Source organism: Streptomyces sp. NPDC048277 (genome assembly GCF_040652235.1).
In the GTDB taxonomy this organism is placed as follows: domain Bacteria; phylum Actinomycetota; class Actinomycetes; order Streptomycetales; family Streptomycetaceae; genus Streptomyces.
The window spans coordinates 113506-227545 of sequence record NZ_JBEZLQ010000012.1 but is presented as its reverse complement, the minus strand read 5'-3'; the positions used below and the strand labels follow the sequence as shown (position 1 = coordinate 227545).

102 protein-coding genes, 1 tRNA gene, 5 pseudogenes and 1 riboswitch (2 of these 109 running past the window's edge) are annotated in these 114040 nt (G+C 70.9%); of the genes and pseudogenes, 56 read left to right on the top strand and 52 right to left on the bottom strand.

Annotation, left to right across the window (positions count from 1 at the left end; genetic code table 11):
• The 3 genes from cysS to AB0D85_RS26135 form a co-directional block, all read left to right on the top strand.
• Nucleotides 1-484, top strand: the 3' portion of a protein-coding gene (gene cysS / locus AB0D85_RS26145) for a cysteine--tRNA ligase (RefSeq protein WP_362324687.1). The gene continues 914 nt to the left of window position 1, outside the view; only the last 484 of its 1398 coding nucleotides appear in the window; its start codon lies beyond the left edge, outside the window; the stop codon is at nt 482-484.
• A 97-nt stretch (nt 485-581) separates the two neighbouring features.
• On the top strand, nt 582-1523 hold the full coding sequence (rlmB, locus tag AB0D85_RS26140; protein ID WP_362324684.1) for a 23S rRNA (guanosine(2251)-2'-O)-methyltransferase RlmB: 942 nt from the start codon (nt 582-584) through the stop codon (nt 1521-1523).
• A gap of 150 nt (nt 1524-1673) precedes the next feature.
• On the top strand, nt 1674-3389 hold the full coding sequence (locus tag AB0D85_RS26135; RefSeq protein WP_362324681.1) for a DoxX family protein: 1716 nt from the start codon (nt 1674-1676) through the stop codon (nt 3387-3389).
• Nucleotides 3390-3485: 96 nt separating this feature from the next.
• Here AB0D85_RS26135 and AB0D85_RS26130 read toward each other — a convergent pair whose 3' ends face one another.
• From AB0D85_RS26130 to ugpC, 3 genes are all read right to left on the bottom strand, one after another.
• A complete protein-coding gene (locus AB0D85_RS26130) occupies nt 3486-4217 on the bottom strand; it encodes a nucleotidyltransferase family protein (protein WP_362324678.1) in 732 nt (243 codons plus the stop codon).
• 85 nt (nt 4218-4302) lie between these two features.
• Nucleotides 4303-4764, bottom strand: a complete 462-nt coding sequence (locus AB0D85_RS26125) for a hypothetical protein (protein WP_362324675.1) — start codon at nt 4762-4764, stop codon at nt 4303-4305.
• 224 nt (nt 4765-4988) lie between these two features.
• Nucleotides 4989-6125, bottom strand: a complete 1137-nt coding sequence (gene ugpC / locus AB0D85_RS26120) for a sn-glycerol-3-phosphate ABC transporter ATP-binding protein UgpC (protein WP_362324672.1) — start codon at nt 6123-6125, stop codon at nt 4989-4991.
• Between the two features lie 217 nt (nt 6126-6342).
• Between ugpC and AB0D85_RS26115 the strand changes: the two genes are divergently transcribed.
• Nucleotides 6343-6416, top strand: a tRNA-Thr gene (locus AB0D85_RS26115).
• Between the two features lie 128 nt (nt 6417-6544).
• Here the strand turns inward: AB0D85_RS26115 and AB0D85_RS26110 are convergent.
• Nucleotides 6545-8092, bottom strand: coding sequence for a site-specific integrase (locus tag AB0D85_RS26110; RefSeq protein WP_362325069.1), 1548 nt, complete (start codon nt 8090-8092; stop codon nt 6545-6547).
• A gap of 368 nt (nt 8093-8460) precedes the next feature.
• Here AB0D85_RS26110 and AB0D85_RS26105 point away from each other — a divergent pair, with 368 nt between their 5' ends.
• From AB0D85_RS26105 to AB0D85_RS26080, 6 genes and pseudogenes are all read left to right on the top strand, one after another.
• A complete protein-coding gene (locus AB0D85_RS26105; protein ID WP_362324668.1) occupies nt 8461-8979 on the top strand; it encodes a substrate-binding domain-containing protein in 519 nt (172 codons plus the stop codon).
• Nucleotides 8980-9431: 452 nt separating this feature from the next.
• Nucleotides 9432-14672 (top strand): DUF6531 domain-containing protein, encoded by a 5241-nt coding sequence (locus AB0D85_RS26100; RefSeq protein WP_362324665.1) that lies wholly within the window; start codon nt 9432-9434, stop codon nt 14670-14672.
• Nucleotides 14673-15271: 599 nt separating this feature from the next.
• Nucleotides 15272-15441, top strand: a pseudogene (locus AB0D85_RS26095) (transposase); the annotation flags it as partial.
• A 130-nt stretch (nt 15442-15571) separates the two neighbouring features.
• Nucleotides 15572-15838, top strand: a pseudogene (locus AB0D85_RS26090) (transposase); the annotation flags it as partial.
• A gap of 426 nt (nt 15839-16264) precedes the next feature.
• A complete protein-coding gene (locus AB0D85_RS26085; RefSeq protein WP_362324662.1) occupies nt 16265-16507 on the top strand; it encodes a hypothetical protein in 243 nt (80 codons plus the stop codon).
• A 49-nt stretch (nt 16508-16556) separates the two neighbouring features.
• On the top strand, nt 16557-16859 hold the full coding sequence (locus AB0D85_RS26080; protein ID WP_362324659.1) for a hypothetical protein: 303 nt from the start codon (nt 16557-16559) through the stop codon (nt 16857-16859).
• 31 nt (nt 16860-16890) lie between these two features.
• On the opposite strand, the gene AB0D85_RS26075 is transcribed toward AB0D85_RS26080, so the two are convergent.
• The 6 genes and pseudogenes from AB0D85_RS26075 to AB0D85_RS26050 form a co-directional block, all read right to left on the bottom strand.
• Nucleotides 16891-17610, bottom strand: coding sequence for a G1 family glutamic endopeptidase (locus AB0D85_RS26075; RefSeq protein WP_362324656.1), 720 nt, complete (start codon nt 17608-17610; stop codon nt 16891-16893).
• A gap of 82 nt (nt 17611-17692) precedes the next feature.
• Nucleotides 17693-18301 (bottom strand): DUF3566 domain-containing protein, encoded by a 609-nt coding sequence (locus AB0D85_RS26070; RefSeq protein ID WP_362324653.1) that lies wholly within the window; start codon nt 18299-18301, stop codon nt 17693-17695.
• 111 nt (nt 18302-18412) lie between these two features.
• On the bottom strand, nt 18413-19819 hold the full coding sequence (locus AB0D85_RS26065) for an FAD-dependent oxidoreductase (protein ID WP_362324650.1): 1407 nt from the start codon (nt 19817-19819) through the stop codon (nt 18413-18415).
• A gap of 9 nt (nt 19820-19828) precedes the next feature.
• Nucleotides 19829-20485 carry a rhomboid-like protein gene (locus AB0D85_RS26060; protein WP_362324647.1) on the bottom strand — a complete coding sequence of 219 codons (657 nt, stop codon included), beginning with the start codon at nt 20483-20485 and terminating at the stop codon, nt 19829-19831.
• Between the two features lie 74 nt (nt 20486-20559).
• Nucleotides 20560-21785: pseudogene (locus tag AB0D85_RS26055) on the bottom strand (MFS transporter).
• A 56-nt stretch (nt 21786-21841) separates the two neighbouring features.
• The gene (locus AB0D85_RS26050) at nt 21842-22825 is read right to left on the bottom strand and encodes a zinc-binding dehydrogenase (RefSeq protein ID WP_362324644.1); all 984 of its coding nucleotides are present in this window, start codon (nt 22823-22825) and stop codon (nt 21842-21844) included.
• A gap of 169 nt (nt 22826-22994) precedes the next feature.
• On the opposite strand from AB0D85_RS26050, the gene AB0D85_RS26045 reads away from it, so the two are divergent.
• Nucleotides 22995-23681, top strand: a complete 687-nt coding sequence (locus AB0D85_RS26045; protein WP_362324641.1) for a pentapeptide repeat-containing protein — start codon at nt 22995-22997, stop codon at nt 23679-23681.
• A gap of 111 nt (nt 23682-23792) precedes the next feature.
• On the opposite strand, the gene AB0D85_RS26040 is transcribed toward AB0D85_RS26045, so the two are convergent.
• Both AB0D85_RS26040 and AB0D85_RS26035 read right to left on the bottom strand, forming a co-directional pair.
• Nucleotides 23793-29024 carry a hypothetical protein gene (locus AB0D85_RS26040; protein ID WP_362324638.1) on the bottom strand — a complete coding sequence of 1744 codons (5232 nt, stop codon included), beginning with the start codon at nt 29022-29024 and terminating at the stop codon, nt 23793-23795.
• 130 nt (nt 29025-29154) lie between these two features.
• Complete coding sequence (locus tag AB0D85_RS26035) at nt 29155-29655, bottom strand: hypothetical protein (RefSeq protein ID WP_362324635.1); 501 nt, start codon at nt 29653-29655, stop codon at nt 29155-29157.
• Between the two features lie 79 nt (nt 29656-29734).
• Between AB0D85_RS26035 and AB0D85_RS26030 the strand changes: the two genes are divergently transcribed.
• Nucleotides 29735-31135 (top strand): M1 family metallopeptidase, encoded by a 1401-nt coding sequence (locus AB0D85_RS26030; protein ID WP_362324632.1) that lies wholly within the window; start codon nt 29735-29737, stop codon nt 31133-31135.
• An 85-nt stretch (nt 31136-31220) separates the two neighbouring features.
• On the opposite strand, the gene AB0D85_RS26025 is transcribed toward AB0D85_RS26030, so the two are convergent.
• The gene (locus AB0D85_RS26025; protein WP_355709085.1) at nt 31221-31796 is read right to left on the bottom strand and encodes a TerD family protein; all 576 of its coding nucleotides are present in this window, start codon (nt 31794-31796) and stop codon (nt 31221-31223) included.
• Between the two features lie 188 nt (nt 31797-31984).
• Here AB0D85_RS26025 and arfB point away from each other — a divergent pair, with 188 nt between their 5' ends.
• Both arfB and AB0D85_RS26015 read left to right on the top strand, forming a co-directional pair.
• Nucleotides 31985-32413, top strand: a complete 429-nt coding sequence (arfB, locus tag AB0D85_RS26020) for an alternative ribosome rescue aminoacyl-tRNA hydrolase ArfB (RefSeq protein WP_362324628.1) — start codon at nt 31985-31987, stop codon at nt 32411-32413.
• 123 nt (nt 32414-32536) lie between these two features.
• Nucleotides 32537-33388 carry a sigma-70 family RNA polymerase sigma factor gene (locus AB0D85_RS26015; RefSeq protein WP_362324625.1) on the top strand — a complete coding sequence of 284 codons (852 nt, stop codon included), beginning with the start codon at nt 32537-32539 and terminating at the stop codon, nt 33386-33388.
• Between the two features lie 8 nt (nt 33389-33396).
• On the opposite strand, the pseudogene AB0D85_RS26010 reads toward AB0D85_RS26015, so the two are convergent.
• The 3 genes and pseudogenes from AB0D85_RS26010 to AB0D85_RS26000 form a co-directional block, all read right to left on the bottom strand.
• Nucleotides 33397-33576: pseudogene (locus tag AB0D85_RS26010) on the bottom strand (GNAT family N-acetyltransferase); the annotation flags it as partial.
• A gap of 183 nt (nt 33577-33759) precedes the next feature.
• Nucleotides 33760-34056 (bottom strand): annotated as a pseudogene (locus AB0D85_RS26005) (GNAT family N-acetyltransferase); the annotation flags it as partial.
• Between the two features lie 63 nt (nt 34057-34119).
• Nucleotides 34120-34638 (bottom strand): flavin reductase family protein, encoded by a 519-nt coding sequence (locus tag AB0D85_RS26000; RefSeq protein WP_362324622.1) that lies wholly within the window; start codon nt 34636-34638, stop codon nt 34120-34122.
• Nucleotides 34639-35009: 371 nt separating this feature from the next.
• On the opposite strand from AB0D85_RS26000, the gene cdgB reads away from it, so the two are divergent.
• Both cdgB and AB0D85_RS25990 read left to right on the top strand, forming a co-directional pair.
• Complete coding sequence (gene cdgB / locus AB0D85_RS25995) at nt 35010-36662, top strand: diguanylate cyclase CdgB (RefSeq protein WP_362324619.1); 1653 nt, start codon at nt 35010-35012, stop codon at nt 36660-36662.
• Nucleotides 36663-36791: 129 nt separating this feature from the next.
• Nucleotides 36792-37745: a carbohydrate-binding protein gene (locus tag AB0D85_RS25990; RefSeq protein ID WP_362324616.1), complete on the top strand. Its 954-nt coding sequence runs from the start codon at nt 36792-36794 to the stop codon at nt 37743-37745.
• Here AB0D85_RS25990 and AB0D85_RS25985 read toward each other — a convergent pair.
• The 4 genes from AB0D85_RS25985 to AB0D85_RS25970 form a co-directional block, all read right to left on the bottom strand.
• Nucleotides 37742-38671, bottom strand: coding sequence for a 1-phosphofructokinase family hexose kinase (locus AB0D85_RS25985; protein ID WP_362324613.1), 930 nt, complete (start codon nt 38669-38671; stop codon nt 37742-37744). The two genes, AB0D85_RS25990 and AB0D85_RS25985, sit on opposite strands and share 4 nt — an antisense overlap.
• 96 nt (nt 38672-38767) lie before the next feature.
• Entirely contained in the window at nt 38768-39616 is an 849-nt protein-coding gene (locus tag AB0D85_RS25980) for a hypothetical protein (RefSeq protein WP_362324610.1), read from the bottom strand.
• A 137-nt stretch (nt 39617-39753) separates the two neighbouring features.
• Nucleotides 39754-40899, bottom strand: a complete 1146-nt coding sequence (gene nagA / locus AB0D85_RS25975; protein WP_362325066.1) for an N-acetylglucosamine-6-phosphate deacetylase — start codon at nt 40897-40899, stop codon at nt 39754-39756.
• Nucleotides 40900-41018: 119 nt separating this feature from the next.
• Nucleotides 41019-41960: an ROK family protein gene (locus AB0D85_RS25970; protein ID WP_362324607.1), complete on the bottom strand. Its 942-nt coding sequence runs from the start codon at nt 41958-41960 to the stop codon at nt 41019-41021.
• A gap of 129 nt (nt 41961-42089) precedes the next feature.
• Between AB0D85_RS25970 and AB0D85_RS25965 the strand changes: the two genes are divergently transcribed.
• The 3 genes from AB0D85_RS25965 to otsB all read left to right on the top strand — a co-directional run bounded on the left by AB0D85_RS25965 (nt 42090) and on the right by otsB (nt 44573).
• Complete coding sequence (locus tag AB0D85_RS25965; RefSeq protein ID WP_362325063.1) at nt 42090-43355, top strand: extracellular solute-binding protein; 1266 nt, start codon at nt 42090-42092, stop codon at nt 43353-43355.
• A gap of 17 nt (nt 43356-43372) precedes the next feature.
• Entirely contained in the window at nt 43373-43606 is a 234-nt protein-coding gene (locus AB0D85_RS25960) for a DUF3263 domain-containing protein (RefSeq protein WP_362324604.1), read from the top strand.
• Nucleotides 43607-43721: 115 nt separating this feature from the next.
• Entirely contained in the window at nt 43722-44573 is an 852-nt protein-coding gene (otsB, locus tag AB0D85_RS25955; protein WP_362324601.1) for a trehalose-phosphatase, read from the top strand.
• A 60-nt stretch (nt 44574-44633) separates the two neighbouring features.
• On the opposite strand, the gene AB0D85_RS25950 is transcribed toward otsB, so the two are convergent.
• Entirely contained in the window at nt 44634-46061 is a 1428-nt protein-coding gene (locus tag AB0D85_RS25950) for a trehalose-6-phosphate synthase (protein ID WP_362324597.1), read from the bottom strand.
• A gap of 284 nt (nt 46062-46345) precedes the next feature.
• Here AB0D85_RS25950 and AB0D85_RS25945 point away from each other — a divergent pair, with 284 nt between their 5' ends.
• On the top strand, nt 46346-47554 hold the full coding sequence (locus AB0D85_RS25945; RefSeq protein WP_362324594.1) for a transposase: 1209 nt from the start codon (nt 46346-46348) through the stop codon (nt 47552-47554).
• A gap of 128 nt (nt 47555-47682) precedes the next feature.
• On the opposite strand, the gene AB0D85_RS25940 is transcribed toward AB0D85_RS25945, so the two are convergent.
• Nucleotides 47683-48627, bottom strand: coding sequence for a glucosyl-3-phosphoglycerate synthase (locus tag AB0D85_RS25940; RefSeq protein ID WP_362324591.1), 945 nt, complete (start codon nt 48625-48627; stop codon nt 47683-47685).
• Nucleotides 48628-48784: 157 nt separating this feature from the next.
• Nucleotides 48785-48938, top strand: a riboswitch (SAM riboswitch).
• A gap of 18 nt (nt 48939-48956) precedes the next feature.
• On the opposite strand from AB0D85_RS25940, the gene thrC reads away from it, so the two are divergent.
• From thrC to AB0D85_RS25915, 5 genes are all read left to right on the top strand, one after another.
• Nucleotides 48957-50240: a threonine synthase gene (gene thrC / locus AB0D85_RS25935; RefSeq protein WP_362324588.1), complete on the top strand. Its 1284-nt coding sequence runs from the start codon at nt 48957-48959 to the stop codon at nt 50238-50240.
• A 48-nt stretch (nt 50241-50288) separates the two neighbouring features.
• The gene (locus AB0D85_RS25930; RefSeq protein ID WP_362324585.1) at nt 50289-50564 is read left to right on the top strand and encodes a MoaD/ThiS family protein; all 276 of its coding nucleotides are present in this window, start codon (nt 50289-50291) and stop codon (nt 50562-50564) included.
• Nucleotides 50565-51010: 446 nt separating this feature from the next.
• Nucleotides 51011-51217: a cold-shock protein gene (locus tag AB0D85_RS25925; RefSeq protein WP_019057200.1), complete on the top strand. Its 207-nt coding sequence runs from the start codon at nt 51011-51013 to the stop codon at nt 51215-51217.
• A 374-nt stretch (nt 51218-51591) separates the two neighbouring features.
• Entirely contained in the window at nt 51592-53214 is a 1623-nt protein-coding gene (gene groL, locus AB0D85_RS25920; protein ID WP_316774136.1) for a chaperonin GroEL, read from the top strand.
• A gap of 243 nt (nt 53215-53457) precedes the next feature.
• Nucleotides 53458-54585, top strand: a complete 1128-nt coding sequence (locus tag AB0D85_RS25915) for an NADH:flavin oxidoreductase (RefSeq protein ID WP_362324582.1) — start codon at nt 53458-53460, stop codon at nt 54583-54585.
• Nucleotides 54586-54670: 85 nt separating this feature from the next.
• On the opposite strand, the gene AB0D85_RS25910 is transcribed toward AB0D85_RS25915, so the two are convergent.
• Nucleotides 54671-55027: a hypothetical protein gene (locus AB0D85_RS25910; protein ID WP_362324579.1), complete on the bottom strand. Its 357-nt coding sequence runs from the start codon at nt 55025-55027 to the stop codon at nt 54671-54673.
• Between the two features lie 2 nt (nt 55028-55029).
• Nucleotides 55030-55752 carry a hypothetical protein gene (locus AB0D85_RS25905; RefSeq protein ID WP_362324576.1) on the bottom strand — a complete coding sequence of 241 codons (723 nt, stop codon included), beginning with the start codon at nt 55750-55752 and terminating at the stop codon, nt 55030-55032.
• A gap of 93 nt (nt 55753-55845) precedes the next feature.
• On the opposite strand from AB0D85_RS25905, the gene AB0D85_RS25900 reads away from it, so the two are divergent.
• The 6 genes from AB0D85_RS25900 to AB0D85_RS25875 all read left to right on the top strand — a co-directional run bounded on the left by AB0D85_RS25900 (nt 55846) and on the right by AB0D85_RS25875 (nt 62219).
• Nucleotides 55846-56439 carry a GNAT family N-acetyltransferase gene (locus AB0D85_RS25900; protein ID WP_362324573.1) on the top strand — a complete coding sequence of 198 codons (594 nt, stop codon included), beginning with the start codon at nt 55846-55848 and terminating at the stop codon, nt 56437-56439.
• 44 nt (nt 56440-56483) lie between these two features.
• Nucleotides 56484-57356 (top strand): metallophosphoesterase, encoded by an 873-nt coding sequence (locus AB0D85_RS25895; RefSeq protein ID WP_362324570.1) that lies wholly within the window; start codon nt 56484-56486, stop codon nt 57354-57356.
• Between the two features lie 171 nt (nt 57357-57527).
• Complete coding sequence (locus tag AB0D85_RS25890) at nt 57528-59003, top strand: MFS transporter (protein ID WP_362324567.1); 1476 nt, start codon at nt 57528-57530, stop codon at nt 59001-59003.
• Between the two features lie 235 nt (nt 59004-59238).
• Complete coding sequence (locus tag AB0D85_RS25885) at nt 59239-60792, top strand: carboxylesterase family protein (protein ID WP_362324564.1); 1554 nt, start codon at nt 59239-59241, stop codon at nt 60790-60792.
• A 79-nt stretch (nt 60793-60871) separates the two neighbouring features.
• A complete protein-coding gene (locus tag AB0D85_RS25880) occupies nt 60872-61534 on the top strand; it encodes a TetR/AcrR family transcriptional regulator (protein ID WP_362325060.1) in 663 nt (220 codons plus the stop codon).
• 76 nt (nt 61535-61610) lie between these two features.
• Nucleotides 61611-62219: a TIGR03086 family metal-binding protein gene (locus AB0D85_RS25875; RefSeq protein WP_362324561.1), complete on the top strand. Its 609-nt coding sequence runs from the start codon at nt 61611-61613 to the stop codon at nt 62217-62219.
• Between the two features lie 19 nt (nt 62220-62238).
• Here the strand turns inward: AB0D85_RS25875 and AB0D85_RS25870 are convergent, their stop codons facing one another.
• A complete protein-coding gene (locus AB0D85_RS25870) occupies nt 62239-62637 on the bottom strand; it encodes a VOC family protein (protein ID WP_362324558.1) in 399 nt (132 codons plus the stop codon).
• A 93-nt stretch (nt 62638-62730) separates the two neighbouring features.
• Between AB0D85_RS25870 and AB0D85_RS25865 the strand changes: the two genes are divergently transcribed.
• Nucleotides 62731-63741 (top strand): YafY family protein, encoded by a 1011-nt coding sequence (locus AB0D85_RS25865; RefSeq protein WP_362324555.1) that lies wholly within the window; start codon nt 62731-62733, stop codon nt 63739-63741.
• Here AB0D85_RS25865 and AB0D85_RS25860 read toward each other — a convergent pair.
• From AB0D85_RS25860 to AB0D85_RS25835, 6 genes are all read right to left on the bottom strand, one after another.
• Nucleotides 63738-64313, bottom strand: a complete 576-nt coding sequence (locus AB0D85_RS25860) for a hypothetical protein (protein ID WP_362324552.1) — start codon at nt 64311-64313, stop codon at nt 63738-63740. The genes AB0D85_RS25865 and AB0D85_RS25860 overlap by 4 nt on opposite strands.
• Nucleotides 64314-64356: 43 nt before the next feature.
• Entirely contained in the window at nt 64357-65037 is a 681-nt protein-coding gene (locus AB0D85_RS25855) for a Uma2 family endonuclease (RefSeq protein ID WP_362324549.1), read from the bottom strand.
• Nucleotides 65038-65096: 59 nt separating this feature from the next.
• The gene (locus tag AB0D85_RS25850) at nt 65097-65933 is read right to left on the bottom strand and encodes a hypothetical protein (RefSeq protein ID WP_362325057.1); all 837 of its coding nucleotides are present in this window, start codon (nt 65931-65933) and stop codon (nt 65097-65099) included.
• A gap of 276 nt (nt 65934-66209) precedes the next feature.
• Complete coding sequence (locus AB0D85_RS25845; protein ID WP_362324546.1) at nt 66210-66569, bottom strand: hypothetical protein; 360 nt, start codon at nt 66567-66569, stop codon at nt 66210-66212.
• A gap of 103 nt (nt 66570-66672) precedes the next feature.
• Nucleotides 66673-66888, bottom strand: coding sequence for a DUF397 domain-containing protein (locus AB0D85_RS25840; protein WP_362324543.1), 216 nt, complete (start codon nt 66886-66888; stop codon nt 66673-66675).
• Nucleotides 66872-67711, bottom strand: coding sequence for a helix-turn-helix transcriptional regulator (locus AB0D85_RS25835; RefSeq protein WP_362324540.1), 840 nt, complete (start codon nt 67709-67711; stop codon nt 66872-66874). The genes AB0D85_RS25840 and AB0D85_RS25835 overlap by 17 nt, the downstream gene beginning before the upstream one ends.
• 114 nt (nt 67712-67825) lie before the next feature.
• Here AB0D85_RS25835 and AB0D85_RS25830 point away from each other — a divergent pair, with 114 nt between their 5' ends.
• Both AB0D85_RS25830 and AB0D85_RS25825 read left to right on the top strand, forming a co-directional pair.
• A complete protein-coding gene (locus tag AB0D85_RS25830) occupies nt 67826-68218 on the top strand; it encodes a hypothetical protein (protein WP_362324537.1) in 393 nt (130 codons plus the stop codon).
• A gap of 149 nt (nt 68219-68367) precedes the next feature.
• Nucleotides 68368-69888 (top strand): subtype B tannase, encoded by a 1521-nt coding sequence (locus AB0D85_RS25825; RefSeq protein ID WP_362325054.1) that lies wholly within the window; start codon nt 68368-68370, stop codon nt 69886-69888.
• On the opposite strand, the gene AB0D85_RS25820 is transcribed toward AB0D85_RS25825, so the two are convergent.
• The 3 genes from AB0D85_RS25820 to AB0D85_RS25810 form a co-directional block, all read right to left on the bottom strand.
• Entirely contained in the window at nt 69839-71242 is a 1404-nt protein-coding gene (locus AB0D85_RS25820; protein WP_362324534.1) for a PTS transporter subunit EIIC, read from the bottom strand. The two genes, AB0D85_RS25825 and AB0D85_RS25820, sit on opposite strands and share 50 nt — an antisense overlap.
• A 16-nt stretch (nt 71243-71258) precedes the next feature.
• Nucleotides 71259-72188 carry an N-acetylmuramic acid 6-phosphate etherase gene (gene murQ / locus AB0D85_RS25815; RefSeq protein WP_362324531.1) on the bottom strand — a complete coding sequence of 310 codons (930 nt, stop codon included), beginning with the start codon at nt 72186-72188 and terminating at the stop codon, nt 71259-71261.
• A 137-nt stretch (nt 72189-72325) separates the two neighbouring features.
• Nucleotides 72326-73255: a MurR/RpiR family transcriptional regulator gene (locus AB0D85_RS25810; protein WP_362324528.1), complete on the bottom strand. Its 930-nt coding sequence runs from the start codon at nt 73253-73255 to the stop codon at nt 72326-72328.
• A 55-nt stretch (nt 73256-73310) separates the two neighbouring features.
• Between AB0D85_RS25810 and AB0D85_RS25805 the strand changes: the two genes are divergently transcribed.
• Nucleotides 73311-73697, top strand: coding sequence for a hypothetical protein (locus AB0D85_RS25805; RefSeq protein ID WP_362324525.1), 387 nt, complete (start codon nt 73311-73313; stop codon nt 73695-73697).
• The gene (locus AB0D85_RS25800) at nt 73694-73963 is read left to right on the top strand and encodes a DUF4031 domain-containing protein (RefSeq protein WP_362324522.1); all 270 of its coding nucleotides are present in this window, start codon (nt 73694-73696) and stop codon (nt 73961-73963) included. The genes AB0D85_RS25805 and AB0D85_RS25800 overlap by 4 nt, the downstream gene beginning before the upstream one ends.
• 51 nt (nt 73964-74014) lie before the next feature.
• On the opposite strand, the gene AB0D85_RS25795 is transcribed toward AB0D85_RS25800, so the two are convergent.
• Together AB0D85_RS25795 and AB0D85_RS25790 are read right to left on the bottom strand one after the other, a co-directional pair.
• The gene (locus tag AB0D85_RS25795) at nt 74015-75061 is read right to left on the bottom strand and encodes a GNAT family N-acetyltransferase (RefSeq protein WP_362325051.1); all 1047 of its coding nucleotides are present in this window, start codon (nt 75059-75061) and stop codon (nt 74015-74017) included.
• A 33-nt stretch (nt 75062-75094) separates the two neighbouring features.
• Nucleotides 75095-75760, bottom strand: coding sequence for a hypothetical protein (locus AB0D85_RS25790; protein WP_362324519.1), 666 nt, complete (start codon nt 75758-75760; stop codon nt 75095-75097).
• Between the two features lie 47 nt (nt 75761-75807).
• On the opposite strand from AB0D85_RS25790, the gene AB0D85_RS25785 reads away from it, so the two are divergent.
• Together AB0D85_RS25785 and AB0D85_RS25780 are read left to right on the top strand one after the other, a co-directional pair.
• Nucleotides 75808-76476 carry a maleylpyruvate isomerase family mycothiol-dependent enzyme gene (locus AB0D85_RS25785; protein WP_362324516.1) on the top strand — a complete coding sequence of 223 codons (669 nt, stop codon included), beginning with the start codon at nt 75808-75810 and terminating at the stop codon, nt 76474-76476.
• Nucleotides 76477-76593: 117 nt separating this feature from the next.
• A complete protein-coding gene (locus tag AB0D85_RS25780; protein ID WP_362324513.1) occupies nt 76594-77304 on the top strand; it encodes a copper homeostasis protein CutC in 711 nt (236 codons plus the stop codon).
• An 83-nt stretch (nt 77305-77387) separates the two neighbouring features.
• Here AB0D85_RS25780 and AB0D85_RS25775 read toward each other — a convergent pair whose 3' ends face one another.
• Complete coding sequence (locus AB0D85_RS25775) at nt 77388-79466, bottom strand: ATP-binding domain-containing protein (RefSeq protein ID WP_362324510.1); 2079 nt, start codon at nt 79464-79466, stop codon at nt 77388-77390.
• Between the two features lie 336 nt (nt 79467-79802).
• Between AB0D85_RS25775 and AB0D85_RS25770 the strand changes: the two genes are divergently transcribed.
• Both AB0D85_RS25770 and AB0D85_RS25765 read left to right on the top strand, forming a co-directional pair.
• On the top strand, nt 79803-79982 hold the full coding sequence (locus AB0D85_RS25770) for a hypothetical protein (RefSeq protein WP_362324507.1): 180 nt from the start codon (nt 79803-79805) through the stop codon (nt 79980-79982).
• Nucleotides 79983-80105: 123 nt separating this feature from the next.
• Complete coding sequence (locus AB0D85_RS25765) at nt 80106-81209, top strand: glycosyltransferase 87 family protein (RefSeq protein ID WP_362325048.1); 1104 nt, start codon at nt 80106-80108, stop codon at nt 81207-81209.
• On the opposite strand, the gene AB0D85_RS25760 is transcribed toward AB0D85_RS25765, so the two are convergent.
• Nucleotides 81167-82810, bottom strand: a complete 1644-nt coding sequence (locus AB0D85_RS25760; RefSeq protein WP_362324504.1) for a DNA repair helicase XPB — start codon at nt 82808-82810, stop codon at nt 81167-81169. The genes AB0D85_RS25765 and AB0D85_RS25760 overlap by 43 nt on opposite strands.
• A 204-nt stretch (nt 82811-83014) precedes the next feature.
• On the opposite strand from AB0D85_RS25760, the gene AB0D85_RS25755 reads away from it, so the two are divergent.
• Nucleotides 83015-83560, top strand: coding sequence for a hypothetical protein (locus AB0D85_RS25755; protein ID WP_362324500.1), 546 nt, complete (start codon nt 83015-83017; stop codon nt 83558-83560).
• A 124-nt stretch (nt 83561-83684) separates the two neighbouring features.
• On the opposite strand, the gene AB0D85_RS25750 is transcribed toward AB0D85_RS25755, so the two are convergent.
• Complete coding sequence (locus AB0D85_RS25750; RefSeq protein WP_362324497.1) at nt 83685-86267, bottom strand: helicase C-terminal domain-containing protein; 2583 nt, start codon at nt 86265-86267, stop codon at nt 83685-83687.
• A 237-nt stretch (nt 86268-86504) separates the two neighbouring features.
• Here AB0D85_RS25750 and AB0D85_RS25745 point away from each other — a divergent pair, with 237 nt between their 5' ends.
• The 3 genes from AB0D85_RS25745 (at nt 86505) to AB0D85_RS25735 (ending at nt 89931) form a co-directional block, all read left to right on the top strand.
• Nucleotides 86505-88130, top strand: a complete 1626-nt coding sequence (locus AB0D85_RS25745) for a substrate-binding domain-containing protein (protein ID WP_362324494.1) — start codon at nt 86505-86507, stop codon at nt 88128-88130.
• Nucleotides 88131-88182: 52 nt separating this feature from the next.
• On the top strand, nt 88183-89115 hold the full coding sequence (locus AB0D85_RS25740) for a hypothetical protein (RefSeq protein WP_362324491.1): 933 nt from the start codon (nt 88183-88185) through the stop codon (nt 89113-89115).
• Nucleotides 89116-89301: 186 nt separating this feature from the next.
• Nucleotides 89302-89931, top strand: a complete 630-nt coding sequence (locus AB0D85_RS25735) for an HAD family hydrolase (protein ID WP_362324488.1) — start codon at nt 89302-89304, stop codon at nt 89929-89931.
• Here AB0D85_RS25735 and AB0D85_RS25730 read toward each other — a convergent pair.
• Complete coding sequence (locus tag AB0D85_RS25730; protein WP_362324485.1) at nt 89904-90158, bottom strand: hypothetical protein; 255 nt, start codon at nt 90156-90158, stop codon at nt 89904-89906. The two genes, AB0D85_RS25735 and AB0D85_RS25730, sit on opposite strands and share 28 nt — an antisense overlap.
• Nucleotides 90159-90346: 188 nt before the next feature.
• Here AB0D85_RS25730 and AB0D85_RS25725 point away from each other — a divergent pair, with 188 nt between their 5' ends.
• Entirely contained in the window at nt 90347-90730 is a 384-nt protein-coding gene (locus AB0D85_RS25725) for a cold-shock protein (RefSeq protein ID WP_046734071.1), read from the top strand.
• A 38-nt stretch (nt 90731-90768) separates the two neighbouring features.
• Nucleotides 90769-91248 carry a hypothetical protein gene (locus tag AB0D85_RS25720; RefSeq protein WP_362324480.1) on the top strand — a complete coding sequence of 160 codons (480 nt, stop codon included), beginning with the start codon at nt 90769-90771 and terminating at the stop codon, nt 91246-91248.
• Nucleotides 91249-91261: 13 nt separating this feature from the next.
• Here the strand turns inward: AB0D85_RS25720 and AB0D85_RS25715 are convergent, their stop codons facing one another.
• The 4 genes from AB0D85_RS25715 to AB0D85_RS25700 form a co-directional block, all read right to left on the bottom strand.
• The gene (locus tag AB0D85_RS25715) at nt 91262-92113 is read right to left on the bottom strand and encodes a 1,4-dihydroxy-6-naphthoate synthase (protein WP_362324476.1); all 852 of its coding nucleotides are present in this window, start codon (nt 92111-92113) and stop codon (nt 91262-91264) included.
• Nucleotides 92103-92876, bottom strand: coding sequence for a futalosine hydrolase (locus AB0D85_RS25710; protein WP_362324473.1), 774 nt, complete (start codon nt 92874-92876; stop codon nt 92103-92105). The genes AB0D85_RS25715 and AB0D85_RS25710 overlap by 11 nt, the downstream gene beginning before the upstream one ends.
• Entirely contained in the window at nt 92846-93319 is a 474-nt protein-coding gene (locus AB0D85_RS25705) for a DUF2771 domain-containing protein (protein WP_362324470.1), read from the bottom strand. The genes AB0D85_RS25710 and AB0D85_RS25705 overlap by 31 nt, the downstream gene beginning before the upstream one ends.
• Nucleotides 93320-93399: 80 nt before the next feature.
• The gene (locus AB0D85_RS25700; protein WP_362325045.1) at nt 93400-94743 is read right to left on the bottom strand and encodes an MFS transporter; all 1344 of its coding nucleotides are present in this window, start codon (nt 94741-94743) and stop codon (nt 93400-93402) included.
• Nucleotides 94744-95172: 429 nt separating this feature from the next.
• On the opposite strand from AB0D85_RS25700, the gene AB0D85_RS25695 reads away from it, so the two are divergent.
• Entirely contained in the window at nt 95173-96102 is a 930-nt protein-coding gene (locus AB0D85_RS25695) for a DUF3027 domain-containing protein (protein WP_362324467.1), read from the top strand.
• A 43-nt stretch (nt 96103-96145) separates the two neighbouring features.
• Here the strand turns inward: AB0D85_RS25695 and AB0D85_RS25690 are convergent, their stop codons facing one another.
• The 3 genes from AB0D85_RS25690 to AB0D85_RS25680 are packed head-to-tail and all read right to left on the bottom strand — an operon-like array spanning nt 96146 to nt 97666.
• Complete coding sequence (locus AB0D85_RS25690; RefSeq protein ID WP_362324464.1) at nt 96146-96403, bottom strand: hypothetical protein; 258 nt, start codon at nt 96401-96403, stop codon at nt 96146-96148.
• Nucleotides 96400-96747 (bottom strand): hypothetical protein, encoded by a 348-nt coding sequence (locus AB0D85_RS25685; protein ID WP_362324461.1) that lies wholly within the window; start codon nt 96745-96747, stop codon nt 96400-96402. The genes AB0D85_RS25690 and AB0D85_RS25685 overlap by 4 nt, the downstream gene beginning before the upstream one ends.
• Nucleotides 96748-96796: 49 nt before the next feature.
• Nucleotides 96797-97666, bottom strand: coding sequence for a helix-turn-helix domain-containing protein (locus AB0D85_RS25680; protein ID WP_362324458.1), 870 nt, complete (start codon nt 97664-97666; stop codon nt 96797-96799).
• Nucleotides 97667-97993: 327 nt separating this feature from the next.
• Between AB0D85_RS25680 and AB0D85_RS25675 the strand changes: the two genes are divergently transcribed.
• The 4 genes from AB0D85_RS25675 (at nt 97994) to AB0D85_RS25660 (ending at nt 103894) form a co-directional block, all read left to right on the top strand.
• Complete coding sequence (locus tag AB0D85_RS25675; protein WP_362324455.1) at nt 97994-98434, top strand: hypothetical protein; 441 nt, start codon at nt 97994-97996, stop codon at nt 98432-98434.
• 236 nt (nt 98435-98670) lie between these two features.
• The gene (locus tag AB0D85_RS25670) at nt 98671-101799 is read left to right on the top strand and encodes a molecular chaperone Hsp90 (RefSeq protein ID WP_362324452.1); all 3129 of its coding nucleotides are present in this window, start codon (nt 98671-98673) and stop codon (nt 101797-101799) included.
• 162 nt (nt 101800-101961) lie between these two features.
• Entirely contained in the window at nt 101962-102897 is a 936-nt protein-coding gene (locus AB0D85_RS25665; protein WP_362324449.1) for a hypothetical protein, read from the top strand.
• Between the two features lie 163 nt (nt 102898-103060).
• Complete coding sequence (locus AB0D85_RS25660; RefSeq protein WP_362324446.1) at nt 103061-103894, top strand: hypothetical protein; 834 nt, start codon at nt 103061-103063, stop codon at nt 103892-103894.
• 111 nt (nt 103895-104005) lie between these two features.
• Here AB0D85_RS25660 and AB0D85_RS25655 read toward each other — a convergent pair whose 3' ends face one another.
• Together AB0D85_RS25655 and AB0D85_RS25650 are read right to left on the bottom strand one after the other, a co-directional pair.
• Nucleotides 104006-106405, bottom strand: a complete 2400-nt coding sequence (locus AB0D85_RS25655; RefSeq protein WP_362324443.1) for an HAD-IC family P-type ATPase — start codon at nt 106403-106405, stop codon at nt 104006-104008.
• A gap of 162 nt (nt 106406-106567) precedes the next feature.
• The gene (locus tag AB0D85_RS25650) at nt 106568-106825 is read right to left on the bottom strand and encodes a DUF2530 domain-containing protein (RefSeq protein ID WP_362324440.1); all 258 of its coding nucleotides are present in this window, start codon (nt 106823-106825) and stop codon (nt 106568-106570) included.
• 112 nt (nt 106826-106937) lie between these two features.
• On the opposite strand from AB0D85_RS25650, the gene AB0D85_RS25645 reads away from it, so the two are divergent.
• Entirely contained in the window at nt 106938-108389 is a 1452-nt protein-coding gene (locus AB0D85_RS25645; protein ID WP_362324437.1) for an NCS2 family permease, read from the top strand.
• Between the two features lie 27 nt (nt 108390-108416).
• Here AB0D85_RS25645 and AB0D85_RS25640 read toward each other — a convergent pair whose 3' ends face one another.
• On the bottom strand, nt 108417-108599 hold the full coding sequence (locus tag AB0D85_RS25640) for a ribbon-helix-helix protein, CopG family (RefSeq protein WP_362324434.1): 183 nt from the start codon (nt 108597-108599) through the stop codon (nt 108417-108419).
• A gap of 153 nt (nt 108600-108752) precedes the next feature.
• Between AB0D85_RS25640 and AB0D85_RS25635 the strand changes: the two genes are divergently transcribed.
• The 3 genes from AB0D85_RS25635 to AB0D85_RS25625 all read left to right on the top strand — a co-directional run bounded on the left by AB0D85_RS25635 (nt 108753) and on the right by AB0D85_RS25625 (nt 111870).
• On the top strand, nt 108753-109190 hold the full coding sequence (locus AB0D85_RS25635; protein WP_362324431.1) for a MarR family transcriptional regulator: 438 nt from the start codon (nt 108753-108755) through the stop codon (nt 109188-109190).
• A 28-nt stretch (nt 109191-109218) separates the two neighbouring features.
• Nucleotides 109219-110565, top strand: a complete 1347-nt coding sequence (locus AB0D85_RS25630; protein ID WP_362324428.1) for an MFS transporter — start codon at nt 109219-109221, stop codon at nt 110563-110565.
• A gap of 102 nt (nt 110566-110667) precedes the next feature.
• Complete coding sequence (locus AB0D85_RS25625; protein ID WP_362324425.1) at nt 110668-111870, top strand: TIGR03118 family protein; 1203 nt, start codon at nt 110668-110670, stop codon at nt 111868-111870.
• An 82-nt stretch (nt 111871-111952) separates the two neighbouring features.
• Here AB0D85_RS25625 and AB0D85_RS25620 read toward each other — a convergent pair whose 3' ends face one another.
• Nucleotides 111953-112471: a GNAT family N-acetyltransferase gene (locus AB0D85_RS25620; protein ID WP_362324422.1), complete on the bottom strand. Its 519-nt coding sequence runs from the start codon at nt 112469-112471 to the stop codon at nt 111953-111955.
• A gap of 26 nt (nt 112472-112497) precedes the next feature.
• Between AB0D85_RS25620 and thpR the strand changes: the two genes are divergently transcribed.
• Complete coding sequence (gene thpR / locus AB0D85_RS25615) at nt 112498-113070, top strand: RNA 2',3'-cyclic phosphodiesterase (RefSeq protein ID WP_362324419.1); 573 nt, start codon at nt 112498-112500, stop codon at nt 113068-113070.
• Between the two features lie 226 nt (nt 113071-113296).
• On the opposite strand, the gene AB0D85_RS25610 is transcribed toward thpR, so the two are convergent.
• Nucleotides 113297-114040 carry the 3' portion of an aldo/keto reductase gene (locus AB0D85_RS25610; RefSeq protein WP_362324416.1) on the bottom strand. 249 nt of this gene lie beyond the right edge of the window, so only the last 744 of its 993 coding nucleotides appear in the window; the start codon falls outside the window, past its right edge; it ends in the stop codon at nt 113297-113299.

The window sequence follows — 114040 nt, the reverse complement described above, 5'->3', positions numbered from 1 at the left end:
CTCCCTGCGCGAGGCCCAGTCGGCCTTCGAGCGCATCGAGGGCTTCGTGCAGCGCGTGGTGGAGCTGGCCGGGGGAGCCGTCGAGCCCTCGCCCGAGGTCCCGCCCGCGTTCGCCGAGGCGATGGACGACGACCTGGGCGTCCCGCAGGCCCTCGCGGTCGTGCACACCACCGTCCGGCAGGGCAACTCCGCCCTCGCCGCCGACGACAAGGAAGCCGCGGTGGCCCGCCTCGCCGAGGTCCGCGCCATGCTCGGCGTGCTCGGCCTGGACCCGCTCGACGCGCACTGGGCCGGCGGCACCGAGAAGGGCGAGGACCTGCACGGGGTCGTCGACGCTCTCGTACGGCTGGTCCTCGACCAGCGCGAGTCCGCCCGCGGCCGCAAGGACTGGGCGACCGCCGACGCCATCCGCGACCAGCTCAACCAGTCCGGCCTCGCGATCGAGGACAGCCCCTCGGGCCCGCGCTGGACCCTCAGGTCCTAGCCGCCCCGGTCTGAAGATCAACTGTGCCGCCCGGCCCCCCGGGCGGCACACTGCATAAGACGTACGTACGAAACGAAGCTCACGGAGACGGGTAACCATGGCAGCCAACAACCGCCGCATGTCCGGCAAGAAGGGCGCGCAGATCGGCAGTGGCGGCCAGCGGCGCCGGGGCCTGGAGGGCAAGGGTCCGACCCCGCCCGCCGAGATGCGCAAGGGACACAAGAAGAACCGCATCGCCAACGCCAAGTCCAAGCAGGTCCAGCGCCGCCCGGTGGTCCGGGGCCGGGGCGGCAAGGGCACGTCCGAGATGGTCGTCGGCCGCAACCCGGTCGTCGAGGCGCTCCGCGAGGGCGTCCCGGCGTCCACCCTCTACGTCCAGCAGTTCATCGACAACGACGAGCGCGTCCGCGAGGCCCTGCAGCTCGTCGCCGAGCGCGGTGGCATCAACCTCATGGAGGCCCCGCGCCCCGAGCTGGACCGTATGACCAACGGCCTCAACCACCAGGGCCTGGTCCTCCAGGTCCCGCCGTACGAGTACGCGCACCCCGAGGACCTGGCCGAGGCCGCCGCCGACGAGGGCGAGGACCCCCTCATCGTCGCCCTCGACGGGGTCACCGACCCGCGCAACCTGGGCGCGGTCGTCCGCTCCGTCTCCGCCTTCGGCGGCCATGGAGTCGTCGTACCGGAGCGCCGCGCTGCCGGTATGACCGCCGGTGCCTGGAAGACGTCGGCCGGTACGGCCGCCCGCACGCCCGTCGCCCGCGCCACGAACCTCACCCGAGCCCTGGAGGCGTACAAGAAGGCCGGCATCGTGATCGTCGGCCTCGCCGCCGACGGTGAGCACGAGATCGCCGACCTGGAGGCGCTCGGCGGCCCGGTCGTCATCGTGGTCGGCAGCGAGGGCAAGGGCCTGTCCCGCCTGGTCGGCGAGACCTGCGACTACCGGGTCCGGATCCCGATGCCGGGCGGCGCCGAGTCGCTCAACGCGGGTGTGGCGGCGGGAATCGTGCTGTACGAGGCGGCACGGCAGCGGGCCTGACCGTTGTACGAGACGGCGCGCCGCCGGAGCTGAACAGGCGTCCGTAAGCTCACCCGTACGGGGTAATTCCGGCGTCCAGGACATCCTTGACGGGGTCCGGACACATCCGGCCGGTCAAAGCAGTGTCCTAACTCCACGTCACTCGGTTAGATGAGTGTGGACACCAGAACACCCCGCACACCCACGGGGGACCGCTCGTCGGGATTCCGCTCCGGATTCGCCTCCGGTCCCGACGACGCTCCCGCGCTGAGCATGGTGAAGGTGCCGAGCGATCCGGCGCAGGTCATCGTCAACCACGCGAGTTTCCGCGTGCAGCTGGGCGTATCGACACGGCGTACCCAATCCCCCCGGGTCGCACGGCACATGAGCGCCACCGAGGACACCACGCGGATCCCGGTCGTCGGCACGGCGGGCAGAGCGGGGGCGGCCACCGGCCGGCGCCGCCCGGTCGTGTGGAGCGGCAGGTCCGCGCCCGACGACACCGGCGCCCACCGGCTGCTCCAGGCCGTCCGGGGCGGCAGCGTCCGGTACGCCGAGGAACCGGCCGAGCCGGCCGGCGCGACCCGGGTCATCCCGCGCGTCGGCGACGGCTACGACGTGCTGGACCAGACCGTCGAGACACCGCTGGTCGGCCACCCGCGCTCCCCGGCCTCGGGCGAGAACCGGCTGCTCCCGAACATGCGGTCGGTCGGCAGCGCCTACGAGGAACCGGGCTACGACGAACCCGGCTACGGCGCACCGGCCTACGGCGACGACCGGTTCGGCGACCGGTTCGGCGACCGCGACGACGGCTACGAGGACTTCGACGGGCCGCGGTCGGCCAGGCGGCACGGCGACGGCGACCCGGCCCGGCACGCCTACTACCCCGGCCGTCGGATGAACCTCGGAGTGGTCCTCCTCCCGCTCCGGATCTTCCTCGGCTTCATCTCCATCTACGCCGGCATGGGCAAGCTGTGCGACCCCGTCTACTTCGACGGCGGCAAGCGCGGCTCCATGGTCACCTGGCTGAACACGCTGCACCCCTGGGAGGTCGCCGAGCCGCTGCGCCAGTTCGCCCTCCAGCACCCGGTCGGCTCCGGCCTGGTGATCGCCTTCTTCCAGGTGATCGTCGGTGTCCTGACCGTCCTCGGCTGCTGGCAGCGGGTGGCCGCGGTCGTCGGCGCGCTGCTGTCCGCCGCGCTCATCGTCACCGTCAGCTGGAAGACCGTCCCGGCGTACGACGCCCCCGACATCATCTACCTCGCCGCCTGGTCGCCGCTGATCATCGCCGGCGCCCCCGTCTACTCCGTCGACGGCCGCCTGGCGGGCAGCGCCTGGCGACGCCTGGGCCCACGCTCCGACATCTGGGAGCTGCGCGCCTATGTGCTGCGCAGGGGCGCCCTGATCACGGCCATCACCATCGGCCTCACCCTCCTCGTCGGCTCCCTCCTGGGCGGTGCGGTCCGCGACTCCAGCCGCGTGATCGTCCCCGGCCCCGGCGAGGCGCCCCGCAACAACCTCCCCGGCTCCCCGCTCCCCGGCAAGCCGACGAAGCACCGGCAGGCGACCCCGTCGGCGTCCACGTCCCCGTCGGGCGGCGTGACGGCCGGCCCCTCCGGGGCGGCGACGACGCCGGGCGCGACCCACAGCACCGGCACGACCACGACCACCCCGAGCCAGACCCAGGGCACGACGGGCCAGGCACCTCCGCAGCACACCGCCCCCGCCCCCACGACGGCAGGCCCGACCTCGGGCGGCACGGCCACCGGCGGCACGTCCTCGACAGGCGGCACGGGCGCGGGCACCGGCACCGGCAGCGGCAGCAGCAGCACCGGCGGCGCGTCGTCCTCGGGCCAGCCGGGCCTGGTGGGCGGCCTGCTCGGCTGACCCACCCACCTCATGGCGATGGGGCCCCGCACCTTGCGGCGCGGGGCCCCATCGCCATGAGGAAAGAAAGAGAAAAGAGAGAGGGGGAAGCCGCCGCTACCGCCCCAGCGCGGCCAGTTCCTTCGCCGCCTCCGTCAGGTCCTTCGCCGTGTCGATCGCCCGCCAGTACGCCCCCTGCGGAATCGTGAACCCGGCCAGCTGCCGGCTCCGCGCGAGGTGCGGGAACGTCGTCCGCTCGTGGTCACCGCGCTCCGGCAGCATCCCGGCGAACTCGGGGGAGAAGACGTACACACCCGCGTTGATCTCGAACGTCGACGGCGGTGCCTCGATGAAGTCCGTGATGTGGCCGAAGCCGTCCGTCTTCACCGCGCCCCAGGGAATCCGCGGACGCGCCAGCGCCAGCGTCGCCACCGCGTCCCGCTCCGTGTGGAAGTCGGCCATGTCGCGCAGCGAGAACCGCGTCCAGATGTCGCCGTTCGTGGCGTACCAGGGCCGGTCGGCGTGGGGCAGATGCGCGGCCGCGTACTTGAGACCGCCGCCCCGGCCCAGCGGCTCGGTCTCCACCACCGTCGTGACGGAGAGGGGCAGGTCGGCCGACGCCAGCCACTTCTGCAGGACCTCGGCGAGGTGGCCGCAGGAGACCACCACGTCGGTGACGCCCTCCTCGGCGAGCCAGGTCAACTGGTGGCCGATGATCGGCGTGCCCGTACCGGGAATCTCGACCATCGGCTTGGGCCGGTCGTCGGTGTACGGGCGAAGCCGTGAGCCCTGGCCACCGGCCAGGACCACGGCTTGAGTGGGGCGCAACGCGGCGTTCGGATGGGTCATGCCCGAACTGTACGCGGCGCCCCGGGGCAGGCTGCCTGCCGTAATGGTCCCCTTAAGGACCCGTTACCTGCTTACCAGCGGGCGTTCAGCTGTGCGCGGCCAGCACGCCGGACGCGAAGGAGGTGTCGCAGACGGGGCGGGCGTACGACTGGGCGCGCGAGGCGCCGTAGATGCGGACCGCGGCCCGGCCCAGGGCGCGGGCGATGGACGTGCAGTGCTCGGCCAGCGACGGGTGGCCGTTGACCGCCTGCTGGAGGTGGGTGAGGACCTGGCCCGGGCTCCTGTCCTGCAGCTCGGTCATCAGCTGGTCGCGCAGCACGTCCTGCGGGGCCTCGGCGACGGCCTTGGAGGAGACGTGCGCGTCGGTCACGTCGGTCGCGGTGAGCACCGAGCTCCGCGGGCTTCCCGTCCAGTTGACGCGGGTGACGGCGAGGGTCCCGGAGAGCACCAGGACGACGGGCAGGACGAGGGCGAGAGTGCGGCCGATCCGGCGGGCAGGGCCGCCCCGGTGGCCACGTCGCGTCTGTGGGGTGGTGGAGTGCTTCACGCGTGTGAGGGTAGCGTGCGGTAATGATTTGGCGACATTTAGTCACCGGTTCGGGGGACGTAGAAGTGCCGTGTTCCGGGTACGGGGTTGACGCACATTGCTCGAAAACCACCCGCTTGCCGGGGTAAAACGGGGCAACGCAAAGGGCCCCGCAGCAGGCTGCGGGGCCCTTGCCGTCAACTTGGGTGGATTCACCCTGGTCGGAGGTTTCTCCGGTTGATCGCTCAGTCGGAGAGACGCTCACCCGTGGACGTGGAGAACACGTGGGTCTCGCCCGGCCGCGGCACGACGTGCAGCGTGGCGCCCTTCTCCGGGACCGCGCGGCCGCTGACGCGGACGACCAGGTCCTTGAGGTCGTCGCCGACCTTGGCGCTGCCGTAGACGTAGCCGTCGGCGCCGAGCTCCTCGACGACGTTCACGGAGACCGCGAGACCCGCCGGGGCGTCCTCGGTGTCCTTGGACAGGGCGGACGCGGCCTCGCCGTTGTGCTCGACGACGTCGAAGTGCTCGGGACGGACGCCGACGGTCACCGTGCGGTCACCCTTGTCGGCGGCGGCCTTGAGCGCCTCGCGGTTGACCGGGACGACGCTGTTGCCGAACTTCACACCGCCGTCGGTGATCGGGACCTCGACCAGGTTCATGGCGGGGGAGCCGATGAAGCCGGCGACGAAGAGGTTGGCCGGGCGGTCGTACATGTTGCGCGGCGAGTCGACCTGCTGGAGCAGACCGTCCTTGAGGACCGCCACGCGGTCGCCCATCGTCATGGCCTCGACCTGGTCGTGGGTGACGTAGACGGTGGTGATGCCGAGACGGCGCTGCAGCGACGCGATCTGCGTACGCGTGGACACACGGAGCTTGGCGTCCAGGTTGGACAGCGGCTCGTCCATGAGGAAGACCTGCGGCTCACGCACGATGGCGCGGCCCATCGCGACACGCTGACGCTGACCACCGGAGAGCGCCTTCGGCTTGCGGTCCAGGTACTCGGTCAGGTCGAGGATCTTCGCGGCCTCCTCGACCTTCTGCCGGATCTCCGCCTTGTTGACGCCGGCGATCTTGAGCGCGAAGCCCATGTTGTCGGCGACCGTCATGTGCGGGTAGAGGGCGTAGTTCTGGAACACCATGGCGATGTCCCGGTCCTTGGGCGGCAGGTGCGTGACGTCGCGGTCACCGATGCGGATGGCGCCGCCGTTGACGTCCTCCAGCCCCGCGAGCATCCGGAGCGAGGTGGACTTGCCGCAACCCGACGGGCCGACCAGGACGAGGAACTCGCCGTCCTCGATCGCGATGTCGAGGCCGTCGACGGCGGGCTTGGTGGAACCCGGGTAGATCCGGGTCGCCTTGTCGAACGTGACAGTGGCCATGGCTCAGAGGCCCCCTTCTACCGGCAGGAACGTGCCGGACGATCCGTTGTAGGAAGGTGGTGGTGTAGTCCACGAGAGTGAACTGGCTCTGGACGGTACCTGGCGTTCACCCCGTATGTCAGTACCTGGAGGCCTGTGAACTTCGCGGAAATTTTCGACAGGCCCCGCTCGGGACGTGGGTACACTGCTCTGGCACATCAGCGCCACGCGCGTGCACGCCTCCTTAGCTCAGCTGGCCAGAGCAACGCACTTGTAATGCGTAGGTCGTCGGTTCGAATCCGACAGGGGGCTCCCGAAGAAGCCAGGTCACATAGGGCGTGACCTGGCCTTTTGGTTTGCGTGGGCGGCCCGCATCGGGTGATGGCGACGCGGTCGGAACGGTCTGCGTGAGCGATGCGTGAGCGGAGCGGCTCCGGGCGCTACTTCTTGGGCTTCTTCCGCCTGCTCTTCTTCTTCGCCTTCGCCCGGGCTTTCGTCTTCTCCCTGGCCTTCTCGGCAGCCTTGCGGGCCTTCTCGGCCTCGGTCTTGCGCTGGAGCGGGACCAGCTTGGCGGTGGCCTCGGCGGCGGTCTTGCCGACGTGGGGGAGGACGCTCTGGTAGATGTCCCGGGTGATCCGGGTGTCGCTGTGCCCGAGCGTGTCCGACACGATCTTCACGTCGATGCCGGCGGCGAGCATGAGGGTGGCTGCGCCGTGGCGGAGGTCGTGCAGCCGGATCGGAGGGAGGCCGGAGGCTGCGACGAGTCGCTCGAAGAGGTCGGTGACCTTGCCGGGGTGCAGCCAGGAGCCGTCTTCCTGCGTGAAGACGAGGCCGGTCTCGACCCAGGCCGATGCCCATTCCTCGCGGTCCGCCTTCTGCTGCTTGCGGTGCCGTTCCAGGACGCCGACCGTGTCCTCGTCCAGGGCTACGACGCGGAAGCCGCTGTCGGTCTTCGGTTCGGACGCCTCGACATCCCACCCGTCCTGGACGAGTTGACCGGCGACGGTGAGGGAGTGCCGGTCCAGGTTGGTCTCCGACCATGGTTGGCCGCATGCCTCGCCTCGGCGCAGGCCGCGGAAGGCGATCAGGTGCCACATGGCGTACAGCCGGTCCGCCGAGACGAAGTCGAGGAAGGCGCCGGTCTGTTCCGGCGTCCAGACCATGACAGGGGAGGGCTTCTCGCCGGTCTGCTGCCACTTGGCGACCCGCTCGTCCGTCCACACCAGGGCCTTGGGCTTGCGGACGGGGTCGATCTCGACGTGGGCTGCCGGGTTGAACGTGATGATCTGCTGGCCGATCGCGTCGTTCAGGGCGGCGCGGAGCGTGGCCTTGATGTGCTGGCACGTGGCGGGACCGGTGACGCGGCGGAAGGGCGGCATCGCGTCGATCGCCGCCTTCATGGCCTTGCGGCGGGCCCGGTTCTCCACGCCCTTCCAGGGCACGGACGCCAACTCCTCGGCCGCCGCACGCCGCTGGGCGTTCTGCTCCAGGATCTCGGCGTTGGCGTCGGTGATGGCGGTGAACATCTCGCTGAGATGGCTCACGCGCAGCCGGTCGAGACGCCGGTCGCCGATGTGGGGCTTGAGGTGGACGCGGACGTCGGTCTCGTAGCGGCTGATGCCCGACTTCCGGATGCGCTTGCCCGCGAGCCACCGGTCCAGCCATTCGCTGACGGTGAGGCTGCCGACGAGGTCCTGGCCGGCGTTGAGGCGGCGCCTTGTCTCCTCCACGGCTGGGAAAGGCAGCTTGTCGCGGCTGACCTCGGCGAGCATCTCGGCGATCAGCTGGATGCCCTCGGGGTCGTCGGCTTCGGCGAGGCCGAGGAGGGCGCGTACGTGGTCGAGGTCGGCCTGGGCGGCTTTGCGGCTGTCGTAGCCGCCACGGGCGAAGGACCTGCGAGTGCCGTCCTCACGGGGCGGCAGCTCCTGGCGTACGGAGTAGTGACCCGCTTGAGGGCGAATGCCCCGGCCGGCGTGTCCACCCTCCAGTTCAGGTTCATCAGCCCGTGGGCGAGGTAGCGGCACTCCCGCACCTCTACCAACCCGAAAGTGTTGGCCAGCTCGCCGAGGACGCTGCCGGGGATATCAGTCCGGTCGCCCACGGTCGCATCAGTCACCCGGAAGACGATACGTGAGCACAGCACCTCCAGGCATGAAGATCACGCGCTGCAGTCCCAGAGTCGCGAACTCACGGGACCCACTCAAGAAGGTAGGGCCGCATGACCACGGCGCCCGTCATCGAACTGTGCACGTTCACGACCCTCGACCCCGCCTGCGGTCCTGCACGACGCGGGTATCTCTGTCGGTGAACGCTCCGTCGTCACCATCAACTGGGCGGCACCCAAGGCGCCGACGCTATGGCCATACTCCTCAGCCAGCCCCAACCGCCCACCGCCGTCTACGCTCACTCCGACGAGGTTGCCCTCGGGCGATCCGCCCTGCGAGTCCCCGAGGATCTGTCCGTCGTAGGCATCGACGACCCTCGCATGGCCGAACTGACCGGCCCTGCCACCGTGCGGCAACCGGTTTGGGAGCAAGAGGGGTTGCCAGGAAGGATGCTGCTGAGCATCAGGAGGGACGAAGAGGCCGAGCACGACGTCGTCGTACAGACCCAACTCGTCATCCAGGCAGCACAGCACCGCCGTGTTCTTCAGCCATGTTTGCCCGCAGACGGTTGGCGGTCTCGGACGCGGTCCACGGCCGTGACCGCTCTCGCTGCAACCACCCACGTCGGCGCCGCACGCTGGCGCCAACTGCCGTCGGCAGTGAGGTCGTCGTCGCGGCCCGGACACCCCGCCCCGAATCTGGCGCGTTCTGCGTCTTGGGCGGATTTGAGTCATGCCGATCTCATGCTGGAAATTTACTTCCCGGAGTGAAGCAAGGGTTCGGCAATTATGGACGCTGAAGGTGACAAATCATCGGTAACGAGTCAGTAATTAAACCTATTGACGCGCAAAGCGGAAGATTGCCTTTCGGGGGAAAGTGTTGTCGTTGTTCCGAAGGTGCACTCTGACGCAAGAGATGTCACAGGCACTTCTGTGCACAGGGCGAATCTTGTTCGACCGTCGGCCTCAAGGAATGATCGGCCCGCGACAAGTTCATGACCTGCTGATTGTCGTGGTGCCAGGAACCGATCGGACCTAGGGGCTATGTCATGGACTTACGGCGCTTCAGGCTGCTCAGAGCCGGAGTGGTGATCGCTCTTCTCGCCCTTCTTGCCGGGCTCGACTCCGCTCTTCCCGTTGTGGCCAACGCAGCTCCCGTGCCGACTCCCGGTTCGAGCATATCGGCGGCCGACGGTCCCGCCCCCGCCGTACCCCAGCATGCGATGTCGCTGTCGCAACGCCGTACGCAGGTCAGGCACGACCGCAAGGTCCGGACCTCGGTATCGTCGGCGGCCCCCAAGACGCACCCCTCGACCTCCAGAACGCGCCCCTCGGCCGGCGCCGTACGGGCAGTCACCAAAGCCGAGGTCAAAGCCGCTGGATCGACGGCCGCGGCGGACGCCGCCACCGTGTACGGGACGCTGGACAACGTGGTGATGTACGGGCCGGGCGGCGATCCGCGTTCCTGGGTCGATGCCCTGGAGGTCTCGCCGCGTTCGGCCAACACGGGGGTGGTCATCCCCGGGGAATCGCTGACCTTCGGCGCGGACGTCTGGAATTCGGCGACCGACTACGACGCGGTCAACAAGGTCTACCTGGACGACACCTATCCGGTCCACGTCACCTGGGACGTGGAGGCGTGCGGTACGTCGACCATCATCGACACCGGCCAAGTGGTGACTTCCCACCCGAGCCATACGTTGATGAATCCCACTGCGCCGACGCCGCCGCGCGTGTACGCGACCTACGCGGTTCCCGCGGACTGCTCCATCGGCACATACATCAGCATGTCGGTGACGGGAACGGTCGAGGGCGGGTCCGGAGGAACCGCCGCCGTCTCCGCCTACAGGTTTGCAGGCGTCCCGGCCGAACAGTCCTACGGTGGCCAGTGCGGCGGCACGGCCTCCGGAGCCGTCCGTCCCCAGGCGCTGCGGTGCGACCCGGTGAACACGGCAACGGGCGCCTTCTCCGAGTCGTTCACCGATGCCACCGTGGCGGGCAGCGGTGTGCCCTTCAAGCTGTCGCGTGGCTATTCCTCCAACGATTCCGTGTCCGGCGCGCTGGGAACCGGCTGGACCCTGCCCTGGGAGACGTCCCTGACCGTGGCGTCCAACGGCGACGTCACGGTTCGCGACGAGAACGGCGCCAGGTTCACCTACACCAAAACGACGAGCGGTGCTTTCACTACCCCCGTCCTGGCTCGCTCGACGCTGGCAGCGGTCTCCGGCGGCTACACGCTGACGACTCTGGATCAGCAGGTGCTGACATTCAGCGCGGCGGGGCTCCTCACCAGCAGGAAAGACAGGTCGGGGCAGGGCCTGACGTTCGCGTACTCGGGCGGCAGCGAGCCCTCGACTGTCACGGACGCGGCTGGGCGCACGGTGACCCTTTCCTACACCGGGCCGATGCTGAGCAAGGTCACTCTCGCCGATGGCCGGCACGTCGACTACGGCTACACGTCGGGACGTCTGAGCTCGGTCTCCGGGGTCGATGGGGGTACCACCACCTACTCGTACGACAGCTCGGGCCGCCTGACGGACATTCACGATCCGCGGGGCAACGACGTCGTTTCCAACACGTACGACTCCTCCGGGCGGGTGGTCTCGCAGACCGACGGCGCAGGCGCGACGACGACGCTGGTGTACACGACGACCGGGGAGACCGACGTCACCGCTCCCGACGGGGGAGTCTGGAGCGACCTGTACGCCGGCGGCCTGCTCGTCGCCCAGTACGACCCGCTCGGGAACCGTACCTACTTCGGCTACGACGCCTACGGCAACCGGACCTCGGTCCTCGATCCGCTCGGCGACCACACCACCTACAGCTTCGACAGCACGGGCCACATGCTCACGCAGGTGACGCCCACGGCCACCCAGAGCTGGACCTACACGTCCGGCAACGTGGCCAGCTACACCGACGGACGCTACTACCAGACGACGTACGGCTACGACAGCGGCGGGCATCTGACCTCGGTCACCGACCCCGCCGGCGCCGTGACCGCGATGACCTACACGGCAGCCGGGCTGCTCGCCACGGAGACGACGCCCCGCGGTGAGACGACCTCCTACGGCTACGACGCGGCCGGCGACCTCACCTCGGTCACCTCGCCGCTCGGTGAGCAGACGACCGCGACCTACGACTCCTCCGGCAGGCGGCTCACCGGCACCGATGCCCTCGGCAACACCACCACCTACGTGTACGACACTGACGACAATGTCACCTCGGTCACCGACCCACGGGGCAAGAAGACCGCCTACAGCTACGACGCCGACAGCAACCTGAGCTCGGTCACCGACCCGCTCGGCGCGACGACCACCTACGCCTACGACGCGGCGAACCGGCAGACCTCCGTCACCGGACCGGACAGCAAGAGCACCGCCTACACCTACACGGCGACCGGCAGGGTCAGTTCCGTCACCGACCCCTTGGGCGGGGCCACCAGCCACACCTACGACAAGGCGGGCCGGCTACTCACCACGACATCGCCGCGCGGCAACGTCTCCGGGGCCACCAAGGCCGCCTACACCTGGACCTACGGCTACGACGGCGCCGGCGACCAGATCACCGTCACCGACCCCAGCGGCGCGACCACTGCCACCGCCTACGACGGATCCCACCGGCCCATCACCGTCACCGACCCGCTGAACAGAACCACCAGCTACACCTACGACGCCGACGACAACACCACCAAGACCACCAACCCGCTCAGCCAGAGCATCAGCAGGACCTACGACAAGACCAACCACGTCACAGCAGTCACCGACGGCCGTTACTACACGACGAATTACGGCTACAACGCCGACCACAACCTGACCTCCGTCACCTCACCCCTGGGCGAGATCACCAGCTACACCGTCGACGCCGACGGACGCCGGCTCACCGCCACCGATCCCCGGGGCAACGCCACCGGTGCCACCGCGGCCGCCTACACCTGGACCTACAGCTACGACAAGAACGGCAACCCGCTCAGCGTCACCGACCCCACCGGCGCCACCACCTCCCGCACCTACGACGCCGACGGCAACGTCGCCTCCGCCACCGACGGACGCGGCAACACCACCAGCTACGCCTTCGACGCCGACGACAACCTCACTACCGTCACCGCCCCCGACACCGGCACCACCGCCTACGCGTACGACGCCTTCGGTGACGTCACCAGCCGCACCGACGCCAACGGGCACACCACCGGCTACACCTACGATGCCGACCAGCAGCTCACCAAGACCACCGACCCGCTCAGCCGGGCCGTCTCCTACGCCTACGACGCCGACGGCAACCCCACCACGACCACCAACGGCCGCGGCCAGACCATCACCACCGCCTACGACGGCCGCAAGCTGCCCACCGGTGTGACCTACAGCGACGGCACCGCCTCCGTCGCCTACACCTACGACGCCGCAGGCCAGGTCACCGGGATCACCGACGCCACCGGCAGCCGCACCGCCACCTACGACACCGCGGGCCGCCTCCTCACCCTCACCGCGCCCGGAAGCACCACCCCCTTCACGTACACCTACGATGCCGACGGCGACGTCACCGCCCGCACCTACCCGGACGCCGCCAAAGCCACGTTCACCTACAACGCCGACGACGAGATCACCGGCCAGAGCGCGAACTCGGCCTCGCTCACGTACGCGTACGACCTCGACGGCAACCTCACCACCAGCGCACTGCCCAGCACCAACGGCTACACCGAGACCCGTACCTACGACGGCGCCGGCCAACTGGCAAGCGTCGGCTCCGCCAACGCCACCAGCGCCCTGGCCAAGTGGACCGTCACCAGGGACGCCAACGGCTCCCCCTCCACCTTGACCTCCACCCGCTCCGGGGTCACCGCCTCCACCGGCTACAGCTACGACACCAACGGCCGGCTGCTCTCCGAGTGCACCGCCCCCTCAGGCTCCACTGGCTGCCCGACCGGATCCACCAAGACCACCTACACCTACGACAAGGCCGGCAACCGGCTCACCAAAGCCCTCAGCACCCCCAGTACCACCAGCAGCACGGCCTACACCTACGACGCGGCCGACGAACTCACCAAGACCACCACCGGCACGGCCACCACCGCCTACACCTACGACGCCGACGGCAACGAGACCTCCGCCGGCTCCACCACCTACAAATACAACGCCGCCAACGAACTCTCCGGCGCCACCGTGGGCTCGACCACCTACACCTACGCCTACGACGCCGACGGCAACCGCACCACCACCAACACCGGCAGCGCCCTCACCCGCACCACCTACTGGGACATCAACAACCCCCTGCCCCAGGTCGCCGACGAGACCAACGGCTCCGGCACCCTGATCGCCGACTACACCTACGACCCCATCGGCGAACCCCAGGCCCTCCACACCAGCGCCGGAACCTACTACGACCACCACGACCCCCAAGGCTCCGTCACCGACCTCACCTCCTCCACCGGCGTCGACCAGACCAGCTACACCTACGACGCATATGGCAACACCACCGCCACCAACCTCACCACCACTGCACCCGCCAACCCCTTCGCCTACACCGGCCAGTACCAGGACCCCGCCGGAACCGCCCTCGGCTACCAACTCCGCGCCCGCACCTACGACCCCGGCACGGGCCGCTTCACCAGCACCGACCCCGTCAGCGACACGGTCGGCCGACCCTACACCTCCGCTTACGCCTACACCGACGACGACCCCACCACCCTCACCGACCCCTCCGGCGCCTGCCCGCTGTGCGTGAGCGCTGCCATCGGCGGCGTCATCGGCGGAGTCCTCGGCGGCGTCAGTTACTCCCTGAGCCACCCTCACGACTTCAGCTGGAGCGGCCTCGGCACGGCCGTCGGCACAGGCGCGCTGTACGGCTTGGGTGCCGGGTTGCTCATGCCCTCGGCCGGCGCCGGCGTCGCGGACCTCCTGGGCCTGGAGGAAGGCAGCACGGCGGCCACGATGACCTCGGGGGCCGTCACGGCGGCAGTGGGCGCAGGTAGCGTCCTCTCCGCTTGGTGCGGACCAACCACCCCCTGGGACCTGCTGCGCAGCGCTGCAGGCGGAGTAGGAACGGGAATCGACGCCTCCCACGGTTTCATGCAGAAATACAGCACCTGGCTGGGCGTAGCCGGCATCGTGCTAGGTGTCCTTTCCATGATCACCCCACTGGGGTGGGTTGCCGACGCAGCCCTGTTTGCTGGTTTCGCACTGGGCGGGGCAACCACCGCAGATGCGTGTTTCTCTCAACAGTGGGGAGGCTGTGTCATGGGAGCAGTGAGCCTTGGAATGGCCGGGGCTGGGTATGGGGCAGGCAAGATGGCTGATTCACTGCGGAAAGAAGCTGTAGGGGCCCCCATATTCACGCGAATGTCTATGAAGTTCGGAGCGATGGTGAGCCGTGTATTGGCCGGAGTTGGCAACGTCAGTTCGGTCGGCTATGCAGTGATTGGAACTGCCTCGGGAGGGAACCTGGGTGACGACAGGCGTGAGGACAACTAGACCATGAAAAGATCCGATGCGCCTCTCTCCGTGGGAACTCTCGATGAAGTGAAGCGGATACCCTGGCGAGCCAGAAAGTTCCTGTGCAGAGCACAGAAGAGCGGCAGGACGGGGGTTCTTCTGATTGCTGAAATCAGAGAGCCGATCCGAAGTTTCACAGACAGGGCGGGTACCGTATCCATCCGCGAGAACGGCCTGGAGATTTGTTCTCGAGACCGATTCAGCAAAGCGCCGAAATTCGTCGAACTCGCGCCTGGCCTTCATGAACTAGAATTCACGGTGATCCGCTTGAGGGAAAGCAGGACGAGTTCGTTCCGAAGGGCCGTGGAACTGCAGGAGGGTGACGTCCTGGTTGCATTGTGCGATCCTGTGCAACCCAACACCTTCTACAGGAAGAGTCAGACCGTGGACTCATGGTTCGTCGGGATTCTTTCACCGCCGTAGAAACGTGTTGGGTGGCGGTGGCCTCGGCGACGTCGTCCTTGGGGCCGAGACAGACGGCGTCCAGCAGCTGGCACCAGGACGTCCGGCCCAATTCGGGGGCGGTGACGAAGGAGTTCGGCCAGCCGGGCTGGACTGGTCCGAAGACCATCCGCTGTGTGAACTACGGGAACGTGGCCGTACCCCGGCTACGGCAGTGCTGCCCGGTCTGCCGATGCCGCAGGCAGCCGACGGCCGCCTGGTCCTGGCGGTCGGCGTCAGCAACTCGCTCCGCCCCGACGCGCGGACCAGCGCGGACCGTCTGTTCTGCCACGTCTACGGCAACGCCTCGTACATCGTGTCGTGCCGGTGCTCGGCCACCAGCGTGAAGTCCATCGGCGAAGTCACCGGACCGTCCGCGCACAGCAACGCGTCGACGAACTCAAACAGTTCGTCCCCGCGCGCGGTCAGGCGGTCGAATGAGATGCTGTCTCGTTTGGTTCGGTAGGTTGTCGGTCGTGCTCTCGATCGTTGAGCCGCTGGTGCCCGATGAGTTGTGGGAGCTGTTCCAGTGGGTGGTCCCGGAGGTGCCGTCCCGGCCTCGGGGCGGCGGTCGGCGTCGGCGCGGTGACCGGGAGGTGCTGGCTGCGATCGTGTTCGTGGCCACGTTGGGCTGCACGTGGAAGCAGTTGTCGTCCGCGTCGTCGGGTCCGTCGGGCGCGACGGCCCATCGGCGCTTTGCCGAGGACTTCCTGCGCGAGCGGACGGCCCTGGAGAACCCGCCGGGTGCCCACGCCCTCGCTACCGAATCTGGGGGCCGCCCGCACGGCAAAGCCACCCCAGAGGGTGCGAACGTACTGGTCAGCAGTCCTCTTTTGCGTGAGCGATGCGTGAGCGGATGGTGCGGCACGAGCCGTCACGAGCTGCACCGCGCATCACAGCGCACATACTCTGACCAGGTAAAACCGGATCGATCATGATCGCGGATCATCATTCGTCACGATTTTGCAGGCCCTTGTAATGCGTAGGTCGTCGGTTCGAATCCGACAGGGGGCTCCAACGAAAGGGGCGGTGAGCCGCCATGAGGGGCCGGTGTCGCTGATCCGGTCGCCGACCATCACGGTATGGCACATGTACTCGTCACGGGCGGAACCGGGTTTCTGGGTTCCCGCATGATCGCTCAGCTTCTGACCGCCGGGCACACGGTCACGACCACGGTGCGCTCCCTGACCCGGCGTCCTGACGTCGAGCGGATGCTCGCCGTGGCCGGAGCCCCGCATGCGGGCGGCGTGTCCTGGGTGGAGGCGGATCTGACCTCTGACAGCGGCTGGGACCGGGCCGTGGCGGGAGCCGACTACGTCCTGCACGTGGCCTCGCCGTTCCCGGAGCGCGGCCGAAGCACGAGGACGAGGTGATCGTCCCGGCCCGTGACGGGGCCCTGCGGGTCCTGCACAGTGGGACGACATGACGGCGAAGGCCGTCTCGGGCCTGCGCGCCATGATCGACGTCGACGACGCCGACCCGGAGCTGCTGGAGACAATCGGCGAACTCGCCGTCACCAGCGAGCGGTTCGGCACTCTGTGGACCCGCCGCGAGGTCCGCCGCCGCGACACCGGCCTCACCCGGCTGAACCATCCGCTCGTCGGTGAACTCGACCTGCGCTACGAGAAGATGGTGCGCCCACAAGCCCGTCAGCTGATCGTCGTCTACTACGCCGACCAGGGCTCGACCAGCGCCGAGCGCCTGGCACTTCTCGGCAGCCTCTGATCAGCAGCCTCTGAATCAACGTGGTGCGGTGCTAGTCGGCCCTGGCCCAGGTGGTGCTGAAGTCGGTGCCGTCGCTGCTCAGCGCGCTGACGGTGTCCTTGTTCTGGCCCGCTCCGTTGACCATGACGACCTGGGCCGGGTTGGCGGCGGAGATCGGGAGGTAGTTGAATCGCGCCTGCTGGACGGAGACGGTGCCGAAGTTCGCCAGTGGCTGGATGCAGCCGCTGTCGCAGGGGGGCAGCCCGACGACGACCTCGGCGGAGGTGCTCGGCGTGCCCGGCAGCGACTGGACCATGACCTCCGACCAGTCCGCGGTCTCGTCGAAGATGGCCACGTCGTAAGTGCTGTTGCCGTCGTAGAGGACGAACGCCGCCATCGTGTCGCCGGGGGTGACGGTGTCGCTGAAGGAGTGCCTCGTGTCCGGGTAGTACTGGTACCAGCCGTAGTACACCGGGGTGCCGCCCGAGCAGTCGGCCTCGGTGCCGATCTGCTCGACCGTGCTGCTGTTGTAGCCGTTCAGGCCGACCCAGACGCTGGAGTACTGGGTCCCGGAGGTGCAGGTGACCGCCGGCTGCACCCAGGTGGCGTCGGCTCTGCGGTAGTTGCCGACGGCCGCGTATCCGGACCAGTTGGCGGTTTTCACCGTGGCGAGGGCGGCGGCGCTGTGCAGGTTGCCGGTTCCGTCGAGCGCGTCGGCCGGGCCGGCGGCGAGGACGAGGGAGGCGAGGGAGATGCACATGCGTCGTAACAAGGTGTGCTCCTAGGGAGGTTCGCAGGGCCCGGCAGCAGTCTGCTCCTGCCCGTTCGAACCTCTCCGGGAACTCCCTGGCGCTTCAGGGCTGCTCGCGGCGGTGGTCGGCGTCGGTGGGGGGTCGGGGAGAGCCGGTCGGCAGGAAGGTCTGCAGGCGCCGGCGGGCACGGGTCTGTAGCCGGGTCATGAGCTGGAGGGCCCGGGCGGCCGGGGGTGCGTCGGTGACGTCGTCGGTCAGGGCCACTTCGACGCCGCCGCCGAACCGCGCGGTGTAGTTGTACATGAAGCTGCACAGGCATGCCAGGGCGGTGCCCAGGAGGACCTCCAGCATGATGACCACGGTGGCGATGACCAGCGTCTCCGACGGCGACGGCCACTCGCCCGGGGCCACGATGGCCAGCAGCACCGACGTGGCGAGCACGGCGCCGAGGACGCACACCCCCAGGCCTCCCAGGAAGAGGGTGCTCATGACCGTGACCGACCAGGGGTTGGTCTCGGCTATGCGCATGCGGGTGGGGCGGCGCGGCGGGGCGTGCGGGAGGGTGTGGCCGCGGGAGGGTGCCGGCTGCCGCGGCTCGGGTTCGGGTGTCGTCGGGGTGGGCGCCGTCGGTGCCGTCACGAGGCGGGACGCGATCCTCGGCGCCCGCTTGCGGGCCGTGCTGCGGGTCCTGCTGTGCTTGGTTCGGGTCATGTCCACTCCCTTCCACTCCCCGACTGGTCTATACCTACGACGTTATGTGCAGGGGTGGGGCCGCGCATCCGCAAGGCCGGTGCACGCAGTGGAGCAGGGGGTCGTCCGACGTCAGTGCCGTCCGGCCACCCGGTCCGCGATGCGGGCCAGTCGGGATGACTCGGTGCCCGGGTGGAGGCGTTCGCGCTGGTCGGCGGCGCGGTAGGTGGCGTACATGCCCTGGACGCCGAGCCAGCGGAAGGGTTCCGGTTCCCACTTGCGGACCTTGTGGCCGACCCAGGGGAGCTCGGTCAGGTCGGTGCGGCCGGCCTGGCCGGAGTCCAGCTGGACGAGGTCCTTGAGGGTGCGGGCGGCCAGGTTGGTGGTGGCGACCCCGGAGCCGACGTAGCCGCCCGCCCAGCCGAGCCCCGTCGACCGGTCGAGGGTGACGGTCGCGCACCAGTCGCGCGGCACGCCGAGCACCCCGGACCAGGCGTGTTCGATGCCGACGCCGGCGAGGGCCGGGAAGAAGCGGACGAGGATCTCCCGCAGCGCGTCGATGGTCGCCTGCTGCGTCCGGCCGTCGTTGTCCGTGCGCGACCCGAAGCGGTACGGCACCCCGCGCCCGCCGAGCGCGATCCGGCCGTCGGCCGTGCGCTGGGCGTACATGTAGGCGTGTGCCATGTCGCCGAGGGTCTCCCGGCCCTCCCAGCCCACCGCCCGCCACTGTTCCTCGGTCAGCGGCTCGGTGGCGATCATCGAGGAGTTCATCGGCAGCCAGGTGCGCTTCTGGCCCTTGAGGTTCGCGGTGAAGCCCTCGGTGCAGCGCAGGATGTAGGGGGCGCGGACGGTGCCGTAGGGGGTGACCGCGTGCTGGGGGCGGATCTCGGTCACGGGGGTGGACTCGTGGATGTCCACGCCGAGCGCCTCGACGGTCGCGACCAGGCCCTTCAGCAGCTTCACCGGGTGCAGGCGGGCGCCGTGCGGGGTCCAGGTCGAGCCCACCGCGTCGGCGACGCGGATCCGCTCCCGGGTCTCCCCGGCGCCGTAGAGTTCGCGGTCCTTCTCGCCGTACGACAGCTCGTGCTCGTGGAAGGCCTTGAGGCGGGCCAACTGGGCCGGGGTGGTGGCCACTTCCAGTACCCCGCCCTTGTGCAGGTCGGCGTCGACGCCCTCGGCCTTCGTGACCGCGACGACCTCGTCGACGGTGTCGTTCATGGCCTTCTGCAGGCGTACGGCGGCCTCGTGGCCGTGCAGCGCGGCGTACCGGTCGCGGCCGGCGATGCCGTTGTAGAGCCAGCCGCCGTTGCGGCCGGAGGCGCCGTAGCCGCAGAACTTCTGTTCCAGGAGGGTGACTCGGAGGAAGGGGGCGGCCTTCTTCAGGTAGTACGCGGTCCACAGGCCGGTGTAGCCACCGCCCACGATCACCACGTCGGCCGAGGTGTCACCGGCGAGTGGTTCCCGGACCGCCGGGAGGCCGTCGTTCGCGTACCAGAAGGAGATGCCGCCGTTGACGACACTGCTTGCCGAGCTGCTCATGGCCGGACGTTAACCCTTGAGGGCGGCCAGTGTCTCCTTCGGATTCCATGCTTTTCCGCGGCCTCTGACCAGTGGATAGCAGGCGAGGCCGATCCACACGGAGACGAAATGTCCCAGGTCGGTGAAGGTGGGCGTCTCGGTCAGGGGAAGGCCGTAGACCAGCAGGACGACGGCGATGTAGGGGTACCGCCAGGGTGTCGCGATCCGGTACGCGAGCACCCCGATCACCCCGGCCAGCGCGTAACTGACCCCGATGTCGAGGGTGTTGACCGCGGCGGGCGGGGCGATGCCGTCGTGGATGCCCTTCAGCAGCGCGCCCTCGCTGATCAGGGTCGCCAGCACGTGCGCGGCCGCGCACACCGTCAGCCAGCGGTCCGTACCCAGCCAGCGTTCGGCCGGCGCGTGGAAGACGGTGTAGAGGAAGGCGTACGGCACCCAGTGCCCGCCGTCGATCCACATCGCGCTCGCGATCAGCACCCGCACGGGGTTGTCCGAGAGTTCGTGGATGTTGGTGGAGCGCTGGCGCAGGAACTGCTGTTCGAAATCCGGTGACATGCGGTGCAGCGCGACGGTGGTCACGAAGAGAATCGCCAGCCAGACGTAGGTGCCGGGGGCGCTGCGGACGTACGCCCACGCCGTGCTGCCTAGGCCCCGGAAAAATCCCATGAGGCGATTCATGCACGGCAGGAACGTCCCATGGGTGAGTGACATTCCGGATGAGGTGATCGCCCGTCGGCCGCTCAGCCGACCGGTTCCGGTACCGGGGTCCCGGCCGGGACGTCCTGCTTCGGGGGCTTCGCCGTCACCAGGAGGCCCGCGACCAGAGCGGCCAGCAGCATCACGCCGACCGCCCACCAGATGGCGACCGTGTAGCCGTGCACGACGGCCTGCGGGACGACGGCTGCCTTCTGGGCGGGGCCGTGGAGGTGGGCGGTGAGGTAGGCGGCGCTGCTGGTGGTGGCGATGGTGTTGAGCAGGGCCGTACCGATGGAACCGCCGACCTGCTGGGAGGTGTTGACGGTGGCGGAGGTGACGCCGGAGTCCTGCGGGGCGACACCGGCGGTCGCGGTGGCGAACACCGGCATGAAGGTCAGGCCCAGGCCGAGGCCCATCAGCAGCAGGCCGCACGCGGCGAGCAGCATGCCGGGGACCATGAGCATGCGCGGGGCGACCCGGTGCAGCAGGCGCGCGGATATCTGGGTGGAGCCGGTGATGATCTGGAGGTAGTAGGTCAGGAAGAGGAACAGCCCGAACATGGCGACGGTCGCGAGGGCCATCGTCAGGAAGCTGCCCGCGCGGTTGCGGTCCTTGACGATGTGCAGGGGCAGGAGGGGGCTGGGGGCGCGGTTCTGCCAGCGGACGAACGCGGCGAGCAGGACGGCACCGGCCGCGAACAGGCCGAGGACGAGCGGGTCGCTCCAGCCGCGGGGCTGGGCCTCGCTGAAGCCGTAGACGATCGCGACGAGTCCGCCGCAGCCGAGTAGGGCGCCGCCGTGGCCCGGACGGTCGTGCAGCAGGGCGGAGGCGCCGAAGACGGCCACGACGGCGATGGACACGTTGACGTAGAGGCACCAGCGCCAGTCCAGGTACTCGGTGAGCAGTCCGCCGACGATGAACCCGATCGCCGAGCCGCTGCCCGCGAGGGCGCCGTAGATGCCGAAGGCCTTGCCGCGTTCCCTGGGGTCGGAGGTCGTCGTCAGCAGGCTGAGCGCGGAAGGGGCGAGCAGCGCGGCGAAGACGCCCTGGCGGCCGACCAGGTCGGCGATCCGGCCGCCGAGCAGGAGCAGTCCGCCGAAGGCGAGGGTGTGCGTTGGGCGGAGGGGAGGGCGATGTTCACGATCGTCGCGTCGAGGACGACCATCAGCTGGGCGAGCGCGATGACCACCAGACCCCACCAGCGGCGGGGATCGGCTCCGCCGGTGCCGGCGGACACACCGGGGGAGTCATCCGCTCGGGCGCGGCTCACCTGCCCAGAAGACCATGGATCGGGGTGGGTCGCATCCTGGGGTGTGCTGTTCCTGGTCATGGTTCGAGAACGACCTTTCCGGTTGTCGCCCGGTTCTCCAGGGCGCGGTGTGCGGTTGCCGCCTCGGCCAGCGGGAAGCGCGTCACGGCGGGCCGCAGCCGGCCGTGGGCGGCCTCGGCGAGGGCGCGGAGTTCGAGGGTGCGCAGCGGGTCGGGGCCGCCGGTCCGGCTGAGCATCGCGGGGCCGAGGACGGACTCCGAGAGCCCGTCGACGAAGTGGCCCCGGCCGTTTCCGGTCCCCTCCGCCGACCAGCCGAAGACAAGGTGCCGTCCGCCCTCGCCGAGCAGGGCGACGGCCTCCCGGGCGACCTCGCCGCCGACGCCGTCGAGGACGACGGTGACGGGCCCGCCGGGCCCGGAGCGGTCGCGGACCCGGGTGGGCCAGCCGGGGTCGCTGTAGTCGAGGGCGAGGTCGGCGCCGTTGGCCCGGACCTGTTCGGTCTTCCCGGGGCCGCCCGCGAGGCCGATCACGGTCGCGCCCGCGTGTTTGGCGTACTGCACGAGCAGGGTGCCGATGCCTCCGGCGGCCGCGGGGACGAGGACCACCGACTCCGGGCCCAGGTCGACGAACTGCAGGATTCCCAGGGCCGTACGCCCCGTCCCGATCATGGCGACGGCCTCGGGAAAGCCGAGGTTCTCCGGGATCTCGTGCAGCCGTTCGACCTCGGTGACCGCCAGCTCGGCGTAGCCTCCCGGCGCGAAGCCGAGGTGGGCGACCACGCGCCGGCCGAGCCACAGCCCGTCGACGCCGTCGCCGAGCGCCTCGACGACCCCGGCGACCTCGCGCCCGGGGATCGTCGGCAGGACGGTCGGCCGGGGCGCCGGACTCTGGTGGCCGGACCGCAGCCTGGTGTCGATCAGATGGACACCGGCCGCGGCGACGGCGATCCGCACCTGCCCCGGGCCCGGCACCGGGTCCTCGGCCTTCTCGTGACTGAGGTTCTCGGCAGGCCCGAAGGCGTGCAGAACGATGGCGTGCATGGGGCTCCCCCTGGGTGCTGCCGGACGACCTGACGGACCGACTCTTCGACCTCAAGCACGCTTGAGGTCAAGGACGGGCCTTCGGCTCGCTCCTCCCTCCTACGACGGATCCGGTCGGCCGGAATGTGACATCGCCGCGGTTGTCAGTGGCGGCCTGCAAGATGGGGGCATGGCGAGGACAGCGGCCGGCGGGTCCGGCGGAGGCAAGGTGAAGGGCGCGCGGCGGCCGGAGGTGCGGCTGCCCCCGCTGGAGCCCTGGAGCGAGGGCGAGCTGGAGCCGGACGGGGACTACGACGGGCTGGAGTTCCGGGAGGCGGACTTCGTCGGGCAGGACGGAGCGGGCGCGCGCTTCATGGACTGCGCGCTGACGGGCTGCGCCTTCGACGAGACGGGACTGCGGCACGCGCGCGTACTGGACTCGGTCCTCACCGGCATAAGAGGCGTCGGCACGAATCTCGCCGAGGCCACCCTGCGCGACGTCGAGCTGATCGACGCCCGTCTCGGCGGCACCCAGCTGCACGGCTCCGTCCTGGAGCGCGTGGTGATCCGCGGCGGCAAGATCGACTACCTGAACCTGCGCAAGGCGAAGCTCAGAGACGTGGTCTTCGAGGGCTGCGTCCTCGTGGAGCCGGACTTCGGCGGCGCGGTCCTGGAGCGGGTGGAATTCACCGGCTGCACCCTGAAGGCGGCGGACTTCAACGGGGTGACGATGAAGGACGTCGACCTGCGGGGCGCCGCGGCACTGGAGATCGAGACAGGCGTGGACCGGCTCGCGGGCGCGGTGATCAGCATGTCCCAACTACTGGACCTGGCACCGATGCTGGCGGCACAGCTGGGCATCCGCGTGGAGGGATAGCGCCCCGCAGGGGCGCGGGGCTGTGTTGATATGCGGCTACCGCCGCGTGGGCGCGACCAGCCCCCACCGACCCGCAGCCGCGACTTGGCCGAAGCACACAGCCCCCGGCGCTCACGCCGGAGGCGGAGGCGCCGCAGTCTTCCTCAGTCCCAGCTGGTCGTCCGGATCCTGGAGCAGCGTCGGCTGGGCGGCCAGCATCCGCCGGACCACCGGCTCCGGCATGCGGATCACCACCGGCCGCGGCAGGGTGAGCTCCCGTACGGCCATGCCGCCCCGGCGGCCCCGCACCCGGTCGGCCACCCTCGCCACCACCCGCACATCCAGCGTGAACTGCACCAGGACCGACGAGAGCTTGGGCTTGTGCAGCGGCATCGAGCCGGAGGAGTTCGCCGCCATGTCGGCCGCGCCGCCCGCCCCGCCCGCGTTGCCCATCAACTGGTTGAGGCGGAACTCGTCGGCGTTGAGCAGACCCGCGCCCGCCAGCCCGCGCGCCGACCTGCCGTGGTCGGCGGAGCTCAGGCCGTCCGTCTGGGTGGGCCGGGGCGCGTCCAGGTGGCTCTGCCCCACCGTCTCGAAGGTCATTTTGTCGCCGACGCCCAGCACCCGCCCGTCCCGCAGCCGCGCGTGCAGGGACGCCCGCAGGTCCTGGCCCGCCACCCCGGTGGCGTGCACCGGCGGCAGCTCCGCCCCGGCGGAGGTCAGCAGCGGCAGCGCCGCGGTCAGCCACTCGGTGGAGACGGCCTCGTGCAGGGTGTACGCGGCCGTCTGGCCCTTGGCCCGGAAGCGGTCGCCGCCGCCCGCCTCCCGGACCGCGGAGTTCACCAGCTCCCGCACCTGCGGGGCCCCCTGGAAGCCGTTCACCTGCGCCTCCATCGGCAGCCGCACACCGCCGGAGCGCCAGCCGCCGAGCGCGGCCGGGCTGTCGCCCTGCGGGCCGGCCGCCGCCGCCACCGGGGCGGGGCGCGGCGCGGTCAGCCGGCCGAGGGCGGCGAGGTCCTTGTCCAGCACGCGGTGCGTCAGCGACTGCCGGCCCAGCGAGACCAACGCCACCCGGCGGTCGCCCCGGTGCAGTTCGAGGGTCGCCTCGATCGGCACCCGCATCTTCGAGGACTTCGCGGTCTTCGCCTCCGCCACCGTCTTCATGCCGAGCTGGCCGCGGCCGGCCGTGCCGGTGCGCCGCGAACCGCCCGAACCGACGCCGAGTCCCGCCGCGCCGCCCATGCTCTTCAGCTGCCCGGCCCCGCCCTCCGGTTTGCCGGAGCCCGCGAAGATCCCCTCCACGCCGGTCGTCACGCTCTCGTCGTGGGCGGCGGCCTGCTGGGCGACGGCCGCGGTGATGTACTCCATGTCCCGGCCGTCGTCCGCCGCACCGTCGTAGCCGCCGTCGCCCAGGCGGTTGACCTTGAACACCGCCCAGTACGGGGTCTTCCGGCCGTCGAACAGCTCGACGGTGACGCCGCCGTCCATGGCGCCGGACAGCAGCCCCGCGCTGCCGTCGCGGTCCAGGACCCGCAGCAGCCGCTGCACGTTGTCGTTGCGGTCCGCCAGCTGCTGCCGGGGCAGCAGGTCCTCGGCGAGGCTCTGCTGTCCGCTCTCCGCGAGGCGGGTCCGCAGCCGGGCCAGCAGCGGTACGAAGTTCGGCAGGTTCTCGATCATGCCGAAGCCGAAGGGCAGGCCGCGGTCGAAGGAGGGGCCGGTGCGCGGCGGCGCGGAGGTGGAGGACCCGGCGGTGTCCGTGGCCCGGGATCCGGCCGTGTCCGTGGCCCGCGCCTTCGCCCGGGCCTCGCGCTCGGCGCCCGTCCGGGAGCTCTCGGCCGGCGGCTGCCCTGTCACCGAACTCCCGTCCCGCTGCTTCCCCGCCGTCGAACTCCCGTCCCTCTTCTGCCCGGGCGGTGACATCAGCGCCGGCTCGGGGTCCAGCTTCAGCTGCCTGCGGATGTGCGCCGGCAACTGCGCCTCCGTCAGCCACACCGCCGCCTCGGCCGGCAGGGTGCGGGCGGCCGTCGCCACGTAGGGGCCGCCGCCGGTGACCTTGACCTCGGCGACCATGGTGACGAGCAGATCGCACTGGACCAGGTAGAGCGGCGCCTTCTTCGGGGTGTGGGCGTTGCGCTCGACCGTGCCGGACAGGGCCGCGGACCGGGTGTCGCCCGTGCCGCTGGTGCGGTTCGCGGAGAGGCCCTGGCCCACCCGCCACTCGGCGCCGTTCTCCGATCCGGTGGCGCCGACCTGCACCGTGCTGGTGCTGCTCCGCCCCTCCTGGCCGGCGGCCTGGTGCCCGCCGAGCACGAACGTCTCCGTGCCGGGACCCGCGCCCTTGTGCAGGAACTTCGGGTTGGTCAGCGTGAGCCGGGTGCCCACGGCCCCGTTGAGCGCGGCGAGCCGGCGCGGATAGCGCAGGTTCTTCACCACCCACCCGGAGGACGCGGCCTGCCGCAGCGAGGCCGTGATGGCCTGCGGGCCGAACCGCTCCTCGATCGCCAGCCGCGGGGCGAGCCCCTCCGTCTGCAGCGCGGGATCCTCGCGTACGCCCTTGTTGCGGGCGGCGGCCCGGGACAGCAGCTGGAAGGCGAGGTCGCGGACGGGCCGGCCGTCGCCGACCGTCTCCACCAGCTGCCAGTCCCGCAGCGCCTGCCCGACGGACGGCCGGGGCACGAGCGTGGCCAGATCGCCGATGCCCTCGGCGGTGACGGCGTGCTCGGGGCGCGGGGCCTGTGCCCGCCGCCGGTCGCCCACCGCGTCCTGGCGCCGCTTGCCCTCCTCGTCGAGGGTGAACTCCGTCGGGGTGACCAGCCGTACGTCCTGCTCGTCCAGCCGCAGTCCCGCCAGCGGGGTGGCCTCCGGGGCGTCCTGGCCCGGGGAGCCGGGGGTGAGGGCGCGGCCCAGCTTGCGCTGCCGGGAGGTCATGGTGACGTCGACGTCGAGGCGCAGGGCTGCCCCGAAGGTGGCGGCCTTCTCGGAGCCGTTGGTGAGGATGTCCGTGCGGGTGGTGGGGCCGGCCTGGTTGCGGCGGGTGCCGGCGCGGTGCTTCTCGTAGCGGGCCGAGCCGGTCAGGATGCCGGGGACGATCCTGGCCTGGCCGAGGACCAGGCCGCCGATCGAACGTGAACTGCCGCGTCCGCTCTGTGCGTTGCTGGTGACACCGGAGTGGCTGCGCACCAGCCAGTTGTCGGTGTCGCCGAGGTAGCCGGTCTCGCGGAGCTGTCCTCGGACCCGGATCTGCACGTCGTGCGCGTGCAGCGTGGTCTTGCGGCGCAGCCGCACCCGGATGCCGGTCGAGGTCAACTGGTCCTTGTTGACCCGCAGGTTGGTCTCGGACAGGGCGGCCATCAGCTCGCGGTGGTTGCGCCGCTGGAGGGCGGCCTCCTCCTTGCTCGGGGCCGAGGACACCGCGTCCGTACCGAAGGAGGGCAGATAGCCGGCCAGCCGGGGATCGGTCGCGAACAGTTCCTGGACGGCCTTCACCATGGGGGCGGTGTCGAGCTGGCTGAGGGTGACGCTGGAGCCCATGGCGCCGAAGGGGAGGTGCCGTTCGACGTCTGTCTCGTTCCCGTCCTCGTCGGTCTGCTTGGGCTTCTCGATGAACTCCTTGGCCTTGACGCCCGGTGGCAGCGGCAGCCCGAGCGACTGCGCCTCGTCGGCGCGCAGGCTCATCCACACCTGCATCGAGTGCCGGGCGACCCGGGTCCCGGGGCGCAGGATCATCTCGGCCGAGCGCGGGCCCGTGCCCTCCGCGGTGAACTGGACGCTCGCGAGGTAGAGCACCTTGTCGCCGCGTACCTCCGCGCCCTGGCGGCTGGACACGGTCTGCTCGGCCACGGTGAACCGCGCCTTGCGGGCCGCCGCGACCGGCATGGCCGTGGCCCGGACGACGGCCGCGGTCCCGGAGACTCCGACACCGATGGCCGGGCCCAGGCCGCCGGTGACGGCGCGGCCCTTGCCGGCGCTCTCGGTGACCGTGTGCTGGGTCTGCTGATGGGTGCGCAGCTGGGTCCCGCCGGTGCCCCAGGCGGGTGACATACCGGTGATCACGGCCTGCATACGGTAACTGCCCACGCTGCTGCCGTCCTTGGACGACAGGTCCTCGCCGGTCACGCCGTCGCGCAGCAGCCGGGGCATGTCCTCCAGGACGGTCGCGGTGGAGGTCGCCTCGTAGAGCCGGGCGCGGCCGGGCGCGCCGGGTGCGGTGAGCGAGGGGTGCAGGACGGAGGCGACCGTGTCGAAGAGCCCGCCGCCGCCCTGGTGCGGGGCGGCGGTGTCGGTCACCGCGACCGGGGCCATGGAGTCGGCGAGCGAGACACGGCGGGCGGTGTCCGCCTGGACGGCGGCCGGGGCGGCGGGCGCCCGGGTGCCGCCCGGCACCAGGTGTTCGGTGGGCACGCGCTGGGTGAGGGCGCCCGAACCGTGGAAGGTCTGCGCGTGCGCGGCGCCCTGCCGCTTGATCCGTACGCCGTAGCGCACCTTGCGCGGCGCCTCGACCGAGCCCTTGTCGCTGCGCAGCACCCGCGGTTCGGCCACGTTGCGCTGGCTGCGGGACTCCCGCGAGGACTGCCAGGGCTGCGCGCCCGCCATGCCGGCGCCGCCCAGCCACAGCCCCGGTACGACGGGCGCGAGCCCGAAGGCCATCCCGCCCAGGCCCTTGCTCGACCCGCCGCTCGCGGTCGTCGCGACGGTCGCGGCGGTGTTGTGCTGGACGTCGACCTTGGTGTCCTTGCCCTCGGCCTCGTCCACCGCGGCGAACGGCGCTCCGTCCGGGTCCGGGACGGTGTTGTCGATCAGGTCCTTGGGGTGGAAGACCGGCGGCCTGTCGTCGGGGGCGCGGGAGATGGTGACGGTGACGTCGAACCACTCCTTGCCGTTCTTGCCCTGGACCGCGAAGGCGCGGCCCTGTCCGTAGTACGACTCGGGGCGGCCGGCCAGGTCGGCGGCGATGTCGGCGACCGTGCCGTCGCCGTGGCCGACCACGGCGGCCACGGCGTTGCGGACGAACTCCTGCCCGGTCAGCCCGTACGCCGTGGACAGCCCGGCCGCCCGGAAGTCCATCAGGTACGGCGGCAGCACGAGTCCCGGCCCGGCGTGTTCCTCGGTGACGGCGGCCGGCGGCGCCAACGGCCGGCGCCGTGCCGCCGACGGCCGTGCGACGCCCTTCCCCTTCCCGGGGGAGCTGTTCAGCAGCGCCTGCGTGGTGGCCGCGTTCCCCGCCTTCCCCTGGAGGGCGAGCATCGCGTGCTCCATGGGGCCGACGGGCCTTCCCGAGCCGAGGGGTTTGGCGTTGACCGGCGTCCTGGAGGCCTCCGAAGAGGCGTCTTTTCCGCTGTCGCCTGCCTGTCGCTGCGTCCGCACGGAGTCAACGTATGCACCGCCGAGACGCGCGGACCGCCTTCCGCCGACTCCCGCCCCACTTGTCACTCCCGCCTAGGCGGAAGGTCAACTTCCGTACACCGGGGGGTCGTTCAGCGGTTCGGGAGGCCGGTCAGGAGACCCGCGGGAAGCGGGACTGCAGTGTCCAGATCGCCGGGTTGTCCGCCAGGTCCTCGTGCATGTCGGTGAGGTCGGCGATCAGGTCGTGCAGGAAGTCCCGCGCCTCCCGGCGCAGCTCGGTGTGGGAGAAGGTGAGGGGCGGTTCCTCGGCCGGCATCCAGTCCGCCTCGATGTCCACCCAGCCGAAGCGGCGCTCGAAGAGCATGCGGTCCGTGGACTCGGTGAAGTCGAGTTCCGCGTGCTGGGGGCGGGCGGCCCGGGACCCCGCCGGGTCGCGGTCGATCCGCTCCGCGATGTCGCACAGCGCCCATGCGAAGTCCAGCACCGGCACCCATCCCCAGGCTGTGGACAGTTCCCGGTCCGCCTTGGTGTCCGCGAGGTAGACGTCCCCGCAGAACAGGTCGTGGCGCAGCGTGTGGACGTCCACACGCCGGTAGTCGGTCTGGGGCGGGTCCGGGAAGCGGTTGGAGAGGGCGTAGCCGATGTCGAGCACGTAGCCGATGGTGTCATGGCCGGAACCACCCGCCTCATCGACCTGTGGGAACCGCCCCCGCCTCATTAGGATCGATCGCGTGTCCAGACGTGCACGCGTTTTCTCCGTCGCCGCAGGCGCGCTCGCGCTGTCCCTCACCCTCGCGCTCACCGCGCGCGGTGGAGTCCACGGCACCCCCGGTGGCGCGGGCCTCCACGACCCGTACTTCCCGAAGGCGGGCAACGGCGGCTACGACGTGGGCCACTACGGCCTCACCCTCGCCTACGACCCAGGCACCCGCCACCTCACCGGCACCGCCGTCATCACCGCCCGCGCCACCCAGAACCTGACCGCCTTCGACCTCGACCTCAAGGGGCTGGACGTCGACACGGTCACCGTCGGGGGCAAGGCCGCCCGCTGGAACCGCGCCGGCCAGGAGCTGACGATCCGCCCGCACGACGACCTGAAGAAGGGCGAGACCTTCGCCACCACCGTGCGCTACTCGGGCAGCCCGGAGACGATCACCGATCCCGACGGCTCCAAGGAGGGCTGGCTGCGCACCGCCGACGGCGCGCTGGCCCTCGGCGAACCCGTCGGCTCCATGGCCTGGTTCCCCGACAACGATCTTCCCTCCGACAAGGCGTCGTACGACATCACGGTCACCGTCCCCAAGGGCCTCCAGGCCGTCTCCAACGGCGAGTTGAAGAGCGAGACGACCGACGGCGACCGGACCGCCTTCGTCTGGCACAGCGCGGAGCCGATGGCGAGCTACCTCGCCACGGTCGCCATCGGCCACTTCACGATCACCCGGTCCACGACCTCCGACGGTCTGCCGGTGTACGTCGCCGTGGACCCGACGCAGGCCGCCGCGAGCAAGAGCGTGCTCGCGAGGATCCCCGAGATCATCGCGTGGGAGCAGCGCAACTTCGGCCCCTACCCCTTCTCCTCCACCGGCGCGATCGTCGACCGGCCGGGCGACGCCGGGTACGCCCTGGAGACCCAGAACCGGCCCGTCTTCCCCGGTGCTCCAGAACTCCACACCCTCGTCCACGAACTCGCCCACCAGTGGTACGGCGACTCCGTCACCCCGAAGAACTGGCGGGACATGTGGCTCAACGAGGGCTTCGCGACCTACGCCGGGTGGCTGTGGCAGGAGGACCACGGCGGCCGGACCGTCCAGCAGATCTTCGACGAGGTCTACGCCACCCCCACGGACGACGCCACGCTCTGGGGGTTCGCACCGGCCGAGCCGCCGAGCGCCGAGTACATCTCGGGGCCGCCCGTCTACGAACGGGGCGCGATGGTCCTGCAGAAGATCCGCCAGAAGGTCGGCGACGACCGGTTCCACGACATCCTCCGGGGCTGGGCCGCCGCCCACCGCCATGGCAACGCGGACACCGCCGAGTTCACCGCGTACGTCGAGAAGACGGCCCCCGGCAAGGACTTCTCCGCCATCTGGAAGGACTGGCTGTACGGGGACGGCAAACCCGCGCATCCGTAGGACCGGTCAGCCGCCGGGGGTGCACCGGAGCCCCGGTCGTCGTGTTCTGTGACGCCGGGGCTCCCGATCAGGCGGCAGGCGGGTGTCAGACGTTGACGCCGAAGTCCTGGGCGATGCCGACGAGGCCGGACGCGTAGCCCTGGCCGACCGCGCGGAACTTCCACTCGGCGCCGTTGCGGTACAGCTCGCCGAAGACCATCGCGGTCTCCGTCGCCGCGTCCTCGGAGAGGTCGTAGCGGGCGATCTCGGCGCCGCCGGCCTGGTTGACGATGCGGATGTAGGCGTTGCGGACCTGGCCGAAGTTCTGCGAGCGGGTCTCCGCGTCGTAGATCGAGACCGGGAAGACGATCTTGTCGATGTCGGCGGGGAGGCCCGCCAGGTTGACGTTGATGGCCTCGTCGTCGCCCGCGCCCTCGCCGGTGCGGTTGTCGCCCGTGTGGACGATGGTCTGGTCCGGCGTCTGCTTGTTGTTGAAGAAGACGAAGTGGGCGTCGGAGTAGACCTTGCCCTGCGTGTTGACCGCGATCGCGGAGGCGTCCAGGTCGAAGTCCGTGCCGGTGGTGGTGCGGACGTCCCAGCCGAGGCCCACGGTGACGGCGGTCAGGCCCGGTGCCTCCTTGGTGAGCGAGACGTTGCCACCCTTGGACAGGCTTACAGCCATGGTCGGGAGTCCTTTCCCTTGTTTGCATACGGCCGTACGGCCGTGCGGCGTACGGGCTGAAGCTACAGCTACCTGTATGAACGCCACGAGGGGTACCGAAGGTTCCAACTCTCTTTACCTTCTTTACCGAAATCTCGGTGAACGATATTCGCGTGACGTGTGCCGGTCAGCCGCGCGACCATAGGGGCATGTCCGGTCCTTACGTCATCAGAGGCTCCGTCTCCCTCCCGGAGGCCGAGCTCAACTGGCGTTTCTCGCGGTCGTCCGGGCCCGGCGGGCAGCACGTCAACACCAGCGACTCGCAGGTGGAGCTCCGCTTCGACCTGGCCGGCACCGAGGCGCTGCCGCGGGTGTGGAAGGAGCGGGCGCTGGCGCGGCTGGCCGGGCGGCTCGTCGACGGGGTCGTCACCGTGCGCTCCTCCGAGCACCGCTCCCAGTGGCGCAACCGCGAGACCGCCGCCGTACGCCTCGCCGCGCTCCTCGCGGAGGCCACCGCGCCCCCGCCCAAGCCCCGCACACCGACCCGCATCCCGCGCGGGATCAACGAACGCCGGCTGCGGGAGAAGAAGCAGCGGTCGGAGACCAAGCGGGGACGGACGGGCCGCGACTGGTCGTAGAACCGGTCGTGAAACCGGTCGTACGAAGCCTCGTGTCACATCCCCGTGCTCCGCTCCGTCAGTCCAGCGAAGCCGCCCGCGCAGTCGCGGGCGGAGGGACTACGACGACGGAGTGGCACCGGCATGAGCAGTACCGACGACGACTTCCTCGCCGAGCGCTTCGAGGCGCACCGCCCGCGGCTGCGCGCCGTGGCCCACCGCATGCTGGGCTCGGTCGCCGAGGCCGACGACGCCGTGCAGGAGGCCTGGTTCCGGCTGAGCCGGACCGGTGAGGGGCGGGTGGCGAACCTGGGCGGCTGGCTCACCACCGTCGTCGGCCGGGTCTGCCTGGACATGCTGCGGTCCCGGAAGTCGCGCGCCGAGGAGCCCCTGGAATCCGGCGGCCCGACGGACCTTCCGGCGCCCGCCGACCCCGAACAGGACGCCCTCCTCGCCGACACGGTCGGGGTCGCGCTCCTGGTCGTCCTGGACACCCTCACCCCCGCCGAACGGCTCGCGTTCGTGCTGCACGACCTGTTCGCGGTGCCGTTCGAGGAGATCGCCGGGATCCTCGGCCGCAACCCCGCCGCCGCACGCCAGCTGGCCAGCCGGGCCCGGCGCCGGGTGCGCGGCCCGCACGGTACCCCGGAGGCCGGTCCGGCCCGGCAGCGGGAACTCGTCGACGCCTTCATGACGGCCGCGCGCGACGGCGACTTCGAGGGGCTGCTGGAGGTGCTGGACCCGGACGTGGTGGCCCGTACCGAGGCCGGCGTGACCACGGGCGCCGCCGCGGTCGCCTCCGGTGCCGCGCGCTACGCGCCCTTCGTCGGTCCCGCGGTCCCGGCACTCGTCAACGGCGCACCGGGCCTCGTCGTCCTCGCCGACGGCCGCCCGGAACGGGCCCTGGCCTTCACCGTCGTGCGCGACCGCATCGCCGTACTGGACATCGTGACCGACCCGGGCCGACTGGCGGAACTCGACATCGAGATCGGCTAGGACAGGGCCTAGAGCTCCAGCACCCCGACCGGCTGGTCCCCGCTGACCTCGCCGGTCCGCCGGAAGCCCAGTCGCAGATAGAACTCCTCGGGGCCGTCCGGGCCGGCGTGCCAGGTGACGTACATCCGGGTGCCGCTCCGGCGGCGGACCTCCGCGGCGACCGCCTCGACCGCGAACCGGCCGTAGCCCCAAGGGCCTGTCTTTCGGATCACTCGCAGACGCGGGGCTTGGCACGCGCATCTGCGGCGTTGTCGTCGGTCGCCGACGCTCCGCGTCGACTCCCTCCTCCGCCTTGCAGCTGCACGCACCAAGCCCCGCTCACCGGCGCTGGCCAGGCATCGTCGATTCTCTGCGACTGATCCGAAAGACAGGCCCCTGCCCTGTTCCCCGGCGTCGATGTTGAGGCGCCACAGGCCGGAGCGGAACAGGGTGCCGTCGGCGTGCCAGTCGATGTCGAAGAAAGCCATCAGAAAGCCGACCGGCCGGTTCTCTTTGCCATCGACAATCAGGCGCGGCCAGGCGACTCCGGGAGGACGGACGTACGCCTCGGCGAGGGAATGGGCGACGGGTTCGACGTTGTGTTCCTGGTCGGGACGGACGCGAATGGCGAGAGCCGCTTCCAAATTCCGGGTCGTGACTTCTTCGAGGCGCGGCCGGGGTGTTGTCATCCGCGCACTTTAGAAGGGGTGTTCAGCATGTGCCCACGGAATTTCCGTACGGACCGCGCGGTCTCATCCCAACTGCCGGTACCGGCCGCGGAAATACATCAGCGGCCCGCCTTCCGCGCTCGGCAGACGGGCGGTGAGGACACGGCCGATCACCAGGGTGTGGTCGCCCGCCGTCACCCGCTGTTCGGTGCGGCACTCCAGGGAGGCGAGGGCGCCGCCGACGAGCGGGGCGCCGCTGGCCTCGCCGCGGTCGTACGGGATGTCCTCGAAGAGCAGGCGGTCGCTGATGCGGCCCTTCATCGCGAAGCGGCCGGCGATGTGCCGCTGGCTCTCGGTGAGCACGGAGACCGCCCACAGCGGCTGTTCGTCGAGCAGGTCGTCCATCCGGGCGCCGGTGCGCAGGCTGACCAGCACCAATGGCGGGTCGAGCGAGACCGACATGAACGCCGTCGCGGTCATGCCGACGTCCTCGCCGGCCGGCGCCAGCGGGTCGTCCGGGTCGAGCGGCGGCTCCTGCGCGGTCACCAGGACCACGCCCGCGGCGAGCTGGGACATGGCGGCCTTGAACGCATCGTTGCTCACCCCCACAGCATGCCCGGTGGCTTCTGCGGCGGCGGGGGAGGGAGTCTTCAGCACACCGGAAACGCTAATGTCGGCCCTTGTGCGACCGCATCGGCCATCGGCCCGAGCCGGGTCCTAGGACTCGAGAACCACGGCCGCCGGAGTTGTGTGCATCATGTCCGCACACGCCCAAAGGCTGTGTTCAGTAAACGCACAGGGAAAACGCAGAAACTCCACTCAATTGTTCACGTTCTCCTGTGACTTGAGTCACAAGGGGCATGAATTGTTGACCCTGTGTACCGAGTGGGCAGCGCGCTGTGATTCAGTGGCGGGGAAAAGTAGCGTTGAAGCAGACCCTTGATTCGCTGCGAGGTCTCGGGGGGAGGGCGAGCATGGAGACCGAGTCGGAGCCTTACGTCCGTCTTGCGTCCCTGCGACAGCTGCACCAGGTCATGGCCGACATGAACACGGCCCGGAGCCTGGCGGACACACTGCAGACGGTCGCCGACGGCGTGATCACCGCCCTCGGCTACGAGATGGCGTGCGTCAACCTCGTACGCCCCGACGGCGATCTCGTGGTCGCCGCCTTCTCCGGGAACTCCGCCGCCGAGGCCCTGATCACCGGCCGGGTCGGCTCCCGTGACTCCTGGGACCGGCGGCTGGGCATGGGCGAGAACTGGGGCGACCTCGTCTTCATACCGCACACCGAGGGCTGGGTCCTCGACGACGACGACGTCCCGCAGTGGTACACCGACGGTCCCGCGCCCCGCTTCGAGGACGAGTGGCACCCCTCCGACCGGCTCTTCGCCCCGATGTACACGCCCGGCATATCGGGCAGCTCCTGCGGTGAACTGCTCGGCGTGATCTCCGTCGACCGCCCGCGCAACGGCCGTCACCCCGGCGCCTGGGGCCGCGAGGCCCTCCAGATGTACGCCTTCCAGGCCGCCATCGCGATCAGCAACGCGCGTCTGCGCGCGAACATGCAGCGGGCCCTGGTCAGGCTGGAGCGCGAGCAGCAGGCCCTGCGCGCCAGCGAGGAGAGCTTCCGGCAGGCCTTCGAGTACGCCCCCTCCGGCATGGCGATAGCCGAGATGGGCGGCGACCAGCACGGCCGAATACTGCGCACCAACGACGCCCTGTGCCGCCTCCTGGGCCGCCCCGCCTCCGCGATGCGCCGCTACTCCTTCTCCGACCTGGTCCACCCCGAGGACATAGGCACCCTGCTCCGCACGTCGGCGGAGGGCGGCCGTGCCGAGCTCCGTCTGGGCCGCCGCGACGGCACCTACGTCTGGGTCTCGCTCCGCAACTCCGTCGTCGCGGACGCCGCCGACGGCCCCCGCTTCCTCCTCACCCACGTCGAGGACATAGAGGAACGCAAGCGCCGCGAGCTCCAGCTCGCCCACCGCGCCTCCCACGACTCCCTCACCGGCCTCCCGAACTCCGCCGAGCTCCGCTCCCGCCTCTCCTCCCGGCTCTGCCGGCGCGCCGACACCGGCGGCCTGGAGTCCCTGGACGCGGCCTACGGCCACCCCGCCTACGACGTGAACGGTCACGGCTTCGACTTCGCCGGCACGTCACAGTCGTACGACGGTGGCTACGACCACCATGTGCACACCGTCGCCCCCGAGGAGAACCGTGACGACGGCGCCAAGGGGCTCGCGGTGCTCTTCTGCGACCTCGACGGCTTCAAGTCGATCAACGACCGGTTCGGGCACAACGCGGGCGACGCGGTCCTCATCGAGGTCGCACGCCGGCTGTCCCGGGGCGTCCGGGACGGCGACACGGTGGCCCGCCTCGGCGGCGACGAGTTCGTGATCCTCGCCGACGGCCTCGGCAAGGCCGACGCCCAGGACCTCGCCGCACGCCTGCGCAACGAGATCATCCAGCCGATCCGCGCCGAGGGCCGGGCCGTCCGGGTGGGCGCCAGTTTCGGCATCGGCTGGGCACACTGCGGCATGACGGCGGACGAAGTCCTGAAATCCGCCGACGAGCGCATGTACGTAGAGAAACGATCTCGTCCCAAAGCGCACCGCCGTGCCGGCTGAACCGCAGGTCATTGCGCAGGTCATCGCGCTGATGCGAGCCGAGTCACCCGTTTGGCTCAGCAGGACCGGGTAGGCTCGACTCTCAATACGTGTACTGGATCCGCCCGCACCTGCTGAGGAGTACCAGGGATGACGCCCGGCGACAACGGCGCGAGCACGCCCGAGGAAGACGACCCGTTCGGCTATCTGTACGCCGACGGTCAGGCCAGAGGCGCTCAGCCGCCGTCCGGCTCCGGTGGCTACGGCTACCCGAACGCGGTCAGCAGGGTGCGCCCGGTCGGCGAGCGCACGTACGGCGGACAGCAGCAGGCGCCGCAGTACGGCGGCGGCCAGACCATCCCGCAGCAGCAGCCCGGCGGCTACGGCCAGCCGAACGCGGCCTACCAGGCCCCGGAGACCTTCCCGGGCGGCGCAACGACCACCCGCCAGCAGATGCCGTCCTCGGGCGGCGGCCGCGGCCGGGGCCCGAACACCAAGGGCCTCCTGATCGGCGCCATCGCGGTGGTCGCCGCGGTCGTCATCGGCATCAGCGTCGCGATGATGAACGGCAACGGCGACGACAACAAGGCGAGCAGCGGCTCCTCCAGCTCCCCGACCCAGTCCCAGAGCGCGTCCCCGAGCCCGTCGAGCACCAGCTCGGTGTCGGCTTCGGGTGACATCTCGCCGGTCGACGCGAAGACCTTCCGTCTGGACGGCGGCGCGAGCACGGCCTCGGACGTCAAGGGCGCGAACGCCCAGGGCGGCATCTACGTCACCAACTTCAGCCAGACCGGCGCCGGCGTCACCTGGACGGTCGACGGCATCCCGGCGGACGGCCTCTACACCGTCTACGCGCACTACAGCGCCGTACAGGACCAGAGCATGACTCTGTCCATCAACGGCAAGACGTTCGGCAGCAAGTTCCCCCTGGACAACTACACGGGCCAGAGCGATCCGACCAAGGCCTGGACGACCAGCTACACGTACCCCACCCTCACCAAGGGCACCAACGTCATCTCCCTGTCCTGCCAGAGCGGCGACAGCTGCGACATCCTGCTGGACCAGATGTGGCTGAGGCAGGGCAAGCACACGAACAAGGACTAAGCGGCCGTAGGCCCACCGGTCACCGTGACCCGGCCGCGCAGCTTCTCGTACGCCGCGCGGTCGAACTCGCCCGCCGCCGGGGCGCGTACCGTCGCCGCCGACAGGGCCACCGCGCGGGTCAGGCGGGCCGGCCAGGGGAGTTGTTCCACCAGGGCGGAGAGCAGGCCGGCGACCGCCGAGTCGCCCGCGCCGGTGGGGTTGCCGTGTTCCCGGGCCGGTGGGGCCGCGCGCCAGCGGCCTTCCGGGGTGAGCGCCAGCAGGCCCTGCGGGCCCAGTGAGGCCACGACCGCGCGGGCGCCGCGCCGGCGGGCGTCCTGGGTGGCGCGTGCCGGGTCGTGGGAGCCGGTGAGTTCGGCCAGTTCGTCGGCGTTCGGCTTGACCAGGTCGGGGCGGGCGGCGACACCGCGGCGCAGGGGTTCCCCGCTGGTGTCGAGGAGCACCGGGACACCGGCGGACCGGGCCGCCTTCACCAGCCCCGCGTACGCCCCCACCGGCACCCCCGGCGGCAGACTCCCGCACAGCGCCACCGCCGAGGCGCCGGGCAGCAGTTCCTCGTAGTGGTCGAGGAAGGCACCCCACTCGGCGGGGGCTATCTGCAGCCCGGGCTCGTTCAACTGGGTCGTGTCGCCGGTCAGTTCGTCCACCACGGCGATGGTCCGGCGGGTCGCCCCGGCCACCGGCAGCAGCGCGTCCCGCACGCCCGGGGTGTCCGCGAGGCGCTCCCGCACCGCCCGCCCGGTGGCCCCGCCCGCGAAACCGGTCACGGTCGTCTCGTGCCCGAGGGCGGCCAGCACCCGGGCCACGTTCACACCCTTGCCGCCGGGCCGTTCGGTCACGTCGGAGACGCGGTGCGAGGAGTGCGGGCGCAGCGCGCCGACCCGGTAGGTGATGTCGAGAGCGGTGTTCAGAGTGACCGTGAGGATCACCGTGCCGGCCTCCCTCGCATGCCTGTGCCGCCGTCTTTCGGGGGCTCGATCATGCCAAGAGACGGCGGCCGGGCCTAGAGGGTGCCTGCCTGGCGCCTACCTGACGTCGACGAAGTCGCCGGTCGCCGTCGAGGCGGCGGTGGTCGTGGTGCCCGCGAAGACGTAGCGGTAGTAACCGTCGACCGTGGCCTTGGTGGTGGTCTTCAGGACGCCGGTGCTGTTGGTCCTGACCGTCTTGAGGGTGGTGTAGGTGCTGCTGCCCTTCTTGCGGAACTGCAGCTTCGCGGGCTGGGAGGCGTAGCCCGCGTACGTGCCCGTCGACCAGTTCGCGCGGGCGAGCTTGCCCGTGACCGTGATGGTGCTGCCCTTCTTGACGGGCTCGGGGGTGGCGTCGGCCGTGAGCGTGGAGAGCTTCTTGATCGAGGCGGAGGTGACCTCGTTGTTGAAGCTGGGGTTCGCGTACAGGTCCCAGGCGCCCAGGAACAGCTTCCAGGTCCCGGCCACGCCGTTGTCCTTCATGTCGGTGGCCGGGTGGATGTTGAAGACGGCCGTGCAGTGGTAGACGCCCTGGGTCGCCGTCTCCGTGCAGTCGGGGTCGTCGTCCGTCCCCAGGCCGCCGGTGATGCCCTCCGGGGTCGAGCTGTCGGTGCCCTGCCACAGGAAGGCCTCGGTGAGGGCGATGCCGCTCTGGTCCGTGGCGGTGTAGGTGACGGTGACGGACTTCTTGCCGGTGGTGCCGAGGACGATGTCCTTGCCGCCGTTGACGACCGCGTCCGAGAACTTGGTGTTGCCCCCCGAGTCGTCCGGACGGACGGTCTTCGAGGCGAAGGCGCCGAGTCTCGCCGACACGTCCGGACGCTCCGCGGCCTGGGCGGCGACGGGAAGAGCGAGCGCGGACAGAACGACGGCACCGGAGACCACGGCGGCCGCGACACGTATACGCATATGAATCCCCCCACTGGGATGTGAGGGGCCCGCCGAAGTCGCCTTCGAGCCGGGCCTGTTGATCTTCGCATCATATGGACCCGGCTCTGGATCAATGAAGATCCTCTGTGCAATAAGTGCGTAATCGCACAAGGCAGTCAGGGCAGTTGGGGAACCAGCTCCGGTGCCACCACCCAAGTGCCCTGGCGCATCACGCCCTTGAGGTCGAAGTTCTCGTCCAGCAGCACGAGGTCCGCGTCCTTGCCGGGCTCCAGGGAGCCGACACGGTCGTAGCGGCCCAGCAGCCGGGCCGGGTTGGCGGACAGCGCGGCGACGGCGTGCTCGACGGGAAGCCTGTCGACGGTCACCGCCCGCTTCAGCGCGCGGTCCAGCGTCAGCGTGGAGCCGGCGATCGAACCGCCCTCCACCAGCCGGGCCACCCCGTCGGTCACCTCGACCTCCAGCGGGCCGAGGAGGTAGCGGCCGTCACCGCCACCCGCCGCGTCCATGGCGTCCGTGATGAACGCGACGCGCTCGGGGCCCGCGTGATGGAACGCCAACTGCAGTGCGGCGGGGTGGAGATGGGTGCCGTCGTCGATCAGCTCGACCGTGATCCGCTCGTCCTCCAGGAGCGCGGCGATCGGGCCGGGGGTGCGGTGGCCCAGCGGCGGCATCGCGTTGAAGAGGTGGGTGGCGACGGTCGCGCCCGCGTCGATGGCCTCGACCGTCTGCTCGTACGTCGCGTCCGTGTGGCCGACGGCGGCGATCACGCCGTGCTCGGCGAGGAGCCGTACCGACTCGATGCCGCCGGGGAGTTCGGTGGCCAGCGTGACCATCGTCGCGTGCCCGCGCGCCGCGTCGATCAGCTTGCGGACCTCCGCCGGGTCCGGGTCCCGCAGCAGCGCCTCGGAGTGGGCGCCCTTGCGGCACGGGGAGATGAACGGGCCCTCGAAGTGGATACCGGCGATCTCGCCCTGCTCGGCGAGCTCCGAGAGCAGGCCGGCCTGACGGGCGAGGACATCCATGTCGTCGGTGACGGTGGACGCGACGAGGGTGGTCGTGCCGTGCCTGCGGTGCGTGTGGACGCCGGTGAGGATCTGTTCCGCCGTGCCCGAGCTGAAGGAGGCTCCGCCGCCGCCGTGGTTGTGGATGTCGACGAACCCCGGCAGCAGCCAGTGGCCGGAGACGTCGATCACCTGGGCGTTCTCGGGGGCGTGGGCGGTGATTTTCGTGCCCTCGACGACCACTTGGCCCTTGTCGACCACTCCGGTCGGGAGGACTACCCGGGCCCCGTCGAGGACCAGACCGTTCGGGCCCGGCTGCGGGTGCGTTGTGGCTGATCGCGCCCACGCGGCGGCAGCCGCAGATTCAACACGGCCCCGCGCCCCTGACGGGGCGTTGTAGTGCGGCTCTTTCGCAGCCATCAGGGGGCTACCTCCGGAGTGGTCGTCGTAGTCAACAGGTCCTGGGCGAGCAAGCCCGCCCCCAGGCAACCGGCCGTGTCTCCCAGTGCGGCCGGAACGATCGTCGGGAGTTTCTGGAAGGTCACCCGGTCCTGCACCGCCTCCCGCAGCGGCTCGAACAGCACGTCTCCCGCCTCCGCCAGTCCACCGCCGACGATCAGGACGCGCGGGTCCAGCAGGGTGAGGGCCGTGACCAGGCCGTCGGCCAGCGCCCCCACCGCCTCTCCCCACACCCGGACGGCGTTCGGGTCGCCGGACGTGACGGCCTTCGCGCAGTCCGCCGCGTCCGCGTCCGGGTCACCGCAGGCCTGCGCCCACGCCTCGCTCACCGCGGCCGCCGACGCGTACCGCTCCAGGCAGCCGCGCTGCCCGCACGGGCAAGGGGCACCCTGCGGCCGTACGACGACATGGCCGATCTCGCCCGCGAAACCGTGCGCGCCCGACTCCACCCGGCCGTCCAGGCCGAAGCCGCCCGCGATCCCCGTGCCGAGCGCCACGAAGAAGAAGCGGTCCGCTCCCCGGCCCGCACCCAGCCGGCCCTCCGCCAGGCCGCCGGTGCGCACGTCGTGGCCGAGGGCGACCGGGATGCCGAGGCGGTCGGCGAGGAGGGCGCGCAGCGGGACGTCGCGCCAGGCGAGGTTGGCCGCGTAGACCGCGATGCCGGCGTGCTCGTCCACGATTCCGGGGACCGCCACGCCGGCCGCCGACGCGGGCTCGCCGAGGTGCTTCCCGCCGTACGCGTACAGCTCGGTGGCGAAGTCGAGGATGGCGGTGACGACGGCGTCGGGGCCGCGGTCGCGGCCGGTCGCCCGGCGGTCCTGGTGGAGCAGCTCGCCGTCCGGCCCGACCAGCGCGGCCTTCATTCCGGTGCCGCCCACGTCCAGGGCGATGACATGTCTCACAAGGACAGTGTGGCCCGCGGACCCGCAAGAGGTCTAGTCCACTTACGTGGTGTAGACCTTATGGGTCCACATATTGAACGGCGAGACAGTTAGATCGAGGTAGTACAGGTGCGGCGGCGTAAGGCAGGAATGATCGCGGTGGTGTCCACCCTGGGCATGACGGCGGTCCTCGGTGGCTGTGGGACGACCGGATCCTCGGACGTCACCCTCAGACTCGTCGCTGCCGACTACGGCGACTCGGCCGCCAACAGCTCCCAGAAGTACTGGGACGAGCTGGCCAAGGCGTACGAGGCCCAGCACTCCGGCGTGAAGATCGACGTCACCGTCTACTCCTGGAACGACGTCGACCGCAAGGTCAAGGACATGGTCGCCGCGGGCAAGGCGCCCGACCTGGCGCAGATCGGCTCGTACGCCGACTACGCGGCCGCCGGCAAGCTGTACGAGGCCGGTGACCTGCTCTCCATCCCGGTCCAGGCCGACTTCCCCTCCCAGCTCGCCGAGGCGGGCCAGTGGAACCACGCGCAGTACGGCATCCCGTTCGCCGCGTCCACGCGCGTCCTCTTCTACAACAAGACCCTCTTCGCCAAGGCCGGCATCACCACCGCGCCCACCACCTGGAAGGACCTGGCGGCCGACGCGGAGGCGCTCAAGGCGCAGGGCGTGACCTACCCGTACGCGCTGCCGCTCGGTCCCGAGGAGGCCCAGGCGGAGACGATGCAGTGGCTGCTCAGCGGCGGCAGCGGCTACACCGACGACACCGGCACGTACACGATCAACTCCACGCAGAACATCGACACCTTCACCTGGCTCAGGGACGAACTGGTGGGCAAGGGGCTGACCGGCCCGACGGCGCCCGGCAAGCTGAACCGCGCCACGGCGTTCGCCGCGTTCGCGAACGGCCAGGTCGGCATGGTCAACGGTCACCCGACCCTGATGAAGCAGGCCGAGGCGAAGGGCGTGAAGTTCGGCATGGTCGCGATGCCCGGCCGCGCCGGCCAGACGACCTCCACCGCGTCCATGGGCGTCACCGACTGGATGGCGGCGTTCAAGCAGAACGGCCACGCGGACCAGGTCGGCGACTTCCTCGACTACGTCTACAGCGAGAAGAACGTCCTGTCGTTCTCCCGCGAGTACGGACTGCTCCCCGTCACCACGTCCGCGTCCCAGACGATGACCGACTCCACCCGGGCGGGGGACGAGCAGCTCCGCCCCTTCCTCGACCAGCTGCCGACCTCCGCGCTGTACCCGGCGGGCAAGACGTCCTGGGCCGCCGTCAGCGCCGACATCAAGAAGCGGATCGGTACGGCGGTCACCTCGACGGGCAGTCCGACCACGATCCTCACGCGGCTCCAGGCCGAGGCGGCGGCGGCCGACAGCCGTACGACGACGGGCTGAGCGCTACGGTTCTCGGCATGGACCGGCAAGAACTGGGCGTGCGCGAGCAGGCCATCCTCGCCCTCGAACGCCGGGGCTTCCCGAGCCCCGGCGCGAAGGAACGAGCGATACGGGAGGAACTGGACCTGGCGCCGGTGCGCTACTACCAGCTGCTCAACGCCCTGCTGGACGACGAGCGGGCCCTCGCGCACGATCCGGTGACGGTGAACAGGCTGCGGCGGGTGCGGGACGCGCGGCGATCGGAGCGCTGACCGTTCCGCGGACATGTATCTGCGGGCCCGGTGGGGGCTGGTCGCGCCCACGCGGCGGAGCCGCAAATTGACACAGCCCCGCGCCCCCAGGGGGCGCTCAGATACTGTCGGCTACATGGGCACCCACATCACGGATCCCCTCCCTTCACCCCGCACCGCGGCCGGTCGCGACGGCCTTGCCGCCCTCCTCGCGCAGCCGCGCACCGCGCTGATCGGCCTCGACTTCGACGGGACCCTGGCCCCCATCGTCGCCGACCCCGAGCAGGCCCGGGCCCACCCGGACGCCGTAGCGGCCCTCGCCGCCCTCGCCCCGAAGGTGGCCGCCGTGGCCGTCGTCACCGGCCGCCCGGCCGAGGTCGCCGTCCGCTACGGCGGCTTCGCCGGTGTGCCGGGCCTGGAGCACCTCGTCGTCCTCGGCCACTACGGCGCCGAGCGCTGGGAAGCGGCCACAGGCGAGATCACCGCCCCGCCGCCCCACCCCGGCATCGCCGCCGCCCGCGCCGAACTCCCCGCCCTCCTCGACCGCGTCGGCGCCGCGCACGGCACCTGGATCGAGGAGAAGGGCTTCGCGATGGCCGTCCACACCCGCCGGGCCGACGACCCCCAGGCCGCCCTCGACGCCCTCCGCGCCCCCCTGACCGACCTGGCCACCCGCCACGCCCTGATCGTCGAACCGGGCCGCCTGGTCCTGGAACTCCGCCCCCCGGGCATGGACAAGGGGGTCGCGCTGCGCGAGTACGCGCGAGAGATCGGCGCGGGGTCGGTGCTGTACGCAGGCGACGACCTGGGCGACATCCCGGCCTTCGCCGCAGTGGAGAAGCTCCGAGAGGAAGACGTCCCGGGCGTCCTGGTGTGCAGCGGCAGCGAGGAGGTCACAGAACTGGCGGACCGGGCCGACCTGGTGGTGAACGGACCGGAAGGGGTTGTACGGCTACTGGGAAATCTGGCTGCACGAAGCGCCCCGTAAGGGGCAGCGCCCCTTAGGGGCGCGGGGAACTGCGCGACCAGCCCCCACCGGGCCCGCAGATCACGCGCCCAACGCCCCCAACTGCTCAAGAAACCAGGCCGCAGGAGGCAACGCCGTAGCCGCCGCGGCAAGCCGCTTGCACGTCTCCGCCCGCTCCTCCGCCGGCACGGCCAGCGCCCGCGCCAACGCCTCGGCCGTCCCCCCGATGTCGTACGGGTTCACGACCACCGCGTCCTCCCCCAACTCCTCGAACGCCCCCGCCTCCCGCGAGAGCACCAGCACACACCCCTCGTCCGAAACCACCGGGATCTCCTTCGCCACGAGATTCATGCCGTCGCGGATCGGGTTCACCAACGCCACGTCGGCCAGCCGGTACGCCGCCAGCGACCGTGCGAAGTCGTCCTTCACATGCAGTACCACCGGCGTCCAACCCGCCGTCCCGTACGCCGAGTTGATGTCATCCGCGAGCCGCTGCACCTCGGCCGTGTAGTCGCGGTACACCGCGAGGTCCTGCCGCGAGGGATACGCGAACGCGACATGCACCACCCGCTCCCGCCACTCGGGGTGGTCGTCGAGCAGCTGCCGGTACGCCAGCAGCCCCCGCACGATGTTCTTCGAGAGTTCCGTACGGTCGACGCGGACGATGGTCTTCCGGCCCTCGCCGACCTCCTCCCGCAGCGCGGCCATCCGCTCGTCCACATCGGGCTCGTGCGACCGCTTCCGCAGGAAGTCCGCGTCGGCCCCCAGCCCGTGCACCCCGATCCGGGTCTCCCCGGCCACCGGAATCCCCGGCCCCAGCACCGCATGGCAGCAGTCGACGAACGCGTCCGCCCACCGCCGCGTCAGGAACGCCGCGTGGTCGGCGCCGAGGATCCCGCTCAGCAGCTCCGCCGCGATGTCGTCGGGGAGGAGCCGGAAGTAGTCCGGCGGCGCCCAGGGCGTGTGCGAGAAATGGCCGATACGGAGGTCCGGCCGCAGCCGGCGCAGCATCCGCGGCGCCAGCGCCAGGTGGTAGTCCTGGATGACGACCGCCGCCCCCTGCCCCGCTTCCTCGGCCAGCGCCTGGGCGAACGCCCGGTTGTAGGCCTCGTACGCACCCCACTGCCGCCGGAACTCCGCGTCGAAGACCGGCTCCAGCGGGGTCTGGTACAGCATGTGGTGGACGAACCAGAGCACCGAGTTGGCGATCCCGTTGTACGCGTCGGAGAACACGTCCGCGTCGATGTCGAGCATCCGGACCCGCTGCCCGCCGGTGTCCGCCACCGGCAGCAGGCCGCCCTCGGCCCGCCGGACCGCCTCGCGGTCGCCCTCGCCCAGCGCCGCGCACACCCACACCGCGTTCGCGTCCGGCCCGATCGCCGACAGCCCGGAGACCAGCCCGCCGCCGCCCCGCTTGGCGTGCAGCGCACCGCCTTCGCGCACTTCGTACGAGACCGGGCCACGGTTCGAGGCGACCAGCACCTCGGCACCGCCGGTGGTAGCAGCCATCAGATTCCCTTCGAGGAGACCACTGGCCTTGGCCGGTGGTGGAATCGAAGCTGCGGGCGCGCTGAGGAGCCGCGCAGCAGTCGGTCCTGGACCTGAGCCATCATCAGAAGTGGTAGCATCTTGGTTGTGGCTAGAGGTGATCTCCGGGAGTCGCTGAACCTTCGCGTCGCTCCTGAGCTGAAGCGGCAGGTCGAGGAATATGCCGAGCGCGTCGGCATCTCGATCAACGCTGCTGCGTGCGTTCTCCTCGCCGAGGCTCTTCGGGTGGAGCGAAGGCGCGAGCGGTGATCCGCGCGTACAAGTTCCTGCTGCGCCCCACGGCACGTCAGGCCGTCACCCTGCGGGACATGCTGACCGACCACTGCTCGCTCTATAACGGCGCTTTGCAGGAACGGCGGGACGCCTACCGGCACGTCTCCAGGACGTCCGTGCGGTACGGCGACCAGTCCGCCCAGCTCAGGGAGATCCGGGCGTTCGATCCGGAACGCCAGGGGCGTTGGTCGTTCTCCTCCCAGCAGGCCACCCTGCGCCGTCTGGACAAGGCGTTCCAGGCGTTCTTCCGCCGTGTCAAGAGCGGCGAGACGCCCGGCTACCCGCGTTTCAAGGGCGTCGGCCACTTCGACACCGTCATCTTCCCGAAGGACGGCGACGGCTGCCGCTGGGACTCCACCCCCTACGACCGGCACACCCGTGTACGCCTGCAAGGTGTCGGTCACGTCCGCGTGCACCAGCACCGGCTTGTCCGGGGCCGCGTGAAAACGATCAGCGTCAAGCGTGAAGGGCGCCGCTGGTACGTCGTCCTCTCCTGCGACGACGTACCAGCGGCGCCCTTGCCCGCCACGGGCGCCGTGGTCGGGATCGACATGGGCACCACGCACTTCCTGACCAACTCTGACGGTGAGCACATTGCCAACCCGAAGTTCCTCGACCGGATGGCCGACGAACTCGCCGAAGCCCAGCAGCACCTCGCGACGTTCCCCCCGCGGACCCGGCAGCGCAGCAAGTGTCACCGCGCCGCAGCCCGCAAGGTCGCCAAGCTGCACGCCAAGATCCGACGCCAGCGCGCCGACTTCCACCACAAGACCGCACTCGCCCTGGTCCGCGAGTACGACACGATCGCTCACGAGCGACTGAACACCGCGGGCATGACCCGCACCCCCAAACCCAAGCCCGCCCCCGACAACAACGGCGCCTTCCTGCCGAACGGCGCCGCCACCAAGGCCGCGCTCAACCGCAGCATCCTCGACGCGGGCTGGGCGCAGTTCCTCTCGATCCTGGCGAACAAGGCTGAAAGCGCCGGCCGCCACGTGGTCGAAGTGGATGCCCGCAACACCTCCCGCACGTGCCTCGCATGCGGGCACGCCGCGAAGGAGAACCGCGTCACCCAGGCGAAGTTCGAATGCACGGCGTGCGGCTTCACCGCGAACGCGGACCACGTCGGCGCGACGAACGTCCTCAACAGGGCCGGGCTGGTCCTCTGCGACGTGGCCTAGCTGCCGACGCAGGAAGCCCGCGCGTTTACGCGTGGGTGGAGTCACACGCCTCAACCTAGCCCGGCCCGGAAACGCTCAAACGTACGGCTACGCCCGACGAGCGGCCGTATACGGAACGCACGTCGAAGTCACGCCACCCGGCGCTCGGCGTACTCCGCGATCTCCGCCATCGGCGGCCGTTCCTCCGTGTCCACGGAGTACGTGCGCGGTTCGAAGCCGTCCTCACCCCGTTCGAACTGGGTCAGCGAGGGCCGGATCAGATGCCCGCGGGCCAGCCGGAGCTGTGCCGTGCGGTAGATCGCGGCGGACATCCGGCCCAGCGCCTGGCCGTCCTGGTGGCGGTGCTTGCGGACACCGACGTCCACCTGGGCGAGGGCGTCCAGGCCGACCAGGTGCAGGGCGTCGACCAGCATGCCCAGCTCCACGCCGTAGCCGACCGGGAAGGGGAGCTGTTCCAGCAGGGAGCGGCGGGCCGCGTACTCGCCGCCCAGCGGCTGGACGAAACCGGCCAGCTGCGGCCAGTGCATGTTCAGCAGCGGGCGGGCCATCAGTTCGGTGACCCGGCCGCCCTGCCCGGCCGCGCCGGCGAGCGGGCGGTCGTACATCGCCTTGACCAGGTCCACGTCGGGGTCGGTCAGCAGCGGGCCGACGATCCCGGAGACGAAGTCGGAGGAGAAGTCCCTCAGGTCGGCGTCGATGAAGCAGACGATGTCCCCGGTGGTCACGAGCAGGGAGCGCCAGAGGACCTCGCCCTTGCCGGGGACGGCCGGGATACGGGGGAGGATCTCGTCGCGGTGGACGACGCGCGCGCCCGCCGCCGCGGCCACCGCCGCCGTACGGTCGGTGGAGCCGGAGTCGACGACCACGATCTCGTCGACGAGCGGCGCCTGCCGCATCAGGTCGTGGCGGATGACCGCGACGATGTCACCGACCGTCTCCTCCTCGTTGAGCGCGGGCAGCACGACGGAGACGGACTGACCCGACCGCTGCTTGGCGGCGAGTATCCGGTGCAGCGGGCGATCGTTCACGGACCAGGAGCGGGTGGCCAGCCAGCGCTCGACTTCTTCCAGCACAGTCAGCGGCTCCTCACTGTCACGACCACACTGCCACGTGTGATCCATCTCGCGGTTCGGACGACTCTCTCAACTGTCCTGGCCTTCGGTTACAGTCTTGAACAACGCCGATGACCATCGCATGTCCTGTGGTCACCGTGTGTTGACAACCGCATACAGCTCATCCAGAGGGGCAGAGGGAAACGGCCCGATGAAGCCCCGGCAACCCTCCAGTCGGTACTCGTAGATCACTGTTGATCATCGCGAGGCTCCCGGCTAGGGAAGGTGCCAAATCCGTCTCACGGCGAGATGCGTCGTGAGGAAGATGAGGAGAAAGGGCCTCGCCTCACATGGCTGTGCAGACTGTTGCCACCAGCACCGATTCCACCGTAGACCTCGGTCCCGCCGCAGCGCTCAGCTGCCGCGAGTGTGGCCACCGGGTGCCGCTCGGCCCGGTGTTCGCCTGCGAGGAGTGTTTCGGCCCGCTCGAGATCGCGTACGACTTCTCGGCCTACGACACCGAGGAGCTGCGGAAGCGGATCGAGGCGGGTCCCGCGAACATCTGGCGCTACGCGCCGCTGCTGCCCGTCCCCGCGGACGTGGCGACCAAGCCGAACATCAACCCCGGCTGGACCAAGCTCGTCAAGGCCGACAACCTGGCGAAGGAACTGGGCGTCACCGGCGGCCTGTACGTCAAGGACGACTCCGGAAACCCGACGCACTCCTTCAAGGACCGCGTCGTCGCCCAGGCCGTCGAGGCCGCGCGCGCCTTCGGCTACACCACGCTCTCCTGCTCCTCCACCGGCAACCTGGCCGGCGCGGTCGGCGCCGCCGCCGCCCGGGCCGGCTTCCGCTCCTGCGTGTTCATCCCGCACGACCTGGAGCAGGGCAAGGTCGTCATGGCCGCGATCTACGGCGGCGAGCTCGTCGGCATCGAGGGCAACTACGACGACGTGAACCGTTTCTGCTCCGAGCTGATCGGCGACCCGGCCGGCGAGGGCTGGGGCTTCGTCAACGTCAACCTGCGGCCGTACTACGCGGAGGGGTCGAAGACCCTGGCGTACGAGATCTGCGAGCAGCTCGGCTGGCAGCTCCCGGACCAGCTCGTCATCCCGATCGCCTCCGGCTCGCAGCTCACCAAGATCGACAAGGGCCTCCAGGAGCTGATCAAGCTCGGGCTCGTCGAGGACAAGCCGTACAAGATCTTCGGTGCGCAGGCGGAGGGGTGCTCGCCGGTGTCGACCGCGTACAAGGCGGGGCACGACGTGGTCCGGCCGCAGAAGCCGAACACCATCGCCAAGTCGCTGGCGATCGGCAACCCGGCCGACGGTCCGTACGTCCTCGACATCGCCCGCCGTACCGGCGGCGCGGTGGAGGACGTCACCGACGAGCAGGTCGTCGACGCGATCAAGCTGCTCGCGCGGACCGAGGGAATCTTCGCGGAGACCGCCGGCGGTGTGACGGTTGGAGTCACCAGGAAGCTCATTGAGAATGGGCTCATTGATCCGTCGAAGTCGGTCGTTGTACTCAACACCGGTGATGGACTGAAGACGCTGGACGCGGTCGCGGGTACGGGTCTCACCGCGACCATTCGGCCCAATCTCGAGTCGTTCCACGAGGCCGGGCTCGCCTAAGTCGGCCGTAAAAAAACCGGGGCGCCGCCCTGTCCGGAGGTTCAAACCGTGAGCGTCAACGTTCGCATCCCCACCATCCTGCGCACCTACACCGGTGGCCAGGCCGAAGTCAGTGCCGAAGGCGCGAACCTCGGTGAGGTCATCGCCGACCTGGAGAAGAACCACACGGGAATCGCCGCCCGTGTTCTCGACGACCAGGGCAAGCTGCGCCGGTTCGTCAACGTTTACGTGAATGACGACGATGTGCGATTCGAGCAGGGCCTGGAGACGGCCACCCCGGACGGGGCCGGCGTCTCCATCATCCCGGCCGTCGCAGGCGGCTGACGTCCGAATGACCGAACATTACCTTCGGTAACAGCCATCACCGACTGTTCATCTGATTGCCCCCTCCGCGAGAGAAGCGGAGGGGGCAATTCTGTGTGGTTGAGCGCGGTACAGTTGGGGAACACGGTCCCGATCTCCAGGTCGGGGGCCCTGTATTCGATACCGCGAGCCCGGCAAGAAGTAGCCAAAGTGTGCGGGTTAAATGCGGCTTTTGTGGCCTTTATAGGGCCCGACTTGCCCTGAATTCGGCCGAATTCTCGCTACATTCCGGACCCCTTCCGTCCAGAATTCTCGTCCGATTGACCTGTTGCAGACGGCAGTTGGACAGATACATTCAGCCGCGGTCGACGCGTTCCGGCGCACGCCCCCAACCATTGGGGGGTGAGGTCTGACCCGGATCCGCGAAGTGTGGATCTGTGCAAGGGCCAGTAATAGGGGAGTTAGGCATGGCTCAGGGCACCGTCAAGTGGTTCAACGCGGAGAAGGGGTACGGCTTCATCGCGGTCGACGGTGGTGCGGATGTTTTCGTCCACTACAGCGCGATCCAGATGGACGGGTACCGCACCCTGGAGGAAGGTCAGCGAGTCGATTTCGAGATCTCGCAGGGCCAGAAGGGGCCGCAGGCGGACATGGTCCGGCTGGCGACCAGCTGAAGCACGCGCCGACTGACAGCGACGTTCTTCTGTACATCTTCGAAGGGCTCGTGCCTCCCGGGGCACGAGCCCTTCGGCATGCCCGGGCCGGGCCGGGCCGCGCATGCCCGATCCCCGGGAGGCGCTTGCGCCCGCCCGTCGCCCGACCACCACCCCTCAACGAGCACTCGCTTCGCGAGCGCGCCTTGCACTCTCCAACCCCGAGTGCTAATCATTGGCGTTAGCACTCTGAAGGTGAGAGTGACAAAGAAGGACCGGGTCGGTGAGGCCCGCAGGCCGGGTGGGGCAAGGAACCACGAGGCATGTGAGCCGTCCGTCGCGGGCGCGGGCGCGGTCCGAAGGAATCACCCCCAGTCCTGGAGGGACCACTTCACATGGCCAAGATCATCGCGTTCGACGAGGAGGCGCGGCGCGGCCTCGAGCGCGGCATGAACCAGCTCGCGGACGCCGTGAAGGTGACGCTCGGCCCCAAGGGCCGCAACGTCGTCCTCGAGAAGAAGTGGGGCGCCCCCACGATCACCAACGATGGTGTCTCCATCGCCAAGGAGATCGAGCTCGAGGACCCGTACGAGAAGATCGGCGCCGAGCTGGTCAAGGAAGTCGCCAAGAAGACGGACGACGTCGCCGGTGACGGTACGACCACCGCGACCGTTCTCGCCCAGGCCCTGGTCCGCGAGGGTCTGCGCAACGTGGCCGCCGGCGCCAACCCGATGGCCCTGAAGCGCGGTATCGAGAAGGCCGTCGAGGCCGTCTCCGGTGCCCTGCTGGAGCAGGCGAAGGATGTCGAGACCAAGGAGCAGATCGCTTCCACGGCCTCCATCTCCGCCGCCGACACCCAGATCGGCGAGCTCATCGCCGAGGCCATGGACAAGGTCGGCAAGGAAGGCGTCATCACCGTCGAGGAGTCCCAGACCTTCGGTCTGGAGCTGGAGCTCACCGAGGGTATGCGCTTCGACAAGGGCTACATCTCGGCGTACTTCGCCACCGACATGGAGCGTATGGAGGCGTCCCTGGACGACCCGTACATCCTGATCGCCAACTCGAAGATCGGCTCCGTCAAGGACCTGCTCCCGCTCCTGGAGAAGGTCATGCAGTCGGGCAAGCCGCTGCTGATCATCGCCGAGGACGTCGAGGGCGAGGCCCTGTCGACCCTGGTCGTCAACAAGATCCGCGGCACCTTCAAGTCCGTCGCCGTCAAGGCCCCGGGCTTCGGCGACCGCCGCAAGGCGATGCTGAACGACATCGCCATCCTCACCGGCGGCGAGGTGATCTCCGAGGAGGTCGGCCTCAAGCTGGAGAACACCACGCTCGACCTGCTGGGCAAGGCCCGCAAGGTGGTCATCACCAAGGACGAGACCACCATCGTCGACGGCGCCGGCTCCTCCGAGCAGGTCCAGGGCCGGGTCAACCAGATCCGCGCCGAGATCGAGAACAGCGACTCGGACTACGACCGCGAGAAGCTCCAGGAGCGCCTGGCCAAGCTCGCCGGTGGCGTCGCCGTCATCAAGGCCGGTGCCGCGACCGAGGTCGAGCTCAAGGAGCGCAAGCACCGCATCGAGGACGCCGTTCGCAACGCGAAGGCGGCCGTCGAGGAGGGCATCGTCGCCGGTGGCGGCGTGGCGCTCATCCAGGCGTCCACCGTCTTCGAGAAGCTGGACCTGGAGGGTGACGAGGCGACCGGCGCGCAGGCCGTGAAGCTCGCCCTCGAGGCCCCGCTGAAGCAGATCGCCGTCAACGCCGGCCTTGAGGGTGGCGTCGTGGTGGAGAAGGTCCGCAACCTCACCCCGGGCCACGGTCTGAACGCCGCGACCGGTGAGTACGTCGACCTGGTCGCCGAGGGCATCATCGACCCGGCGAAGGTGACGCGCTCTGCCCTGCAGAACGCCGCCTCCATCGCCGCGCTGTTCCTCACCACCGAGGCCGTCATCGCCGACAAGCCGGAGAAGGCCGCCGCGGCCGCTCCGGGCGGCATGCCGGGCGGTGACATGGACTTCTGATCCGTCACGGATCGGCTCGTCCTTTTCCGAGGGCGGCACCCCCTGCCACAGGCAGGGGGTGCCGCCCTCGGGCGTTTCCCCTCCCTGTTTGTCTCCCTGTTTCCCGTGTCCGGGGTCACACGCCATCCGCGCGGGAACGGGAATGCGCACGTCCGGGCAGTTCGTTGGTCACGTGTGTGCACTCGATGCATGTGCACATACCGTCTGGTCAATGACACGCCCTACTTACGAGGAGCCCCCCACGTGACCGTCACCACGCCTCCCGCCTCCCGCGCGGCCGAGATCCTCTCCCGCCCCATCGCCCTGAACGGGCTCACGGTCCCCAACCGGATCGTGATGGCGCCGATGACCCGCCAGTTCAGCCCCGGCGGCGTCCCCGGCGAGGACGTGGTCTCGTACTACTCCCGCCGGGCCGCCGCGGGTGTCGGTCTGATCGTGACCGAGGGGACGTACGTCGGCCACGACTCGGCCGGGCAGAGCAGCCGTATCCCGCGGTTCCACGGCGAGGAGCAGCTGGCGGGCTGGGCGAAGGTCGCCGAGGGCGTGCACGCGGCGGGTGGCACGATCGTCCCGCAGCTGTGGCACATCGGCATGGTCCGCAAGCAGGGCCAGCCGCCCTTCGCGGACGCCCCCGCCGTCGGCCCCTCCGGCGTCCGCCTGGACGGCACCGAGGGCGAGGGCAAGGAGATGACCCGGCAGGACCTGGACGACGTGATCCGCGCGTTCGCCGAGGCCGCGGCCGCCGCCGAGCGCATCGGCTTCGACGGCGTGGAACTGCACGGCGCCCACGGCTACCTCCTCGACCAGTTCCTGTGGGCGGGCACCAACCGCCGTACCGACGCGTACGGCGGCGACCCGGTCGCCCGCACGAAGTTCGCGGCGGAGATCGTGGCGGCCGTACGGGACTCGGTCTCGGCCGACTTCCCCGTCCTCTTCCGCTACTCGCAGTGGAAGTCCGACAACTACGACGCCCGTCTCGCCGAGACCCCCGAGGAGCTGGAGGCCATCCTCACCCCGCTGGCCGCCGCCGGCGTCGACGCCTTCCACGCCTCCACCCGCCGCTACTGGCTCCCCGAGTTCGAGGGCTCCGACCTCAACCTGGCCGGCTGGACCAAGAAGCTCACCGGCAGGCCGACCATCACCGTCGGCTCGGTCGGCCTCGACGGCGACTTCATCAAGGGCTTCATGGGCGAGGGCTCCCCGCTCAAGAGCATCGACGACCTCCTCGACAGCCTGGAGCGCGAGGAGTACGACATGGTGGCCGTCGGCCGCGCCCTCCTCCAGGACCCCGAGTGGGCGGCGAAGGTCCTGGCCGGCCGCACGGAGGAGCTGTCGGCGTACGACGCGTCGGCGCTGAAGACGCTGAGCTGAGCACCCGCGCGGCGCGCGGACATGATGAACGGCCGGGACGCGGAGTGTCCCGGCCGTTCATCATGTCCGCCGTTCGTCAGGTCCGTCAGAGGATGCCCGCCGTGGTCAGCACCGCGAAGGCGGCTGTCTGTGCCGGCCCCAGCCAGCGTGCCGACGGGGCGTGCAGGCGGTACCAGGACTCCAGCGGCCAGGCCGCGGCGACCGCACGCACGGCCAGACCCACGGTGTCGAACCAGCCGTGCGGGTGGCCGCCGAGCACGAAACCGCAGAGGCCGCCCACGGCCGCGGCCGTCAGGAAGGGCGGCGAGGAACGCCAGTCGAGGTCGGACGCGCGGAACCGGCTCTTTCCCCGCCGCCAGAAGAACCGCAGACCGAGGACGTGCACGGTCATGACGAGGGTGACGACCAGCACGGCCGGGGAGAGCGCGTCGAGTACGGCCACGGTCAGGCCACCGCGAGGAAGACCAGGGCCACCACCGCCTGGATCGGCAAGGACACGATCCCGAAGAGCAGCGCCCGGTTCCACGCGACGGCCGGCTCGGGCCATCGCCGTCTCGCCCGGACCACTGAGACCAGGCCGGTGAACACCGGAAGCAGGGCGATCAGCGCGCACGCCAGCCGGAACGGCGTCCGGGTGTCGTCGGCGGCCCTCGTCCACAGCGGCTGGGTGTAGAGCGTGTCGACCGCGAGCATGACCAGCAGCCCGGCCGCGGCCCCGCGGACTTCCCTGCCCTCGGGCCGTCCGAGGTGCGCGGCGGTGTAGATCACGGTGTGCGCCAGGGCCACGAAGGCGCACAGGAGGGCCGTCACCCCGACCCCGTCCCCCAACGCGCTCAGGAACTCCGCCGGCGACATGGCGCGCACGAGGTCGGACGCCAGGCCGAAGGTGCTCAGTCCGAGAGTGATCAGAAACGACATGCGCAACTGCTTGAGCAGCCCGGTACCCCGGCCGAGGAGGAGGCGGCCGCGGTGCCTGGCGCCGTAGATCACGGAGTGCACCAGGGCCACCACGATGCAGAAGACGACTGTGGTCAGGGCCCAGTCGGCCAGGGTCCCCGGGAAGTCTCCCGACCGCGGGTTCTCGACGACGCTCACCACGAGGTCGAAGGCTCGGATCCCGAGTACGAACAGCATCGAGAAACGCAGCTGCTTGATCAGGCCGCTCATCACGACGCCGACGTCATAGGTATGTGCACTTCCGCTGTATACCGGGTCAACCTGAAGGAAGCGGCCGGTGGTGTCACCGTTAGCGTCGTGCCCATGAGCCATTCCTCGCGCCCGGCCACCCCCGCCGATCTCGATGCCGTCGTGTCCACGCTGACCAGCGCCTTCCTCCAGGACCCGGTGTGGGGTCCGGTCTTTCCCGACGAGGCGCGGCGGGCCCGGCAGATGGGGGAGCTGTGGCGGGTGTACGCCCGTGGCGCGCTGCGGTATCCGTGGACGTTCGTGACGCCGGGCGTGGAGGCGGTGGCCGTCTGGATTCCGCCGGGCGGTGTCGAGCTGACCGAGGCGGAGGAGCGGGAGCGGGGAGAGGTGATGGAGAAGGTCGCCGGGGCCGGGGTGGCGCGGGCCGTCGAGGCGACCGAGGAGAGCTTCGGGGCCGCCCATCCGGAGGAGCCCTTCTTCCATCTGACCATCCTCGGCACCCACGCCGACCACCGGGGCCGGGGGCTCGGCATGGCGCTCCTGTCCGACACGCTGGCCCGGCTCGACGCCATCGGCGCGAACGCGTATCTGGAGTCCACGAACCCCGCCAACGACCGCCGGTACGAGAGCGTGGGCTTCGTCCCGCGGGGCGAGCTCGTCACGCCGGGCGGCCGGACCGTGACGACGATGTGGCGCCCGGCCCGCTGACCGCCGCCATGTCCGGCGTCCAATCTCCGGATAATCTCCGGAAGATGAGGATCCTGCATCTCTCCGACACCCACCTGGACCGCACCGACGCCCCCGACAAGCGCGGCGTGAACGCCACTGCGTCCCTGCGGCTGATGCTCGACGAACTCCGCCATCTCCAGGGCCTGGACGCGGTCGTCGTCACCGGCGACCTCGCGGACGACGGCGCGGTGGAGGCGTACACGACCCTGCGCGCGCTGATCGGGGAGTACGCGCAGGCCAGGAACATCCCCGCCTTCTACACCACCGGCAACCACGACGAGCGCGAGGCCTTCGCCAAGGTGCTGGGCAGCGGGCATCTGGCCGCCGACGGCAGCGACCGCGCGGAGCTGGTGTTCGGGCCGGAGGAGCGCGCCGCCGTCAGTACGGTCGGCGGCCGGCGCTTCGTCACCCTGGACTCGCTCGTGCCCGGGAAGGTCCACGGCCGTCTGGGCGCGCCCCAGCTGGAGTGGCTGCGCGAGGTGCTGCGCACCCCGGCCGGGCGCGGCACGGTCCTCGCCTTTCACCACCCGCCCTTCACCCTCGGCCTCTCGGCGACCCAGCAGGCCTTCGGGCTCCGTGACCCCGGCGACCTGGCGGCGGTGCTCCGGGGGAGTGACGTACGGGTGATCCTCACCGGGCACTACCACCTCCAGCTCTTCGGCCTGCTGGAGTCGGTGCCGGTGTGGGTGACGCCCGGGGTCGTCAACCGGATCGACCTGACCGTGGCGGCCGGGGGAGAGCGGGCGGTGCGCGGGGCGTCGGCCTCGCTGGTGGAGCTGGACGGGCCCGCGAGCCCGATGTTCCACACCTTCCACGCGCGCGATCCGCGGGCCCACGAGACGGTCTACGAGATCGACGAGGAGCAGGCCCGGACGTTCGTCGCCGAGCACGGCTGAGGGGTTTAGCCGCCTCATTAGCCGCCTCTTCGCCTCCAAGTAGCCGCGTTGTCGCAGGTCAGCGCTGTTTTCCTGGAATTAACTTGCTTAACTCAATCAATCGACATAAGGTTGCTTAAGTCAAGCAGTCAAGCTTCGCTCATCGAGCCCGTCCGATGGAGGCCCGCTCCCATGTCCGACGCCCTCACCCGACCCGCCGCGGCGGGAACATCCGCCCCGCCGCGGCCGAACGCCGTGGTGGCGGTGCTGGCCCTGGCCGGGATCGTCGTCTCGCTGATGCAGACCCTGGTCATCCCGATCGTCCCGGAACTGCCCACCCTGCTGCACGCCTCGGCCTCGAACACCGCCTGGGCCGTCACCGCCACCCTGCTGGCCGCCGCGGTGGCCACCCCGGTCGTCGGCCGCCTCGGCGACATGATCGGCAAGCGGCGCATGCTCCTGACGAGCATCGTGCTCCTGGTCTCCGGCTCGGTCGTCTGCGCCCTCGCCGACTCCCTGGTCCCGATGATCATCGGCCGTACGCTGCAGGGCCTCGCGGCCGCCGTCGTCCCGCTCGGCATCAGCATCATGCGTGACGCCCTGCCCGCCGACCGGCTGGCCGGCTCCACCGCCCTGATGAGCGCCTCGCTCGGCGTCGGCGGCGCGCTGGGCCTGCCCTCCGCCGCGTTCATCGCCGACAAGTGGGACTGGCACATCCTGTTCTGGACCTCGGCCGCCCTGGGCGCCGTCGCCTTCGTCCTGGTCCTCCTGATCGTGCCCGAGTCCAAGGTCCGCACCGGCGGCCGCTTCGACATCGCCGGAGCGCTCGGCCTGTCCGCCGGTCTGGTCGCGCTGCTGCTCGCCGTCTCCAAGGGCGCCACCTGGGGCTGGACCTCCGGCACCACCCTCGGCCTGGGCACCGCCGCCGTCGTGATCCTGCTCGCCTGGGGCTTCTGGGAGATGCGCTCCAGGCAGCCGCTGGTCGACCTCCGTACGACCGCCAAGCCGCAGGTCCTCTTCACCAACCTCGCCTCGATCGCCCTCGGCTTCTCGATGTTCGCGATGTCCCTGGTCCTGCCGCAGCTGCTCCAGCTGCCCGAGCAGACCGGCTACGGCCTCGGCAAGTCCATGCTCACCGTCGGCCTGGTGCTCGCCCCCCAGGGCCTGGTCATGATGGCCATGTCCGCGGCCTCCGCCAAGCTCACCCAGGCCAAGGGCCCCAAGGTCACCCTGATGATCGGCGCGCTGATCGTCTCCGCCGGCTACGCCCTGAACATCGTCCTGATGTCCGAGGTCTGGCACCTCATCCTGGTCTCCTGCATCATCGGCGCCGGCGTCGGCTTCACCTACGGCGCCCTGCCCGCCCTGATCATGGGCGCGGTCGACCCGTCGGAGACGGCCGCGGCCAACAGCCTCAACACCCTGATGCGCTCCCTCGGCACCAGCTTCGCCAGCGCCATCGCCGGCGTCATCCTGTCGCAGATGACCACGGACTTCGGCGGCCACGCGCTCGCTTCGGAGAACGGCTTCAAGGTCGTCATGGCCATCGGCGCCGGAGCCGCGCTGCTCGCCTTCCTCGTCGCCACGTTCATCCCGCGCCAGAAGACGGCCGCGGCGGCCGCGACGGACGACGACCGCGAGATCGAGACGGTCGGCGCGAAGGCCTGAAGAACCTAGGTGCCGGGTGGGTCTCACTCCAACGAGTGAGGCCCACCCGGCACTTCCACGCACCCCCACCCGTTTCACGAGTAACCGGCCCTGACTTTTCGGAACGCCCCTGCTGAAGCGCCCCGAAGGGGCGCGGGGCTGTATTCGATATGCGGCTACCGCCGCGTGGGCGCGACCAGCCCCCACCCACCCGCACCTGACCACTCTGCGCCCCCCGACGCGAAAGCGAGCGACGATGACGACGAACAACGCCCCGCAGTCGGCCACTCCCTCCGACGGCCCTGTCGTCCGGACGGCCACCGGCCCCGTACGCGGCCTGCAGGAGAACGGCCTCGCGGTCTTCCGGGGCATACCGTTCGCCGAACCCCCCGTGGGAGAGCTGAGGTTCGCGGCGCCGCGCCCGGCGACGGCATGGGACGGCACACGCGAGGCGTACGCCTTCGGCCCCCCGCCCCCGCAGGACCTCGGCATCCAGGGGCGCACGGGCGTACTGGACGCCCCCGAGGGCGACGACTGGCTGACGGTCAACGTGTGGACACCCGCCCCGGACCCGTCCGCCCGCCGCCCGGTCATGGTGTGGATCTACGGCGGCGCCTACAAGCTGGGCCACTCCGGCAGCCCGGGCTACGACGCCCAGCGCATCGCCCGCGAGGGCGACGTGGTTGTGGTCACCCTCAACTACCGCGTCGGCATGGAGGGTTTCGCCCAGATCGAGGGGGCGCCCGCGAACCGGGGCCTGCTGGACCAGGTGGCGGCGCTGGAGTGGGTGCGGGAGAACGTCACGGCCTTCGGCGGCGACCCCGACCAGGTCACGGTCATGGGCGAGTCGGCGGGCGCCGGGTCGGTCGCCTCGCTGCTCGCCATGCCGAGGGCGCGGGGCCTGTTCCGGCGGGCGGTCGCCCAGAGCGTGCCCGGCACGTTCTTCTCCCGTGAACTCGCCGAGGACATCGGCAGGGCCCTCGCGGCCGAGGCCGGCCTGCGCCCCACAGTGGCCGACCTGGCGACGACCGACCCGCGCCGGCTGCCGGACGTCGGACAGGCGCTCGGCGCCAAGATGCTCCAGAACGTGGACCGCTGGGGCCAGATAGCGCCCACGGTCACCCCCTTCTCCCCGGTGGTCGACGGTGACGTCCTGCCCACCGCCCCCTGGCAGGCGCTCGCCTCCGGCTCCGCACGGGACGTGGACCTCCTGGTGGGCCACAACCGCGACGAGTTCCGGCTCTTCCTGGTCATGGCCGGGATGTACGGCAGCATCACGGAGGAGCAGGCGACCGGCGCGCTGCGGCTGTTCGCACCGGGCGGCGAGGCGGGGGAGCGGGCCTACCGCGCGGCCTTCCCCGAGGCATCGGCGGGCGAGCTGTACGAACGGGTGCAGACGGACTGGCTGTTCGCCATGCCCTCCCTGCGGCTGGCGGAGGCGCAGGTGGCCGGCGGCGGCCGGGCGCACCTGTACGAACTGACCTGGGGCGCCCCCGGCAGCGGCGGCGTGCTGGGTGCCTGCCACGGCCTGGACATCCCCCTCCTCTTCGGCACGTTCGAGGCGGACCTCGCCAACCTCCTCTGGGCGGGCACGGGCGTCACCCCCGAGGCCGAGGCCCTGTCCACCCGCTTCCGCACGGCGTGGACGGCGTTCGCGAGGACGGGCGACCCGGGCTGGCCGGCGTACGACACGACGGACCGCAGCACGCAGATCCTGGACACGACCCCGACGGTCACGGCGTACCCGGAGGAGACGAGCAGGCAACTGTGGGAGGGGTACGACTTCGTGCCCTCACCGCTGCTGGGCTGACCGGACAGGTCCGGGCGGGTCGGATCACCCCGGATCACCGGGATCGCGCACTACTGTTCCCTGCGTGACGGACAAGGACATCTCCATGCCCCGACTGGACGGACGGGTCGAACGAGGCAACAGGACGCGCCAGTTGGTGCTGGACCGGACCGTGGGGATCGCGTCCGTCGAAGGGCTGGAGGCGTTGTCCGTCGGGCGGTTGGCGACGGAGCTGGGGCTCAGCAAGAGCGGGGTGTTCGCGCTCTTCGGATCCAAGGAGGAACTGCAGCTCGCCACCCTGCGGGAGGCGGAGCGCATCTTCACCGAGCGGGTGGTCCGCCCGGTGCTGACGCACCCTGCGGGGGTCCTGCGGGTATGGCGGCTGTGCGAGACATGGCTCGAATACTCCCGGGGGCGGATCTTCCCGGGCGGCTGCTTCTTCTACGAGGTCATCGCCGAGTTCGACGCCCGCTCGGGGCCGGTGCACGACGCCGTGGTCCGGGCCCAGCGCGACTGGTCGGCCCATGTGGAGCGCACTGTCGCCGAGGCGCGTGACGCGGGCCAGCTGCACGCCGACACCGACGTACCCCAACTCGCCTTCGAGCTCATCGCGTTGATGGAGACGGCGAACGGGGTCGCGGTGCTGCACGGCGAGGAGACCGCGTACCGGCGGGCCCGGGTCGGGATCGCGGCCCGGCTACGGGCGGCGGCGGCCGATCTGGTTCCGGTACCCCAAGTTCCCCAAGTCCCCCAAGTCTCTTGATTCCACGGCGTATTGAGATGGCCTGAACCGCCCCAAACAACTAGCACGATCGTTCGCACAGTTTTAGGCTCGGGCCATGACTGTCACAGGAGCGGACATCGTCGAACTGGACCGGATCGCAGTGAGCGAGGCGGTTCGGGTGGTGGATCTGGCGGACGGCGGGGACTGGGAGCGGGACACGCCGTGTGCGGGGTGGACACTGCGCCGGCTCGTCGCGCACATGACGGCTCAGCACCACGGCTTCGCGGCGGCCGCGCGGGGCGCGGGGGAGGGCGCCGCCCACTGGCGCGAGCCGGAGGACATGAGCGAACCGGCGCGGGTGCACCGGGCGGCCGCCGCGCAGGTGCTCGGCGCGTTCGGCGCACCGGGCGCGGACGGACGGGAGTTCGCGCTGCCGGAACTGGGCGGGAGCTTTCCCGGGCGGATGGCGATCGGCTTCCACTTCATCGACTACGTGGTGCACGCCTGGGACGTCGCCGCCACCCTCGGAACGGCGCTGGAACTGCCGGACGACGTACTCGCCGCGGCCCTCGCCGTCGCCCGCCTGGTCCCGGCCGATCCGGCACAGCGCGGACCGGGCTTCGCCTTCGCGCCCGCGCGGGAGGTGCCCGCGGGGTCCGGTCCGCTGGAGGAGACGCTGCGGCTGCTGGGCAGGGACCCGGAGGGGTGGCCGACCCGCGGGTGACGGCGCTCATGGGACGGCGTCAGCGGGTGAACTTTTCGATGGCCGCCGGGGTGACGGGGGTGAAGAAATTGACGAGGTTGCCGTCGGGGTCGCGGAACAGGAGTGACCGGTTGCCCCAGGGCATCGTGGTGGGCTCGTTGACGAAGTCGGTGACGAAGCCGGTCAGGTTCTGGTGCACGCGGTCCACGTCGTCGACGAGGAACTCGGTGATCACGCTGTGGTTGTCCGCCGGGCGGGCGGAGCCCGGGGCGAACAGCGGGACGGTGCGGGTGCTGCCGATCGCGAGGGTGGCGCCCGGGGTCCTGAGCTCGGCGAAGTCCTCGTTGGCCCAGGTCGCCCGCACTTCTGTGGCTCGTTCGTAGAACTCGACGAGGCGTGCGACGTCGCTGGTGATGATGCGGATCGAGACGAAGTCCATGGGGATCTCCTTGGCTGTGCTGGAGGCGTGCACGTCGCAGGCTAGGAGAGATAGCGGACAGAATCGGTCCTGTATTCGCGTTATGTTGTCCCCATGTCTCGCCCCACCGGCCGCGTGCTGACTCTCCTGGAGCTGCTGCAGTCGGGCGGCACCCGGACCGTGGCCGAACTCGCCGACCGGCTGGGCGTCGAAGGGCGCACCGTGCGGCGGTACGTGGGCCAGCTGATCGACCTCGACGTGCCCGTGGAATCGGTGCGCGGCCGCTACGGTGGGTACCGGCTCGCTCCCGGGTACCGCTTGCCTCCGCTCATGCTCAGCGACGACGAGGCGCTGGCCGTGCTGCTCGGCCTGGTCGCCGGCCGCCGGGCAGGGCTGACGACGGCGCAGCACACGGCGAACGAGACGGCATCGGCGAAGATCCGGCGGGTGCTGCCCAAGCACCTCGCCCGCCGTCTCGACACACTCCTGGAGTCCCTCTCCTTCACGGAACAGCCCGGGGCGCCCGGGGAGCCCGGAAGGGCCGACATCCCGGACGCCGGGGTGCTGCTCGCCGTCGCCGACGCGGTGCGCCACCGCCGACCGGTCTCGATCCGTTACACCGACCGCGACGGACGGCGCAGCGAACGCACACTGCACGCGTACGGGATCGTCGCCCATGCGGGCCGGTGGTACGTCACGGGCAAGGACGCCCGGATCGGCGAGGACCGGACCTTCCGGCTCGATCGCGTCGCGGACGCGCGGACCCTGCCCGGCTCGTTCGAGGCGCCGACGGGTCCCGGTCCGGCACAGCGCGTGCTGTCGGGGTTCGCCACGGCCGAGTACCGGCATGAGGTGACCTTGCGGATCCACGGGACGGCCGAGCAGATCCGCGCCCGCCTTCCCGCCGGCGTCGCGAGCCTGGCGGAGCACGAGCCCACGGCAGGCGAGGACCGGGCGAGCGAGCGCTGGCTGCGTGTCGAGCTGCGGGCGGAGCGGCTCGACTGGTTGCCTCCGCTACTCGCCTCGCTCGACCGGCCGTTCGTCATCGAGCGCCCCGATGAACTCCGCGATCTCGTCATCGGCCTCGCGGATCGCCTCGCGTCCTCCGCGCGCCGGCACAGCTAGAGGTTGCCGAGGGGCTCGATGTCCACGTGCACGGGGGTGCCCCAGACCCGGAGCACCTCGTAGTCGGTGAACTCGTGGACGAGCCGGTAGGCCATGGCGGGCCGGGACCCGCGCCGCTGGGCCGCGATGTACAGCTCGGCCTCGCGCCGGTCACGGCGAGGTGTGCCGCACAGCTCCCACTCCCGCCCGTTCCACGCCTCCGGCAGCCACCGCTGCTGCGGCTGCGGCCGGTCGGCCCGCACTCCGTAACGCGACATGGACGGACTGACGGCCTCCCCCGGCACGGGGCGCGGCCCACCCGCGTACTCCGACCGCCGTGCGGCCCGCCGCCGCGTCTCGCAGAGCAGGCACAGATCGGGGGCGCTCTCGTCCACGGGTCCCTGCGGATGCTCGGCGCACCGGGTGGTGGGCGCGGCCGCGCTGACGCTCTCCTCCAGCAGGTCGAGCGCCCGCTTGAGGTCGTCCTTCACCTCGTGCAGCTTGGCATCGGGCGTGTCCCCGGTCAGGGCCTCCCCGTGCTCGCCGATGACACGGAGGGCGCGACCCAGGGCGGTGAGCTGGGAGTGGTTCATGTGAACCAGCGTGGCATACGGCGCCGACAACGCGTTCGTGAGATCAGTCGGCGTAGTCCTTGAGCTCTTCGGTGTCCAGGGTGAAGCCGAGAGGGGCGGGAAGTTCGACGGAGGTACCCCAAGGGTGGGAGGCGATCTCCTGGTAGCGGCTGTCCTGGGGTTCGCTGTAGACGACCACGGTGTTGCTGTCACGGTCGATGAGCAGGTAGACGGGGATGTCGACCGCCGCGTAGCCGACGGGTTTGTCGACACGGTCTCGCTGATGGGTGTCGCGGTCGTGTGAGGTGATCTCGACGACCATGAGGATGCCGTTGGACGCGGACCACTCGCCGTGCCCCGTGAAGTGACCCTTGCGTGCGACGGCTCCGTCCGATCGGGCACGTCCCTTGCGGTAGGCCTCGGTCTGGACTCCGGACTCGCCGTAGACGCGGAGATCAGGACGGTGCTGCATGCACTGCTCCTGCAGCCAGACGAGGATCTCCCGGTGATTGCCGTCCGGCATGGGTTTGACGACTACCTTTCCGTCGATGTACTCAAGCCGCACGGTCTCTGGGGCCGAAGCGGCCAGTTCCTCGAACTCCTCGACGTCGAGCGGCCCATGCCTTACGCAGAGGCGGCCGCCAAGGAACTCCAGCCGGTTCCGCAGTTCCCTCGGAGCCCTCCGGACGAGTTCCTCGAAGTCCTCGACGGACATCTGCGGGCGTTCTTCGGTGTCAGGGGTCATGGGGTCGCCTCCTCCCCTCCATCGTGCCTCGGGGGTGCGCCGCCGGACCGTAGGAGCCGTCATACGGGTGTCCTTTCTCGTCGTGTGGTCATCGCGCCACGGATCTCGGCGGCGCGGGAGTGGACCTCGGGAGCCGACAGGGGCGTGTTGTGGCTGCTGGGGGCGCGTTCGCCCCGGCATGCGCGGCAGATGCCGCCCGGTAGTGCCTCCGGGCGGCCGGGGGTGCCGCACTTCGCGCACTCCAGGATGCGGAGCGGCGGGCGAGCAGGCGGCCGCACCGGCTCGGGCGGGAGTTTGTCGACGAGGCGTGTGCGGAGGAGGGCGGCCGGGTGGTGGACGGGGGAGGGGAGACCGCTGGTCAGGGCCTGGCGTACGTACTCGTCCGTGGCACCTCGCGCGAACCACTCCGCCAGCAGCGGGGCGAGGGCCGCGCAGTCGGCCTGCGAGAGGGAGAGCGCGGGGGCCGTCCGGCCGAGCGCGGCGAGGAGGATGTGGGCGCGGGAGCGGGTGGGGCGACCGCGGGGCGCGTCCGGTGGCTGCGCAGACTCCGGCTCCGGTACGTCGCCCCGGGTGAACGCCGCCCACCAGTCATCGTCGCGAGCGGTACGGGACCACCACGAACGGGTGATCCAGCGCCGGCTGCCCGAGCCGGCGAGATGCTCCCGGCCCCGCCGCAGGTGCCCCGCCCGCTGGAGGTTGTTGAGGGCGGTACGGAGTGCGCACTGCCCGTACGGGAGCTGCTTGGCCAGCGTCTTTACGGAGATGTCGGCGCCGTCGGGAAGGCGGTCGACATACGCGGCGATGGCGGCTTCGCGGGGTGGCAGGTGGGCGAAGTCGTGGGCGGTACGGCGGTGTTGGTCCGGTGCCGAGCGCTTTCCGTAGCCGGGGTTGGCCATGGGGTGCGGGGAAGCGTGCGCGGGCAGGAAGGTAGCACTAAGCTGGCTGTCAGCCATGGGATCGCTTGTTCCGATCTCGTTGGTCAAGCCCCCGCAGGTGTTGGTAGCACCTGACGGGGGCTGTTCTGTTCGTTATGCGGGCACGCTAGACGATCGTGACTGTGCGTCGCAACCCGAACGCTCAAAGTCAACTCTCCGGGTGGGAGGGTGGGTTGAGGCCCCTGCCCATTCCTTGAAAAGAGCGCTCGGAGCTGGGAGCCCGAGGCTCAAGAGGGCTCAGGGCAGGACGATCAGGAAACCTCCGGGGTTGAAGAAGAAGCCGTGGTGGTTGAAACCGTTGTCGAAGCCGTGATCGAACCCGTTGTCGAAGCGGAATCCGTTGTCGAAGCGGTTGTCGAAACGGAAGCCGTTGTCGAAGCGGTTGTCGAAGCCGAACCCGTTGTGGCCGAAGCAGCGCCCGCCCCAGTCACCACCGTCGCCGCACCACCCGTTCGTGGTCACCTGGGTGTGCACGGCGGGGGCTGCCAGGGATGGGGCTGCCGAGGCCGTGCCCGCCGCACCTGTCGCGGCGCCGCCGGCCATCAGAATGCCGGTCGCGGACACCGCGGCGAGACGCCTCGCGCGTTGTGCTCGCATGATGGACGCACCTTTCCTCCCCCCTGGATTGCACCTCTCTATTGAGTACGCTGGCGGCGCCTTTTTGGATTGCCCCGCTGATCCAGGTCGAGGAGGGTCGGCCCTAGACGCCGAGGTTCTTGAGGTTTTCGATGAAGGCGGACCAGGTCATCGGCCGGAACACGAGCTTCGGGCCGAGGGGGGCCGTCTTGGAGTCGCGGACGGGGATGAGGGCGGGGAAGTCGTGGGTGACTTCGAGGCAGTCGTCGTTGCCACCGCCGCTGTAGCTCGACTTGTGCCACACGGCCGTGTTCAGGTCGTCGTCAGGGATGTTCCTCATGGGCGTAATCCTGCGCCAACTCCTCAATCAAGGCCAGGGACTTCTCCTGTGGGAGGGCCGAGGCGACGAGCAGATCGAACACGAACCTCAGTCGGGCGACAGTGGCTGGGTCGTCCTCCAGCCGCCCGGTACGCACTCCCTCGAAGTAGACCAGCGGAGGGGCGTCCTCGAACTCCATCAGCTTCAGGGCACCCTGCATCGCCGAATGAGCACCCGCGCTGAACGGCAGCACCTGCACGATGACCCGGCCCCGACGTGCCAGACCGGCGATGTGGTGCAACGTCTCCGTCATCACCGCTCGGCCGCCGGTCTCCCGGCGCAACGCCGCCTCGTCGAGCACCACCCACAACACCGGCCTTGTTGGGTGGTCCAGCAGGCGGGCCCGCGCCATCCGGTCTTCCACCCACTCCTCGATGGTCTCTTCCGGGATCGTCGGGTCGTACGCGCGGTTCAGGGCCCGTACGTACGCGGGCGTCTGGAGCAGTCCGGGGATCAGCTGCGGTGTGTACTGCCTGATCGCCGTGGCGAGCGCTTCGGCCTCCGCGACCTCGGCGAAGTGCTCTGGGTACCTCGATTTGGCCGCCGCCTTGCAGTTCCGCCCGAAGAAGCCGTCCGTCTCCAGGGCTTCGTCCAGCAGGTGCGCGAGATCCGGCAGCATCCGCCGCGTCCCCGCCTCCAGTTGCCCGATGTACGACCCGCTCACGAACACGCGTCGGCCCAGCTCCGCCTGGCTCAGCCCTTTCCGCTCGCGTGTGTGCCGTAACTCCGCGCCCAGCATGCCGCGCGGTGATGACGACGGGTCCAGGTCCCTCGGCTCTGCCATGTGCACGCCCCTGTCCAACAGACGAGGTTGTTGGGATGCCGTATCTAGCCAGGTTAGAAGCGTGACGGACACGCTGGGTGGCGAACCGGAAACTCAGCGTGGAGGTGGCGGAAGGTGCGGTCGACCGAGGAAGTCGTGGAGTCGTTGCGGGTGGCCCTGAGAGATGCCGGTGTCGTGCTGCCGTCGCTCTGCGTCGACCCGGTGACCGGCGCGAGCGACGAGCCGTTCGCTCTGGTCGAGCTGGGGCGGTGCAACGTCCGGGTCGCGGAGCGGCTCGCCTCCGTGGTGCGTGGGGAGCGCCCGCCGCTCGGGACGTATGTGGCCGACGTGCGGGACGGGCGGATCGGTGAGGTGAGGGGGCATGTCGGCGGCCAGGTGCAGCTGCGGCCGCCGGCCGGTGGGCGGGAGTGGGACTGTCCGAAGGAGTCGCTGGAGCCCGCGCCGCCGGAGGAGGTGCTGCGGGCGCAGGTGCGGTGGGCCAACAGGGCGCGGAGGCTGCCCTGTTGAGGGCGGCTGCCCCGGCGGTGGCCGAGAACAGCCTGGGTTTCGCGCAATATTGCTGACAATTTTGTGAACCAGTGCTGCACTAGCGCCTGTTGTCCGAGCCGCCTAGTGGAGAGACGGAAGTGAAGCGAGTGAAGCGCAGAACTGTGGTCATGGGGCTCACCGCGGCCGCCGCGGTCCCGTCCGTCGGGTTCGCGACGGACGCGCAGGCCACGACCCGGACGAAGACGAGCACGGACTCCGTCCTGGTCTTCGACCCGAGCGCGTACACCGAGCTGACCACCAGCATCACCGACACCGAGGGCACCGCCCACGATGTCACGTACCACTTCTACAAGGTCACCAGTTATGTGGCCGCCCCGGTGGACGCCACCTACCAGGGGCTCAACGTCAGCGTTCCGGTGTCGGTGGACGGGACGGCCGTCGACGCGACCGGCGCGCCGATCCTGCTGGCCAACAACGTCGGCGGTTACATGCCGTCCTCGGTGGCCGGCGCCACCGGCATCGGCGGGGGCGGCGGCGCGGGTGGTCCGGGCGGTCCCGGCGGCCCGGGTGGACCCGGTGGAAGCGGGCCCAACCGGACGATGCTGGCGCTGCTCGCCGGGTACGTCGTCGTCGAGCCGGGCGCCCGGGGCCGCACCCTCGTCGACGCGAACGGCGTCTACTACGGCTGCGCGCCCGCGGCCGTCGTCGACCTCAAGGCGGCGGTGCGGTACGTGAAGTTCAACCGGGGGCGGATACCGGGCAACGTGGACCGGATCGTCTCGGCGGGTACGAGTGCCGGTGGCGCGCTCTCCGCTCTGCTCGGCGCGTCCGGCGACAGCCCCCTGTACGCGGCGGAACTCGCGGCGCTGGGCGCGGCCGACGCGAGCGACGCGGTCTTCGCGAGCGGCGACTGGTGCCCGATCACCGACCTGGAGCATGCCGACGCGTCGTACGAGTGGTGCTGGGGGACCAACCCGCTCGCCGACGGTACGACCGTCGACGCGACCGTCTCCGCCGACCTCAGGGCCGAGTTCACGGACTACTTCGCCTCGCTGCGCCTCAGCGCGCCCGGCTTCGGGCGGCTGACCGACCGCAACCTCGACGCGTACCTGGTGAGGACCCATCTGGAGCCCTCGGCCACCGCCTACCTCACCGCCCTCTCGGACGCCGACCGGGACACGTACCTCGCCGCGAACACCTTCATCACCTGGGACGGTACGAACGCCACCTTCTCCTGGGCGGACTTCCTCACCCATGTCGGCGCCCGCAAGAAGGGCGCGCCGTCCTTCGACGCGTTCGACCTGTCGACCCCGGAGTGCAACGAGTTCGGCACCGGCACCACCGCCGCCCGCCACTTCACCCTCTACAGCCTGCGCCACGAGGAGGGTGCGAGCGCGCGTCTCGACAGCGACATCCCCGGGAAGCTGGCCCGGATGAACCCGATGTACCACCTGGTGCAGCGGGTCAACCCGAACCGGACCAGGCACTGGTGGATCCGCCTCGGCACGAAGGACAGCGACACCTCGCTGACCGTCGCCGCCAACCTCGCCGCCCGTCTGAAGAACCTCGGCGACGACGTCGACATCACGTACTACTGGGACGCCGGGCACGGCGCCGACAACGACCCCGGGGACTTCATCACCTGGATCGCGCAGGTGACGGGGCATCCCCTCGCCCACCGCCGTTGAAGCCGACGTACGTGGCCAGGAAGCCGACGGCGTAGCCGGTCAGCAGGCCGCCCGCGTAGATCGCCGCCGCGGGGGCCGGGCCCCTGTTCCCGTTGAGCAGGGGGAACAGGGCCCAGCCCGAGGGGCCGATGGCCGTCGCGCCCACGCGGTCGCCGAGCACCGCGAAGAACCCCACGAAGGCCCCGCCGGCCGCCCCGCCCGCGCAGGCGGTGAGGAAGGGGCGGCCCAACGGCAGGGACACGCCGTAGATGAGGGGTTCGCCGACGCCCAGCAGGCCCGCCGGGAGGGCCGACTTGATGGTCGTACGGAGTGAACGGAGTGAGGTGTCGTGGCGGAGGCGGACGTAGACGGCCAGCGCGGCGCCCACCTGGCCGGCGCCCGCCATGGCGAGGAGGGGGAGCAGGACGGTGTAGCCCTGCTGCTGGATGAGGGTGGTGTGGATGGGGATCAGGGCCTGGTGCAGGCCGAGCATGACGAGGGGGAGGAAGAGGCCGCCGAGGACGAGTCCGGCGAGGGGGCCGGTGGTGGCGAGGAGCCAGTTCGCGGCGGTGCCGATGGCGGTGGAGACGAGACCGGCCGCGTACATGAGGCCGTAGAGCGTGGCCAGTCCGGCGACGAGGACGGTGATGGTGGGGGTGAGGAGGACGTCGAGGGCGTCGGGGATGCGGCCTCGGCACGTTCGTTCGACGTAGGTGGCGAGCAGCGCGGCGGCGAGTGCTCCGAGGACGCCGCCCTGACCGGGCGCCAGGGTGACACCGAAGGCGGTGACCTTGGCGACGCCCGGATAGACGGTGATCGCGGCGACCGCACCGCCGAGGACGGGCGTCCCGCCGAACACCTTCGCCGTGTTGTACCCGACGAAGACACTGATCAGGGCCATGAAGCCGGAGGCGATGGCGGCGAGGGCGGGGGTGAGCCAGGGCAGCCAACCGGCGTTGACGAGCAGCCCGTTGAACCCGGCGAGCACACCGCAACCGATCAGGGCGGGGATGAGCGGGACGAAGACGTCGGCGATACGGCGGAGGGCGGTCTTGAAGGGCGTCGCGTTGCGCCGGGCACGGTCCACCCGCAACTCGGCACCACGGGCGGCGAGCCGCTGGGCGGACAGCAGTTGCTCGAACTCGGCGGTCACCGCCACCACCGCCCCCGGGCCGATGACGATCTGGAGGGTGTCCCGGTCGGCCACCACCCCGAGCACCCCCGGCACCGCCCGTACCGTCTCCTCGTCCACCGTCGACCGGTCCGCGATCCCCAGCCGGAGCCGGGTCATGCAGTGGGCGACGGAGGTGATGTTCGCGGGCCCGCCGACGAGGGGCAGGAGCGCGGCGGCGGTGTCGTACGGCGATCTCTGCACTCCCCGAGCGTGCGGGTCAGCCGCCCGCCGAGGTGAGCGCCGCGCGCAGATGGCCGCCGGACTCCTCCAGAAGGCGGGCTGCGGAGGGCCCGTCGACGCCCGCGAGGATCACCAGGACGGCGTTCTTCACCTCGCCGCCGGTGGCGGTGAGGGCGTTCTCGATCTCCTCGTCCCCCGCCCCGGTGGCCAGGGCGACGATCCGCCGGGAACGGGCCCGGAGCTTGTCGTTCGACGCGCGGACGTCGACCATCAGGTTCCCGTAGGTCTTGCCGAGCCGGATCATCGTGATCGTCGACAGCATGTTGAGGACCAGTTTCTGGGCGGTGCCGGCCTTGAGGCGGGTCGACCCGGTGAGCAGTTCCGGGCCGACGACCACCTCGATGCCGTGCTCGGCGGCGGCCGCGAGCGCGCTGCCCGCGTTGCAGGAGAGGCCGACGGTCAGGGCACCGAGGGCGCGGGCGTGTTCGACGGCGGCGACGGCATAGGGGGTACGGCCGGAGGCGGAGACGCCGACGACGGTGTCGGACGCGCCGATCCCGAGTGCGTCGAGGTCCTTCCGGGCCAGGTCCACGGAGTCCTCGGCGCCTTCCACCGACGTGACCAGGGCCTCCGGCCCGCCCGCGATGACACCGACGACCTGACCCGGGTCGGTGTCGAAGGTGGGCGGACACTCGGAGGCGTCGAGGACCCCGAGCCGCCCGGCGGTACCGGCACCGGCGTAGACCAGCCGGCCGCCACGGGTCATCCGGGCGGCGATGGCGTCGATGGCACCGGAGATCTCGGGGAGACGCAGCGCGACAGCGGCGGCCACTCCGGCGTCCTCACCGTTCATGAGCCGGGCGATGTCGAGCGTGGGCAGCGTGTCGATCTCGGCGAACTCGGACCGAAACGCCTCGGTGGTGAGCGCTTCGAGTTCGGAACGGAGGGAGTGTCGTTCGGTGGTCATGGAAAACGGTTCTTTCTGACTAGGTCGAGTGCAACCCCCCAGGGGCGCGGGGCTGTGCTGAATTTGCGGCTACCGCCGCGTGGGCGCGATCAGCCACATCCGGCCCGCAGTCGCCCGACAACAGCCAGCCCTACGGTCTATCGGGTCACGTTCGCGTGCCGATGAGCCAACGCCTCGTACGACGCCGCCAACGCCGGCGCCGCCGCCTCATAAGTCCGCTGGGCAACCCCCACGAACAGGCAGTCCACGACAAGCAGCTGACCGGTCCGGGAGGACATCGCCGCCGGCCGCAGCTCGCTCTCCCGCGACGTCGACGTCGTCAGCACATGATCGGCGTACTGCGTCACCGACGAATCCGGCCGCCCGGTGATCGCCACGGTCGTGGCCCCGCGTTCGAACGCGACCCGCAACGGCTCTATGACATCCCCGGTGGACCCGGAGTGCGTGATCGCGATCGCGACGTCCCCGGCCCGCAACTGCACCGCGTTGGTGACCGCCAGATGCGGATCACTGTGCGCGTGGGCTATCAGCCCTATCCGCAGCAGCTTCTGCGTGAGGTCCTGGGCGACCAGCCCGGACGCCCCGATGCCGTACACGTCCGTCCGCCGTGCCCCGGCGAGCGCGCCGACGGCCGCTCCCAGCTGCGCCGTGTCGAGGCCGGCCGCCGTGTCCGCGAGGGTCTGCCGCTCGTCGTGGGCGAGCTTCGCGACGACGTCGGCGATCGGATCGTCGACGGCGATGTCCGTGGTGATCGCGGGCGCCCGCCCCGACTGCTGCTGCGCGGCGAGCCCGGCGAGGGCGAGCCGCAGGTCGCGGTAGCCGGGGTAGCCCAGCACGCGGGCGGTGCGTACGACGGTCGCCTCGCTCGTGCCCGTGAGTTCCGCGAGACCGGTGACCGTGAGGGCGGCGCAGCCGGCGGGGTCGCCCGCGACGGCCTCGGCGACGCGCTGCATGGAACGGGTCATGGAGGGGGCGAGGGTACGGACCTTGGCCGCGAGGGCGGCGGGAGCCGGTGGGGTCGCCCTTCCGGAGCGGTTTCCGAAAATTTCCTTCACGTTCTCGGTCACCCTTGAAAGATATTTTCGCCTCGGTGTCCCGGTCAAGACCGCGCACAATGGGACCATGGACCCCGTAAGCCCCCTGGAACAGGCGCTGCACGCAGCGCGCGCCCTCGTGCTCGCCGATCTGGTCGCGGGCCAGGTCGCCGAGGCGGACGTGGTCTCGCTGGTCGAGGACTCCGTCGTACAGCGCAGGTGGTGGGTCCAGCAGTGGCCGGACGGCGTGCAGTACGTGGCGGGGCTGGTGGCTCAGGACGTGCAGGACGCGCTGCTGGAGCGGTACGGCCGCTGGCCGCTGTGCCCGGTGTGCGGCGCCGGTGACCCGCATGCCCTGGACGTCGAACCGGAACTCGGCCCGGACCCGCACTGGGTCTGCCACAAGGCGGGCGTGAAGGTCGCCTCCGTCGGCTTCCTGGGGCAGGCCACCGGAAGCGGGGCGGCCTCCTCGTGACGGTGTACATCGACCCACCGAACTGGCCGGGGCACGGCCGGATGTGGTCCCACCTGGTCAGCGATGTGTCCTACGCCGAACTGCACGTCTTCGCGGAGGGGTTGGGCGTGCCGCGGCGCGGCTTCGAGCGCGACCACTACGACCTCCCGTCCCACCGCTACGCGGACGCCGTGCGGGCCGGTGCCGTGGAGGTCAGCAGCCGCGAGGTGGTGCGGCTGCTGCACGGCGCGGGGCTGCGCAGACGCAAGAGCGACGTGGCCCGATGACGGCGCCTGACTGACGGAGTGGCCGAGTGACCGCAACTGCGGCTGTCGCCGCTACCGCGCCCGCAGTTCGAAGGCCATCCCCTCCTCGTCCTCGCTCACCTTGGTGAAGCCGGCGCGTGTGACGACCGCCTGGGAGGGGGTGTTGGCCGCGTCGACGGTCGCGAACAGGGAGCGTACGTCGTCGCGGGCCAGCGCCCAGTCGGCCAGTGCGCGGACCGCTTCGGTCGCGTAGCCGTTGCCGCGGGCGGCCTCGGTCAGGTCGTAGCCGATCTCCACCCGGCCCTCCTCGTCCGGCGCGGAGTGGAAGCCCATGCCGCCGATCGCGCGGCCGTCCTCCCGGCGGACCAGGGCGAAGACGCCGAACTCCGGCCGGTGCACGCCCCCTTCGTACGCCTTCAGCAGGAAGCCCGCGGCGTCCCGGGTGCCCTCGTAGGGGCCGCCCTCGATCCACTCGAAGCCGCCGTCGCCGCCGAGCCGCAGGTCGCGGGCCTCGGCCGGGCGGATGCCGACGAGGTCGAGGCGTTCGGCGGGTATGACGAGGTTGTTGTACCAGCGCCAGTCGGTGACCGGGGCGCGGCCGGGCAGCTCGCCGCGGCCGGTGGCCCACAGGAGGGTCGGCCAGGCGGCCGGGCCCGGCTGGACGTGCGGGAAGATCCAGGTCAGGACGGACTCGGCGAGTTCCTCGGCGGGCCGGTAGCGGATACCGAGTCCTTCCGCCACGTCGTGGGTGTGCAGCAGTACTTCGGCGACGGCCATCGCGGCGAAGCCCGCGCGGTCGGCGCTCCCGAAGGGCTGCGCGTGGAAGGCGCGGACTCTCGGAGGGGTGGCGCGGAGGGTGGCCGCCAGCAGGGCCGCGGTCGCTTCGACGACGTCCAGCAGGCCGTGGTTGTCGGTGCCGTCGACGAGGCCCAGGCGCAGCGGGAGCCGGCCGTCCACCACGCCGCCCGCGAGACGGGAGGAGTAGCCGACGAAGCTCTCGGTGAGGTGGAACGCCGTGGTGCGGCAGCTCCACTCCAGCCGTCCGGCCCTGACCTCCTCCCAGTCCCGGTCCGCCACCGGTCGCAGTACCGCCACGGAGCCCGCGACGGCCTCTTTCACGTCTTCCCCGTCTACCCGTTGCATGGGCGCACCCTAGGACGCCGGATCCGCCGCGGTCGACAGCATTTCCAGCTCGGCCATGAGGTTGTAGCGGGCGGTCGGCTCCCACTCCGTGCGGCCGTACGGCGTTCTGAACAGCGCGGGCAGGTCGAGGAGTTGGCGGAGGATCGCGGAACGGCCCTCGCGGAAGGCGTCGTTCGGCACGAAGTGGTACTCCTCGCGTACGGCGGCGGTGTAGGCGGCGTACCCGGAGGGCGGGGCGGCGAGGATCGCGAGGTCGGCGTCGCACAGCACCTCGCCGTTGCGGTCGCCGTCGGCCGGGTCGTGGGTGACGGTGAGCCGGACCAGCCGGGCGACCTCGGCGGCCTTGGCCACGGACACCCCGGCCTCGGCGAGGGCGCGCTCGGCGAGGCGGGCCGAGCGCTCCTCGTTCTCCGACCGGTCCGGCAGATACACCGCGTCGTGGAACCAGGCGGCGAGCCGGACCAGGTCCGGGTCGTCCGCGTACGTCTCCAGCACGTCGACGTGGTCCAGGACCGCGGTGAGGTGCGCGAGCGTGTGGTACCGGCGCTGGGGCTCCTGCCAGCGGCGGAGCAGCTCGTCGGCGTACCGGTACGGGGAAGGCGCGCAGGAGTCGTCGTCCCGCGACCTGAGGAAGGCGGTCAGCCAGCGGGAGCGCAGGGCGTCGAGATCGGCCATGCGCTCATTCTCCCGCGCGCCACTGACATCCCCCTGGCGTGGAACCCATGACTGCTGCCGACGCACGTGACCCGCTGCTGCCCGGACGTCTTCTCACCGTCGAGCGCGACGCGCTGATCCCCCTGCTCCGCGCCAGGCCGGACGCGGATTTCGCGCTGCCGACCGCCGCGTGTCCGGGGTGGTCGGTGCGGGATGTGCTCGCGCACTGTTCGTCCGCGCTGATCAGGGTGGTGGAGAGCCGTTTCGGGCCGGGGGTGTTCTCGCCCGAGTCGAACGACCGGGACATCGCTGAGCGCGCCGACTGGACGAACGCACGGGTCGTGGACGAACTGGAGCGCGGGATGACCGAGGCCGGGGCGGTGATCGCGGGGCGCGCGGACGGGATCCTGGACCCGATAGCCCTGGGTGAGTGGGTGCACGCCGGCGACGTCCGCGAGACGCTCGGGGAACCCGGGGCCTACGCGGGCGCGGGCCTGCCCCACGCCCTCTCCCTGCTGGCCCGGGTGACCCGTGAGCGCGGACATCTGCGGTTGCAGGCCGATCTGGACGACGTCGACGAGCCGCTGCACCTGGGCGAGCCGAGCGGCACACGGACACCGGCCCGTTTCCTCGGGGACGCGGCGACGCTCGTACGGCTGTACACCGGGCGGTCGGCCGACGGGGTGCCCTACGAGCTGATGGGGGCGGAGGCAAGGGAGCTGAATCTGTACGGGTGAGCGGCCGAGGGCGGTCTCGCGGCTTCATGCGATCCCCACGTACCCTGGGATTGGACTAGACCTCCTGGACTAGACCTCCTGTAGTCGTTCCAGGGGAACACCGACGGAAGGGGTCCTATGAGCACGCGTGCAGTCCTGGAGGTGATCGCCCTCGACGCCGAGGACGCGGTCGCCGCCCAGGCCGGAGGCGCGGACCGCCTCGAACTGGTCACCGACATGGCGGCCGACGGCCTGACCCCGCCGACCCGGACCTTCACCGCGATCCGGGCCGCCGTCGACATCGACCTGCGCGTGATGCTGCGGCTGGCGGACGGGTTCGCGGCGGGCGACGCGGACCGCCTGGTGGCGGTGGCCGGGGAGCTGCGGGCGGCGGGGGCGGACCAGTTCGTGCTCGGGTTCCTCGACACGGCGGGCGGGGTGGACCTGACCGCGGTGGAGCGCGTGGTGACCGCGCTGGACGGCGGCCGCTGGACCTTCCACCGGGCCATCGACCGCGCCGCCGACCGCGACGCGCTGCGCAAGGAGCTCGCCGACCTCCCGGGCCTGGACACCTACCTCACGGCGGGCGCCGCGCAGGGCGTGGACGAGGGCCTCCCCACCCTCCTGGCGGAGGCGCGCCGGGGCGGGGAGCCCGGGTACGGGCAGACGATCCTGGTGGGCGGAGGACTACGGCTCGACCACGTCCCCGACCTCCTGACGGCAGGAATCGACGCGTTCCACATCGGCGGCGCGGCGAGACCGGACGGGTGGACCGGACCGGTGTCGGAGGAGGCGGTGCGAGCTTGGCGCCGGGCACTGGACCTCCCCAGGGGCGCGGGGCTGCATTGATGTGCGGCTCCGCCGCGTGGGCGCGCCCGGCCCCCACGCACCCGCACCCGGCGACGACCGCCAAGCGGCACCCCACTAGCCGCTCAGGCCAGCTGAGACGGCAGCGCGGCCCCGTGGGTCACGATCAGGCCGGACACCGCTCGGGTCAGGGCCACGTACAGCCGTCGTAGCCCCGTCCGCTCGTCCGGTTCGCCGTCGACCACCGCCTGGGGCTCGTCGAGGACCACGTAGTCGTACTCCAGGCCCTTGGCGAGTGACGCCGGGACCAGGGTGAGGCGGGTTTCGGCGGTGGTCTCCTCGCCGGGGTTCAGATAGGTCAGCCCGGCCGCGGCGAGTGCATCGGCGAGTGCGGGCACGCGCGCGTCCGCCGCGATCAGGCCCGTCGAACCCTCGTTGCGCAGCAACTCCTCGCAGGCGAGCACCACTTCGGCGGTGTCCTCGGCGGTACGGACCTCGAAGAAGCCGGGGTTCTCACGGACCGAGGCGACCGGGGTGAGGCCGGGCGCGATGTGGGGGAGGAGGCGGGAGGCATAGGTGATGACGTCGGTCGGGACGCGGAAACCGGCCGTCAGTTCCTCGATCACGCCGTCCGTCTTGCCGAGGTGCGACAGGGCCTCGTCCCAACTCCTGGTCGCCCAGGGTGTGGTGCCCTGCGCCAGGTCGCCGAGGACGGTCGCCGAGCCGGTGGTGCAGCGGCGGCCGACCGCGCGGTACTGCATGGGGGACAGGTCCTGCGCCTCGTCCAGGACCACATGGCCGAGGGAGTGCGTGCGCTCGACGAGATCCGTCGTCTCGTCGATCAACACGGCGTCCGCGGCCGACCACTTGGCCGACTTCACGCTCCGTACCGGCTTCGCCCGGACGATCGTCTTCTGCTCGTCCTCGTCGAGGATCCCGGCGGCGTGCTCCGCGAGGAAGTCCGCGTCCGTGAGCAGGCGGAGGACCAGTTTCGCGGGATCGACCGGCGGCCAGACCTGCTTGACGGCCGCCTTCACCGCCGCGTTGCGCGCCACCGAGTCCTGCACCCGGTCGTCCGGTGCCTCACCGGAGCGCTCCATCTGGACCAGCACCGCGTGCGCGATGCGCTGCGGCAGGGCCTCGCGCGCGGCGCCGTACCGGATGCCCCGGTCCAGCAACTCCCGGACGATGTCCTCCAGTTCGTACGCCGGGACGCGCCAGCGACGGGAGCCGCGGACCACCACGACCGGCTCGGTGGGCAGGGTGACGTGCGAGTAGACGGCCCTGCGCAGCACCTCCGCCATCCGCGCGTCGCCCTTGATGATCGCGGCGGGCGCGTCGTCGCTGCCGCGTACGTCGACGCCGGCCGCCACCAGGTCGTCCACCGTCGCCTGCTGCACGCTCAACTCGCCCAGCGCGGGCAGCACCTGCTCGATGTAGTGGAGGAAGGACCGGTTCGGGCCGATGACGAGCGTGCCGGTGCGGGCGAGCCGGTCCCGGTGGGCGTAGAGGAGGTAGGCCACCCGGTGCAGGCCGACGGCCGTCTTCCCGGTTCCCGGGCCTCCCTGTACGCAGACGGTGCCGCCCAGTCCGCTGCGCACGATCTCGTCCTGCTCGGGCTGGATGGTCGCGACGATGTCGCGCATCGGGCCGACGCGCGGCCGCTCGATCTCCTGCTGGAGCAGCTTGCTGGTACGGGCCGTCTCCGCCGGGTCGGACAGATGTTCGTCCTCGTACGCCGTGATGTCGCCCCGGGTGTACCCGAAGCGGCGGCGCAGCGCGATGTCCATCGGGTCCTTCTTGGACGCCCGGTAGAACGGCTGCGAGACCGGCGCCCGCCAGTCGATGACCATCGGGTCGCCGTCGTGGTCGTGCACGTGCCGGCGCCCGATGTAGAAGCGCTCGCCGTACGCGCCCTCGGCCTGGTCGGCGCCGGGGGCGTGCAGGTAGTCGAGGCGGCCGAAGAAGAGAGGCGTGTCGCTGAGGTCGGCCAGCGCCTTGATGCGCTCGTCGATCTGGCGGGCCAGGACCTCGGCGTTGACCCAGTTCGCGGTGACGTCCCTGATGTCCAGCGACTCGGCGTCCTCGCGCATGGCGCGCAGGGCGGCGCGGGACTCGGCGAGGTGGGAGCGCTCGCGGGAGAGGGGGTTGTCGCCGGGGGCCGTGTGCGGGTCCGTGAGCGGGTCGTGGGCGGGCGTGGACAAGGGGGTGCCTCCGAAGGCCTGCGGGTGGATGGCGCTCAGGTGTGGGTGGCGCGCAGGTGGCGCTGAGCCGACCGGTTTCCGTCCGGGCGGCGGCACTCCGGGGAGGGAGGCGGGCAAGAGCGGAGAGTCTAGTGAGGTGGGGGCGGGGGAAGCCAATGGATTTTCCCCCGTCCGGCCGCCGGCCCGGCTGCCGGGCCTCGTCCCCTAGGGGGAGCGTCCCCCTGGGGGCTGGTCGGATCCAGGGGTCAAGGTCCATCCGAGGGTGGACTGGCGGATGCCGGAAATTGGACCCGTGGACCGATGACGTCCTTATGCCCGAAGTTCCACCATTGAGGCATGAGCGCAGCAACCATCACACCAGCCCCCAGCCGTCCCCCGGGCGCCACAGCCGTGGACGGAGTCCCCCACCACCGCCTGGGCGACGCCCTCCGTGCCGTCAAGGTCTTCGTCGGCGCGGCGTTCAGCGTCGTGATACTCGGCGAGTACGGCGAGGAAGCGGGCATACACCGCAAGTAACGGCATAGGGTCGCCTCCGTGCCGAAACGGACGGTGACGTCTCCCTCTCTCCTACTGTCCATCTCCCTCCTGACAGTCTCCCTCTCCTCCTTCGCCGCCCTCTGCGTCCTGCTGCACGCCCCGATGGCCGATCTGCTGGTCTACCGGGCCGAGGGCGAGGCCGTGGTCCACGGCGGTGATCTGTACGGCTTCACGGTCACCGAGTGGCGGCTGCCGGCGACGTATCCGCCCTTCGCGGCGGTCCTGTTCGTCCCGACGACCTGGATCCCCGTCCCGGCCCTGAAGGTGGCGTTCCTCGCGGGCAACGCGCTCCTGCTCGCGTGTCTCGTCGCCCTCTCCGCCCGGCTGGCCGGCCGCCCGGCACGCCTCCCGCCGCTGTGCGCGGCCACCGCCCTCGCGCTGTGGCTGGAGCCCGTCTTCCAGACGCTTCTCTTCGGCCAGATCAACCTGGCGATCGCCTGCCTGGTCCTCTGGGACCTCACCCGACCGCCCGGCGCCCGCGCCAGGGGCGTGGCCCTGGGCATCGCGACGGGCATCAAACTCACCCCGGCGATCTTCATCGCCTACCTGTTCCTCACCGCACGCAGAAAGGAGGCAGGCGTTGCGACGGCGTCCTTCGTGGGCACGGCCCTGCTCGGTGCCCTTCTCCTCCCTTCGGCCACCGTGGACTTCTGGACGCGGCGCCTGTTCGAGACGGGCCGGGTCGGCAAGGCGTGGATCGTCGACAACCAGTCTCTCCAGGGCCTGGTCGCCAGGGTGTCGGTCACGGAGACCCCGGGCCTGACCTGGGCGATCCCGGCGGCCGGGCTGGCGGCGACGGGCCTGTGGCTGGCGACCCGCGCCGGCCGGACCGACCGCGTGCGCGGGGATCGCTGGGGCGTCCTGCTCACCGCGTTCACGGCCCTGCTGGTCTGCCCGATCAGCTGGTCCCACCACTGGGTGTGGTGCGTCCCGCTCCTGGCGGTCCTCCTCGCCGAAGCCCGAGCGGCCCTCGCCCTCACCACGGCGGCCCTCTTCACCGCCCGCACGATGTGGCTGCTGCCCCACGAGGGCGACCGCGACCTGTACCTCCCGTGGTGGCAACAGCCGTTCGCCTCGCCGTACCCGCTCCTGGGGCTGGCGCTGCTGGCGGTCGCGGCCGTCGCCCTACGACGGCACAGCCGCGCCCTGCGCGGTGGTGTTCCTCAGCCCTCCGCGAGGATCTCGTCGGCGTCCACGATCCGGTAGGCGTACCCCTGTTCGGCCAGGAAGCGCTGCCGGTGGGCGGCGAAGTCCTGGTCGATGGTGTCGCGGGCGACGACCGAGTAGAAGTGGGCCTGGTGGCCGTCGGCCTTGGGGCGCAGGACACGCCCGAGCCGCTGGGCCTCCTCCTGGCGGGAGCCGAAGGTGCCCGACACCTGGATCGCGACCGTGGCCTCCGGCAGGTCGATGGAGAAGTTGGCGACCTTCGAGACGACCAGCACGCTGATCTCGCCCTCGCGGAAGGCGTCGAAGAGCTTCTCGCGCTGGGCGTTGGAGGTCTCGCCCTTGATGACGGGGGCGTTCAAGTGCTCGCCCAGCTCGTCGAGCTGGTCGATGTACTGGCCGATGACCAGGATCTGCTGGCCCGCGAAGCGCTTCACGATCGCCTCCGTGACCTTCCGCTTGGTCGCGGTGGTCGCACAGAAGCGGTACTTCTCCTCGGTCTCGGCGGTGGCGTACGCCAGCCGCTCCGAGTCCGTGAGGTTCACCCGCACCTCGACACAGTCGGCGGGCGCGATGTAGCCCTGCGCCTCGATCTCCTTCCACGGAGCGTCGAAGCGCTTGGGCCCGATGAGGGAGAACACGTCCGATTCCCGGCCGTCCTCGCGCACGAGGGTGGCCGTCAGCCCCAGCCGCCGGCGCGCCTGCAGATCGGCGGTGAACTTGAAGACAGGAGCCGGCAGCAGATGGACCTCGTCGTAGACGATCAGACCCCAGTCACGGGAGTCGAAGAGTTCGAGGTGCGGGTAGACGCCCTTCCGCTTGGTCGTCAGCACCTGGTACGTGGCGATCGTGACGGGCCGGATCTCCTTGCGCGTCCCGCTGTACTCACCGATCTCGTCCTCGGTGAGACTCGTCCGCTTCACCAGCTCGTGCTTCCACTGCCGCGCGGAGACGGTGTTGGTGACGAGGATCAGGGTCGTCGACTTGGCCTGGGCCATGGACCCGGCACCGACCAGCGTCTTCCCGGCCCCGCAGGGCAGGACCACGACACCGCTGCCGCCGTGCCAGAAGTTCTCCACGGCCTGCTTCTGGTACGGCCGCAGCGCCCAGCCGTCCTCGGCGAGCTCGATGGGGTGCGCCTCGCCGTCCACGTACCCGGCGAGGTCCTCGGCCGGCCAGCCCAGCTTCAGCAGCGTCTGCTTGATCTGCCCGCGCTCGGAGGGGTGCACGACGACGCTGTCGGGGTCGATCCGGGCGCCGACCAGCGGGATGATCCGCTTGGAGCGCAGGATCTCCTCGAGGACCGGCCGGTCGGTGGTGGTGAGCACCAGCCCGTGCGCCGGGTGCTTGCTGAGCGTCAGCCGCCCGTACCGGTCCATCGTCTCGGCGATGTCGACCAGCAGCGCGTGCGGCACCGGGTAACGGCTGTACTCCACCAGCGCGTCCACGACCTGCTCGGCGTCGTGCCCGGCCGCACGCGCGTTCCACAGGCCCAGCGGGGTCACCCGGTAGGTGTGGATGTGCTCCGGCGCCCGCTCCAGCTCCGCGAAGGGCGCGATGGCCCGACGGCAGTCGTCGGCCCGCTCATGGTCGACCTCCAGGAGCAGGGTCTTGTCGGACTGGACGATCAACGGACCATTCACGCGCGGCACCCTTTCCCTTCGGCCCATGAGGCCGTTCATGCGGCCGTCGTCACGGGCCAAAGTTCCAGTGTGCCTCATGCGCGAGCGATCACCTTCGTCTTCGCACGCACCCCGGTTGATCGTCCGGTGCAACCTTGGGCCCGTTTCGAGTGTCATGTCCAGGGGAGACCGCGCAGCGCGCGTGGCTCGGTGAGGAGGGGCGCGGTGACGTCCGTACGCATCTGGGGACCCGGCGCCGGGGCTGTGCTGGTGCTGGTGGCGGCCGGGATGTGGGCGCGCGGGTCGAGCGCTGTGGACGCCGGTCTGTGGGCCGACGTACGTCCCGTGATCGAGGCCCGGCTCGTGGCGCAGTCCGCCGGGAACGGGCTGGGGGAGACCGAGCCCGCTCTCAGGTCGCGGTGGTTCTGCCGTGCGGAGGCGCTGGACCTGGAGGAGAGCGGGAACCGGGTGCGGGCCGGCATCAACACCCTGTGCGAGGAGTACGGCACCCGGGCGGGCGCCCTGATGTCGTGCAGCGGCGCGCAGATACCGCAGGTGGTGCGGCTGGAGCGGGACACGGCCAGCGGCCGCTACCGCATCGTCTCCCAGGAGGAGGCGCCGGACGACGGCGCCGACTGGGAGGACAGCCACTTCAGCTACTACGCCGAGTCCCGCATCAACCAGGGGATGGAGACGGAGTCCGCCGGGCTGCGGACCGTGGCCCTCGCCCACTTCGGCCTGCCGGCCACGGCGCCGGTGCGGGAGTGTTGAGCGCGGGGTCCGCGGGTAGTGCCGGGCGCCGATAGGCCGTCGGTCGTGTGCGGCGCCGTTGTGGCTGGTCGCGCCCACGCGGCGGTAGCCGCATATCAACACAGCCCCGCGCCCCTTTGGGGCGCTATTCCTCCGCGAGTTCCGCCACTCCCGTCACCCGGTGCAGGGGGTAGGTGCGTACCTCGTCGGCCGTGTGGTCGTACGCCGTGACGAAGCCGCCCTCGACGCGGATGGGGGCGATGACGCGCTGGCTGGCGGTGCCCTCGGCGTTGACGTAGCCGATCCAGAGGGTGTCGCCGGTGAGGACGGCGGCCTGCACGGTGGCGAGGGTCTCGGCCGGGGTGGTGCGCGGGAGTTCGCCGCCCTTGACCGCGGTGCCGGTCGGCTTGCGCGGGGCGGTGGCGGCCAGGTCGCCGGCGCGGATCGCGCGGATCGCCGCAGAGAGGAGGGTGGTGTCGGGCGGCGGCGGGCCGTCCGGGACCGGTTCGGGGGCCGTGCGCGGCGGGGTGCGGTGGGCGTGGGCGCGGGTGATCAGGACGTCGCCCTCGGCGGACTCGGCGGCGGGCGCGTAGCCCATCGCGCGCAGGCCTTCCAGGAGGGTGGCCGGGTCGGCCTGGGTGGCCAGCACCGTCGGGGCCAGGCGGCGCAGACGGAGGGCGGCGGCGCGCTTGTCGGCCATGATCTCGTTGAGGACCGTGTCGTCGTCGCAGCGGACGTACGCCGAGGCGGCGCCCACCCGTAGGTGGCCGTGTTTGCGGGCCACGTCGTCGATCAGGTACGCGAGCGGTTGCGGGACCGGTGTGCGGGAGTGGGTGGTGAGGAAGGCGTGCAGGTCGGAGGCGGTGCGGCCGGCGTCCAGGGCGCGGCGGACCGAGGCGGGCGTGAAGCGGTAGACGGTCGCGCCGCCCTTCGACTCGACGTCGGCCAGCACGCCCAGCGCGTCCGCGAGCGGGCGGCGCAGCGGGCCCGGGGCGACCGCCGTCAGGTCGGCCTGGAGGAGGACGTGGTCGAGGGGCTCGGGGAGGAGCGGGGCGAGGAGGCGGACGGCGTTCGCGGTGGCCGCGGCCTGCTCGGGCGGGGAGAGGGGTTCGAGGGCTTCGAGGGCGGTGAGGGGATGGTGGTGGTGCACGGGGAGCTTGTCACCGGGGCCGGCGGGCTGCTCAGGCGTCTTCCCGGGGGTCTTCTCCACGGGCGGTGCGCCGAGGAGTGCCCTGCCGTGTGCCGACAGCGCCCCGCGGCCCGTCACGCCCAGCAGCTCGGCCTCCGTCAGGGTCCAGCGGGCCAGCCGGCTGCGCAGGTCGTCCTCCCTCCCCCACGCTCGGCTTCGCTCGCGCGGGGGGACCCCCACCTGGGGACCGCGCAGCGGGCGTTCCCAGCGCAGCCGGGCCAGCACCGACTCGGCGGCCGGGGCGGTGCCCTCCGGGAGCGCGGCGAGGAGGGTCAGCACCCGGTGCCGTACCTCGGGCGCCGCCGAGCGGTCGAGGCCGGGGCCGAGCGCCGACAGGGCGCGGTCCTTGGCGTCCCGGCCGCCGACCAGGCCGGAGGTGCGGGTGGCGGTGAGCCAGGCCTCCGCCAGCAGGGCCCAGCGCTCGGCGGGCGGGCGGTCCAGCCACTCGTCGTAGGCGGGGGTGGCGGCGTAGCGTTCGTCGGCCTCGCCGTCGGAGGCGAGCAGCCCGGCCGCGTAGGCCAGCTCGACCCAGAAGGCGGCGATCGGCTCGGGCACGTCCAGGGCCACGGCCGTCCGCTTGAGGTCCCGGACACTGAGCCCGCCGGCCCGCAGGACGGCCGGGCCGCCCTCGTCCCAGTCCTTCAGCAGTTCCTCGACGGTCGCGAGCGCGGTGTAGGCCTGCCCGGCCGCGGTCGCGTCCACAACCTGTGGACGGTGCGTCGCCGTCGGCTCGACGGCGGGGGGCGCGGGCTCCGGCTCGCGGTGGGCGCGGCCCTCGCGCAGGTGCAGGGCGACCTCGCGGGGGAGCACCACCGTGCCGGGCGCGGTCGGCAGCAGCAGGCCGCGGTCGAGGAGCCAGCGCAGATGGGCGGCGGGTTCGGGGGTGATCTGGCCGTACGGCGGCCCCCAGACCAGCCGGCCCAGCACCTCGCGGGACTCGGCGGGCGCGGCGGCCAGCAGCCTGGCCATCTTCTTCCGGTGCCCGAACAACTTGGTGAGCGCGTCCACGGCGGACACCGGGTCATGTGTCGAGGGCAGCCCGGCGCCGGCGACGATCTCCTGGATCCGGCCCGGCGACATGCCCGAGGTGGCCTCCCGCACGGTCGGGCCCAGCCCGGTCGGCGAGGGGTACTGCGCGGACGGCGCGAGGACCTCGCGCGCGGTCCGCACCAGCCGCAGCCGGTCGTCGTCGCCCCACACCAGCGCCTGGTCGCGGAGCGCGCCGAGGGCGCGCGGCAGGGCCGCGGTGACCGGCGGGTCCCCGGCGTCACCGGCCATCAGCCCCAGCAGGTCGTCGTACGACGCCGGATCGGCCGCCACGGCCAGCGCCTCCGCGGTCTGGAGGGCGAACCGGTCCAGGCGTTCCAGGGCGCGCAGCACCGAGGCGCGGGTACCGGCCCGGGTGGCCAACTGGGTGAGGTCGGTGGGGACGGGGGTGATGAGGTCGGGGCGGGCGCGCAGCAGCACGGCCAGGGAGGTGTCGTCCCTGGCGCGAAGCGCCTCCGCGAGGGAGCGCGGCGGAGTGGCCGGGTTGCTCATCCGACCCACGGTAGCGGGTACCGGGTCGGGACCGGGATCACCTGTCCCGCGGCTGCTTCCGCGGAAGAGGCGGTCACCGGGAGAACGGAACGTTGCGTAGATGGCCACCGCATGAATTTCAGCGGGAGGATCGCGACAGCTCTGGCAACACTCGGCACGCAGTCGTCACCCTGGGCTCCCTGGCCACCGCGTGATGTCAACAGCGCGGTGGGACATGGCGATTCGGGGGATGCGGCCGTGGGCGTGTTCGGCGTCGAGCTCGATTTCAACAATGTCGTCGCGATCGTCAGCGTCGCGATCCCCGTGCTGGCGTTCTTCTGGGAGTTCGTCGTCATCCGCCGCAAGCGGCTCGGCTACCGGCTCCAGATGGACACCCTGGCCACCGACACCGCGCACGCGCCGAGCGCCGAGGTGCTGGCGCGGATGGAGGACGCCGGCCGGGAGCTGGTGGAGCCGTCGTTCGTGCTGGTGCGGATCGAGAACGCCGGCTGGCGGGAGATCGTCCCGGGGGACTATCTGACCCCGCCCGACGACAAGACCGGGATCCGGGTGCTGTTCCGGGACCGCCGGGTCGTCGGCATGGCGGTCACCGAACTCAGCCAGCCCACGCTGCGCCGTTTCTTCGTCACCACCCAGGAGGGCAGGACCCGGGAGACCGAGGGCTTCGGCATCGACTGGGAGGACGGCGCCGGTGTCATCCGGCTGCCCAAGGTGACGCTGAACCCCGGCGCCCACTACAAGGTGCTGGCGGTGCTGGAACGCCGGGGCGGCGGCGAGCACGCGCCCTTCCCGGAACCGGAGTTCCAGGCCGCGATGACCGGGGACCTGGACCACTCCTTCGCCTGGGTCCGCTGGCTCGCCCGGCTCAAGCTGGCCCACACCGAGAGCCACACCTTCGCCTCCCGGCCGGCGCTCGGCGGAATGGCCCTGCTGGCGGTGGCGGTCCTCGTCCAGGCGAGCCTGACCCTGTTCTGGCCCACCAAGCCCGCGCCGCTGGACTGTGTCGGCGGCACGCTGCACCTGTCGGGCTCGACCGCGTTCGCGCCCGCGGTGACGGCGGCGGCGCAGGAGTACACGAAACTGTGCCATGCCAAGGGCGCGGACATCCCCATCGGCGACGGCACGTTCCAGAGCAGCACGGACGGTCTCAACACGCTGCAGCAGGCCGGCGACGCCGCCGGGATCAAGGGCAACGCGGGCCTCGGCGACCACCTCACCTTCACCGACGGCCCGACGGAGGGCCACCACCCCCAGCTGCTGCCCCGGCCGGTGGTCTACTCCCTGTTCACCCTCGTCGTGAACCAGGACGCGCACGTCCGCACCCTCTCGCTCCAGCAGGTCCGCGACATCTACGCGGGCAAGATCAGGAAATGGTCCGAGGTGGGGGGCGCCGACAAGCCCGTCCACCTCATCAACCGCCACGTCGGCTCCGGCACCCGTGGCGCCCTCGAACAGCGGGTCCTCGCGGGCAGGTCGGTGCCGCAGGGCGCCACCGGCGACTGCACGGGCCTGGCTCCGGACCGGTACGGCGTCTGCGAGGTCTCCACCACCGACAGCATGCTGCAGACCGTGTCCGCGCAACCCGGCGCCCTCGGCTACAGCGAGGCGGCCAGCGTCACCTCCGCCGACCTGGTCAAGCTGGAGATCGGCGGAATGCCGCCCACCATCGAAGGCGTCGAGCACGGCACGTACCCGTACTGGCAGACCGAGTACGCCTACACCTACGGCGAACCGCCCGCCGGCTCCATCGCCGCGGCCTTCCTGCGCTACCTCACCGACCAGGGCGGCAAGGACATCCTCCGCGAGTACGGCAACCGCCCCTGCTCGGAGACGCGCTACCCGCTGGTGTGCACCCCGACGTGAGCTACCGTCATCCCGACGGGGTAATCAACCCATTCGCCCCGGAGGGGACTTCGTGGGTATCGAGAGCGATCAGGTCGTCTACGAGTATCTGAGCCGGGTCGGGGACATCGCGCAGCAGCGCCAGTTGTCGTCGGGTGACCGGATGCGGCTGGTGTCGGGACTGCGCAACGAGATCGACCGGCACCGGGCGAAGGCGACCGTCGACAGTCCCGCCGCGGTACGGCGCATCCTGGACCGGATGGGCACGCCCGACGAGGTCGTGGAGGCGGCGGGGGGCACGACGGACACCGCCCCGCGGCCGCCGGCGGCCGCGGTCCCCGCCCAGCGGGACCCGGAAGCGGCCGGGCCGCCCGCCGAAGACCTGCACCGTGCCGTACGGCTGCCCCGGCCCGCCGGTCCCGGCGGCGGTCCGGGACAGCCCGACTGGTGGCGGGTGGACAGCAGCCCGTTCGGGGACGGCGACGGTGTGCCCGGGTTCGTGGGCGGCGTGGAGATCCCCGAGCTGCTCAGGAAGCCGCGGCTCCGGAAGGAGGAGCCGGAGGACGCGGCGGCCGGGCCGGAGGAGGCGGCGGCGCCGGTGCCTCCGGCGGCGAAGGCCGAGGAGACCGTGGCCGCACGCCGCCGTCTCCTGCCCGGCCCCGGCGCGGGCGGCTGGAGCAACCCGCTGCTCCTGCTCGCCGCGGCCGCACTCGTCGTGGGCGCGGTGCTCGGGAACTGGTTCGCGTTGTTGCTCGGCTGGCTGATCGCGTACGGCTCCCGGCGGCTGACCCCGGCGGAGACGAAGCTGGCGGTGATGTGGGTACCGGGGCTCTCCGTCGCGGCCGGGGTGGTCTGGCTGTGGGGGCGGAGCGACGGACGGTGGGGTGCGCCGATCGCGCAGGGGCAGATGAGCGGTGCGGTGGGGGAGACGTGGCCGTGGGTGGTGAGGGGGGCGGCGGTCGCCTCGGCGGTGTATCTGGTGTGGCGGTCGCAGCGGACGCGGTAGGGGGAGGGACGGGGGGTTGCCGGGCGGCTGCGGGCCGGTGGGGGCCGTTCGCGCAGTTCCCCGCGCCCCTGACGGGGCGCTGCACACACGCCCCTGTAAGGGGCGCGGGGAACTGCGCGCTCAGCCCCCACGCACCCGCGGACGCACCTCGGCCCCAGCCCCGCAGGGCCCTGCACAATGGGCCATATGACTGATCACGCCCTTACCGTCGGTTTCGACCTCGACATGACCCTCATCGATTCCCGGCCCGGTATCCACGCCACCTACACGGCGCTCGCCGAGCGGACCGGGACGTACATCGACGCCGATCTGGCGATCACCCGATTGGGGCCGCCGCTCGCCGAGGAGCTGGTGCACTGGTTTCCGGCCGAGCGGATCGCGGAGATGAGTGATCTGTACCGGGCCATGTACCCGGAGATCGCCATCGCCGCGACGCCCGCCATGCCCGGCGCGCGGGAGGCCATCGCCGCCGTGCGGGACGCCGGGGGCAAGACGGTCGTGGTGACCGCGAAGTACGAGCCCAACGCGAAGCTGCACCTCAGCCACCTCGGCATGGTCCCGGACGCCGTCGTCGGGGACCTGTGGGCCGAGCAGAAGGCCGGGGCGCTGCGGGAGCACGGCGCGAGCGTGTACGTCGGCGACCATGTCGGAGACGTGCGGGGAGCCCGTACGGCGGGAGCCCTGTCCGTGGCCGTGCCCACCGGGCCCTGTGACGCGGACGAGCTGCGCGCGGCGGGAGCCGACGTGGTCCTCGCGGACCTCACCGAGCTTCCCGCCTGGCTCACCCGCTACCGCGAGGACGCCTCCCGCGCCTGACGGCGCCCCGCCGCGATCGACTGGAGCACTCCGGCGGCCGCGACGAGGAAGCCGACGCCCATGAGCATGCTCAGCAGGTACATGTAGGTCGGAAAAGGCTTCGCACCGAGGAACAGCGGTATCACGGTGACGAGTGTGGCCACCGTACCGACGAAGAAGACCACGGCACCGGCGCGGATCAGTCGGTCACCGGGCCCGGCGGAATTCGCTTGGGTTTTGTCACGCACTCGACCAGGGTAGTTCCCTGCCCGAAGGAACAACCGGGCGACGTCTTGTCACGCGCCCGAAGACCATTAGCCTTGGTACCGGCGGGTCATGGTCGACCCGCCCGAGTGCTATCAAGGCCCGTTCCAGAGCTGTTGCATTCAGAAGTTTCCCGAGCAGTTTCCGACGAGATACGAGGACGAGGACAGACGTGCCTACCGGCAAGGTCAAGTGGTTCAACAGTGAGAAGGGCTTCGGCTTTCTCTCCCGCGACGACGGCGGTGACGTCTTCGTCCATTCCTCGGTTCTCCCCGACGGGGTCGACGCACTCAAGCCGGGACAGCGCGTGGAGTTCGGCGTCGTCGCCGGTCAACGCGGTGATCAGGCACTGTCGGTGGTCCTTCTCGACCCCACCCCGTCGGTCGCCGCGGCCCAGCGCAAGAAGCCGGACGAGCTGGCCTCCATCGTGCAGGACCTGACAACCCTGCTGGAAAACATCACACCGATGCTGGAGCGCGGCCGCTACCCCGAGAAGACGGCCGGGAAGAAGATCGCCGGATTGCTGCGCGCGGTCGCCGACCAATTGGACGTGTAGACCGGCGGTCGACCGCCGGAGAAAGCCGAACTGAGCAAGTGAGCGACATACGGACGGAGCGGCCGTCGCCCGAACTGCTGGAGCGGATTCGGCGGCAGCGGCGCAACACCCTGCAGCTGATCGTCGTCTGCGCCATCGGACTGGTGCCGTGGACGGTCCTGCTGGCGTTCACGCTGCCGAGCGGGTACACGGTCCGCCAGTGGCGGACCTCCTGGGTCGGCTTCGACGTGCTGCTCGTGCTGGCGATGGCGGCCACCGCGCTGCTCGGCTGGCGTCGGCACCGGGCCGTCGTGGTGGCGGCCGTCGCCACGGCGGCACTGCTGGTCTGCGACGCCTGGTTCGACGTTTCGCTCGCTCTCGGCACCTCGGACGTGTGGATGTCGGTCGCGCTGGCGGTCTGTGTCGAACTGCCGCTGGCCGGCTTCCTCGCCTGGACGGTCCTGCGGATGCTGGCCCTGGCCGAGTGGCCGCCGGCCGACCGTCTCACCGACGGCGACGGCGAGGGCTCGTACAAGTAGCCGCCCGGACCGCTTACGGGAAGTCGAGCGCGTGCGGGCCGAGGGGCGGGACGAGTCCTTCGGCCGCGGCGCGGGTGAGCAGTCCGCGGACCGCCGCGTAGCCGTCCTCGCCGAGTTCCGAGGTGAACTCGTTGACGTAGAGCCCGATGTGCTGGTCGGCGACCGCCGGGTCCATCTCCTGGGCGTGGGCCATGACATACGGCCGGGAGACCTCGGGATCGTCCCAGGCCGCGTGGACGGACGTACGGATCGAGTCGGCGAGCCGGGTGAGCGTCTCGGCGCCGAGCGAGCGCTTCGCGATGATCGCGCCCAGCGGGATCGGCAGACCCGTCGTGTTCTCCCAGTGCTCGCCCATGTCGGCGAGCTTGTGCAGCCCGTAGTTCTGGTACGTGAAACGCGCCTCGTGGATCACCAGCCCCGCGTCGACCTTCCCGTCCCGCACGGCCGGCATGATCTCGTGGAAGGGCATGACCACGATCTCGCCCACGCCGCCGTCCGACAGGGTGTCCGCGGCCCAGAGGCGGAACAGCAGGTACGCCGTCGACTTCTCGCTCGGTACGGCGACGGTCCGGCCGGTGAGGTCGACCCCCGCCTCCCTCGTCAGCACCAGCGGCCCGCAGCCCCGGCCCAGCGCGCCGCCGCAGGGCAGCAGGGCGTACTCGTCGAGGACGTACGGCAGCACGGCGTACGACACCTTCAGCGCGTCCGACTCGCCGCGCTCGGCCATGCCGTTGGTGATGTCGATGTCCGCGAAGGTCACGTCCAGCGCGGGCGCGCCCGGCACCCGTCCGTGGGCGAGGGCGTCGAAGACGAACGTGTCGTTCGGGCAGGGCGAGTACGCGATGCGCAGCAGGTCACTGGTCATGTGGGTGCCAACTCTCCAATACGGGCGCGAGCTTCCCGAAGGCCTCGGTCAGGGCGGCCAGCGCGTCGCCGATGCGCCAGGCGGCGCGGTCGCGGGGGCCGACGGGGTTGGAGACCGCGCGTATCTCCAGCACGGGCACTCCGTGGGAGGCGGCGGCCTCGGCGACGCCGAAGCCCTCCATCGCCTCGGCGAGGGCGCGGGGGTGCCGGGCGCGCAGGTCGTGTGCGCGGGTGGCCGTACCGGTCACGGTGGAGACGGTCAATACCGCTCCGGGGTGAGCCCCGGTCGCCTCGGCGGTCGCTCGTACGAGCGAATCCGGTGGACGGTGGCTGACGGTCCCGAAACCGAGCTCGGTGACCGGCACGAACCCGTCGGCCGTCTCGGCGCCCAGATCGGCCGCGGTGATCTCGTCGGCGACGACCAGGGAGCCGACGGGCGCCTCCGGCTGGAAACCGCCCCCGATACCGGCGGAGACGACCAGCGTGTAGGGGCGGCCCTCCAGGGCGGCGGCCGTGAGGGCGGTCGCGGTGCCCGCGGCGGCCAGGGCCGGGCCGACCCCGGCGGCGAGGAGGTCGTACGCCCCGGCGGTGCGCAGCAGCGTCGCGCCCGGCAGGCGCAGCGTTCGCGGCTCGGCCGTACCGTCCGTGAACGCCCGTGCCGCCGCGTCCCGTTCGGCCGGGACGGCGGTGGCTACGAGGATGCGCGCGGCGGACGTGGTCGCTCCGATGGCTGTCAGGCGTCCTTCTTCAGCTTGAAGGACCACAGACCCAGCACCGACTTGTCGCCCTCCTTGATGGAGACGAGCGTCGAGTTGCCGGAGGCGCCGTACTGGGCGTTGAAGAACACGCTGCCCGGGATGGTGCGGTAGGTCTTCTTGCTGGAGTCGGTGAGCGCCTGACCGTTCATCAGGATCGTCCAGCCGTTGTCCGCGATCTTCGGGTCGACACCGAAGCGGACGGTGTCGTCCGGGTCCACCTTGATGGACTTGATCCCGGTGTCCTTCAGGCAGGCGGTGAGGGCGGCCGTGTCCAGGGCCTTACCGTCGTTGTAGCAGGTGGCTTCGGAGTTGACCGAGTTCGTGCCGACGGTGATCGTGGCGATCGGCGTCGGCTTGTCACAGGCCGACAGGACGAGCAGTCCGGCGGAAACGGCGCCGGCGGCGGCGACGACGCGGCGGCGTCGCGAGCGGGAGTGCAGCGTGGTCATGGCCGAAGGCTATCGGGCGCTCCCGGCCGTCTCCCCATGTGGGGTACGGCGTGCCCGGTTCGTTACGCCAGGCGCGCCCCCTATGCCACTCTCGGCCGGGTACGGGTCCCGTGCCGGGCGGAGTCGAGCAGGCCGCGCAGGGTGGCCAGCCAGCCGGCGGCCACGATCGCGGCGGCCACCACCAGGCCCAGGGTGCCGTTCAGCGGCATCACGATGCCCACCGCGCCGCCGAACACCCAGGCCACCTGGAGCAACGTCTCCGAGCGCGCGAACGCCGACGTCCGCACCAGTTCCGGGACGTCCCGCTGGATCAGCGCGTCCAGGGACAGCTTGGCCAGCGCCTGCCCGAAACCGGCCACTCCGGCGAGGACGGCCACCAGGAAGGCACCGAAGAACAGGGCCGCGACGATCGCCGTACCCAGCACCAGGGCCACCGCCGCCACGATGATGAGCTCCGGCGCCCGGGAGCGCAGCCACGCGCCCACCGCCGTACCGAGCGCGTTGCCCACGCCCGCCGCGACGCCCACGATCCCCAGCGACACCGCCGCGCTCTCGCCGGTCAGCGGGTGCTCGCGGAGCAGGAACGCCAGGAAGAAGATCAGGAAGCCGGAGAGGCAGCGCAGGGCCGCGTTGGCGCCGAGGGCGTGGGTGACGGCGGGGCCGACGGTCCGCAGCCCCGGCCGCTTCGCCTCCTTGCGGTGCGGGCCGTGCAGATGCTCCTCGTCGGCGGCGAGCAGCGCCACGTCCTCGCCCTTGGCCGAGTCGACCTTCGGGGGGAGCGAGAAGGAGAGAAAGGTTCCGGCGACGAAGATGACGAAGGCGCCGTAGAGCGGCCAGGGATCGCCGATGGCGTGCAGCCCCGCCGCGACCGGGGCGGCCACACCCGTGGCGAGCAGCCCGGCAAGCGTGACCCGGGAGTTGGCCTTCACGAGCGAGAACCGGGGCGGCAGCAGCCGGGGCACGACGGCACTGCGGATCACGCCGTACGCCCTGGAGGCCACCAGCACGCCGAGCGCGGCCGGGTACAGCTCCAGGCTGCCGCTCGCCACCGCCCCGGAGATGACCAGCGCGAGCAGCGCCCGGGCGAGCATCGAACCGGCCATCGCGGCGCGGCGGCCGTGCGGGAGCCGGTCGAGGAGCGGGCCGACGACGGGGGCGAGGACGGTGAAGGGCGCCATGGTGATGGCGAGATAGAGCGCGACGCGCCCACGGGCCTCGTCGGTGGGCACGGAGAAGAACACGGTGGAGGCGAGAGCCACGGTGATCATGACGTCCCCGGCGCCGTTGACCGCGTGCAGCTCGATCAGCTTGCCGAGCCCGGACTCGCCGGCGCCGTGCGCGTGGGTGGCCTTGCGGATACCCCGGGCGGTACCGGTCACCGGGAAGTGCAGGGCACGCCCGACCGAGCGGACGGCACCGCGCACCCGGCCCGCACCGCTACCGACCCCGACGGCTCGTTGGGGGGATTTCGCGGTTGCCACGTGCTTCATAGTGCCCTGACCGGACTGCTCCTACTGCACTTTGTGGCCAAGCGGGTGCGCAGCGCCCCTTGGGGGCGCGGGGAACTGTGTGCTCAACCCCCACTCACCCGCACCCCGCGACGACGCGGTTCGCCCCCTCCCCGCACCGCCTTCGACTCCGGGCCGCCGCCCAGGCACCGTGCCGGACTGTCCCCCACCACCGACGACGGGGTAGCGTGCCTATCTCAGCCATACATAACGCACAATGGATGGCAGAGGTGCGCCCGAGAGCGATCGGACGCGGACGTCGATGCGGCCCCCAGGTCCGCTCCGTCCGCCCCACCGCCGGAGGCAGCCGCACTCGTGAGACGGCGTAGGAGAGAAGCGATACCTGTGAGCGCAGCGACAACGCGAAGCCGCATCCCCGACCGTCTGTGCGCGGAGGCGGTCGACCTCGCCCGTGCCGCCGCCGAGGAGGCCGCAGCGCCCGGAGTGGTGGGTGAGCACGCCGGAGCGGTGGCCGAAGGTGATCGCGTGGTCACGCACTTCTTCGAGTGCAAGGAACTCGGGTACCGGGGCTGGCGCTGGGCGGTGACGGTGGCCCGGGCCTCCCGCGCCAAGGTCGTGACGCTGGACGAGGTGGTCCTCCTCCCCGGCTCCGACGCCCTTCTCGCCCCCGAGTGGGTCCCGTGGAGCGAGCGGCTGCGCCCCGGCGACATGGGCCCGGGCGACCTGCTCCCCACCGAGGCCGAGGACCTCCGTCTGGAGCCCGGCTACAGCGGCGAGGACGAGCCGGCCGCGGACTCCCCGGTCTCGGCGGAGATGGAGGAACTGGCGGAGTCGGAGGACGCCGAGGTCACCGCGGGCACCCCCGCGCACCTCCCCACGGTCCCCGCCCGCGGCACGATCGCGTCGGTCGCCGAGGAACTCGGCATGCGCCGCGCCCGGGTCCTCTCCCGCTACGGCCTGCACACCGCCGCCGACCGCTGGGAAGAGGCGTTCGGCGCCAAGACCCCGATGGCCCAGGCGGCCCCCGCGACCTGCGTCAGCTGCGGCTTCCTGAGCCCCATCGGCGGCTCCCTCGGCCAGGCCTTCGGCGTCTGCGCCAACGAGTTCTCCCCGGCCGACGGCCGGGTCGTCTCCCTCTCCTACGGCTGCGGCGGCCACTCGGAGGCCGCGGTCATGCCGAAGCCCCCGGAGGTGGCCCCTCCGGTCATCGACGAGACCCGGGTCGACCCCTTCCCACTCCGCCCGTCCCCGGACTCGGGCTCGGTCCCGGCCGCCTCGGCGGACGAGGAGTCGGCGGAACTGGGGCACTCGTAGGGAAGGGTGCGGTATACGGGGCCGCCCGCGGTGTGCGGGCGGCTCAGAAACCCAGGTACGTGATCTGGACGACGTAGACACGCTCGCTGCGCACGACGACCTGGTACTCGAACATGCCGCCGGAGACGATGATGTCGCCGCCCTCCGGATCGGTCCCCTCATCGCCCCGGCCATGCACATGAAGGGCTTCCGCTGCCCTGACCAGTTCCTCGGCCTGCTGTGAAACGGCGGCCAGGAAATCCGCCGGAGCGGTGCGAGCGGCTGCTTCCGCCCCGAAGGCGTACTCCCATTTCCAGCTCACTCGCGAACAGCCTTCAGCGCCTCGTCCAGGACCGAGCTCAGCTCGCGAAGGGCTTCATGGGCGACGACCGGATCCTCGTCCTCCAGGCTGTTCTTTGCCTGTGCGTATCGGGTCGACAGGTCCGGTCGACGGGCGATCTCGATGGTCCTGGCCCAGATGAGGACCCAGCTCTGCACCGGGCTGAGCGACTGCCATTCGACGGCTTTGGCAAAGGCCTCGTCCTTCATCGCCTGCATCTCGTCCAGGCGACCTGGAGCGACGATGGCAAGGGCTGCGCGCAAGGCGTCAGGAGTGAGCTCGGGGCGCGGGATCAGCTCGTGCCCGTGTGCGGCCTGAGTGCTCATGGCGCTCGCTCCTCGTCTGTGCCCCGGGGCAAGGATCGTCGCTTTCATGCTAGGCGGCCTCCAGGAGATCGGTTCGGCAGTCACGGCAGAGTCCGGGTGCGGGGGACCGGAAGCCGCGGTCGCAGCCTTCGCAGTTCTGGAGCCGGGCCGGAGCCGGGCGCGGTTCCGCCGGAGTCGGAGCCGGGACCCGGAACGGCGGTGATGGCGGCAGCTGTGCCGCCAGCCGGTGGGCCAGCAGGGCGGCGGGGCGGCGCAGTTCCTCGGGCGGGAGGCCTGCGGTGAGGGCGTGGCGTACGGCGCTGGGGCTGACGTCCCGTTCCAGCCAGGCGGCGACTCCGGGTGCCAGATGGGCGGTGTCGCAGGCGGACAGCAGCAGCCGGGAGTCGTGGACGCGCAGTCCCGCGAGCAGGTCGGTGGCCTTCTGGAGCAGCACGGCGGCGGGGACCGCCGGACGCGGGACGGGCGGGAGCGCCGTGCGCGCCGGCTTCTGCTTCGGTGCCTTCGGCCGGGCGGCCTCGTCGTGGGTGGGGCGGCCGCGCTGTCCAGGTTGGTTGCAGAACACCGTGCGGGTGATGATGCGGCCGTCGGGCAGCCGTACGCGTTCGCGGCGCAGGTACCCTTCGGCCTCGAGTTCCCGCAGCGCGGCGGCGACCCGGGTCCGTCCCTCCTTGAGACGGGCCGCCAGCGTCCTGATGTCGACGGGGGAACTGGCCGGAAGCGACTGGATGTGCGTAGCGATGCCGATCGCGAGCCCCGAGAGGGTGGGGTGCTGGGCGAGGTGGTTGCCGACCACCGTGAAGCGCGAGGTGTGGCGGAAGTTCTCGTGAACGAGCCCGCCGCCGGACCCCCGATTCGGGTGCTTCTTGGCACCAACGCGGGGCTGGGCGCACGAGGGCGCGCTAGGGTTTTTCGTATCCATCGGGAAGCGGTTCTTCCTAGGTGGTCAGGCCCTCGCACTGGGATTGCCGTCCCGGCGGGGGCCGAAGTCTTTCTGCGGTTGTGTTGCGCTGAGCGTAGGGCACGCAACCCTCCCCAAATCCAGCCCACTTGGGCATATTCACTCGCGGGAGTGACTCTGCGCGACGGGCGGGAGGGGTGGGGTTTGGTGGGGTTCTTTCTCCCCGGCGTTCCTTTGGCAATGACAGTCCTCGCGACCGGAGCCCGCTCCAGCGGGCTCCGGTGACGCGCGCGGGAACGTCACCCAGGTCCGCCGTCTCCCCCGTCCCGGAAGGCGAGAATCAGTGAGGTGATATTCGGACCTGACGACATCTCCCCGCTCGATGCCATGGATTACCTGCGGCGCAACGAACACCGGTTCTTCCGCTCGGGCGTCTACGACCCCGTCGAACTGGCGGGAATGATCGCCACCGAGGCCCTGACCTCGGGGGCCGGAAGAGTCCAGATCCTGTCCGACGGGGAGTGGCTCACCGTGACCGCGGACCAGGACTGGCTGGAAAACCGCGTCCACGAGGCGTTCCACGCGGTCACGCCGTTTCCGCAAGGAGGGGTCAACGGCATGCTGGCCGAGGTTCTCGCCGTCGTCTTTTCGGCGGGTGTGTGCACGGGCACCCGGAACGGCTTCGAGTTGATCAAGGGGAGAGCCGCCGTCCCCGCCCACCCGGCGGTGGAGGACGCGGTGAGGACGGTCGCCTTTAAGCGCCTGCGCGACACCGGCGCCCTCGCATGAGGGCGAATTCCAGGGGGCGTTTCTGCGGGCGGCGGCGGGCCCTCTCCTCGTCGAGGACGACGTCGTGCAGGCACGAGTCGTTGACCTCATGGGCGGACACGGAGGTCCTTGTGCCGACCCCGTTCCCCGGCCTCGATCACGGACGCTCGCTTCTCGGCCGACCGGGTCGGGTGGGCGGGTGGGCGAGTGGTCGGCGCGCGGTACCTTCGTGCTCACGCCGATGATGGAGAGTGAACGTGAGCAAGTTCGTGCGGCCCGCAGCCGAGGGTGCCGACCCGTTCGGGACCGCCCGTCTCCGGCGAGGCGTTCTCGACGCCTGGGCCACCAGCCCCGCCCGCTTCCGTGAGGACGCCAACGCCGAGGAGGACCTGGTCCTCGGCGGCTACCGGGACCGGCTCGTCGTGGAGCTCGCCCAGAACGCCGCCGACGCGGCCGCCCGCGCCGGCGTCCCGGGCCGGTTCCGGCTCACCCTCCGCGACGGCGTCCTGTTCGCCGCCAACACCGGCGCCCCGCTGGACGCGGCCGGCGTCGAGTCCCTCTCCACCCTGCGCGCCTCCGCGAAGCGGGAGGAGGGCGACACCAGCTCCGTCGGACGGTTCGGCGTCGGTTTCGCCGCCGTGCTGGCCGTGACGGACGAGCCCGCGGTCGTCGGACGGCACGGCGGAGTGCGCTGGTCCCTCGCCGAGGGCCGGCAACTGGCCGAGGAGACCGCCGCGCAGAGCCCCGGACGCCCCGGACTCGGCGACGAGATCCGGCGCCGGGACGGCCATGTCCCCCTCCTCCGGCTCCCGTTCGCCGCCGAGGGCACCGCCCCGGATCCGTACGACACCGTCGTGATCCTGCCGTTGCGGGATACCGCGGCCACCGATCTCGCCGAGCGCCTCCTCGACGCCGTGGACGACGCCCTCCTGCTCGCCCTGCCGGGCCTGGAGGAGGTCGTCATCGAGAAGGACACCGTGCGCACCCTGCGCCGCCGCACCGACGGCGCGCTCACCGTCGTAGAGGATTCCCAGGAGGGTACGACCCGCTGGCGTACCGTCTCCGCGCACGGCCCGCTCACCCCCGACCTGCTCGCCGACCGCCCGGTCGAGGAGCGGCTGCGCCCGCACTGGTCGCTGACCTGGGCCGTGCCCGCGGACGCCGCGGGCGCCCCCGACCGGCCGCGCACCGCCGCCGTCGTGCACGCCCCCACCCCCAGCGACGAACCCCTCGGCGTCCCCGCCCTCCTCATTGCCTCCTTCCCCCTCGACACCACCCGCCGGCATGCCGCCCCCGGCCCGCTCACCGACTTCCTGGTGCAGCGCGCGGCCGACGCGTACGCCGAACTCCTCGCCGACTGGCGGCCGGTGGGGGAGGGCATCATCCACCTCGTGCCCGGCCCGCTCGGCAAGGGCGAACTGGACGGCGCGCTGCGCCAGGCGATCCTGGAGCGGCTGCCGCGCACCGCCTTCCTGCCGCCCGCCGTCGACACGACGGACGACGCCGACCTTCCCGAGGCACTGCGTCCGCGCGACGCCGAGATCGTGGAGGGGGCGGGCGCCGACACGGTCCGGGTCCTCGCGGAGGTCCTGCCGACGCTCCTGCCCGCCGGACTCGAACGCCGCGTGGAGCTGCGGACGTTGTCCGTCGCCCGGCTTCCGCTCGCCGACGCCGTCGACCGGCTGGCCGGGCTGGAGAAGGACCCGGACTGGTGGTGGCGGCTCTACGACAGCCTCGCGGGCGTCGACCCGGAGCGGCTGTCAGGGCTGCCGGTGCCGCTCGCCGACGGGCGTACGACCATCGGGCCCCGCCAGGTCCTGCTCCCCACCCCCGACGCGACCGTCATCGACCCCGAGGTCCTCGCCCGGCTCGGTCTCAAGGTCGCCCATCAGGACGCCGCCCATCCTCTCCTGGAGAAGCTCGGCGCCCTCCCGGCGTCCCCGCGCGCGGTGCTCACCACCCCGCAGGTGCGGGCCGCCGTGGCCGCCTCCCTGGACGACGAGGGCGGTGTGAACTGGGAGGAGGACGCCCCGGACGCCGAGGAGCTGGCGGACACCGTGCTGGCGCTGGTCCGGGACGCCGGTCTGGAGCCCGGTGACGAGCCCTGGCTGGGTGCCCTCGCCCTGCCCGACGAGGACGGCGAGTTGGCACCGGCGGGCGAACTCGTCCTCCCCGGCAGCGCCTTCGCCCGCGTGATCAGAGAGGGCGAACTGGCCGCCGTGGACGCCGAGCTGGCGGAGAAGTGGGGCGAACAGCCGCTGGCCGCCTGCGGGGTGCTGGCCAACTTCGCCCTCGTCCGCGCCACGGACGTCGTACTCGACCCGGACGAACTGGAGCCGCGCGAGGGCGACTTCGCCGAGCCCGACGACGCGGGCCTGCTCGACGCCGTCGACGTCTGGTGCGAGGACATCCTCGACCGCTTCCCGGACACGCCCGTGCCCCCGGTCGCCACCGAGCTGATCGCCGTCCGCGACCTCGACCTCGTGGACGAGGACCACTGGCCCGAGGCCCTCGCCCTGCTCGCCCAGCCGCCGCTGCGCGACGCCCTCACCCAGCCGGTCCGCATCCTGCTGCCCGACGGCACGCACGAGGTCGTACGGCCGTACACGGCGTGGTGGCTGCGCGGCCACCCGGTCCTCGACGGCCGCCGCCCCGCCGGCCTGCTGGCCTCAGGCGGCGACCCGCTGCTGCGCGGCCTCTACGAGGAGGCCGACGCGACCGGCTTCGAGGACGAGCAGGTGCTGCGGGCGCTGGGGGTACGGACGTCCGTGGCCGCGCTCCTCGACGAGCCCGGCGGTGCCGCCGAACTCCTCGACCGGCTCGCCGACCCGGACCGGTCCGTCACCTCCGCCCAACTGCACGCCCTCTACGGCGCGCTGGCGGACCTCGACCCCGAACAGGTCACCCTCCCCGACGACCTGCGGGCCGTGGTCGACGGCCGGGTGGAGGTCGTGGACGCGGCGGACGCGGTGGTCGTGGACTCACCGGACCTGCTGCCGTTCACGACCGGCGTGCCGTTGCTGCCGGCCCGGCCCTCCCGGGCCGCGGAGCTGGCCGAACTGTTCCAGGTACGGCGGCTGAGCGAGTCGGTGACGGGGTCGGTCGACTCGGAGGGCACGGAGCACGACGTCCCCGAGCCGGTGCACGTCCTGCTCGGCCCGCGCACCCCCGAGACCTACGTCGAACACGAGGAGTTGGTGGTCGACGGCGTCGAGATCGACTGGCGGCTCACCGGGGACGGCGTCCTGCACGCGGCGACCCTGGAGGGGGTGGCCGCAGGCCTCGCCTGGGCGGCGGGACAGTGGCCGCGCCGCTTCGAGGTGGCCGCCCTGCTGGAGGACCCGTCGAGGACGGAGGAACTGGCGCGGGATCGCTGGTTCGACTGAATTTCACAGAGTGCACAGAACTTTCAAATCCTGTACAACCCTTACCTTCCCTCGTGGATCTGATCTGGCGAGTCGACTGACTCCCAGAACCTGGGCCCCGGCGGCGCGTTTGAGCCGTGAGGTACGACCGCCGCCGGGGTCCCACCACATGCAGGGGAACGCATGCGCATACGTGCCACTGTGGCCGCCGTCTCCGGCGCCCTGGCCCTCTCCGCTTTCGCCGTGCCCGCCGCGCAGGCCGCCGGCGGTTCTTCGTACAGCCCCTCGGACCTGGCGAAGTTCGCCGCCGCCGCGCAGCAGGCCGCGTCCGGCCGGTCCGCGTACACCGCGTCGACCGCCGACGACACCGGCGTGCCCTACACGCTGGACCTGTCCTTCTCCAACGTGAAGGTCAACAACGGCAAGCCGATCGTCGCCGGCACCACCACCCACGTGAAGGCCCCGGTCACCTTCACCGTGACGCACGCCGCCGACGTCGACATCCACGCCTCCGACTTCCTGATGGACGTCGACATCTACCGCGGCTCCTTCGACGACCCGGCGAACATCCTCGTCGGCGACGACTGGCCGTCCTGCACGGACACCTCGGCGACCACCGCCAGCTGCAAGGGCACCATCGACATCTACGCCGACGAGGAGCTCACGAACGCCGACGCCACCACCTGGAAGGCGGAGGGCATCGCCGTCGCCCTCAACGGCCAGGACCTGACCTCCGAGGACATCGACTGGAGCAAGGTCGGTGTCGCCAGCCAGGACGGCCTCGCCACCACCAAGCTCCAGCGCCTGTCCAAGCTGACGGTCGACGCCACCCCGGAGCCGGTGAAGAAGGGCAAGACCATCACGGTCACCGGCAAGCTGTCCCGCGCCAACTGGGACACCGGCAAGTACGCGGGGTACGCCGGCCAGTCGGTGAAGCTGCAGTTCCGTAAGAAGGGCTCCAGCACCTACACCACGCTGAAGACCATCAAGACGTCCTCGACCGGCACCCTGAAGACGACGACCAAGGCGACGGTGGACGGCTACTACCGCTACTCCTTCGCGGGCACGTCCACCACTCCGGCGGTCAGCGCCACGGGTGACTACGTCGACGTGAAGTAGTAATCCCATGGGGACGTAATCCGGTCGCAAAGCTCGTAAAATCCGACCGGATTACGTCTTCCTCGTACAACCATTCCCACGCCGCGTGGATCTGATCGCGTGAGTCAACAGACTCCCTAGATCACTTGGGCCCCGCGCCCACTGTTCTCCACCTGGGGAATCCATGCGTATTCGTGCCACTGTGGCCGCCGTCTCCGGCGCCCTGGCCCTCTCCGCCCTCGCAGTCCCGGCCGCACAGGCCGCAGGCGACTCGGGCACGCCGTACACGCTGAACGTCAGCTTCTCGAACCTGTCGATCGTCAAGGCCGTCACGGTCGGCCCCACCGCCAAGGCCAGCGTCAAGTACACGTACAAGCTGACGCACGGCGCCGACGTGGACATCACCGCGAAGGACTTCTACACGGACGCCTTCCTCTACCACGGCTCCTACAGCGACTCGGCCCCCGAGCTGTACGGCGACGCCGACTCGGCGACCTGCACCGCCACCTCCTCGACCACCGCCAACTGCACGGGTTACGTCAACATCCACCCGGCCGACGGCGACCTGGAGAGCGCCTGGGCCGGCAGCTGGAACGTGGCCGCCGAGGCCGTCGCCTTCAACGGCCAGAGCATGACCAACCCCGACCTGAGCAAGGTCGGCTACAAGGACCAGAGCGGCCTCGCCACCACCTTGGTCCAGCGCGCGTCCAAGCTGACGGCCGACGCCGCCCCCGAGCCGGTGAAGAAGGGCAAGACCATCACGGTCACCGGCTCCCTGACCCGCGCCAACTGGGACACCAACAAGTACGCGGGCTTCGGCAGCCAGTCGGTGAAGCTGCAGTTCCGCAAGAAGGGCTCCAGCACCTACACCACGCTGAAGACCATCAAGTCGTCCTCGACGGGCGCCCTGAAGACCACGACCACCGCGACGGTGGACGGCTACTACCGCTACTCCTTCGCGGGCAGCTCGACGACCCCGGCGGTCAACGCCACGGGCGACTACGTCGACGTGCAGTAAGTCCCTTAGGGACAGCGCCCCGTCAGGGGCGCGGGGCTGGGTCGACATGCGGCTACCGCCGCGTGGGCGCGCCCAGCCCCCACCGGGCCCGCGCGGTTCCCCACCACCGCATCACACCGGATACTTCCGCTCCACCCACTTCCACAGAAGCTCCAGCACAGCCGACCCCACCACGGCCACGCCGACGGCAGTCCACGGCATCACCACCCCCACCAGCTTCAACGCGAAGAAGCTCTGCAGCGCCGGCACCGCCAGCACGAACACGAACGCCACGCCCATCGACGCCACCAGGGCCACCCGCCACCAGTTGTACGGCCGCGCGACGATCGCCAGGACCCACATCGAGATCAGGAAGAGCGTGAGCGTCGCCGCACTGGTCTCCGCCTCCAACGTCCCCGTACCCGTGTAGTAGTGACGGGCGATCAGATACGTCACGAAGGTCGCGGCACCGGCCACCACCCCGCCCGGGATCGAGTACCGCATCACGCGCCGCACGAAGTGCGGTTGGGCGCGCTCCGTGTTCGGGGCGAGGGCGAGGAAGAACGCCGGGATACCGATCGTGAGCGTCGACAGCAGGGTCAAGTGCCTCGGCAGGAAGGGGTATTCCACCTGCCAGCAGACCACCAGCACCGCCAGCAGCACCGAGTAGACCGTCTTGACCAGGAACAGCGTGGCCACCCGGGTGATGTTGCCGATCACCCGGCGCCCCTCGGCCACCACCGAAGGCAGCGTGGCGAAGCTGTTGTTGAGCAGCACGATCTGGGCGACCGCCCGGGTGGCCTCGGAACCCGAGCCCATCGAGACACCGATGTCGGCGTCCTTGAGGGCGAGCACGTCGTTCACGCCGTCCCCGGTCATCGCGACCGTGTGCCCGCGCGACTGCAACGCCCCCACCATGTCCCGCTTCTGCTGCGGGGTGACCCGCCCGAAGACCGTGCCCTCGTCGAGGGCCTCGGCCATCGCATCCGGCTCCGTGGGCAGCCGGCGCGCGTCCACCGCCGTACCGCTGAGGCCGAGCTTCGCGGCCACGGCACCGACCGACACCGCGTTGTCCCCGGAGATGACCTTCGCCCGGACCTCCTGGTCGGCGAAGTAGCGAAGCGTGTCGGCGGCGTCGGGGCGCAGCCGCTGCTCCAGGACCACCAGGGCGGTGGGTCCCGCGCCCTGCACCACCTTCGGGTCGTCGAGGTCCCGGGTGGCGCGGGCGAGGAGCAGCACCCGCAGTCCTTCCTCGTTGAGGCGTACGGTTTCGGCCAACGCCGGGTCGTCGGCGCCGAGCAGCACGTCCGGCGCCCCCAGCAGCCAGGTACTCAGCTCCCCGTCGCCCTCGCTGAAGGTCGCCCCGCTGTACTTGCGGGCGGAGGAGAAGGGCAGTGACTCCACGCACCGCCAGTCCTCGCTGTCGGGGTAGGCGTCGATGATCGCCTGGAGGGAGGCGTTGGGGCGCGGGTCGGACTCACCGAGCGAGCCCAGCACCTTGCGTACGTACGTCTCGTCGAACCCGTTGAGCGTCCGCAGCTCGGTGACGTCCATGCCGCCCTCGGTGAGCGTGCCGGTCTTGTCGAGGCAGACGGTGTCGATACGGGCGAGGCCCTCGATCGCGGGGAGTTCCTGGACCAGGCACTGCTGGCGGCCCAGCCGGATCACGCCGATCGCGAAGGCGACGGAGGTGAGCAGGACCAGGCCCTCGGGGACCATCGGGACGATGCCGCCGACCGTGCGGGCGACGGCGTCCTTGAAGTCGTCGTTCTTGACGACCAGCTGGGTGGCCACCAGGCCGATCGCGGCCGGGACCATCATCCAGGTCACGTACTTGAGGATGGTCGAGATGCCGGTGCGCAGTTCGGAGTGGACGAGCGTGAAGCGGGAGGCCTCCTCGGCGAGCTGCGCCGCGTAGGCCTCCCGGCCCACCTTGGTCGCGGCGAACGCGCCACCGCCGGCCACCACGAAGGAGCCCGACATCACCTGGTCGCCGCGGCGTTTGACGACCGGGTCGGCCTCACCGGTGAGCAGCGACTCGTCGATCTCCAGGCCGTCGGCCTCGGCACACACCCCGTCCACGACGATCTTGTCGCCGGGGCCTATCTCTATGAGGTCGCCGAGCACGATCTCGCTCGTGCTCACTTCGACGGCGGCCCCGTCCCGGCGCACGGTCGGCCGCGCCTCGCCGATCACCGCGAGCGAGTCCAGGGTCTGCTTCGCCCGCCACTCCTGCACGATGCCGATGCCCGTGTTGGCGAGGATCACGAACCCGAACAGGCTGTCCTGGATCGGCGCCACGAACAGCATGATCAGCCACAGCACGCCGATGATCGCGTTGAACCGGGTGAAGACGTTCGCGTGCACGATCTCGCCGAGCGAGCGGCTGCTGCGCAGCGGTACGTCGTTCACCTGGCCGCGCGCGATGCGCTGTGCGACCTCGGCCGATGTCAGGCCGGTCGTCCGGATCGGTGCCGGCAGCGGTACCGGATGCACAGGGTCGAGCTCCGCGCCCGCGTCGATGTGCGTCATGCATTCGACGGTACGTGCGGATTTGCGCGTTCACCTGCTGGGTGGGCGAAAGATCCGACCTGGGGAGGAGCAAGGTCGTGCCGTGGTTGTACGGGTCCGGCGCCGTGGGGGGCTGAGCGCGCCCACGCGGCGGAGCCGCATATCGGACACAGCCCCGCGCCCCTAAAGGGGCGCTTGCAGTGCCGCCCGCTTGATCGCCGCGTCCCGCTTCTTCACGTACCAGATGCCGATCAGGCCCAGGCCGCCGCCCGCCAGGCAGGTCCACAGCCACCAGGTGTGGCCGTGGTCGCAGAACCAGCTGTAGAAGGGGAGCTGGACCAGGAAGAGGGCGAACCAGACGATCGTGCCGCCGATGATCGTCGGCACCACGGGCCCCTCCAGGGGTTCCGGTGCCTCGTGCTTGGGGGTCCACTTCGCCATGGCGCTCAGCTTACGCACCTCAGGTGTCTACGCGCGGAGATAGCGATCTAGAACTCATACGTTCATACTGAAACCGTTTGTGTCTGGCCACTTCTGCTCGTAGGAACCTCCAATGTCGACCCCGGCTTCCACCAAGGCCCCCGCTCCCGAACAGCCGGGTGCGACTCCCGCGTACGGCGCTCTCGACCGTTACTTCAAGATCTCCGAGCGGGGCAGCACCCTGGCCCGCGAGGTGCGCGGCGGATTCGCCACGTTCTTCGCGATGGCGTACATCATCGTGCTGAACCCGATCATCCTCGGCAGCGCGAAGGACATGTACGGCCACCAGCTCGACCACGGTCAGCTGGTCACGGCCACCGTCATCACCGCCGCCTTCACGACGCTGCTCATGGGCGTCATCGGCAACGTCCCGATCGCGCTCGCCGCCGGTCTCGGCGTGAACTCCGTCGTCGCGCTCCAGCTGGCGCCCCGGATGTCCTGGCCGGACGCCATGGGCATGGTGGTCCTGGCCGGCTTCATCGTGATGCTGCTGGTCGCCAGCGGGCTGCGCGAGCGCGTGATGAACGCCGTGCCCTACAGCCTGCGCAAGGCGATCTCGATCGGTATCGGCCTGTTCATCATGCTGATCGGTCTGGTGGACTCCGGCTTCGTCACCCGTATCCCGGACGTCGCCCAGACCACCGTCCCGCTCCAGCTCGGCGCCGACGGCCACCTCAACGGCTGGCCGGTCCTGGTCTTCGTCCTCGGCACGCTGCTCACCCTCGCGCTGATCGTCCGCAAGGTCTCCGGCGCGATCCTGATCTCGATCGTCGCGATGACCGTGCTCGCGCTGATCATCAACGCGGTCGCCCATGTGACGAACTGGGGCCTGACCGTCCCGAAGTGGCCCGGCAACCCCGTCGCCACCCCGGACTTCGGCCTGCTCGGCAAGGTCAGCCTCTTCGGCGGCTTCGACAAGGTCGGCCTGCTGACCGGCATCCTCTTCGTCTTCACCGTGCTGCTGTCCTGCTTCTTCGACGCCATGGGCACGATCATGGGCGTCAGCGACGAGGCCAAGCTGACCGACGCCCAGGGCTATATGCCGGGCATCAACAAGGTCCTCTTCATCGACGGTGTCGCGGTGGCCGCCGGCGGTGCCAGCTCCTCCTCGGCCACCACCTGCTTCGTCGAGTCGACGGCCGGCGTCGGCGAGGGCGCGCGCACCGGCTTCGCCAACGTCGTCACCGGTGGGCTCTTCGCCGTCGCGCTGTTCCTCACCCCCGTCGCCACGATGGTCCCGTCCCAGGCGGCCACCCCCGCGCTGATCGCGGTCGGCTTCCTGATCCTGGCCGGTTCGGTCAAGGAGATCGACTGGGCGGACTACACCCTGGCGGTCCCGGCCTTCGTGACCATGGTGATGATGCCGTTCACCTACTCGATCACGAACGGCATCGGCATGGGCTTCATCACCTTCGTGCTGCTGCGACTGGCGGCGGGCCGGGCCAAGGAGATCCCGGCCGCGATGTACGTCGTCTCGGCGGTGTTCGCGTTCTACTACCTGATGCCGGCCCTCGGCCTCACGTGATCCCCGGGGGTCGCCTGCCCCTGGAGGTCAGGTGACCCCGTAGAACCTCTCCGTCTCCTCGACGGCGGCCGAGAACCGCTCGTCGAAGTCGTCTCGAATGAGCGTCCGGACCACATAGTCCTGGACGCTCATTCCTCTTCTGGCCGCGTGATGCCGGAGCCGGTCGAGCAGCTCCTTGTCCATCCGCAGGCTGAGCACACTGGTCCCCATGCCTACGAGGGCGCCACATCCGCGCGCCCGGCGCGTCACTTTCCGGACTTGTCTCACTCGTACGGGTGATGTTCAGGTTCAGTGGCCGAGGTCACGGGCATACGGCGTGTCCCGGGTGGTCTTTAGTTAGGGTAATGAGTTACTCTAAAGAACATGCCGGACCTTACCCATGGCGACGACGCAGCCGCCGTGAACGACCTCCGCTCCGCCGTGATGCGACTCTCGCGACGGCTCAAGCACCAGCGGGTCGACGAGTCACTGAGCCCCACCGAGATGTCGGTGCTGGGCACCCTTTCCCGCTGCGGCCAGGCCACCCCCGGTGAGCTTGCCCGCAAGGAGCACGTCCAGCCGCCCTCGATGACCCGCATCGTGGCCCTGCTGGAGGCCAAGGGGCTGGTCCGTCTGGAGCCGCATCCCGAGGACCGCCGCCAGAAGGTCGTCAGCAGAACCGAGCAGGCCGAGGCGATGCTCGAGGAGAGCCGCCGCAAGCGCAACGCGTTCCTGGCCGGCCTGGTCGACGGCCTCGACGAGGACGAGTGGGCGAAACTCCGCGCCGCCGCCCCCGTGCTGGAGAAGCTCGCACATCTGTAAGACGCTCTACCGAGGAGGCGAACCCACTTTGAGTACGGGATCCGGAGTACCTTCCGCCCCCGCACCGACCGCCCCTACTACCCCCACACCCCGCAAGTCCTCGATGTTCAGCTCGCTGCGGGTCAGGAACTACCGCCTGTTCTTCGCGGGCCAGGTCGTCTCGAACATCGGCACCTGGATGCAGCGCATCGCCCAGGACTGGCTGGTCCTCGGCCTCACCGGCTCCGCGACCGCCGTCGGCGTCACCACCGCCCTGCAGTTCCTGCCGATGCTGCTCTTCGGCCTCTACGGCGGAGTCCTGGTCGACCGGCTGAACAAGCGACGCGCCCTCCTCGTCACCCAGACCTCGATGGCCCTCACCGGCATCGCGCTCGCGCTGCTGACCCTCTCCGGCCATGTCCAGGTCTGGCACGTCTACCTCGCCGCCTTCGCCGTCGGCCTCGCCACGGTCGTCGACAACCCGGCCCGCCAGTCCTTCGTCTCCGAGATGGTCGGCCCGGACCAGCTGCAGAACGCGGTCAGCCTGAACTCCGCGAACTTCCAGTCCGCCCGCCTGGTCGGCCCGGCCGTCGCCGGTCTGATGATCACCGGTGTGGGCACCGGCTGGGCGTTCCTCTTCAACGGCCTGTCCTTCGTCGCCCCGATCGTCGGCCTGCTGCTGATGCGCGCACGTGACCTGCACGTCGTCGAGCGCGCGCCGCGAGGCAAGGGCCAGCTGCGGGAGGGCCTGCACTACGTCGCCGGCCGCCCCGACCTCATCTGGACGATCGTCCTGATCGGGTTCGTCGGCACCTTCGGCTTCAACTTCCCGGTCTACCTCTCCGCCTTCGCCGACGACGTCTTCCACGCCGGCGCCGGTTCCTACAGTGCCTTCAACACGCTGATGGCGGTCGGCTCCCTGGTCGGCGCCCTGCTCGCGGCCAGACGCGGCACGGCCAGGATGCGGGTGATGATCGCGGCCGCGGTGGCCTTCGGCGCCCTTGAGGTGGTGGCCGCCACGGCCCCGTCGCTGTGGCTGTTCGCCCTGCTCATGGTGCCGATCGGCATGTTCGGCATGACCGTCAACGTCACCGGCAACACCACCGTCCAGATGGGCACCGATCCCGCCATGCGCGGCCGGGTGATGTCCCTCTACATGATGGTGTTCATGGGCGGCTCGCCGATCGGCGCGCCCATCGCCGGCTGGATCACGGACGCGTACGGCGTCCGGGCGGGCCTGGCCGTCGGCGGTGCGATCGCCGCGTCCGCCGCGATCGGCATCGGCCTGGTCCTCGCCCGCGTCGGCGACCTGCGCGTGTCGGTGGCCTGGAACCACGGCCACCCGCGGGTGCGGTTCGTGCCGCGCGAGCAGGAGCAGCTGGCCACGGTGGCGTGACCCGCGTGTTGATCACGGGTGTGATGGAAGTCGCATGAGATGACTTCTCCCGTTATGTCCCATGTCCTGCACAGGGCCTTTACGGGAAACAGGAGCATCCGCATGGCATCCACGGCGTCCACGGCATCTACGGCGTCCAAGGCACCCAAGGCAACACCGGTATCGACCCCGGGACCCCGGCCCCGCGCACGGCGGCTGGCCGCGGTCGTGCTGGCTCTGGGCACGGTCGGCGCGCTCGCCGGCGCGGCGCCGCCCGGGATCGCAGACGCACCGCGCAAGGGCGATCACGGCTTCCTGGAGCGCGACCTCGTCTCCGACCTTCCGGGCCGGGCGGAACTGCAGGACCAGAACCTCGTGAACCCCTGGGGTCTGGTCAGCACGCCGAGAGGCGCGATCAGGGTCTCGAACAACGGATCCAACACGTCCACGGTGTACGCGGGCGCGCGGGTCGGGCGGCCGGTCAGAGTCCTCGCGCCCGTCGTGCAACTGCCCGACACCGCCGACCCGACCGGCATCGTGCGCAACGACAGCGACGCCTTCCGTTACACCGCCAACAACCGGTCCGGCCCCGCGCGGTACATCTTCGCGGGGGAGAACGGCGGCCTCTTCGCCTTCAACCCGGACGTGGACCCGACGAACGCCGCCCAGGTCGTGCAGGAGGACGACGCCGTCTTCAAGGGCCTGACGCTGGTGGAGTGCGACAAGAAGGGCACGGACTGCCGCAAGGGCGGCGAGCGGCGGTCGCGCATCCTCGTGGCGAACTTCCGCGACGCGCGCATCGACGCCTTCGACGCCGACTTCAACCAGCTGAACCTGCCCGCCGACGCGTTCCGCGACCCGCGTCTCCCGGCCGGCTACGCACCCTTCGACGTCAAGAAGTTCGGCGAGCGCGTCTTCGTGACCTACGCCCTGCAGGACGCGGCCAAGCACGACGACGTCCCCGGCGCGGGCCACGGCTTCATCGACGTGTTCACCACCAGGGGCAGGCTCCTCGGGCGCTTCGCGAGCCGGGGCGTGCTCAACTCGCCCTGGGGCCTGGAGACCGCGCCCAGAGGGTTCGGGAAGTTCGCGGGTGACCTGCTCGTCGGCAACTTCGGCGACGGCCGTATCAACGCCTTCGACCTGCGGACCGGCAGGTTCGAGGGGACCCTCCGGGACCGCAACGGGCAGCCGATCGAGATCGACGGCCTGTGGGGCTTGCAGCGCGGCACTCCGCTGTCCGGCGGCAAGGACAGCGTCTGGTTCTCCGCGGGCATCGAGGACGAGGCGCACGGGCTGCTCGGCACCCTGCGCGCCGAGCCCTGAGGCGGCCGCCGCGGTTACACTCGGCGGCCACGGCGGGCGATTCCGGCCTTCCGTCACCGCACCCCGGGTGCTCGCCGGGCGGTCACACCCGCCGGGCGAGCACCTGCCCCGGCCAGTCGTCCAGGGCGGTGTAGGTGTCGGTGCGGCTGAAGCCGTTGCTCTCGTAGTAGCGGACCAGTCTGCCGTCGGCGCCCGCGTAGCAGTCCACCCGCAGCAGCGAGACCCCGGCCCGCGCGGTCTCCTCGGCCGCGTGCACCAGCAGGGCGCTGCCGACTCCGTGCCCCTTGAACCGGCGGTCGGAGGCGAGCCAGTGGATGTACCGCTCGGGCTCACCGGGCGCCGGCACATGGGCCAGATAGGCGCCGGGCCCGTCGGTGAGGGTCAGCGTGGCGGCCGGTACCCCGTCGGCCTCGGCGATGTAGGTCACACCCTCGTCCATGGCCCGGACGACCGACTCCACCGTCTTCTCGCGCTGCGACAGCGGCTCGGTCCCCCACTGCCCGGTCCGCCCCTGCCCCACCAGCCATTCCACGCAGCTGTCGAGCATGCCGAGGATCGCGGGTATGTCGTCGGGCCCGCCTTCTCTGATGGTGATCCGCATCTCCCCATGATGACAGGGTGGTCGGCATGAGACTCTTCGCAGCCGTGCTGCCCCCGCCGGAGGTGGTCGCCGAACTCGCCGTCGAGGTAGACCGGTTGAAGAAGCTGCCCGGCGCCGGGGCGCTGCGCTGGACCGGCCGCCCCGGCTGGCACTTCACGCTCGCGTTCTACGGCGAGGTCGAGGAGGCCGTCGTACCGGACCTGTCGGACCGGCTGGCCCGCGCGGCCCACCGCACCGCCCCCTTCCCGCTGGCCGTCGTGGGCGGCGGGCAGTTCGGCCACGGCCGGGCCCTGTGGGCGGGCGCCGACGGAGACCTGGAGACCCTGCGCCTGCTGGCCGACCGCGCGGAGGCGGCGGCACGGAAGGCGGGGGTGCCGATGGGGGAGCACCGCCGCTACAAGGCCCACCTGACGGTGGCCCGCAGCCGGGACGCGGTGCGGGTACGGCCGTACGTCGAGCTGCTCGCCGAGTTCGCGAGCCGGACCTGGACGGTGGGGGAGCTGGCGCTGGTGCGCAGCAATCTCCCGACGTCGGGGGTGCCGGGGGAGCAGCCGCGGTACGAGGTGGTCGCCCGCTGGGGGCTGGGGGGAGCCGGTTAGGCTCGTTGCCGTGGACCCGAAGACCCGGAACCGGATCATGGCCGGTGCGCTCGTGCTGTTGTTCGTCGTCGTCGCGGTGGCGTCGGCGATGAGGTGAGGGCTGGGGAGCTGCGGCCGGCCGGTTCGCGGCTGCGGGCCGGTGGGGGGCTGGGCGCGCCCACGCGGCGGTAACCGCATATCGACCCAGCCCCGTGCCCCTGACGGGGCGCTGCCCTTGACGTCAGCCTTACCAGGCGAAGGCCTCCGGGGACGGCCCCGGGCCCGGGAAGATCTCGTCCAGGCCGGCCAGGAGCTCCTCGCCGAGTTCGAGCTCCACCGCCCGCAGCGCCGACTCCAGCTGCTCGCCGGTCCGCGGGCCGACGATCGGGCCGGTCACACCCGGCCGGGTGAGCAGCCAGGCCAGGGCCGCCTCACCGGGCTCCACCCCGTGCTTGTCCAGCAGGTCCTCGTAGGCCTGGATCTGGGCGCGGATGGTGGTGTTGGCGAGGGAGTCGGCGGCCCGTCCGCCGGCCCGGCGCCCGCCCTCGACCTCCTTCTTGATCACGCCGCCCAGCAGTCCGCCGTGCAGCGGCGACCAGGGGATGACGCCGAGGCCGTAGTCCTGGGCGGCCGGGATGACCTCCATCTCGGCGCGCCGCTCGGCGAGGTTGTAGAGGCACTGCTCACTGACGAGCCCGATGGTCCCGCCGCGCCGGGCGGCGATCTCGTTGGCCTGGGCGATCTTGTAGCCGGGGAAGTTCGAGGACCCGGCGTAGAGGATCTTCCCCTGCTGCACCAGCACGTCGATGGCCTGCCAGATCTCCTCGAAGGGAGTCCGCCGGTCGATGTGGTGGAACTGGTAGACGTCGATGTAGTCGGTCTGTAGCCGCTTCAGGCTGGCGTCGACGGCCCGTCGGATGTTGAGGGCGGACAGTTTGTCGTGGTTGGGCCAGGAGTCGCCGTCGCCGGCCATGTTGCCGTACACCTTGGT

Excerpts from the sequence above, each read along its gene's own strand:
- rlmB (WP_362324684.1), top strand. The coding sequence starts at position 582 with ATGGCAGCCAACAACCGCCGCATGTCCGGCAAGAAGGGCGCGCAGATC.
- AB0D85_RS26135 (WP_362324681.1), top strand. The coding sequence starts at position 1,674 with ATGAGTGTGGACACCAGAACACCCCGCACACCCACGGGGGACCGCTCG.
- AB0D85_RS26130 (WP_362324678.1), bottom strand. The coding sequence starts at position 4,217 with ATGACCCATCCGAACGCCGCGTTGCGCCCCACTCAAGCCGTGGTCCTG.
- ugpC (WP_362324672.1), bottom strand. The coding sequence starts at position 6,125 with ATGGCCACTGTCACGTTCGACAAGGCGACCCGGATCTACCCGGGTTCC.
- AB0D85_RS26105 (WP_362324668.1), top strand. The coding sequence starts at position 8,461 with ATGGCCATACTCCTCAGCCAGCCCCAACCGCCCACCGCCGTCTACGCT.
- AB0D85_RS26100 (WP_362324665.1), top strand. The coding sequence starts at position 9,432 with ATGTCGCTGTCGCAACGCCGTACGCAGGTCAGGCACGACCGCAAGGTC.
- AB0D85_RS26085 (WP_362324662.1), top strand. The coding sequence starts at position 16,265 with ATGATCGCTCAGCTTCTGACCGCCGGGCACACGGTCACGACCACGGTG.
- AB0D85_RS26080 (WP_362324659.1), top strand. The coding sequence starts at position 16,557 with ATGACGGCGAAGGCCGTCTCGGGCCTGCGCGCCATGATCGACGTCGAC.
- AB0D85_RS26070 (WP_362324653.1), bottom strand. The coding sequence starts at position 18,301 with ATGACCCGAACCAAGCACAGCAGGACCCGCAGCACGGCCCGCAAGCGG.
- AB0D85_RS26065 (WP_362324650.1), bottom strand. The coding sequence starts at position 19,819 with ATGAGCAGCTCGGCAAGCAGTGTCGTCAACGGCGGCATCTCCTTCTGG.
- AB0D85_RS26060 (WP_362324647.1), bottom strand. The coding sequence starts at position 20,485 with ATGGGATTTTTCCGGGGCCTAGGCAGCACGGCGTGGGCGTACGTCCGC.
- AB0D85_RS26050 (WP_362324644.1), bottom strand. The coding sequence starts at position 22,825 with ATGCACGCCATCGTTCTGCACGCCTTCGGGCCTGCCGAGAACCTCAGT.
- AB0D85_RS26045 (WP_362324641.1), top strand. The coding sequence starts at position 22,995 with ATGGCGAGGACAGCGGCCGGCGGGTCCGGCGGAGGCAAGGTGAAGGGC.
- AB0D85_RS26025 (WP_355709085.1), bottom strand. The coding sequence starts at position 31,796 with ATGGCTGTAAGCCTGTCCAAGGGTGGCAACGTCTCGCTCACCAAGGAG.
- arfB (WP_362324628.1), top strand. The coding sequence starts at position 31,985 with ATGTCCGGTCCTTACGTCATCAGAGGCTCCGTCTCCCTCCCGGAGGCC.
- AB0D85_RS26015 (WP_362324625.1), top strand. The coding sequence starts at position 32,537 with ATGAGCAGTACCGACGACGACTTCCTCGCCGAGCGCTTCGAGGCGCAC.
- cdgB (WP_362324619.1), top strand. The coding sequence starts at position 35,010 with ATGGAGACCGAGTCGGAGCCTTACGTCCGTCTTGCGTCCCTGCGACAG.
- AB0D85_RS25990 (WP_362324616.1), top strand. The coding sequence starts at position 36,792 with ATGACGCCCGGCGACAACGGCGCGAGCACGCCCGAGGAAGACGACCCG.
- AB0D85_RS25980 (WP_362324610.1), bottom strand. The coding sequence starts at position 39,616 with ATGCGTATACGTGTCGCGGCCGCCGTGGTCTCCGGTGCCGTCGTTCTG.
- AB0D85_RS25965 (WP_362325063.1), top strand. The coding sequence starts at position 42,090 with ATGATCGCGGTGGTGTCCACCCTGGGCATGACGGCGGTCCTCGGTGGC.
- AB0D85_RS25960 (WP_362324604.1), top strand. The coding sequence starts at position 43,373 with ATGGACCGGCAAGAACTGGGCGTGCGCGAGCAGGCCATCCTCGCCCTC.
- otsB (WP_362324601.1), top strand. The coding sequence starts at position 43,722 with ATGGGCACCCACATCACGGATCCCCTCCCTTCACCCCGCACCGCGGCC.
- AB0D85_RS25950 (WP_362324597.1), bottom strand. The coding sequence starts at position 46,061 with ATGGCTGCTACCACCGGCGGTGCCGAGGTGCTGGTCGCCTCGAACCGT.
- thrC (WP_362324588.1), top strand. The coding sequence starts at position 48,957 with ATGGCTGTGCAGACTGTTGCCACCAGCACCGATTCCACCGTAGACCTC.
- AB0D85_RS25925 (WP_019057200.1), top strand. The coding sequence starts at position 51,011 with ATGGCTCAGGGCACCGTCAAGTGGTTCAACGCGGAGAAGGGGTACGGC.
- groL (WP_316774136.1), top strand. The coding sequence starts at position 51,592 with ATGGCCAAGATCATCGCGTTCGACGAGGAGGCGCGGCGCGGCCTCGAG.
- AB0D85_RS25905 (WP_362324576.1), bottom strand. The coding sequence starts at position 55,752 with ATGAGCGGCCTGATCAAGCAGCTGCGTTTCTCGATGCTGTTCGTACTC.
- AB0D85_RS25900 (WP_362324573.1), top strand. The coding sequence starts at position 55,846 with ATGAGCCATTCCTCGCGCCCGGCCACCCCCGCCGATCTCGATGCCGTC.
- AB0D85_RS25895 (WP_362324570.1), top strand. The coding sequence starts at position 56,484 with ATGAGGATCCTGCATCTCTCCGACACCCACCTGGACCGCACCGACGCC.
- AB0D85_RS25890 (WP_362324567.1), top strand. The coding sequence starts at position 57,528 with ATGTCCGACGCCCTCACCCGACCCGCCGCGGCGGGAACATCCGCCCCG.
- AB0D85_RS25885 (WP_362324564.1), top strand. The coding sequence starts at position 59,239 with ATGACGACGAACAACGCCCCGCAGTCGGCCACTCCCTCCGACGGCCCT.
- AB0D85_RS25875 (WP_362324561.1), top strand. The coding sequence starts at position 61,611 with ATGACTGTCACAGGAGCGGACATCGTCGAACTGGACCGGATCGCAGTG.
- AB0D85_RS25870 (WP_362324558.1), bottom strand. The coding sequence starts at position 62,637 with ATGGACTTCGTCTCGATCCGCATCATCACCAGCGACGTCGCACGCCTC.
- AB0D85_RS25865 (WP_362324555.1), top strand. The coding sequence starts at position 62,731 with ATGTCTCGCCCCACCGGCCGCGTGCTGACTCTCCTGGAGCTGCTGCAG.
- AB0D85_RS25860 (WP_362324552.1), bottom strand. The coding sequence starts at position 64,313 with ATGAACCACTCCCAGCTCACCGCCCTGGGTCGCGCCCTCCGTGTCATC.
- AB0D85_RS25855 (WP_362324549.1), bottom strand. The coding sequence starts at position 65,037 with ATGACCCCTGACACCGAAGAACGCCCGCAGATGTCCGTCGAGGACTTC.
- AB0D85_RS25850 (WP_362325057.1), bottom strand. The coding sequence starts at position 65,933 with ATGGCCAACCCCGGCTACGGAAAGCGCTCGGCACCGGACCAACACCGC.
- AB0D85_RS25845 (WP_362324546.1), bottom strand. The coding sequence starts at position 66,569 with ATGCGAGCACAACGCGCGAGGCGTCTCGCCGCGGTGTCCGCGACCGGC.
- AB0D85_RS25840 (WP_362324543.1), bottom strand. The coding sequence starts at position 66,888 with ATGAGGAACATCCCTGACGACGACCTGAACACGGCCGTGTGGCACAAG.
- AB0D85_RS25835 (WP_362324540.1), bottom strand. The coding sequence starts at position 67,711 with ATGGCAGAGCCGAGGGACCTGGACCCGTCGTCATCACCGCGCGGCATG.
- AB0D85_RS25825 (WP_362325054.1), top strand. The coding sequence starts at position 68,368 with ATGGGGCTCACCGCGGCCGCCGCGGTCCCGTCCGTCGGGTTCGCGACG.
- murQ (WP_362324531.1), bottom strand. The coding sequence starts at position 72,188 with ATGACCACCGAACGACACTCCCTCCGTTCCGAACTCGAAGCGCTCACC.
- AB0D85_RS25805 (WP_362324525.1), top strand. The coding sequence starts at position 73,311 with ATGGACCCCGTAAGCCCCCTGGAACAGGCGCTGCACGCAGCGCGCGCC.
- AB0D85_RS25790 (WP_362324519.1), bottom strand. The coding sequence starts at position 75,760 with ATGGCCGATCTCGACGCCCTGCGCTCCCGCTGGCTGACCGCCTTCCTC.
- AB0D85_RS25785 (WP_362324516.1), top strand. The coding sequence starts at position 75,808 with ATGACTGCTGCCGACGCACGTGACCCGCTGCTGCCCGGACGTCTTCTC.
- AB0D85_RS25780 (WP_362324513.1), top strand. The coding sequence starts at position 76,594 with ATGAGCACGCGTGCAGTCCTGGAGGTGATCGCCCTCGACGCCGAGGAC.
- AB0D85_RS25770 (WP_362324507.1), top strand. The coding sequence starts at position 79,803 with ATGAGCGCAGCAACCATCACACCAGCCCCCAGCCGTCCCCCGGGCGCC.
- AB0D85_RS25765 (WP_362325048.1), top strand. The coding sequence starts at position 80,106 with ATGGCCGATCTGCTGGTCTACCGGGCCGAGGGCGAGGCCGTGGTCCAC.
- AB0D85_RS25750 (WP_362324497.1), bottom strand. The coding sequence starts at position 86,267 with ATGAGCAACCCGGCCACTCCGCCGCGCTCCCTCGCGGAGGCGCTTCGC.
- AB0D85_RS25735 (WP_362324488.1), top strand. The coding sequence starts at position 89,302 with ATGACTGATCACGCCCTTACCGTCGGTTTCGACCTCGACATGACCCTC.
- AB0D85_RS25715 (WP_362324476.1), bottom strand. The coding sequence starts at position 92,113 with ATGACCAGTGACCTGCTGCGCATCGCGTACTCGCCCTGCCCGAACGAC.
- AB0D85_RS25705 (WP_362324470.1), bottom strand. The coding sequence starts at position 93,319 with ATGACCACGCTGCACTCCCGCTCGCGACGCCGCCGCGTCGTCGCCGCC.
- AB0D85_RS25685 (WP_362324461.1), bottom strand. The coding sequence starts at position 96,747 with ATGAGCACTCAGGCCGCACACGGGCACGAGCTGATCCCGCGCCCCGAG.
- AB0D85_RS25680 (WP_362324458.1), bottom strand. The coding sequence starts at position 97,666 with ATGGATACGAAAAACCCTAGCGCGCCCTCGTGCGCCCAGCCCCGCGTT.
- AB0D85_RS25665 (WP_362324449.1), top strand. The coding sequence starts at position 101,962 with ATGCGCATACGTGCCACTGTGGCCGCCGTCTCCGGCGCCCTGGCCCTC.
- AB0D85_RS25660 (WP_362324446.1), top strand. The coding sequence starts at position 103,061 with ATGCGTATTCGTGCCACTGTGGCCGCCGTCTCCGGCGCCCTGGCCCTC.
- AB0D85_RS25655 (WP_362324443.1), bottom strand. The coding sequence starts at position 106,405 with ATGACGCACATCGACGCGGGCGCGGAGCTCGACCCTGTGCATCCGGTA.
- AB0D85_RS25650 (WP_362324440.1), bottom strand. The coding sequence starts at position 106,825 with ATGGCGAAGTGGACCCCCAAGCACGAGGCACCGGAACCCCTGGAGGGG.
- AB0D85_RS25645 (WP_362324437.1), top strand. The coding sequence starts at position 106,938 with ATGTCGACCCCGGCTTCCACCAAGGCCCCCGCTCCCGAACAGCCGGGT.
- AB0D85_RS25640 (WP_362324434.1), bottom strand. The coding sequence starts at position 108,599 with ATGGGGACCAGTGTGCTCAGCCTGCGGATGGACAAGGAGCTGCTCGAC.
- AB0D85_RS25635 (WP_362324431.1), top strand. The coding sequence starts at position 108,753 with ATGCCGGACCTTACCCATGGCGACGACGCAGCCGCCGTGAACGACCTC.
- AB0D85_RS25625 (WP_362324425.1), top strand. The coding sequence starts at position 110,668 with ATGGCATCCACGGCGTCCACGGCATCTACGGCGTCCAAGGCACCCAAG.
- AB0D85_RS25620 (WP_362324422.1), bottom strand. The coding sequence starts at position 112,471 with ATGCGGATCACCATCAGAGAAGGCGGGCCCGACGACATACCCGCGATC.
- thpR (WP_362324419.1), top strand. The coding sequence starts at position 112,498 with ATGAGACTCTTCGCAGCCGTGCTGCCCCCGCCGGAGGTGGTCGCCGAA.